This window comes from Xanthobacter sp. 91, assembly GCF_000702385.1.
GTDB lineage: Bacteria > Pseudomonadota > Alphaproteobacteria > Rhizobiales > Xanthobacteraceae > Xanthobacter > Xanthobacter aminoxidans.
Genome location: NZ_JNIB01000001.1, coordinates 4,055,503 through 4,167,778, shown reverse-complemented (window position 1 = coordinate 4,167,778; position 112,276 = coordinate 4,055,503). Strand labels below are relative to the sequence as shown.

General features: G+C 67.4%; 103 protein-coding genes, 2 tRNA genes and 1 pseudogene (1 of these 106 cut by a window edge). 43 read left to right on the top strand and 63 right to left on the bottom strand.

Going from position 1 to position 112,276, the window contains the following annotated elements:
• Window positions 1–1,147, top strand: the end of a protein-coding gene (locus A37E_RS0119550) for a lytic transglycosylase domain-containing protein (RefSeq protein ID WP_029558156.1). The gene continues 1,181 nt to the left of window position 1, outside the view; the window shows 1,147 of its 2,328 coding nt (coding positions 1,182–2,328); its start codon lies off the left edge, out of view; its stop codon occupies window positions 1,145–1,147.
• A 7-nt stretch (window positions 1,148–1,154) separates the two neighbouring features.
• Here A37E_RS0119550 and A37E_RS27505 read toward each other — a convergent pair.
• From A37E_RS27505 to A37E_RS0119520, 5 genes and pseudogenes are all read right to left on the bottom strand, one after another.
• A pseudogene (locus A37E_RS27505) lies at window positions 1,155–1,376 on the bottom strand (cell envelope biogenesis protein TolA); the annotation flags it as partial.
• A 514-nt stretch (window positions 1,377–1,890) separates the two neighbouring features.
• Complete coding sequence (locus A37E_RS0119535; protein ID WP_156026386.1) at window positions 1,891–4,101, bottom strand: OmpA family protein; 2,211 nt, start codon at window positions 4,099–4,101, stop codon at window positions 1,891–1,893.
• A 124-nt stretch (window positions 4,102–4,225) separates the two neighbouring features.
• A complete protein-coding gene (locus tag A37E_RS25495; RefSeq protein ID WP_051679191.1) occupies window positions 4,226–5,545 on the bottom strand; it encodes a porin in 1,320 nt (439 codons plus the stop codon).
• A gap of 388 nt (window positions 5,546–5,933) precedes the next feature.
• Window positions 5,934–7,394 carry a porin gene (locus A37E_RS0119525; protein WP_280938462.1) on the bottom strand — a complete coding sequence of 487 codons (1,461 nt, stop codon included), beginning with the start codon at window positions 7,392–7,394 and terminating at the stop codon, window positions 5,934–5,936.
• 600 nt (window positions 7,395–7,994) lie between these two features.
• Complete coding sequence (locus tag A37E_RS0119520; protein ID WP_029558151.1) at window positions 7,995–8,861, bottom strand: DMT family transporter; 867 nt, start codon at window positions 8,859–8,861, stop codon at window positions 7,995–7,997.
• A 144-nt stretch (window positions 8,862–9,005) separates the two neighbouring features.
• Between A37E_RS0119520 and A37E_RS0119515 the strand changes: the two genes are divergently transcribed.
• Complete coding sequence (locus A37E_RS0119515) at window positions 9,006–10,373, top strand: PLP-dependent aminotransferase family protein (RefSeq protein ID WP_081837850.1); 1,368 nt, start codon at window positions 9,006–9,008, stop codon at window positions 10,371–10,373.
• Window positions 10,374–10,384: 11 nt separating this feature from the next.
• On the opposite strand, the gene A37E_RS0119510 is transcribed toward A37E_RS0119515, so the two are convergent.
• Both A37E_RS0119510 and A37E_RS0119505 read right to left on the bottom strand, forming a co-directional pair.
• On the bottom strand, window positions 10,385–10,759 hold the full coding sequence (locus A37E_RS0119510; protein ID WP_029558149.1) for a VOC family protein: 375 nt from the start codon (window positions 10,757–10,759) through the stop codon (window positions 10,385–10,387).
• Window positions 10,760–10,825: 66 nt separating this feature from the next.
• Window positions 10,826–11,521 (bottom strand): YafY family protein, encoded by a 696-nt coding sequence (locus A37E_RS0119505; protein WP_029558148.1) that lies wholly within the window; start codon window positions 11,519–11,521, stop codon window positions 10,826–10,828.
• A 283-nt stretch (window positions 11,522–11,804) separates the two neighbouring features.
• On the opposite strand from A37E_RS0119505, the gene A37E_RS0119500 reads away from it, so the two are divergent.
• From A37E_RS0119500 to A37E_RS0119460, 9 genes are all read left to right on the top strand, one after another.
• Window positions 11,805–13,445, top strand: a complete 1,641-nt coding sequence (locus tag A37E_RS0119500; RefSeq protein ID WP_029558147.1) for an ABC transporter substrate-binding protein — start codon at window positions 11,805–11,807, stop codon at window positions 13,443–13,445.
• A gap of 4 nt (window positions 13,446–13,449) precedes the next feature.
• Window positions 13,450–14,481, top strand: coding sequence for an ABC transporter permease (locus tag A37E_RS0119495; protein WP_029558145.1), 1,032 nt, complete (start codon window positions 13,450–13,452; stop codon window positions 14,479–14,481).
• A complete protein-coding gene (locus A37E_RS0119490; protein ID WP_029558144.1) occupies window positions 14,478–15,323 on the top strand; it encodes an ABC transporter permease in 846 nt (281 codons plus the stop codon). Before A37E_RS0119495 ends, A37E_RS0119490 begins: the two co-directional genes overlap by 4 nt.
• Window positions 15,320–16,963, top strand: coding sequence for an ABC transporter ATP-binding protein (locus A37E_RS0119485; protein ID WP_029558143.1), 1,644 nt, complete (start codon window positions 15,320–15,322; stop codon window positions 16,961–16,963). Before A37E_RS0119490 ends, A37E_RS0119485 begins: the two co-directional genes overlap by 4 nt.
• A gap of 28 nt (window positions 16,964–16,991) precedes the next feature.
• On the top strand, window positions 16,992–18,995 hold the full coding sequence (locus A37E_RS0119480; RefSeq protein WP_029558142.1) for a hydantoinase/oxoprolinase family protein: 2,004 nt from the start codon (window positions 16,992–16,994) through the stop codon (window positions 18,993–18,995).
• Window positions 18,992–20,578 carry a hydantoinase B/oxoprolinase family protein gene (locus A37E_RS0119475; RefSeq protein ID WP_029558141.1) on the top strand — a complete coding sequence of 529 codons (1,587 nt, stop codon included), beginning with the start codon at window positions 18,992–18,994 and terminating at the stop codon, window positions 20,576–20,578. Before A37E_RS0119480 ends, A37E_RS0119475 begins: the two co-directional genes overlap by 4 nt.
• Before the next feature lie 13 nt (window positions 20,579–20,591).
• Entirely contained in the window at window positions 20,592–22,100 is a 1,509-nt protein-coding gene (locus A37E_RS0119470) for a PLP-dependent aminotransferase family protein (RefSeq protein ID WP_197023018.1), read from the top strand.
• A gap of 92 nt (window positions 22,101–22,192) precedes the next feature.
• The gene (locus tag A37E_RS0119465) at window positions 22,193–23,512 is read left to right on the top strand and encodes an aspartate aminotransferase family protein (RefSeq protein WP_029558139.1); all 1,320 of its coding nucleotides are present in this window, start codon (window positions 22,193–22,195) and stop codon (window positions 23,510–23,512) included.
• Window positions 23,509–23,886, top strand: coding sequence for a nuclear transport factor 2 family protein (locus A37E_RS0119460; RefSeq protein WP_029558138.1), 378 nt, complete (start codon window positions 23,509–23,511; stop codon window positions 23,884–23,886). Before A37E_RS0119465 ends, A37E_RS0119460 begins: the two co-directional genes overlap by 4 nt.
• Before the next feature lie 571 nt (window positions 23,887–24,457).
• Here the strand turns inward: A37E_RS0119460 and A37E_RS0119455 are convergent.
• The 7 genes from A37E_RS0119455 to A37E_RS0119425 form a co-directional block, all read right to left on the bottom strand.
• Window positions 24,458–24,549 (bottom strand) — tRNA-Ser (locus A37E_RS0119455).
• Window positions 24,550–24,692: 143 nt separating this feature from the next.
• Window positions 24,693–26,660 (bottom strand): tetratricopeptide repeat protein, encoded by a 1,968-nt coding sequence (locus A37E_RS0119450; RefSeq protein ID WP_029558137.1) that lies wholly within the window; start codon window positions 26,658–26,660, stop codon window positions 24,693–24,695.
• A gap of 57 nt (window positions 26,661–26,717) precedes the next feature.
• Complete coding sequence (locus A37E_RS0119445; RefSeq protein WP_024279463.1) at window positions 26,718–27,431, bottom strand: glutathione binding-like protein; 714 nt, start codon at window positions 27,429–27,431, stop codon at window positions 26,718–26,720.
• 93 nt (window positions 27,432–27,524) lie between these two features.
• The gene (locus A37E_RS0119440) at window positions 27,525–28,004 is read right to left on the bottom strand and encodes a GNAT family N-acetyltransferase (RefSeq protein WP_245279381.1); all 480 of its coding nucleotides are present in this window, start codon (window positions 28,002–28,004) and stop codon (window positions 27,525–27,527) included.
• Complete coding sequence (locus tag A37E_RS0119435) at window positions 27,995–29,527, bottom strand: glycosyltransferase family 39 protein (RefSeq protein ID WP_029558135.1); 1,533 nt, start codon at window positions 29,525–29,527, stop codon at window positions 27,995–27,997. Before A37E_RS0119435 ends, A37E_RS0119440 begins: the two co-directional genes overlap by 10 nt.
• A 104-nt stretch (window positions 29,528–29,631) precedes the next feature.
• Window positions 29,632–29,922, bottom strand: coding sequence for an acylphosphatase (locus A37E_RS0119430; RefSeq protein WP_029558134.1), 291 nt, complete (start codon window positions 29,920–29,922; stop codon window positions 29,632–29,634).
• A 6-nt stretch (window positions 29,923–29,928) separates the two neighbouring features.
• Entirely contained in the window at window positions 29,929–30,750 is an 822-nt protein-coding gene (locus A37E_RS0119425) for a cell envelope integrity EipB family protein (RefSeq protein ID WP_051679189.1), read from the bottom strand.
• 132 nt (window positions 30,751–30,882) lie between these two features.
• On the opposite strand from A37E_RS0119425, the gene A37E_RS0119420 reads away from it, so the two are divergent.
• The 4 genes from A37E_RS0119420 (at window position 30,883) to A37E_RS0119405 (ending at window position 34,233) form a co-directional block, all read left to right on the top strand.
• Window positions 30,883–31,347, top strand: coding sequence for a RidA family protein (locus A37E_RS0119420; RefSeq protein ID WP_029558132.1), 465 nt, complete (start codon window positions 30,883–30,885; stop codon window positions 31,345–31,347).
• A 12-nt stretch (window positions 31,348–31,359) separates the two neighbouring features.
• Complete coding sequence (locus A37E_RS0119415) at window positions 31,360–32,109, top strand: glycerophosphodiester phosphodiesterase family protein (RefSeq protein WP_029558131.1); 750 nt, start codon at window positions 31,360–31,362, stop codon at window positions 32,107–32,109.
• 64 nt (window positions 32,110–32,173) lie between these two features.
• On the top strand, window positions 32,174–33,346 hold the full coding sequence (locus A37E_RS0119410; RefSeq protein WP_029558130.1) for a GNAT family N-acetyltransferase: 1,173 nt from the start codon (window positions 32,174–32,176) through the stop codon (window positions 33,344–33,346).
• A 116-nt stretch (window positions 33,347–33,462) separates the two neighbouring features.
• Window positions 33,463–34,233: a proteasome-type protease gene (locus A37E_RS0119405; RefSeq protein ID WP_024279471.1), complete on the top strand. Its 771-nt coding sequence runs from the start codon at window positions 33,463–33,465 to the stop codon at window positions 34,231–34,233.
• Window positions 34,234–34,308: 75 nt separating this feature from the next.
• Here A37E_RS0119405 and A37E_RS0119400 read toward each other — a convergent pair whose 3' ends face one another.
• The 5 genes from A37E_RS0119400 to A37E_RS0119380 all read right to left on the bottom strand — a co-directional run bounded on the left by A37E_RS0119400 (window position 34,309) and on the right by A37E_RS0119380 (window position 37,655).
• Window positions 34,309–34,767 carry a peptidylprolyl isomerase gene (locus A37E_RS0119400; RefSeq protein WP_029558129.1) on the bottom strand — a complete coding sequence of 153 codons (459 nt, stop codon included), beginning with the start codon at window positions 34,765–34,767 and terminating at the stop codon, window positions 34,309–34,311.
• A 95-nt stretch (window positions 34,768–34,862) separates the two neighbouring features.
• Window positions 34,863–35,423: a peptidylprolyl isomerase gene (locus A37E_RS0119395; RefSeq protein ID WP_029558128.1), complete on the bottom strand. Its 561-nt coding sequence runs from the start codon at window positions 35,421–35,423 to the stop codon at window positions 34,863–34,865.
• A gap of 70 nt (window positions 35,424–35,493) precedes the next feature.
• A complete protein-coding gene (coaD, locus tag A37E_RS0119390) occupies window positions 35,494–36,003 on the bottom strand; it encodes a pantetheine-phosphate adenylyltransferase (protein ID WP_029558126.1) in 510 nt (169 codons plus the stop codon).
• Between the two features lie 89 nt (window positions 36,004–36,092).
• On the bottom strand, window positions 36,093–36,809 hold the full coding sequence (locus tag A37E_RS0119385; RefSeq protein WP_029558125.1) for a metal-dependent hydrolase: 717 nt from the start codon (window positions 36,807–36,809) through the stop codon (window positions 36,093–36,095).
• Window positions 36,810–36,923: 114 nt separating this feature from the next.
• The gene (locus A37E_RS0119380) at window positions 36,924–37,655 is read right to left on the bottom strand and encodes a cytochrome c biogenesis protein CcdA (RefSeq protein ID WP_029558124.1); all 732 of its coding nucleotides are present in this window, start codon (window positions 37,653–37,655) and stop codon (window positions 36,924–36,926) included.
• 182 nt (window positions 37,656–37,837) lie between these two features.
• On the opposite strand from A37E_RS0119380, the gene A37E_RS0119375 reads away from it, so the two are divergent.
• Entirely contained in the window at window positions 37,838–38,851 is a 1,014-nt protein-coding gene (locus A37E_RS0119375; protein WP_029558123.1) for a TIGR01620 family protein, read from the top strand.
• On the opposite strand, the gene A37E_RS0119370 is transcribed toward A37E_RS0119375, so the two are convergent.
• From A37E_RS0119370 to A37E_RS0119355, 4 genes are all read right to left on the bottom strand, one after another.
• Window positions 38,837–39,421 (bottom strand): hypothetical protein, encoded by a 585-nt coding sequence (locus tag A37E_RS0119370; protein ID WP_029558122.1) that lies wholly within the window; start codon window positions 39,419–39,421, stop codon window positions 38,837–38,839. The two genes, A37E_RS0119375 and A37E_RS0119370, sit on opposite strands and share 15 nt — an antisense overlap.
• Complete coding sequence (locus A37E_RS0119365; protein ID WP_029558121.1) at window positions 39,418–40,590, bottom strand: VWA domain-containing protein; 1,173 nt, start codon at window positions 40,588–40,590, stop codon at window positions 39,418–39,420. The genes A37E_RS0119370 and A37E_RS0119365 overlap by 4 nt, the downstream gene beginning before the upstream one ends.
• 218 nt (window positions 40,591–40,808) lie before the next feature.
• Window positions 40,809–41,960, bottom strand: coding sequence for a polysaccharide biosynthesis/export family protein (locus tag A37E_RS0119360; protein WP_038193406.1), 1,152 nt, complete (start codon window positions 41,958–41,960; stop codon window positions 40,809–40,811).
• A gap of 317 nt (window positions 41,961–42,277) precedes the next feature.
• Window positions 42,278–43,036: a metallophosphoesterase gene (locus A37E_RS0119355; RefSeq protein WP_245279380.1), complete on the bottom strand. Its 759-nt coding sequence runs from the start codon at window positions 43,034–43,036 to the stop codon at window positions 42,278–42,280.
• Window positions 43,037–43,206: 170 nt separating this feature from the next.
• Here A37E_RS0119355 and cbiB point away from each other — a divergent pair, with 170 nt between their 5' ends.
• Window positions 43,207–44,172, top strand: a complete 966-nt coding sequence (gene cbiB, locus A37E_RS0119350; RefSeq protein ID WP_029558117.1) for an adenosylcobinamide-phosphate synthase CbiB — start codon at window positions 43,207–43,209, stop codon at window positions 44,170–44,172.
• A 4-nt stretch (window positions 44,173–44,176) separates the two neighbouring features.
• On the opposite strand, the gene A37E_RS0119345 is transcribed toward cbiB, so the two are convergent.
• The 8 genes from A37E_RS0119345 to A37E_RS26105 all read right to left on the bottom strand — a co-directional run bounded on the left by A37E_RS0119345 (window position 44,177) and on the right by A37E_RS26105 (window position 52,138).
• The gene (locus tag A37E_RS0119345) at window positions 44,177–45,631 is read right to left on the bottom strand and encodes a cobyric acid synthase (protein ID WP_029558116.1); all 1,455 of its coding nucleotides are present in this window, start codon (window positions 45,629–45,631) and stop codon (window positions 44,177–44,179) included.
• Window positions 45,631–46,263 (bottom strand): cob(I)yrinic acid a,c-diamide adenosyltransferase, encoded by a 633-nt coding sequence (gene cobO, locus A37E_RS0119340; protein WP_029558115.1) that lies wholly within the window; start codon window positions 46,261–46,263, stop codon window positions 45,631–45,633. The genes A37E_RS0119345 and cobO overlap by 1 nt, the downstream gene beginning before the upstream one ends.
• Window positions 46,260–46,811: a bifunctional adenosylcobinamide kinase/adenosylcobinamide-phosphate guanylyltransferase gene (cobU, locus tag A37E_RS0119335; protein ID WP_029558113.1), complete on the bottom strand. Its 552-nt coding sequence runs from the start codon at window positions 46,809–46,811 to the stop codon at window positions 46,260–46,262. Before cobU ends, cobO begins: the two co-directional genes overlap by 4 nt.
• Window positions 46,812–47,649: 838 nt before the next feature.
• Window positions 47,650–48,663: an ADP-glyceromanno-heptose 6-epimerase gene (gene rfaD, locus A37E_RS0119330; RefSeq protein ID WP_029558112.1), complete on the bottom strand. Its 1,014-nt coding sequence runs from the start codon at window positions 48,661–48,663 to the stop codon at window positions 47,650–47,652.
• A gap of 88 nt (window positions 48,664–48,751) precedes the next feature.
• Window positions 48,752–49,762: a lipopolysaccharide heptosyltransferase I gene (gene waaC, locus A37E_RS0119325; RefSeq protein ID WP_029558111.1), complete on the bottom strand. Its 1,011-nt coding sequence runs from the start codon at window positions 49,760–49,762 to the stop codon at window positions 48,752–48,754.
• Entirely contained in the window at window positions 49,759–50,781 is a 1,023-nt protein-coding gene (gene waaF / locus A37E_RS0119320) for a lipopolysaccharide heptosyltransferase II (protein ID WP_029558110.1), read from the bottom strand. Before waaF ends, waaC begins: the two co-directional genes overlap by 4 nt.
• Before the next feature lie 101 nt (window positions 50,782–50,882).
• Window positions 50,883–51,353, bottom strand: coding sequence for a phasin (locus A37E_RS0119315; RefSeq protein WP_051679188.1), 471 nt, complete (start codon window positions 51,351–51,353; stop codon window positions 50,883–50,885).
• Between the two features lie 242 nt (window positions 51,354–51,595).
• Complete coding sequence (locus tag A37E_RS26105) at window positions 51,596–52,138, bottom strand: phasin family protein (RefSeq protein ID WP_024279490.1); 543 nt, start codon at window positions 52,136–52,138, stop codon at window positions 51,596–51,598.
• 202 nt (window positions 52,139–52,340) lie between these two features.
• On the opposite strand from A37E_RS26105, the gene A37E_RS25490 reads away from it, so the two are divergent.
• The 6 genes from A37E_RS25490 (at window position 52,341) to A37E_RS0119280 (ending at window position 60,839) form a co-directional block, all read left to right on the top strand.
• Window positions 52,341–54,743, top strand: a complete 2,403-nt coding sequence (locus tag A37E_RS25490; protein WP_038193403.1) for a PAS domain-containing protein — start codon at window positions 52,341–52,343, stop codon at window positions 54,741–54,743.
• A 199-nt stretch (window positions 54,744–54,942) separates the two neighbouring features.
• Window positions 54,943–55,176 carry a (2Fe-2S)-binding protein gene (locus A37E_RS26600; protein WP_081762651.1) on the top strand — a complete coding sequence of 78 codons (234 nt, stop codon included), beginning with the start codon at window positions 54,943–54,945 and terminating at the stop codon, window positions 55,174–55,176.
• A 127-nt stretch (window positions 55,177–55,303) separates the two neighbouring features.
• Window positions 55,304–55,786 (top strand): bacterioferritin, encoded by a 483-nt coding sequence (gene bfr / locus A37E_RS0119295; protein WP_024279492.1) that lies wholly within the window; start codon window positions 55,304–55,306, stop codon window positions 55,784–55,786.
• A 245-nt stretch (window positions 55,787–56,031) separates the two neighbouring features.
• Window positions 56,032–57,057, top strand: a complete 1,026-nt coding sequence (locus A37E_RS0119290; protein ID WP_029558107.1) for an extracellular solute-binding protein — start codon at window positions 56,032–56,034, stop codon at window positions 57,055–57,057.
• Window positions 57,058–57,063: 6 nt separating this feature from the next.
• Window positions 57,064–58,785, top strand: a complete 1,722-nt coding sequence (locus tag A37E_RS0119285; RefSeq protein WP_029558106.1) for an iron ABC transporter permease — start codon at window positions 57,064–57,066, stop codon at window positions 58,783–58,785.
• A 137-nt stretch (window positions 58,786–58,922) separates the two neighbouring features.
• Window positions 58,923–60,839 carry an AsmA-like C-terminal region-containing protein gene (locus A37E_RS0119280; protein ID WP_029558105.1) on the top strand — a complete coding sequence of 639 codons (1,917 nt, stop codon included), beginning with the start codon at window positions 58,923–58,925 and terminating at the stop codon, window positions 60,837–60,839.
• Between the two features lie 91 nt (window positions 60,840–60,930).
• Here A37E_RS0119280 and A37E_RS0119275 read toward each other — a convergent pair whose 3' ends face one another.
• The 6 genes from A37E_RS0119275 to A37E_RS0119250 all read right to left on the bottom strand — a co-directional run bounded on the left by A37E_RS0119275 (window position 60,931) and on the right by A37E_RS0119250 (window position 68,213).
• Window positions 60,931–61,524, bottom strand: a complete 594-nt coding sequence (locus A37E_RS0119275; RefSeq protein ID WP_051679186.1) for an invasion-associated locus B family protein — start codon at window positions 61,522–61,524, stop codon at window positions 60,931–60,933.
• A 206-nt stretch (window positions 61,525–61,730) separates the two neighbouring features.
• The gene (gene xdhB / locus A37E_RS0119270; RefSeq protein ID WP_038193390.1) at window positions 61,731–64,025 is read right to left on the bottom strand and encodes a xanthine dehydrogenase molybdopterin binding subunit; all 2,295 of its coding nucleotides are present in this window, start codon (window positions 64,023–64,025) and stop codon (window positions 61,731–61,733) included.
• Window positions 64,022–65,437 carry a xanthine dehydrogenase small subunit gene (gene xdhA, locus A37E_RS0119265; protein ID WP_029558102.1) on the bottom strand — a complete coding sequence of 472 codons (1,416 nt, stop codon included), beginning with the start codon at window positions 65,435–65,437 and terminating at the stop codon, window positions 64,022–64,024. Before xdhA ends, xdhB begins: the two co-directional genes overlap by 4 nt.
• 4 nt (window positions 65,438–65,441) lie before the next feature.
• A complete protein-coding gene (locus A37E_RS0119260) occupies window positions 65,442–66,215 on the bottom strand; it encodes an ABC transporter permease (RefSeq protein ID WP_024279499.1) in 774 nt (257 codons plus the stop codon).
• Between the two features lie 4 nt (window positions 66,216–66,219).
• A complete protein-coding gene (locus A37E_RS0119255; RefSeq protein WP_029558101.1) occupies window positions 66,220–67,002 on the bottom strand; it encodes an ABC transporter ATP-binding protein in 783 nt (260 codons plus the stop codon).
• A gap of 203 nt (window positions 67,003–67,205) precedes the next feature.
• Complete coding sequence (locus A37E_RS0119250) at window positions 67,206–68,213, bottom strand: ABC transporter substrate-binding protein (RefSeq protein WP_029558099.1); 1,008 nt, start codon at window positions 68,211–68,213, stop codon at window positions 67,206–67,208.
• Window positions 68,214–68,465: 252 nt separating this feature from the next.
• Between A37E_RS0119250 and A37E_RS0119245 the strand changes: the two genes are divergently transcribed.
• A complete protein-coding gene (locus A37E_RS0119245) occupies window positions 68,466–69,644 on the top strand; it encodes a hypothetical protein (protein ID WP_029558098.1) in 1,179 nt (392 codons plus the stop codon).
• 6 nt (window positions 69,645–69,650) lie between these two features.
• On the opposite strand, the gene A37E_RS27245 is transcribed toward A37E_RS0119245, so the two are convergent.
• Entirely contained in the window at window positions 69,651–70,688 is a 1,038-nt protein-coding gene (locus tag A37E_RS27245) for a FecR family protein (protein ID WP_051679185.1), read from the bottom strand.
• 13 nt (window positions 70,689–70,701) lie between these two features.
• Window positions 70,702–72,024, bottom strand: coding sequence for a tetratricopeptide repeat protein (locus tag A37E_RS0119235; protein WP_051679184.1), 1,323 nt, complete (start codon window positions 72,022–72,024; stop codon window positions 70,702–70,704).
• A gap of 419 nt (window positions 72,025–72,443) precedes the next feature.
• On the opposite strand from A37E_RS0119235, the gene A37E_RS0119230 reads away from it, so the two are divergent.
• Entirely contained in the window at window positions 72,444–73,376 is a 933-nt protein-coding gene (locus tag A37E_RS0119230) for a ring-cleaving dioxygenase (RefSeq protein ID WP_029558094.1), read from the top strand.
• Between the two features lie 68 nt (window positions 73,377–73,444).
• On the top strand, window positions 73,445–74,107 hold the full coding sequence (locus A37E_RS0119225) for an alpha/beta hydrolase (protein WP_051679183.1): 663 nt from the start codon (window positions 73,445–73,447) through the stop codon (window positions 74,105–74,107).
• Window positions 74,108–74,123: 16 nt separating this feature from the next.
• Here the strand turns inward: A37E_RS0119225 and A37E_RS26095 are convergent, their stop codons facing one another.
• From A37E_RS26095 to A37E_RS0119170, 10 genes are all read right to left on the bottom strand, one after another.
• Window positions 74,124–74,909 carry an SGNH/GDSL hydrolase family protein gene (locus A37E_RS26095; RefSeq protein WP_051679182.1) on the bottom strand — a complete coding sequence of 262 codons (786 nt, stop codon included), beginning with the start codon at window positions 74,907–74,909 and terminating at the stop codon, window positions 74,124–74,126.
• Window positions 74,910–75,027: 118 nt separating this feature from the next.
• Complete coding sequence (locus A37E_RS0119215) at window positions 75,028–76,704, bottom strand: B12-binding domain-containing radical SAM protein (RefSeq protein WP_051679181.1); 1,677 nt, start codon at window positions 76,702–76,704, stop codon at window positions 75,028–75,030.
• Window positions 76,705–76,949: 245 nt separating this feature from the next.
• A complete protein-coding gene (locus A37E_RS0119205) occupies window positions 76,950–78,356 on the bottom strand; it encodes an acyclic terpene utilization AtuA family protein (RefSeq protein ID WP_029558090.1) in 1,407 nt (468 codons plus the stop codon).
• Window positions 78,353–78,655 (bottom strand): DUF4387 domain-containing protein, encoded by a 303-nt coding sequence (locus tag A37E_RS0119200; protein WP_029558089.1) that lies wholly within the window; start codon window positions 78,653–78,655, stop codon window positions 78,353–78,355. Before A37E_RS0119200 ends, A37E_RS0119205 begins: the two co-directional genes overlap by 4 nt.
• 22 nt (window positions 78,656–78,677) lie before the next feature.
• Window positions 78,678–80,120, bottom strand: a complete 1,443-nt coding sequence (locus A37E_RS0119195; RefSeq protein WP_029558088.1) for an FAD-dependent oxidoreductase — start codon at window positions 80,118–80,120, stop codon at window positions 78,678–78,680.
• A complete protein-coding gene (locus tag A37E_RS0119190; RefSeq protein WP_029558087.1) occupies window positions 80,117–81,592 on the bottom strand; it encodes an aldehyde dehydrogenase in 1,476 nt (491 codons plus the stop codon). Before A37E_RS0119190 ends, A37E_RS0119195 begins: the two co-directional genes overlap by 4 nt.
• A gap of 41 nt (window positions 81,593–81,633) precedes the next feature.
• Window positions 81,634–82,689, bottom strand: coding sequence for a D-2-hydroxyacid dehydrogenase family protein (locus tag A37E_RS0119185; RefSeq protein WP_081837685.1), 1,056 nt, complete (start codon window positions 82,687–82,689; stop codon window positions 81,634–81,636).
• A gap of 55 nt (window positions 82,690–82,744) precedes the next feature.
• Window positions 82,745–83,893 (bottom strand): PrpF domain-containing protein, encoded by a 1,149-nt coding sequence (locus A37E_RS0119180; RefSeq protein WP_081837684.1) that lies wholly within the window; start codon window positions 83,891–83,893, stop codon window positions 82,745–82,747.
• Window positions 83,894–83,981: 88 nt separating this feature from the next.
• Window positions 83,982–85,190: an ABC transporter substrate-binding protein gene (locus tag A37E_RS0119175; protein ID WP_029558084.1), complete on the bottom strand. Its 1,209-nt coding sequence runs from the start codon at window positions 85,188–85,190 to the stop codon at window positions 83,982–83,984.
• 313 nt (window positions 85,191–85,503) lie between these two features.
• Window positions 85,504–86,259, bottom strand: coding sequence for a GntR family transcriptional regulator (locus A37E_RS0119170; RefSeq protein ID WP_051679179.1), 756 nt, complete (start codon window positions 86,257–86,259; stop codon window positions 85,504–85,506).
• Window positions 86,260–86,448: 189 nt separating this feature from the next.
• Here A37E_RS0119170 and A37E_RS0119165 point away from each other — a divergent pair, with 189 nt between their 5' ends.
• The 7 genes from A37E_RS0119165 to A37E_RS0119135 all read left to right on the top strand — a co-directional run bounded on the left by A37E_RS0119165 (window position 86,449) and on the right by A37E_RS0119135 (window position 92,622).
• Window positions 86,449–87,318 (top strand): isocitrate lyase/phosphoenolpyruvate mutase family protein, encoded by an 870-nt coding sequence (locus A37E_RS0119165; RefSeq protein ID WP_029558082.1) that lies wholly within the window; start codon window positions 86,449–86,451, stop codon window positions 87,316–87,318.
• An 85-nt stretch (window positions 87,319–87,403) separates the two neighbouring features.
• Window positions 87,404–88,369 (top strand): ABC transporter substrate-binding protein, encoded by a 966-nt coding sequence (locus A37E_RS0119160; protein WP_029558081.1) that lies wholly within the window; start codon window positions 87,404–87,406, stop codon window positions 88,367–88,369.
• Window positions 88,370–88,375: 6 nt separating this feature from the next.
• Entirely contained in the window at window positions 88,376–89,140 is a 765-nt protein-coding gene (locus A37E_RS0119155) for an ABC transporter permease (RefSeq protein ID WP_051679178.1), read from the top strand.
• A complete protein-coding gene (locus A37E_RS0119150; RefSeq protein WP_081837682.1) occupies window positions 89,128–89,961 on the top strand; it encodes an ABC transporter ATP-binding protein in 834 nt (277 codons plus the stop codon). The genes A37E_RS0119155 and A37E_RS0119150 overlap by 13 nt, the downstream gene beginning before the upstream one ends.
• Before the next feature lies 1 nt (window position 89,962).
• Window positions 89,963–90,751: an ABC transporter permease subunit gene (locus A37E_RS0119145; protein ID WP_051679177.1), complete on the top strand. Its 789-nt coding sequence runs from the start codon at window positions 89,963–89,965 to the stop codon at window positions 90,749–90,751.
• Window positions 90,752–90,799: 48 nt separating this feature from the next.
• Complete coding sequence (locus tag A37E_RS0119140; protein WP_029558077.1) at window positions 90,800–91,675, top strand: isocitrate lyase/phosphoenolpyruvate mutase family protein; 876 nt, start codon at window positions 90,800–90,802, stop codon at window positions 91,673–91,675.
• Window positions 91,672–92,622: a DUF6282 family protein gene (locus tag A37E_RS0119135; RefSeq protein ID WP_029558076.1), complete on the top strand. Its 951-nt coding sequence runs from the start codon at window positions 91,672–91,674 to the stop codon at window positions 92,620–92,622. The genes A37E_RS0119140 and A37E_RS0119135 overlap by 4 nt, the downstream gene beginning before the upstream one ends.
• Before the next feature lie 80 nt (window positions 92,623–92,702).
• Here the strand turns inward: A37E_RS0119135 and A37E_RS27060 are convergent, their stop codons facing one another.
• The 3 genes from A37E_RS27060 to A37E_RS0119120 all read right to left on the bottom strand — a co-directional run bounded on the left by A37E_RS27060 (window position 92,703) and on the right by A37E_RS0119120 (window position 93,665).
• The gene (locus tag A37E_RS27060; protein WP_156026384.1) at window positions 92,703–92,870 is read right to left on the bottom strand and encodes an Arm DNA-binding domain-containing protein; all 168 of its coding nucleotides are present in this window, start codon (window positions 92,868–92,870) and stop codon (window positions 92,703–92,705) included.
• Between the two features lie 343 nt (window positions 92,871–93,213).
• Complete coding sequence (locus A37E_RS0119125) at window positions 93,214–93,453, bottom strand: hypothetical protein (protein ID WP_029558075.1); 240 nt, start codon at window positions 93,451–93,453, stop codon at window positions 93,214–93,216.
• 2 nt (window positions 93,454–93,455) lie between these two features.
• Window positions 93,456–93,665, bottom strand: a complete 210-nt coding sequence (locus A37E_RS0119120) for a hypothetical protein (protein ID WP_029558074.1) — start codon at window positions 93,663–93,665, stop codon at window positions 93,456–93,458.
• Window positions 93,666–93,777: 112 nt separating this feature from the next.
• Here A37E_RS0119120 and A37E_RS0119115 point away from each other — a divergent pair, with 112 nt between their 5' ends.
• Entirely contained in the window at window positions 93,778–94,533 is a 756-nt protein-coding gene (locus A37E_RS0119115) for an SOS response-associated peptidase family protein (protein WP_029558073.1), read from the top strand.
• An 834-nt stretch (window positions 94,534–95,367) separates the two neighbouring features.
• Here A37E_RS0119115 and A37E_RS27055 read toward each other — a convergent pair.
• The 7 genes from A37E_RS27055 to A37E_RS26085 form a co-directional block, all read right to left on the bottom strand.
• Window positions 95,368–96,120, bottom strand: a complete 753-nt coding sequence (locus tag A37E_RS27055; protein WP_197023017.1) for a response regulator — start codon at window positions 96,118–96,120, stop codon at window positions 95,368–95,370.
• Window positions 96,117–97,358 (bottom strand): EAL domain-containing response regulator, encoded by a 1,242-nt coding sequence (locus tag A37E_RS0119100; RefSeq protein ID WP_029558067.1) that lies wholly within the window; start codon window positions 97,356–97,358, stop codon window positions 96,117–96,119. Before A37E_RS0119100 ends, A37E_RS27055 begins: the two co-directional genes overlap by 4 nt.
• Window positions 97,359–97,693: 335 nt before the next feature.
• Window positions 97,694–99,187, bottom strand: coding sequence for a sensor domain-containing diguanylate cyclase (locus A37E_RS0119095; protein ID WP_197023016.1), 1,494 nt, complete (start codon window positions 99,185–99,187; stop codon window positions 97,694–97,696).
• 596 nt (window positions 99,188–99,783) lie between these two features.
• On the bottom strand, window positions 99,784–100,110 hold the full coding sequence (locus tag A37E_RS0119090; protein ID WP_029558065.1) for a hypothetical protein: 327 nt from the start codon (window positions 100,108–100,110) through the stop codon (window positions 99,784–99,786).
• A gap of 118 nt (window positions 100,111–100,228) precedes the next feature.
• On the bottom strand, window positions 100,229–100,546 hold the full coding sequence (locus A37E_RS27050) for a hypothetical protein (RefSeq protein WP_197023015.1): 318 nt from the start codon (window positions 100,544–100,546) through the stop codon (window positions 100,229–100,231).
• Between the two features lie 199 nt (window positions 100,547–100,745).
• Window positions 100,746–101,363: a hypothetical protein gene (locus A37E_RS0119080; RefSeq protein ID WP_029558063.1), complete on the bottom strand. Its 618-nt coding sequence runs from the start codon at window positions 101,361–101,363 to the stop codon at window positions 100,746–100,748.
• A 326-nt stretch (window positions 101,364–101,689) separates the two neighbouring features.
• Window positions 101,690–104,515, bottom strand: a complete 2,826-nt coding sequence (locus A37E_RS26085; protein WP_051679174.1) for a phage/plasmid primase, P4 family — start codon at window positions 104,513–104,515, stop codon at window positions 101,690–101,692.
• 68 nt (window positions 104,516–104,583) lie between these two features.
• Between A37E_RS26085 and A37E_RS27045 the strand changes: the two genes are divergently transcribed.
• On the top strand, window positions 104,584–105,327 hold the full coding sequence (locus A37E_RS27045) for a hypothetical protein (protein WP_029558061.1): 744 nt from the start codon (window positions 104,584–104,586) through the stop codon (window positions 105,325–105,327).
• A gap of 60 nt (window positions 105,328–105,387) precedes the next feature.
• Window positions 105,388–106,128, top strand: a complete 741-nt coding sequence (locus A37E_RS27040) for a hypothetical protein (RefSeq protein ID WP_210165120.1) — start codon at window positions 105,388–105,390, stop codon at window positions 106,126–106,128.
• A 20-nt stretch (window positions 106,129–106,148) separates the two neighbouring features.
• On the opposite strand, the gene A37E_RS0119065 is transcribed toward A37E_RS27040, so the two are convergent.
• The 3 genes from A37E_RS0119065 to A37E_RS27240 are packed head-to-tail and all read right to left on the bottom strand — an operon-like array spanning window position 106,149 to window position 107,249.
• Window positions 106,149–106,340 carry a hypothetical protein gene (locus A37E_RS0119065; protein ID WP_029558060.1) on the bottom strand — a complete coding sequence of 64 codons (192 nt, stop codon included), beginning with the start codon at window positions 106,338–106,340 and terminating at the stop codon, window positions 106,149–106,151.
• Window positions 106,330–106,827, bottom strand: coding sequence for a phage regulatory CII family protein (locus A37E_RS26080; protein WP_051679173.1), 498 nt, complete (start codon window positions 106,825–106,827; stop codon window positions 106,330–106,332). The genes A37E_RS0119065 and A37E_RS26080 overlap by 11 nt, the downstream gene beginning before the upstream one ends.
• The gene (locus tag A37E_RS27240; protein WP_197023014.1) at window positions 106,824–107,249 is read right to left on the bottom strand and encodes a hypothetical protein; all 426 of its coding nucleotides are present in this window, start codon (window positions 107,247–107,249) and stop codon (window positions 106,824–106,826) included. The genes A37E_RS26080 and A37E_RS27240 overlap by 4 nt, the downstream gene beginning before the upstream one ends.
• A gap of 79 nt (window positions 107,250–107,328) precedes the next feature.
• Between A37E_RS27240 and A37E_RS0119050 the strand changes: the two genes are divergently transcribed.
• Genes A37E_RS0119050 through A37E_RS0119025 form a run of 6 tightly spaced genes read left to right on the top strand, consistent with a single transcriptional unit; the run spans window position 107,329 to window position 110,956 of the window.
• Entirely contained in the window at window positions 107,329–107,844 is a 516-nt protein-coding gene (locus tag A37E_RS0119050; protein ID WP_029558057.1) for a hypothetical protein, read from the top strand.
• On the top strand, window positions 107,841–108,764 hold the full coding sequence (locus A37E_RS0119045; protein WP_051679172.1) for an ATP-binding protein: 924 nt from the start codon (window positions 107,841–107,843) through the stop codon (window positions 108,762–108,764). Before A37E_RS0119050 ends, A37E_RS0119045 begins: the two co-directional genes overlap by 4 nt.
• A gap of 3 nt (window positions 108,765–108,767) precedes the next feature.
• A complete protein-coding gene (ssb, locus tag A37E_RS0119040) occupies window positions 108,768–109,193 on the top strand; it encodes a single-stranded DNA-binding protein (protein ID WP_051679171.1) in 426 nt (141 codons plus the stop codon).
• 8 nt (window positions 109,194–109,201) lie between these two features.
• Window positions 109,202–109,597: a hypothetical protein gene (locus tag A37E_RS0119035; protein ID WP_029558054.1), complete on the top strand. Its 396-nt coding sequence runs from the start codon at window positions 109,202–109,204 to the stop codon at window positions 109,595–109,597.
• The gene (locus tag A37E_RS0119030) at window positions 109,584–109,835 is read left to right on the top strand and encodes a hypothetical protein (RefSeq protein ID WP_029558053.1); all 252 of its coding nucleotides are present in this window, start codon (window positions 109,584–109,586) and stop codon (window positions 109,833–109,835) included. Before A37E_RS0119035 ends, A37E_RS0119030 begins: the two co-directional genes overlap by 14 nt.
• Complete coding sequence (locus A37E_RS0119025) at window positions 109,835–110,956, top strand: tyrosine-type recombinase/integrase (RefSeq protein ID WP_245279379.1); 1,122 nt, start codon at window positions 109,835–109,837, stop codon at window positions 110,954–110,956. Before A37E_RS0119030 ends, A37E_RS0119025 begins: the two co-directional genes overlap by 1 nt.
• Before the next feature lie 89 nt (window positions 110,957–111,045).
• On the opposite strand, the gene A37E_RS0119020 is transcribed toward A37E_RS0119025, so the two are convergent.
• Window positions 111,046–111,121: transfer RNA gene (locus A37E_RS0119020), tRNA-Phe, on the bottom strand.
• A 406-nt stretch (window positions 111,122–111,527) separates the two neighbouring features.
• Between A37E_RS0119020 and A37E_RS0119015 the strand changes: the two genes are divergently transcribed.
• The gene (locus A37E_RS0119015) at window positions 111,528–112,184 is read left to right on the top strand and encodes an XRE family transcriptional regulator (RefSeq protein ID WP_029558051.1); all 657 of its coding nucleotides are present in this window, start codon (window positions 111,528–111,530) and stop codon (window positions 112,182–112,184) included.
• The last annotated feature ends 92 nt before the right edge of the window (window positions 112,185–112,276 follow it).

The following is a 112,276-nucleotide window of genomic DNA, read 5'->3' as shown; positions in this document are numbered from 1 at the left end:
GTGGATCGAACGCCGCCTCGTCGCGCGTGAGCTGCTCGATGCCGGCGATTTCCAGACCGCCTACAAGGTCGCCGCCACCGGCGTGCCGCCGCAGGCTGACAATTATCGCGCCGAGCAGCAATGGACCGCCGGCTGGATCGCCCTGCGCTTCCTGAAGGACCCGAGCCGGGCCGCCCAGCATTTCGCCAAGGTCGATGACGACCAGAAGCATCCCATCACGCTGTCGCGCGCCTATTACTGGCAGGCCCGCGCGGCGGAGGCGATGGGTGATCGTGGCCGGGCCAATGCCGGCTATCAGGCGGCGGCCAAATTCCCGGCGACCTATTACGGCCAGCTCTCGCGCACCAAGCTCGGCATGGCCCCTGTCGTGCTGCGCGGCGCGCCCTCCCCGTCCTTCGGCGCGCGCGACACCTTCGCCCGCCTGGAGCCGGTGAAGGCGATCCGGATGCTCTATGCCGTGGGCGCGCGCGACATCCCGCTGACCATCTATTACGACCTCGCCTGGCGGATGGAGGATTCGAGCCAGCTCGCCATGCTCGCGACCCTCGCCGAATCCAACAACGATCCGCGCGGCGCGCTGGTGGTGGGCAAAGAGGGGCTCGCCGAGGGCCATCCGCTGGAGGCTGAGGCCTTCCCGACGTTCGGCCTGCCCAACTACAGCCCCATCGGCGACCCGGTGGACAAGGCGGCGGTCTATGCCATCGCCCGGCAGGAGAGCCAGTTCAACCCGGCGACCTATTCCAGCGCCAAGGCGATGGGCCTGATGCAGGTCACACCGGAGGCGGGACGGCAGGTGGCCAAGGTCACGGGCGTTTCCTATGACGAGCGCCGGCTGATGAGCGACCAGTCCTACAATGTGCAGTTCGGCGCCGCCGAGCTGGGCGAGCTGGTGGCGCAATATGGCGGCAACTACGTGCTGGCCTTCGCCGCCTATAACGCGGGCCGCGGCAGCGTCGCCAAGTGGATCGCCCGCTACGGCGACCCGCGCGACCCGGACGTGGACGTGGTGGACTGGGTGGAGTGCATCCCCTTCTCCGAGACCCGCAACTATGTGCAGCGGGTGATGGAGAACTACCAAGTCTACAAGGTGCGCTTCAACATCCCGAGCAAGCTCCAGATGGAAGCCGATCTGCGCGGCGGGCGCTGAGCCCGGCTCACCGCCGCCGACGCGGCGGCGGTGCTCCACCCTCGAGGATGGCTTTCGCCTGCCCCATCCAGTCCTCGCGCTCGATGCGGCCGGGGAAGGCGAGATAGCTGCCGACCCAGGCGGCCTCTTCCGGCGTCCATGAGGCGATCTGCCGAAGATGGAAGATGCCGATCTCGTTGAGCCGCTGCTCGTTCTGCGGACCGATGCCCTTCAATTGCTTGAGATCGTCCGCCCCCTCGCCCTCCGGCGCGTCGAGGGCGGGCGGGCGCACCCCCGGCAGGCTCTCCGGCGGCCGTCGCCGGGCGCGTGGGGCGGGGCGGATCGGCGACTGCGTGGCCGGAGGCGGCGGCTCGTTTTCCTCCTCTTCATCCAGAGGCGGCACCGCATTCATGTCGGCGATGCCGAGCCGCGCGAACAGGTCCTGCTGGGGCGAGGGCGCGGGCTCGACCAGGACAGGCGGTTCCGGCTGGGGCTGAGGCGCGGCAGGACTGGACGGACGCTCCACGACGGCGGGAGGTGGCAGGACTTCGGCCTGCACCGGTGGTTCGGCTGGACGGTGCTTGCGGCCGAGGCGATAGCCGACCGCCAGCGCGGCAGCGAAGACGAGGGTGAGGAGCAGGGCCACCTCGATGGCAAAGGCGGTCATGGCCGGCTCCCCCCATTCCGCCCCAGCGCGTAGCCGGTGGCGAGGCCGATCGCGGCCGCGCCGATCACGTAAGGCCAAAGCGCGATGGCGAGATAGATCATGGCGCGCGCTCCTTCACCTCGATCTCGATGCGCCGGTTGAGCGCCCTGCCCGCCTCGGTGTCGTTCGGCGCCACCGGCTGGCCGGAGCCGAGCCCTGCCGCCATCAGCCGGTCGGAGGCTATGCCTTCCGCGGCAAGGGCCGCGACCACAGCCTTCGCCCGCGCCTCCGACAGACGCAGATTGGCCGCTCCATCGCCGACGCCGTCCGTATGGCCGGACACACGCACCAGACTGTCCGGGCATCGCTTCAACACGGCCGCAATACGATCCACGAGGCCACGGCTCAGGGCATCGATGTCCGCAGTGGCGCCGACGAAACGGACCGTTCCCCGCGACAGCAGCTCGCCGACCAGCCGGCCGCATTCCGCGACGCTCACCGGCGGGGCGGGCGGGGCGAGCTGGAGTGCCGTCTCGATCACGAACGGCGGCCGGGCCGCGCGCTTGAGCGCGGCCTCCACCTCTCCGCCCACGGTTGCGTCGAGCACCGTTCCGCTCAGGCGCATCTGTGCATCGGCGACGCTCAATTCGCCGGAGGAAAGACGGGACAGTTGCGCGAGCCCGGCGAGCACCGCATCGCGGAAGCCGGACGGCGCTCCGCCGCCGACCGCCGATACGTCATTGACCTTTTCGCGCAGGAAATCACGCTCCAGCGCGGTCTTGATGGCGACGTGGGCCGCCTCGTCCGGATAGAAGCCGGAGACCGTGAGTTCGCCGGCCTCCCGCCGCACCGAGAAGACATAAGGCGAGATGGACGGCGGCCGCACGCCCCTGGCATCGACCGTGACGCCGGCCGGCGGCGTGCGTACCGCCTGCACCACGGCGAGATAGCCCGCGGAATCGGCCGCCTCGCCCGACAGCACCATCCGCGTGCCCGTCACCTCGGCCGAGCCGGCATGCATCCGGGCGAGCTGGGCGACGGCAAAGCTGGCGGCGCTCGCCCACACCTCGGGCGCCGGGCCGCCGGAGGCGAGTTGCAGATCGTCGGCGACCGGCATGCCCTGAAAGCCCGAACGCGCGGCATCCAGCAGCAGGCGGCGGGCCTCTTCGGACGGCGCGAAGCCGGAAAGCTGCACCTGCTCGGGGTTGCGCTCGATCTGCCATGTAAACGGGGAGGCGCGCGGCGGCTCGACCGCGAAGCGCACGATCTGGAAGCCCTCGGGCGGCTGCCGGCGCAGCGTGAGGAGGATGTCGAAGGAGGTGAAACTGGGCGCGACGCCCTCGATCGAAAGGGTCGAATCGGAGAGCGTCACCCGGCCCTCCGGAAGCTGGGCCAGGGCCGAGCCGGCAAAGCGCACCGCCCGCATCCAGAGTTCCGCGCTCGGCGCGCCGTCGGCGAGCAAAGTGTCGTCCTTGATGCCGATGCCCGGCACGGTCGAGGACAAAGCCTTCGCCACTTCGGCCCGCGCCTCGGCCGAGGGAACGTAGCCGCTGAGCCGCAGCACCGTGCCATCGCGCACCGCCGACCACAGGAACGGGGCGGCGACCGGCGGGCGCACCTCGAAGCGCGCGAGCACCATGCCGCCGGGCAGCGGGCCGTGCAGGGTCTGGGCCAGTTCGTCATAGCTCGCGAGGTCGCGCGCCCGCCCCTCCAGCGCAATCGCGCCATCCGACAGGGTGAGCCGACCGGACGGGAGGCGCTTCAGCTGGCCAAGCCCGAAGATGACCAGCGCGGCGAAATCACCGGGCGGGGCGCCGCGGGCCCGCACCAGCCGGTTCTGTCCTGTGACCTGGTCCCCGCCGCTGCGGGCCGCCGCGACGATCCGCACCAGGCCATCGGCGGAGGGAACGTAGCCATCAACCGCGATCGCGCGTCCGTCTTTCACCGCGCTGAAGGTGAAGGGGTGCCGCTCCGGCAGCAGAGTGGTTGCGTCACGCACCACGCGGACGCCGAACAGGCCTTCCAGCGAGGCGCGCACCTTGGTCCGCGCCTCCTCGGCGAGGGCCTCGCCCTCCAAGGTGGCATCGCGGCCCTGAAAGCGGGCCGAAGCCCAGGATTCGCCGGTCCGCGCGAGCACATCCCGCGCCGCCGAATCGAGGTCGGCCTGGATAGGCCCGCGGCCGAACAGGATGGCGAAGACCGTGAGCGTGGCCAGGGCTGCGAGGCCGGCCGCCAGAGGCCACAGGCGTCGCCAGATCCCGCCCCGGCGCGGCTGGACCTGCCGGGGCCCGTCCTCGCCCGCTCTTTTCACCTCGCCTTGCCGCACCACGCACACCCCGCTGTCCGCCCCGCTCTCGGGAGCCGGAAGGGGACTTCAGCATAATTCGCCGTCGCACCGGAAGCCTCGCGGGCGAAGACGGCATTAGAGGGGCGAGGCTGCGTGCCGGACGCCCTCAGAAATCGCGGGAGATGAACAGCAGCACCTGTTGCGCCCCCACCGAAGATTGCGCCGGCGAGAAGGGCGTTAGCCTGTAGTTCGTCGCGGCATTGGAATTGTAATCATATTGCAGGGCAATGGTGAATTGCTTCACGGGCGTGAAGGCCAGGTAGCCGCCGACATTGAGGTTCGTGCCACCGGATGCGCCGTACGAGGCCTGCACGCCAGTATTGTTGAAGTCGTAGGCTGCATAGCCTCCGAAAAGGGCCGAACTCCAATGCTCGTTCCAATTGTGCAGGAACGAGGCCGTGGCGCTCCAGCCGGACACCTTGTGCACCTCGCCGAAGGCACCGAGGAAGGCGTCCGGCGGGTCGTAGGCCCCGGATGGATCCTGCAGCCCCAGATAAGAGGTGGCGCCCTTCGCGTATGCCGCCTGGAGATAGAGCGTGTCGCCCTCGCCGAACGCGGGCAGGTTGAACATGGCGCCCGCCTGAAGCGCATAGCCCCAGCCGCCGTTCACCGTGGCGAGGGGCGTATCCAGCGTGGTCGCGCTGACCTGATGCAAGGCGCCGGACAGCTGGAGGGTGCCCCACGACGCCTGTGATTTCAGGTTGGCCACCACGTCCGGAGCCCCTACCCCGGCCTGGAAGTCAGCCGGGCCGAAGAGGCTGGGGCTGCGGGCAAGAATGCCGCTCTGGCGGTCCGCCGCGTCTTCCAGGGCGAGGGTCGTGCTGAGGCTCCGCGAGAGCTCGTAGGTGTAGGCGATCAGGTTCAGGCGGGTATCGTCGCCAATGGTGGCGGCGTCGGTGCCGAACACGTTGGCGTTGCCGTAGAAATCGAAGACGGACTGGGTGTGGCCGACGGTGAAGCCGGCGAACTGCACGTAGATGTCGCGCAGGTCGAGCTGGGCGGATTTGTTCCCGGTCGGTGTGTTCGGGCCATCGGACCAAGGGTCAGACGTGCGCCACTGGTAGCGGGTTTCGAAATAGCTTCGAACGACACCATATTCCGTGTCGGTACGGGTATCGATGATGAGGGCGCCCGTGGCGATCGAATACGCCTTGTCGTAATTCGGCGGGAAGGCGGAATAGGTGTTGTAATAACCCTCGACCCAAAGGTATCCGCCAATGCGCAGGCAGGTGTCTGTGCCCGGAATGAAGAAAAACCCCGGCCCCTGTGCCGTGCACGCCCTCACGCGGCCGTCGGTTGCAGGCGGCGAGGGCAAGTCCGCGGCCGCCGCCTGCCCCTGCGCCCAACCGGCCACGATCCCGCCGACCGCTCCGAGAAGGATCAGGCAGGGGAGACGGCGCATTACGATGGCGCGGGCGACCGGCATCGACCCCTCTCGCGGTACTCACAAGCGGCCAGCAGCAGGCTCAACGTGCGCAGACGCGCAGATCCGCCATTGCCACCTCTAGATGGCACTCACGGAACAACTCTCGCGGTCCGCGCTGGAAGCAGCAAAATGAAAACGCCGCGCCGCGATCCGCTCATCGCTCAAGCGCAGCATAACGTGAAGTAGATTCGAGCGATGCCGAAATCGTGCGGGCGCCAGAACTTGGTGGCGCGGCTGGCAAATCGACGCGCACTGTAGGGCGCGACCTGGTCTCGAATGAAAGTCGTACTGGCTCACGAAGACGAAAAACTCCTGCAGGGTGCAGGAGTGCAGACAAAGAAAAACCCCGGTGGTTGCCCACCGGGGTTCTTCGTCCGATCGCGAAGGATCAGAAGTTGCGCTGCACGCGGATGCCGCCCGACACGATGTCGGTGGAGCCGCCAACCAGCGAACCCTGGGGATTGCCGGCAGCGTTGACCGAAGCGTAGTTGTTGAGCGGCACGGAACCGTCAACCTTGGTGTACAGAATTTCCGCGCCGATATCGAGGTTCTTAACAGGCGACCAGATGGTGTTGAAACCCACCTGCCACATGTTGAAGTCCTGGGCGGCGACGATGTTGGTCGGCACCGAGTAGGACAGGTAGCCAGCGTAGATCGCCGACCGCAGGCCGGGGGTCCAGTAGTGGCGGAACTGGCCCTGGATGGCCCAGCCGGTGGTGAGGGTGGGCTGACCGAAGAGGTCGGCCACGGCGTCAGCCACGGTGTAGAAGGCGCCCGACGGGATCAGCGAGCCACCAACCTGGGTCAGGCTGATGGAGCCGACCGAGGTGGAACGACCCTGCGCGGTGCCGGACAGGCCGATGTAGTAGGACGCAGCGCCCTGCTCGTAGTTGGCCTGCAGGTAGAGGCTGTCGCCGGCGGCAAGCATGGGGAGCTTGAACTCGGCGCTGCCGCCGAGAGCCCAGCCCCACTGGCTCGTGGTGCCCATGCCCGGGTAGAAGCCGGCATAGAGCGGCAGCGAGGTCACGACCTGATGCAGAGCACCAGACAGCTGAACCGTACCCCAGGAGCCATCATAGCGCAGGTTCGCGACGATGTCGGGAGCCTGCTGACCGCCCTGGTAGTTGGTGTAGGTCAGGCCGGTCGCGCCGGTCGTGACATTGAACACCGGCTGGAAGGTCGAGCCGGTCATCTGCACGCCGGTCGTACGGTTCGCGGCGTCTTCAACCGACAGGGTCGCCGAGAAGCCGTTGCCGAACTGCGCGGTGTAGGCCAGCACGGTGTTCCACATGTTCGAACCCGCATACGGGGTGGTCAGCATGTAGCCGACGCCCGTGTCGAAGAACGACTGGGTGTAACCGAACGTGAAGCCCGAGAACTGGATGAACGCGCGCTCGAAGTAGAGGTTGTTCGCCGGACCGACGCCAGCGCCCGAAGACGAGTTCCACTCGGCGCCGAAGCGCACGTAGGAGCGGAGCGTGCCGTAATCGGTCTGGGTGCGGGCGTCGAAGTCGACGACGCCGCGGACGCGGGTCAGGTAATCCGGATCATCACCATCCTTGAAGGGATAGGCGAAAGTGCCGACGCCGGGACCGTTGAAGTAGGTGCCGGCGTTGGAGGAGATGGCCGGGTTGAAGGTGCCGACGGCGTTCACATAAGTATCGAAGCGGGCGTAGCCGCCGATCTTGATGCAGGTGTCGGTGCCGGGGATGTAGAAGTAGCCCGCGCCGTAGGCAGAGCAGACCTTCACGTATTCAACCGGCTTTGCCTTGACAGGCAGGTCGGCGGCCTGGGCTCCAGCGACCGCGACGAGACCCGCCGCGCTGCCGAGGAGAAGGCTCTTCACCATCTTCATCGTGACCTCCAAGTTTGGTTCCGAGGGAGCGAGTTCCGCTTCGCCGGTGCGGCTGCACCCCGAGAGGGTTCTTGCCCCGATTCCCATTCCGCGTTCAGACCCCCCGAACGCGGACCGGTCGACCGGGGACTGCCCCCCTTCGTCGCAAAGCCAACATACAAAAGGCCAACCTGTGATCAATCCAAACCACGCCGTTCACGGCCTCGCGAGGGTGCTTTTCCAGCGGGTGTTGCAGGAATGGCACGCTGGGTGATGGCTTACCTCGATACCGAACCACAGACTAGGGGCTGTGGGGGATGATTAGGGTTAAGCCATTGATAAAAATTGTGTATTTTTGCAACACCCGACTCTACGACGTGCTTGAACTGGACCATTGAGGCCGCCCGTTCTCTCCGGCGGGGAAACCCACCATGGTGCCGCCGTCTTGGACCGCCGAGCCGGCTCCGGACCCTCGCGCGGCCCCGGTCGTGGTGACGATGCAAGGGACCGGTGCGCTGCGATTGCGGCGACCGTTTTCGCCGCCGCACCATACCGTGCAAGGGTTTCCCTTATGGCAGCCCGGCTCGAATCGCGACGCCCGGTTCGCCCAGCCCTTCAGCGGTGGGCGAAGTGCCGGGCGCCGGCCACGCACAGCACCACCACACCGGTGGCGGCGAGCATGGGCCACGCGATGCTCTCCCCCAGTATCGCGGCCGCCAGCATCAGCCCGAGGAAGGGCTGCAGCAGCTGCAACTGCCCGACCCCGGCGATTCCGCCCAGTGCGAGGCCGCGATACCAGAAGACGAATCCCACCAGCATGCTGAACACCGAGACGTAGGCGAGGCCCGCCCATGCCGGCAGCCCGATTCCCGCCCAGCGGTCGGGACGGACCGTCAGGGCGATCGCCGCCATGAACGGCAATGCCAACAGCAGCGCCCATGAGATGACCTGCCAGCCGCCCAGGCGCCGCGACAGCGTCGCGCCCTCGGCATAGCCGAGCCCGCAGAGCACGACGGCGCCGATCATCAGCAGGTCTCCCGACAGGGAACCGTCCGCACTGCGTGACAGGGCAAAGCCCGCCACGGTCGCCGCTCCGACGCAGGAGAACAGCCAGAACGCCGGCTTCGGACGCTCGCCGCCGCGGAGCACGCCGAAGATGGCGGTCGCGAGCGGCAGCAGGCCGATGAAGACGATGGAGTGCGCCGCCATGATGTGCTGCAGCGCCAGTCCGGTAAGCAGCGGAAACCCGACCACCACGCCGACGGCGACGATGGCGAGAGAGAGAAGGTCGCCCGCGGCCGGCCGCACCTGGCGATGTGCCGCCAGAAATACCCCGGCGATGAGCGCGGCGATGACGGCGCGCGCGGAGGTGAGGAAGAGCGGCGAGAAGTCGGCGACGGCGAGCCGCGTCGCCGGCAACGAGCCACTGAAGATGACGACGCCGAGAAATCCACTGCCCCAGCCGGCTGCATTGCGTTCCATGGTGCCTCGCTTTCGCGGCCCGCGATACGCCTGCGCCGGTGGCGGAGACAGCCACACTCACATACAATTCTGCCAAACTGTATGAGTCCACGGAGCCAAACAGTGGCCTTGCCAAAGCTCGCCACGACGCGCACCGAGGCCCTGATGGCGGAGATTTGGCGCCGCATCGCAGGCGGCGCCCTTACGCCCGGCGACCGGCTGCCGTCGGTCCGCCGCTTCGCCACGGCGATGGGCGTCTCTCCTTCCACGGTGGTGGAGGCCTATGACCGGCTGGAAGCGGAAGGTGTCATCCGCGCGCGCCGAGGCTCGGGCTTCTACGTGACGGGCGCGGGCCTGCCACCGCGCGATCCGCCGCTGATGGCGCTGGGCCAGGCGGATGCGCCGCGCGCGCCCGATATCGACCCCTTCTGGGTGTCGAAGCAGTCGCTCGATGCCGGGCCGTCCGTGCTCAAGCCCGGCTGCGGCTGGCTGCCGGACGACTGGATGCCCGTCGCCGCCCTGCGGAAAGGTCTGCGAACGCTCGCCCGCGCAGACGGCGCGCTGCTTACGGAATATGGCAGCACGCGCGGCCCGCTGGCGTTGCGCCGGCTGCTGCTCGGGCGGTTCGCCGAGGAGGGCATCGGTGCAACGCTCGACCAGGTGATGCTCACCGGTTCGGGCACGCAGGCCATCGATCTCGTCTGCCGGCTGCTGCTGCGGCCGGGCGATGCCGTGCTGGTGGACGACCCCTGCTATTTCAATTTCCATGCGCTGCTGCGTGCCCACTCCGTCCGCGTCATCGGCGTGCCCATGACGCCCGCGGGGCCGGATCTTGCCGCCTTCGAGCAGGTCCTCGCGGAAGAATCGCCCCGCCTCTACATCACCAACTCCGCGCTCCAGAATCCGACCGGCGCCACCCTCTCCCCCCAGACGGCCCACCGTGTCCTGACCCTCGCGCAGGCGCGCGGACTCACCATCGTAGAAGACGACATCTTCGCTGATTTCGAGCCGGCCCCCTCCCCCCGCCTCGCCATCCTCGACGGGCTGAGCCGGGTGATCCGCATCGGTAGCTTCTCCAAGACCCTCTCCTCGGCCATCCGCTGCGGCTACATCGCGGCACGGCCGGAATGGATCGAGGCGTTGAGCGACCTGCAGATTGCCACCAGCTTTGGCGCCGTCAGTCCCGTGGCGGGCGAGCTGGTGGCGGGCATCCTGACCGGCGGCGGCTATCGCAAGCACATGGAGGAGGTGCGTCACCGCCTGACGCGCGCCCGGCTGGCGGCGGCCGAACAACTCGGCCGGCTCGGCATTGTCCCGTGGCTGATGCCGCGTGGCGGCTTCTATCTCTGGTGCCGCCTGCCGGAGGGGCTTGAGTCCGCGATGATCGCGGCACGCTGCCGGGGAGAAGGGGTGATCCTCGCCCCCGGCAACGTCTTCAGCGTGGCCCAGACCGCCGGTGCCTTCCTGCGCTTCAACGTAGCGCAGATGAGCGATCCGCGTGTTCTCGCGGCGCTGGCACGGGCCATGGGGTGAGCCGGGCGCGCCTACATCTCCTCGTTCAGGGCATAGACGCGCAGACGGTGCCCGTCCGGATCGAGCGCGACGAAGCTTCGGCCAAATTCGAGGTCGATGGGCGGCAGCGCGATCGCCGCGCCCCTGGCCAGCCATTCGGCGTGCCTCGCATCGACCGCTTCGGGCGCATCCACCTTGAAGCCGATTTCACAGCCTCCGCCGGCGGCGATCGGCGCAGGCGTCACGCCGCTACGTCCCCACAGGCCCAGGCCCAGGCCGGACGGAAGGATGAACATGGCGAAGGTCGGGCTCGCCTCGACGGGCTGCGTTCCAAGGAGCGTCGCGTAGAAGGCGGCGCTCGCCGACGCATCGGCGACGTAAAGGAGAATGTTGTTCTTGCTGGCCATTTGCGGGTTCCTGTCGTGATGGACAGGCGAGACCCTAGTGTTCACCACTGCCAGATTCCGGCAGCATCACGCGTCCGGGCGGTCCTTTTTCTGCGCGATCCGCCATTGCTTCAACAGCGCCTGACGGCGCGCGGGATAGCGCTCCTCCAGCAGGTCCGCGATGGCAATGCGGTCGGTGCGGAAGGAGCGGAAGTCCTGGCGCAGCTCGCACCACCCCAGCAGCACGCGCACATGGTCGAAGAAGGCCAGCGCGAACGGCCAGACGACACGCTGCGACGGCGCACCCGAGCCGTCGCGATAGGACATCGACAGCTTGCGTTCCGTCCTGATCGCCTTTCGCAGAACCGCAGGATCGATTGCATCGGCTGGAATATCCGCACCCGGGGCGATCAGCAGGGACGACGCGTCCAGTTCGTCCCGCAGGTCAGGCGGCAGCACGGCGGCGATGCGCGCCAGCGCGCTCAGGGCCGCATCGCGCAGGTGGCCGTCCGCCCGCTCCGCCACCCAGCGGGAGCCGAGGACGAGCGCCTCGATCTCCTCGGTAGAAAACATCAGCGGCGGCAGGAAGAAGCCCGGCTTCAGGACATAGCCGACGCCAGGCTCTCCCTCGATGGTCGCGCCCTGCGCCTGGAGGCTGGCGATGTCGCGGTAGAGGGTGCGGATGCTGACGCCGACCTCATCCGCCAGAACCCTGCCGCTCACCGGGCGACGATGGCGCCGCAAAGCGTGGAGGAGGTCAAGGAGGCGTTCCGAACGGGACATGCCCGCAAGTCTACACTGACGACTGCTGCCAGAAAGTGGCAGGTTGGCCATGCCGGCCCCAACGCGCAAAGGGTTGTGGATCCGCCATCAAATTTCACAATGGCCGAGGGCATTTTTGTGCCGAGGGTCCATCGCTGGCTCACGGCATCGGCCAATCTGGCACATTCTTTTGAGCCAATTCTGGACCTATCGATTAGCCGTAGAGCTGTCATGGTCTGAGCCAGAAAAAGATCCGAACGTCGAATGACGTCGAACCTTCCTTCCGACCAGAGGGGTCTGGACCATGAGTTTCGATCGCTTCGCCTTCACCAGAAGGCAGGGCCTGAAAGCCGTACTCGCGTCCGCAGCCGGAGGAGCCCTGGGTGCGTTCGGGCGTCTTGATGCCGCGCAGGCACAGACCCGCGCCGAGACCCTGCGCCATGTGCTCGCCGGCACGGTGAACACCCTGGACCCGACCACGCCGGGCGCCACGCGCGAATCCTTCGGCCTCTCCACCGCCGTGTATGATCGCCTGGCCTCCTATGGCCGCAAGCAGGTCAACGGCTCCTGGGTCTTCGACTTCGACAACATCCGCGGCGAGCTGGCGGAGAAGATCGACCGCTCGGCCGACGGGCGCACCTTCACCTTCCACCTGCGCAAGGGTGCCACCTGGCACGATGGCGCACCGGTCACGGCCGAGGACGTGAAATGGTCGCTTGATCGGGCCGTTTCGGCCAAGTCCCTCGCGGCGGGGCAGATCGCCACCGGCTCGCTGACGAAGCCGGAGCAGTTCAAGGTGGTCGGCGAGGGTGTGGTCGAGGTCTCCCTCGACCGGCCCGACCGGCTCGCGCTCGCCAATCTCGCGGTGCCGCTCTCGCCCATGTTCAACAGCACGCTGGCGCGTCGCAACGCCACTGCGGATGATCCGTGGGCGCAGAACTGGCTCAAGGAAAACACCGCCGGCGGCGGCGCCTACATGGTGGAGCAGTACAAGTCTGGCCAGCAGACCATCCTGAAGCGCAACGAGGCGTGGAAGAACGGTGCCGGCGGCGCGCTGCCCTACTTCAAGCGGGTGATCGCCCAGACCGTCCCGGAAGCCGCCACCCGCGCGAACCTTCTTGAGCGCGGCGACGCGGACATCGCCATCGACCTGCAGTCCAGCGACATCAGCGCGCTGGAGGCCCGCGGCAAGATCAAGCTGGTGGCGACGCCGCAGATCAACGGCTTCACCGCCATCGTGTTCAACACGCGCATGGCGCCGTTCGACAATCCCAAGGTGCGGGCCGCGGTCGCGGCGGCGCTTCCCTACGAGGCCATGTTCGAGGCCGCGCTGTTCCGCCGGGGCCGCCCCCTGTTCGGCGCCACGTGGACCGACGCGCCGAACGGCGCCTTCCCCCAGCCCCTGCCCTTCAGGACCGACGCCGCCAAGGCCAAGGCACTGCTGGCGGAAGCCGGCTTCCCTGACGGGTTCAAGACCACCTTCTCGTTCTCGGCGGGCGTCGCCGCCGTCGCCGAGCCCATGGCCACGCTGATCCGTGAAGCCCTCGGAGCCATCGGCGTGGATGTCTCCATCCAGAAGCTGCCCCCCGCCCAGATGGCCAGCATGGAAGTGGAGCGGCGGGTGCCGTTCTTCATTTCGGCGGGGACGGCCTGGCTGCCGGCGCCGGACTATTTCCTGCGCAACTATTTCACCGGCGACCACCGCTGGAACTTCAGCGGCTTCTCCAACCCGAAGCTGGACGCGCTGGCCCAGGCCGCGCGCTTCGAGGCCGACGCGGCCGCCTATGAGGCGACCTGTCGCCAGATGGTCGACATCGTGGCCCGCGACGTGCCCATGATCATGGTCTGGCAGCCCAACCAGGACGCGGTGATGGCGCCGGTCATCGACGGCTACACCTACTGGTTCCATGGGCAGGTGGATTACCGAGACCTGCGCAGGGCCTGAGGGCATGTCCACGCTGCTCAACATCGGTCGCAGGGTGGGGAGGCATCTTCTCGCCTCCCTGCCGGCGCTCTTCGGGGTGGTCCTGTTCACCTTCCTGCTGATGCGCGTGCTGCCGGGTGACCCGGCGGCGTTCTTCGCCTCCGGGCCGAATGCCGGACAGGCCGAGATGGCCCAGATCCGCGAGACGATGGGCCTCGACCGGCCCATTCCCGAGCAGTTCCTGCGCTATGTGGGCGATCTGGCCCGCGGCAATCTCGGCCAGTCCATGACCACCGGCCAGCCGGTGATGGCCGATCTCGCCGAGCGCATGCCCGCCTCGCTGGAGCTGACGCTGTTTGCGCTGGTGCTGGCTTTGGCGCTGGCGCTTCCGCTCGGCATCGTCGCGGCGCTGCGGCCGAACTCGCTCATCGATCACGGGGTGCGCTTCCTCTGCACCCTCGGCGTGTGCGTGCCGACCTTCGTCACCGGCCTGCTGCTGATCTACGTCTTCTACTATCTGCTCGGCCTCGCGCCGGACCCGACGGGGCGCATCGATATCTTCGCGGCCCCGCCGCCGGGGATCACCGGCTTTCTGCTGGTCGACTTCCTCCTGGTGGGGGATCTGGCGGGCTGGAAGGCGGCCTTCGGGCAGTTGATCCTGCCGGCCTGCACCATGGCACTTTTCGTCCTTGCGCCGCTGGCGCGCATGACACGGGCCTCGCTGCTGGCGGTGCTCGGCTCGGACTTCATCCGCACCGCGCGCTCGGTGGGCATGTCGGACTGGCGGGTGGTCGTGGTCTATGCGCTCAGGAACGCCCTGCTGCCGGTGCTGACCATCATCGGCATCGTCTTTTCCACCATGCTCGGCGCCAACGTGCTGGTCGAAAAAGTGTTTTCCTGGCCTGGCATCGGCTCCTACGCGCTCGACGCGCTGCTGGCCTCGGACTATGCGCCGGTGCAGGGCTTCGTGCTGCTCATCGCGGTCATCTTCGTGATGGTCAATCTCACCATCGATGTCCTCTACGGCATCGTCGATCCGCGGATCTCCCTGAAATGAGCGCCACGCTTCGCCATGCCGGATGGGTGCTGCGCGGCAACCCGGTGACGGCCGGCGCGGCGGCGGGCGCCCTGATGCTCGTCACCATCGCCATCCTCGCGCCGTGGATCACCCCTTATGATCCAATTGCCTCCAACGTCCCCGCCGCGCTCCAGCCGCCCTCCGCCGCCCATTGGGCGGGCACCGACCAATTGGGCCGTGACATCTTCAGCCGCCTGATCGCCGCCACGCGGCTCGATCTCGGCATCGCCGTCTCCGCGGTGCTCCTGTCGTTCGTGGCAGGTGCCACCATCGGCGCCCTGTGCGGCTATGCCGGCGGCCGCATCGACCGGTATGTCGGGCGTCTGGTGGACGTTCTGATGGCCTTTCCCCTGTTCGTCCTGGCCATGGCGCTGGTGGCCGCGCTCGGCAACCGGGTGGAGAACATCGTCATCGCCACCGCCCTCATCAACCTGCCCTTCTACATCCGCTTCGCCCGCGCCGAGGTGAACGTGCGCCGCCATGCCGGCTGGGTGGAGGCCGCCCGTGCCGGCGGAGAAAGCCACGTCACCATCGTGCTCGCCTATCTGCTGCCCAACATCCTGCCGGCCATGGCGGTGCAGATATCGCTCAATCTCGGCTGGGCCATCCTGAACGCGGCGGGCCTGTCCTTCCTCGGCCTCGGCGTGCAGGCCCCCACCCCGGAATGGGGGATCATGGTGGCCGAAGGCGCCCGCTTCATCGGCAACGGCCAATGGTGGCTGGTGGCCTTTCCCGGTCTTGCGCTGATGCTGGCCGTGCTGTGCTTCAACCTGCTCGGTGACGGCCTGCGCGACATCCTCGATCCGAGGATGCGCACGTGAGCGGCCCCCTCCTCGACATCCAGAACCTGCACGTCGCCTTCAGCACCCGCGAGGGACTGGTGGAAGCGGTGCGCGGCATCGACCTCACGCTCGCGCCGGGCGGCACGCTCGCGGTGGTGGGCGAGAGCGGCTCTGGCAAATCGGTCACCGCCTATGCGGTGACGCAGCTCCTGGATCGGGCCGCGCGCATCCCCAAGGGGCGCATCCTGTTCCGGGGCGAGGACATCACCCGCGCCGATCCGGCGCGCATGAAGGCCCTGCGCGGGGCCGCCATCTCCATGGTGTTCCAGAGCCCGCGCACGGCCCTCAACCCCATCCGCTCCATCGGCCTGCAGGTCATGGACGCGATCGCCGCCCATGAAAACCTGCCCAGGGCGGTGCTGCGGGCCCGCGCGCTGGAGCTGCTGGAAGCGGTACGCATCCGCGATGCGGACAAGCGGTTCGACGCCTATCCGGCGGAGCTGTCGGGGGGCATGTGCCAGCGGGTGATGATCGCCATGGCCATCGCCTGCAACCCCTCCCTGCTCATCGCCGACGAGCCCACCACGGGCCTCGACGTCACCACCCAGAAGACGGTGATGGATCTCATCGCCGGGCTCACCGCGGAGCGCGGCATGGCGCTCATCCTCATCACCCACGATCTGGGGCTGGCCGCCAGCTATTGTCGGGATGTGATGGTGATGCAGCAGGGCCGCGTGGTGGAAGCCGCCCCCGCCGTCGACATCTTCCGACATCCGTCCCATCCCTATACCCGCAGGCTGGTGGCCGCCTCCCCCACGCCGACCTCCACCGTCGAAGAACTGGTGGGCGAAGCACCACGCGCCCCGCGCGCGACCCCGAGGGACCCCCGCGAGGCGCGGGTGCTGCTCGATGTCTCGAACATCGTGAAGCGCTTCGACAGCACGCTGGCGGTGGAGGATGTCTCCCTCACCCTGAAAGCCGGCGAGAGCCTTGGCCTGGTGGGCGAATCCGGCTCGGGCAAGAGCACCCTGTCGCGCATCGTCTGCCGCCTCGCCGATGCGGACGGCGGACGGATCATGTTCGATGGGGTGGACATCGGCGCCATCCCTCTGCGGACGTTCCACGAATCCCCCTGGCGGCGCGAGATCCAGATCGTGTTCCAGGACCCGCACGAGAGCCTCAATCCCCGCTTCACCGCCTTCGAATGCATCGCCCGGCCGGTGCGGCGCCTCGCCAAGCTCACCGACGCCGCGCAGGTGAAGCGGCGGGTGGAGGAGGTGGCCGAACGCTGCGGCCTGTCGCGCGACCTGCTGACGCGCTTTCCCCATCAGCTGTCCGGCGGCCAGAAGGCCCGCATCGGCATCGCCCGCGCCATTGCGGTTGAGCCGCGCCTCTTGGTGCTGGACGAGCCCACGGCGGCCCTCGACGTTTCCGTTCAGGCGGTGGTGCTGAAACTGCTCGACGATCTGCGGCATGACGAAGGGCTCTCGTTCCTCTTCGTCAGCCACGACCTCAACGTGGTGCGGATGATGTGCGAGCGCACCATCGTCATGCGTCACGGGCGCATCGTTGAAGAGGGGGAAAGCCACGCCCTCTTCCGCAATCCGCAGGCCGCCTACACCCGCGACCTGCTCGGCGCCATCCCCCATTTCGAACCCGTGCAGACCGCCACCGCCTGAGGCCGTGGCGAGGCAGGAGAGAACCGACGTGACGACGAGGCTATGGGACATCGGCACAGACATCGGCGGCACCTTCACCGATATCATCGCCGTCAGGCCCGACACCAATGAGACGCGGATCGCAAAGGTTCCTTCCCGCCCCGACGCGCCCGTCACCGCCATGCTGGAAGCCCTGGCGGCGGTAGGCGTTGCCCCGGAAGCGGTGCGCCGCTTCGTCCATGGCACCACCCGCGTCACCAATGCGCTGGTGGAGGAGCGGCTGCCGCGGGTGGCGCTGGTGGCGACGGCCGGCTTCGAGGACGTGCTGGAAATCGCCCGCTATCGCCGCGAGGAACTCTACCGCCTCGACATACGGCCCAAGGCGCTGCCGCTGGTGCCGGCGAGCCTGTGCTTCGGCATCTGCGAGCGCCTCGACCCCACCGGCAAGGTGATCGAGGCCCTGGACGCGGCCGAGATCGAGCGCCTCAAGGCGTGGCTCGTGGAGAACAAGGTGGAGAGCGTCGCGATCTGCCTGCTGCATTCCTATGCCAACCCGGAGCATGAAAAGCAGATCGCGGCGGCCATCGAAGGCGTGGTTCCCCACGTCTGCGTGTCGCACGAGATCAATCCCGAGGCGCGCGAGTACGAGCGTGCCTCCTCCACGGCCTTCAACGCGGCGGCCATGCCCATCGCCGTGGAATATCTCACCGAGCTGGAGCGCCGCCTGCCCATCGGCGCGGGCTTGCAGGTGTTCCATTCGGCCGGCGCCATGGTGCCCGTGCCGGCGGTCAAGCGCCGGCCGCTGGTGATGGCCATGTCCGGCCCCGCTGCCGGCGTTTCCGCCTCCGCCCGCATCGCCCGCACCCTCGACCGGCCGCGCGTGCTCACCTTCGACATGGGCGGCACCACCACCGACGTCTGCCTGATCGTCGATGGCGCCGCCGAGATGACCGACACCCGCATGATGGGCGGCCGCCCCCTGCGCCAGCCCATGCTCGCGGTGCATTCCATCGGCGCCGGCGGCGGCTCCATCGTCACGCTCGGACCGGGCGGCCTCGCGGTCGGCCCGAAGAGCGCGGGCTCCATGCCCGGGCCGGCCTGCTACGGGCGCGGCGGCGATCGGCCCACCATCACCGACGCCAATGCGGTGCTCGGCTATCTCGATCCCGAGGCTCGGCTCGGCGACACCATCCAGATCGACGTGGAGGCGGCGCGGCGGGTCATCGCGCCCATCGCCGCCGAACTGGGCTTGGGCATCACCGAGACCGCGTTGGGCATCGTCAAGGTGGCGGGCGCCGCCATGGCGCGGGCCTTGCGGCGCGTGACGGTCGAGCGGGGCGTGGACGGGCGCGATTGCACCCTGCTCGCGTTCGGCGGCGGCGGCCCCATGCATGCGGCGGGTCTCGCCGACATGTACGGCCTCTCGGAAATCATCGTGCCGGCCGCCTCCAGTGCCTTCTCGGCGCTCGGCTGCCTGACGGCCGACTTCTCCTTCCTCCAGCAGGGCACGGTGCGGATGCCGCTCGCCGACTTCCCGCATGCGGCCTTCGCGGCGCGGGTCGCGGAGCTGTCGGGCGAAGCGACCGGGCCGCTGCTCGCCAACGGCATCGCACGGGAGGAGATCGCCGTGGAGCATGTGGCGCTGATGCGCTACAGCGCCCAGAGCGACAGCATTCCCATCCCCTTCGCCATGCCGCTGGACCTTGCCCGGCTCGAGGCCGACTTCCATCGCCGCCACCGCGACCTGTTCGGCTACGCGACGGACGAGGCGTGCGTCATCGAAGCCCTCCGCATCCAGGCGCTGAAGCCCTCTTCGGTTCCCTTCTCGCGTCCGGACGTGGGCCGCGCGCAGGGGACGGCGCGCACGCGCCTGTGCGTGTTCGACGCCTCCGGCCCCGTCGAGACGTCCATCCTGCCGCGCGAGACCTTGTCCGGCGCGGTCCATGGCCCGGCCATCATCGAGGATGCGTGGTCGACCGTGGTGGTGCCGCCCGGCTGGCAGGTTCGCCCCGACGATCTCGGCAATCTCTTCATGACGCGGAGCGCAGCATGAGCACCCTGGACCCCTTCGTCGTCGAAGTGATCCGCCACGGCCTTTCGGCAGCGGCGGAAGAGATGAGCCTCGTCATGACCCGCTCCGCGCGCTCGCCGCTGCTGCGGGAGGCCGGGGATCTTTCGTCCGCCATCATGGATGCGGCTGGCGGCCTCGTGGGACAGGGCCGGGACATCCCCATCCATCTCGGCGCCATGTGCTACACGGTCCCGGAACTCCTGAAGGTGTATCCCGCCGCGACCATGCGGGAGGGCGATGCCATCGTCTACAACGTGGGCGCGCTCGGCGGAAATCACCTCAACGACGTGAAGGTCGCCCGCCCCGTGTTCGTGGACGGCCGGCTGGTGGCGTTTGCCCTCAGCCTTGCCCATTGGCCTGATGTGGGCGGCACCTGGCCGGGCAGCTATCTGGCGAAGGCGGTGGACACCTTCCAGGAGGCCATCCGCATTCCGCCGCTGCTGATCGCCAACACGGACGGCGTCAACCGCCCGGTGCTCGACTTCATCCTCGCCAATGTCCGCGACCCGGTGTCCTGCGAGGGTGACCTGCTGGCGCAGCTCGCGGCCACCAGCGCGGCCGAGCGGCGCATCCACGAAATGTGCGCGCAGCACGGCACCGACACCTTCGTCGCCGCGATGGCGCGCCTCCACGACCTCTCCGAAGCCGAGATGCGGGCGGCCATCGCCGACCTGCCGGACGGCACCTATGAGGGCGAGGATTTCCTCGATGACGGCGGGCCGGACGACGCCCCCTCGCGCATCCATGTGCGCATCGAGATTCGCGGCGACGAAGCCACCTTCGACCTCTCCGGCTCCGCCGACCGCGTCGCCACCTTCTGCAACACCACGCCCTTCATCGCCCGCTCCGCCGTGGTCTACGCGGCGCGCATCCTGAGCGGGCGGGACATGCAGCAGAATGCCGGCGCCCTGCGACCGCTCACCATTCTCACCCGGCCGGGCTCCATCCTGGAGCCGGGCTGGAAGGCGGCGGTGGCGGCCGGCAACCACGAGACCTCCATGCGGGTCGTGGATGCGGTGTTCCGGGCCATGGAGAACGTCATCCCCGAACGTCTTTCGGCGGGTGGCCCCGCCACCTCCGGCCTCCTCGCCTTCGCCGAGCCCCTGCCGGACGAGAGCTGGCGGATGCTCTACGAGGTCCATGGCGGCGGCGAAGGTGCGCGGCACGACCGCGATGGGGCGCCGGCCACGCGCGTGCACCTCGCCAACACCTCCAACACTCCGGCCGAGGTGATCGAGGCCAACTACGCCATCCGCGTGGAACGCCAGTCCATCCGCCGGGGCGCCGGCGGAAAGGGACGGCACGTGGGCGGCGACGGCATTGTGCGCAGCTACCGGGTGCTGGCGCCCTCCATGTGGTTGACCACCTGCGTGGAGCGCACGAAGATTCCGCCCTATGGCCTGCAAGGGGGAGAAGCGGGCGCGCCCTATGTCATCACCCTCGAGCGCGGCGGGGTCGTCTCGGCCCTGCCGGGCAAAGCCAACCTTCTGCTTGAGGCGGGCGATCTCGTCACCATAGAGGGATGCGGCGGGGGAGGATTCGGGGAGCCCCCGCCTTCGAGCTGAGGAGCGCGTAACGGTGCCGAGCCAACCCAGGGAACGCCGCGCCGCCGGGCCTGCTGCCGCCGGGCGTCGCATTTCCATGGCGGGGCTCGGGCTGGACCGGAGTTCCGACCTGCCGCTCTACCAGCAGGTCGCCGCCCATCTGCGCAATCAGGTCCTGGACGGCCGGCTCAAGGCCGGCACGCGGCTGGCGGGGTCGCGTACGCTCGCGGAGGAGCTGGGGTGCTCGCGCGCCATCGTGCTCACCGCGTTCGACCTCCTGTATTCGGAAGGCTACCTGCGCTCGGTGCCGCGTGGCGGCGTCGAGGTCGCGGCCGTGGCCAAGTCCTCGGGTGCGGCCGTGCCGGTCGCCGAAGCCGGGGTCGATGGCGACTGGCTGTCGGACGCGTGGCTGGCCGTGCTGGAGACCGGCTACGAGTTCGACCTCGGTTCGCCCTTCAGCCCCGGCGCCCCGGACCTCTCCACCTTCCCGTTCGAGGTCTGGTCACGCATGCTGCGCCAGAGCTGGGCGAACCCGCCCGCCTCGGCCTGCATCGACATGTCGCCGCTCGGCTGGGGACCGCTGCGCGAGGCGACGGCGGAATATCTCGGCGCGGTGCGCGGCCTCTTGTGCCAGCCGGATGAGGTGGTCATCACCTCCGCCAGCTCCGGCGCGCTCAACCTGTGCAGCCGGATGCTGCTCAATCCCGGCGACGAGGTGTGGGTGGAGGAACCCGGCTTCATCGAGGCCCGCTGGAGCCTGAAGGCTGCGGGCGCGAAGCTGGTGCCCGTACCCGTGGACGACAAGGGGCTGGTGGTGGAGGAAGGCATCCGCCGCGCGCCCAACGCCAAGGTGGCCGTGGTGACGCCCTCGCACCAGTTTCCCCTCGGCGTGCCCATGGCGCTGGAGCGGCGGCAGGCGCTGCTGGAATGGGCCAACCGGCAGGGCAGCTGGATCATTGAGGACGACTACAATTCGGAATTCCGCCACCGCGGCAGCATGACGGCCTCCCTCAAGTCGCTCGATCGCTCAGGGCGGGTGGTCTATCTCGGGACGTTTTCCAAGGTCATGCTGCCGAGCCTGCGCATGGGCTATCTGGTGGCGAGCCCGCGCTTTGTCGACGCCTTCGGCCGGGGGCGCGCGCGGGTGGACGTGCATCCCGCAGGTACGGCCCAGCTCGCCCTGGTGCGGTTCCTGCGCGAAGGCCACCTGCTGCGCTACCTCAGACGCATGCGCAAGGTCTACGGGGAACGGCAGAAGGCGGTGATCGACGCTGTCGATGCGCTGCTGGGCGACAAGGTGGAAATCGCCTCGCTCCCCGCCGGCCTGCACCTGACGGCACAGTTCCGTCCGGGCCTTGCGGACCGCATCAGCGACACGGACATTTCGCGCCGCAGCCTCGGGACCGGTCATTTCGTGCAGCCCCTCTCCCAATGCTACGTGGGGCCGGCGGACCGTCAGGGCCTCATCATCGGCTATGGACGGCTCCCCAAGGAGGAGGCGTTCTCCAAGCTCTCCGCCGTCGCCGCTCTCTTTCCGGCCTAGGATTCTGGCTCACCGATTATCCCTGAAACTGGAGCTGTCGCGATCCAGCGCCCCTTCCTAGGTTCGCTCCCATGACGGGTAAGGAACGCGCAATGAGCAGGCTGCTTCGGACGGGTCTTAACGCTGGCTCAGCCGCGCCGTTGGTGGTGGGGGGCGAGGGCGTCTATTTCCACCTCAGCGACGGACGTAAGGTTCTCGACGGCAGCAATACCGGCGGCCCTCTGGGCCATGGCCATCCGCGCATGGCGGCTGCGCTGCGCGAGGCCGCCACTCTGCCCATGGTGAGCGAGGGCTGGAACTGGCGCGGGCGGGACGCCGCCGCCGAGCGCCTCTTCGAGGTGGGTCTGAGCGAAGAGGCGCATTGGGCGGGCGCGGTCCGCTTCTGCCTGAGCGGCAGCGAGGCCAACGACCTCGCCCTTTCCCTGTCGCAGGCCCTGACGGGAAGAAAGGCCATCGCCACCCGCGAGCGTGCCTACCACGGCCTTGTCGGCCTGAGCCGCGACGTGACGGTGCAGCCGCACTGGCATGGCGGCCTCGCCGCTCCGGGCGAGACCAAGGTGCCCCCGCCCGGCGCCCAGGTGCACGTACTGCCCGCCCCCGACGGCGCGCTCTATCTCGCCGATGCCACCCCGTCTGCGGGCTCTACGGCCGAACGCCTCGCGGGCGAGGCCGGCAAGCTGGCCCAGTCGGCCGCCGTGATCATCGACTACACCCAGGGCGGCTTCTACCATGACGCCGCCTACCAGGATGCGATGGCCGACTTGGCACGCCGCAACGGCGCGCTGTGGATCGCCGACGAAGTGGTGACGGGCCTCGGCCGCGCCGGCCGCACCTTCGCCTTCACCGGAGGCCAGAGCCGGCCGGATATCGTGACGCTGGGCAAGGGCCTCGGCGGCGGCATGGCGCCGGTTGCGGCCATCATCCTCTCCAAGGATGTGCTGGCCGAGCTGGACGGCAGGAGCTGGCAGAATTACGGCACCTTGCGCGGCCATCCCATGGCCATGGCTGCCGTGTCCGCCTATCTGGACATCCTGGTGGAGGAAGACTTGCTGGCCCGCGTCGCGGCGCTGGAGACGCTCTTCGCCCGCCGCCTGCGCGAGATCGCCGGCCGCCATCCCAGCGTCGCGCGGGTTGCCGGACAGGGGCTCCACTGGACCATCGAACTGTTCGGCCCCGACTGGCGCGACTGGCGGGCCGACACGGTTGAGGCTCCCATCGCCTCTCGGGTCGCGGCGGGCGCGCTCGCCCAGGGCGCGGTGATCGGCACCAGCGGGGAGCAGGTGTCCCTCTTCCTCGCGCCGCCCCTCATCATCTCGGAGCAGGAAGCCGAGACGCTTCTTGGCATCCTCGATGAAAACCTCTGCCTCGCGGATCGCGAGCACAACATGACAATGGAAGGCGCTCGGGGATGAACGAGATCGAAAACATTCTCGCCACGGTGCAGGGCTATTTCGACGCGCTTTACTTCGGCAGCGTCGAAGGCTTCCGGAAGGCGTTTCATCCGCAGGCGCAGCTCTTCTCGTCCGAGGGTGGGAACACCGCAGCGCTGGGTATGGACGCCTATATGGAGCGGGTGGCGGGACGAGCCGCCCCGGCCTCCCGCAACGACCCGCGCCATGACGAAGTGATCGCCGTGACGCTGACCAGCCCCTCCACCGCCCATGTGCGTGTGCGCGACGCCCTGCTGCCCAACCGCTTCGTCGATGACCTGCTGCTGGTGAAGTATGCCGACGGCTGGAAGATCGTCTGCAAGGCCTGGGCTTACGACCCGCTCGCCAGCGCGTAGGACGGACGAGAGGGGGCGGCGCCCCGTTCGATGCCGGCGTGATGCGGTGAGCCGCGTCGATCCCGCGCCAGGTCGAGGCGTTCGCAGGGCCGCCCCCAGGCCATCTTCAAGATTGAATCGCCGGCGGAGCTGATGCTCCCGCCGGCGCATCTGTTGTTGATCGGGTTGGGCGTGGCTCCCCTCACGCCCACGTGCGCTGTTGCAGACGGTCAAGGACAGGCTTCTGCCGCTGCAACAACACCCGACGGGCGATATCCCTGCGCATATGCTCGCGAGAGCTGCCTCCCCCGACTTGGGGCGCCCGCTCTCCAATGTTGGGTTGCTCGTCCGCTCGCTCAGGCCGAGCGCCGAGGGTGCCGAGCAAAGCCGTCACCCCGCAGATATTGAGCAATCCGCCAAGGCTACGCCCTGTCGCATCCGCATTCACGGCGGGTGCGACAGCCCGGACCATCCGTGCGCATTCGCGCATGGCCTCGAATTGCCGAGGGCAAGGTGCGAATCATGGGAACGGGATTTCAGCCGCCAGCGTCGGTGGATGGAGCAAAAGCCAGTGCCGACGCGGGGAATGAAATGGCGGAGACGGAGGGATTCGAACCCTCGAGACCCTTTTGGGGGTCTGCTCATTTAGCAAACGAGTGCCTTCAGCCTCTCGGCCACGTCTCCAGCGCTCCCCTCCTATGCCGGACCGCTGCGACCTTTGCAAGGCGTGCCGGCTACCGGCATGCGAGCTTCTCCCCGTCAAACGTGCGGGGCTGCACCGGAACGCTTGCGACTTGGGCGGCCCGAAGGGTGCAAGGGACGGGGACTCACACCATGGCGCGAATCTCGGCCGCCAATGCGTCGAATACCCCTCCCCAGTCTCCCGCTTGGGTCTGCCGGAACAGGCGCACGCTGGGAAAGAACACACTGCGTTCGCCGGAATATCCCCAGCGCCAGTCGGGCACAGCCCGCAAAGCCGCAAATGCAGGGAAGGCCCGCGCACCGCAGAGATGGATCAGCGCCGTGTCGCTTGAGACGACCAGATCGAGGTGGTGGAGCACGCCGACCGTATCGAGGAAAATACCGTCCGCGTTAAAGCCGTTGCCAAGCTGGAAGATCGAGTCGGCAAACGGTACCTGCCGAAGCTGCTCGGTGCCCTCTCCATGCTGGAGGCTCACCAGACGGACGCCCGGCAGTCTGGCCAGCGGCTCGAACGCCGCCAATGGAATGGAGCGACCCACGTCGACAGCGCGCGACGGGTTGCCCTGCCAGTTGATGCCGATCGTAAACGTCCCCTCCTCCCGCACCCATCTCCACTTCGCGATGCGATCGGCCGGTGCCGTGAGATAAGGCGCCGACGGCCATTTCGTGGGATCCGGCTGGAGCAGGAGCGGCAGACTGCCGGCTGGAATCCAGCGCACGCCCGGCTGCGTGGTGTCGATCTCCGAGAGGTTGCCCACCACGGTCACGCGCGCGTCGAGGTTCCGCATCAGCGGCACCAGCCCGGGACGCGTCAGCAGCACCGTGCGGATGCCGCCGTCGGCCAGCAACCGCACCAGCCGGCCGAAAAGCAGCTCATCTCCGATGCCCTGTTCGCCGACAACCACCAGCAATTCCGGCCTCTCCTGCCCGTCCCACCGGATGAAATCCAGCGGCCGGTAGGGCGGCGGCAGAAGGTGCTCGCGCGATTCGTAGGCGGCCCATCCCCGCTCCCAGCGCCCCCGCGCGAGTTCGTCGGCCGCGGTCATGAACCGGCCGTTGGGCTCCTGCGGATCCACTTCAAGGGCTGCGTCCAGGGCCGGACGGATCTCCTCCGTCCGGCCGAGATCGGCGAACAGCCGGGCGCGCGTCACATGAGCCGGCGCAAGGCGGGGATCGATGGCGATGGCGCGCTCCACATCGGCCAGCGCACCGGCGAAATCGCCTTCCGCCCGGAGCACCTCGGCCCGGTGCTCGCGGAAAAGAGCCGCCTCGGGCGATTGCGCGAGCGCGAGGTCGCACTGCGCGAGGGCGGCGGGAAACTCCTCCAGATGCCGCAGCACGAAAACGAGCACTTCGCGCGCCTTCATGTCCTTGGGGTCTCGCTCCAAGGCCGCGAGAAAGCAGTCGCGCGCCTCGCGCAGCTGCCCGCTGGCCATGAGGCTCCGGCCCTTGATGACATAGCCCTCCCCTGCCCTCGGGGCGAGCCGGATCGCCTGCGTCGCGGCATTGGCCGCCTCGCTCTGGCGATCGAGCGCAAAGAGCGTCGACGCCTTGTCCGTCCAGAATCGCGCCTCGCCCGGACGCTGGGAGATGAGGATGTCGAGATCCTTCAGCGCGGCCTCCGCCCGGCCGAGCCGCTGCAAGGCAACCGAGCGGTTGGCCCGTGCCTCGACCGATTTTGCGTCGATCTCCAGAACCCGGTCATAGCGGGCCACCGCCTCTTCGAGGCGATCGAGCCGCGCCAGTGTGTTGGCCGCGAGATAGTGGGCCTCCGAGAGGCCCGGATCGAGTTCAGCCGATTTCTCGAACGCGCCGAGGGCGCGGTCCCACTTCTCCTCGGCCTGGTAGACCGCGCCCATGATGAGCTGGGCGTGCGGATTGGACTTGTGGCCGTCCCGCGCCTTGCGCGCGACCGCATGGGCTTCCTTGGACCGGCCGGACTGGAGAAGCGCCAGCGTGAGCAGGCGCGCGACCTCGAAGGAATTCGGCGCGTCGCGCAGGATCGCACGGTAGATGGGGATCGCCTGATCGAGGCGCCCCTCCCGATGCAACGCCCCAGCGCGCGCGAGGTCGGCCCGGAAATCCTTCTGCATCGCGCCCCCCAATGGCGTGTGTGGTACGTCCGCGAGGTCGCGCGATCCGGGCAGCCCTCAGGTGCGGGCGCGCTGGCCGAACAGGATGCTCTGGGCTTCCTTGTCCTTCGAGAGGTCGTGCTTGGCGCGCTCCTCCTGGTTCACCGCAAGGCCCCGCTGCACCGCGGGCCGGGCGAGCACGCGCTCCAGCCACGCCTTGAGGTGGGGAAATTCCTCGATGTGCTGGCCCTGCCGCTCCCACAGCTTGGCCCATCCGATGCAGGCGATGTCGGCGATGGAATAGTCGCCGGCGAGATACTCCCGGTCCTTCAGGCGCGTGTTCATGACGCCGTAGAGCCGGTGCACCTCGTTGGTATATCGCTCGACCGCGTAGGGAATCTTTTCCGGCGCGTAGATGCGGAAATGGTGCGCCTGCCCGGCCATGGGGCCGAGGCCGCCCATCTGCCAGAACAGCCACTGCTCCACCTCGACCCGCTTGCGCTCGTCGGAGGGGTAGAACTGCCCGGTCTTGCGGCCGAGATACTGGAGAATGGCACCCGACTCGAACACCGAGATGGGCGCGCCGCCGGGGCCGTCGGGATCGACGATGGCGGGCATCTTGTTGTTCGGGGAGATGGCGAGGAAGTCGGGCTGGAACTGGTCGCCCTTGCCGATGTTCACGAGCTTCACCGTGTAGGGAAGCCCGCACTCCTCAAGCATGATGCTGATTTTGTAGCCGTTAGGCGTCGGCCAGTAATAAAGCTCGATCGGCGAAGACTCGACTGCGGCCATCATGCCCTCCCTGCGGCCTGTGCCGCCGCTTCGGTAAGACGTAGACACCCCCCGGTGTCGGGGCAAGGGGGGACCCCCGAAGGCGCCCGCCTCCTAGGCCAGAACGATCTTGAAGCCCTCGTGGGAGTTCGAAAAGCCGAGCCGGCGGTAGAATCGGTGCGCGTCGGTGCGCAGCTTGCTGGAAGTGAGCGCGAGCGTCGCCGCGCCTTCCGCAGCCGCCTTCTCGATGGCGAAGCGCACCATGGCCTCGCCGATGCGCCGGCCGCGCAGGCTTTCGTCCACCTGCACCGCCTCGATAAGCGCCCGCTTTGCTCCCCGCCCCGGCAGGCTGGTCACGAACATCAGCTGGAACGTACCCACGACACGCCCGTCCAGTTCTGCCGCGTAAAGGCGCGCCCGCGGATCGTCCGCGATGGCGGCAAAGGCGGCGCGATAGTGATCCAGCGCCTCCGGCGCGGTTGTGTCGCCGTGGCCGCCCAGCGTGTCGGAGGCGAACAGCGCCACCAGCGCGGGAAGGTCCTCGGTGCGGGCCTCGCGGATCTGGAGGCCGCCGGGCGCGGGCGTCACCGGCACAGCGGATCGTCCGGCGGGAGAATGGTCATCTGCCAGTCGCTCCAGCGGTGGGGATTCATCCACGGGGACCACCATTTCACCGATACTTCGATGGTATTTTGGTCCGCCGGCGGCAGGAGCAGCTTGGGCAGGCCGTTGAAGATGCCGGTGACGCGGGCGCAGCCGGTGGTGGGGCGGGACGGCGGCCGGTACTGGTTCTCGCGCACGATGACGACCCGCGCGCCCGGAATGGCTGCCCTGAGCCGGCCGGCGGACGTGCGGTCGTCGGCCACGAGGGTCGGCGCGTCGCCGAGCTTGTTCGCGATCGCCACCTGGAGCTTGTAGAGCGGCTCGGCCGCGATGCAGCGCCCGCACAGCCGGGGGTCGGGCCACAGGGGCACCACCATCCGCGAGATCATGATGCCGCCGCTGACCACCGCCAGCAGGGTGAGATAGATCCACACCCTTGGACGCCAGCCGCCGAGCCGTTCCAGCTCGGCGAACAGATAGACCGGCAGCAGCAGCAGGAAGACGTGGAAATAGCGGTCGCGCAGGCTCGCGGTGCCCATGGCCAGCGTCGAAGCGAAAGTGACGACGATGCCGATGACGATGATGGACCGCAGCACGCGCCGTGCCGCGCCCCGCTCGGGGGCGTCGGGCGTGGCCCCATCGCCGCGATTGTAGGGCAGGAACACCAGCGCGACGACCAGCACCAAAGGCAGCACATAGCCGAACAGGGCGCCGACCATGGTGGAGACCACCGCGTCCCATCCCGCGCCGGTGATGCCGATGGTCTGGGCCGTGGCCTCGGCCACGTTCTGGCCGTAGTGCCAGAGCGCGAAGCCGTAGATGCCGAGGGGCACCGCCGCCACCACGAACGTGACGAGAAGGCGGGGGTCGAGAATCACCTTCCGGTACGTCGGCTCCAGCAGGCAGGCCACTAGCAGCACGCCGATGAAGGCCACGAAGCCGAACTTGCCGAGCGTGCCGGCGGCGATCCACAGGCCGAGCCCGGCATAAAGGCCAAGGCTGCGATGGCGGCTCAAAGCCATCACCGTGAGGAAGGCGCCGGCGATGGCGACGATCATCACGTTGGAATGGGTCAGGATGCGATGGCTGTGATAGCCGAGCACCCAGATGAACGAGAGCGAGAAGGTGGCGAGCGCCTGCAGACGCGGGTCGGCGATCATCCGCCGCGCCACCCGGTAGACCAGCATGGCGCAGGCGAACAGCAGCGTGTAGCGCAGCACCGCGAAGGACAGGGTGCCGACGCCGAACACGCGCTGCAGGGCCCACAGGAGCCAGTCGAACAGCGGCGGGTTACGCGGGACATACGACAGCTGCAGCGACTGCACCATGTAGCTCTCGATGGCGTCGTCCGCGTTCACCGCGATCTCGAACACCACCGCGATCACCGCATGCAGCACCATCCAGAGGCCGACAATGAAGGCGACGCCTTCGGGCCGGGCCCAGAAGGGAACGGCCCCCTGCGCGCCAGCCGCTGCGGGCGCGGACGCATCCCTGTCGAGATAGGTGTCGGTCACGGGGCACTCCTCATCAGCGCCTCTATACCGGCGTGCCGCCTGCTGCGCCACCGCGTGGGGCGCGGGGCTGCGGCGGCCAGCGATGCCGGAACGGCCGGGGAAAACTAGAGGGTTTCGAGCACGATGAAGCGCTCGCGCCCGCCGGCGGCCAGCGCCGCGTCGGAGACCTCATGCACCAGCATTTCATCGACGCGGGCGCCGCTCGGGCCGGCGCGGCACGCCGCGAGCATGGCCTCGACCACGTCCGGGGGACCTGCGAAAACCGCCTCCACGGCACCGGACCGGCGGTTGCGCGCGAAGCCGAGGAGGCCGCGCCCCGCCGCCTCCCGCGCGCACCAGGCGCGATAGCCGACACCTTGCACCCGCCCGCGCAGCATCACATGGACATAGCGCATGGGCGCCTATTCCGTGCAGGCGCCGGGCGGGTTCAGCGCCTCGAACGAGGCCATGGCGCCGACCAGGGCGAAGCGGCCATAGTCGATCTTGAGGCTGCCGACGACGCCATTGTCATAGAGCGAGAAGCTCATGACATAAGCGGGCGTGCGGTCCACGCCGCCCTCGTCGAAATAGCTGATGGTGACGGGATAGAAGGTGCGCCCGGCGAGCGTCGCCTTGGCCGGCGCCGCGAGGCGGGTCTCGTCGGTGCTGGGACGGCCGATGACAGCCAGCGTGTCGAACACCTTCTGCGGGTCGGTCGCGCCGTCATAGACCTTGGCCTGATAGACGCTTTCCCCGGCCGCGGCCGCGGCCAGCACCTTCTTCACGTGCTCGGTGGGCATCAGGATGTCGCCCTTCAGAGTGAAGGTGGCCGACTCGGGCTTGGTGACGACGACTCTCAGCGCCGGCGGCTCCTGCCGCTCCACATTGGCCTCAAGCTCCAGCCCGTCGTCGTCGCCGCCCTGGGTGGTCGCCAGGAAACGATAGGTCTTGCCGGTGCCGTCCTCCCAGGCCTTGGAGGTGACGGTCTGCCGCAGCGGCTCGCCACCGGTGGAGGCGGCGCTCTGCTGGCTGGTGACGGTGGTGTAGCCGGCGCAGGCGTCGCCGGTGATCTCGTAGCGAATCTCGCCGTTCATCTCCTCGAGCTGGCCCGAGGGCTTGGAGCCGTCGAGGGAGAGGCGGTAGGTCGCCTTGTGCGGCAGCAGGTTCACCGCGCCGGCGGGCAGCGCGGAGAAGCACCACAGGCCGGCCATCGTCGCCGCGGCGAGGCGCAAATGCTTGGTCATGTCTCAACTCCTTCCGGGCGTCCGGCGCGGACAACGCATGCGTGCCGCCCGCGTGTCGCGTTGCTTGCGCCGGCGCGGCTCTTCGGCGAAGAGGATGGCTTAATTGCGCGCTGCATATGGCAGGAGGCCATCATGACTTCATCCGTCGAAAAGAAGCTCGCCGAACTCGGAATCACTTTGCCGAGCCCCAAGCCGCCCATCGCCAATTATGTGCCGGCGGTGCGCACCGGCAACCTGCTGTTCATTTCCGGGCAGGTGTCCATCGACGGTGAAGGCAAGATCGCCACCGGCAAGCTCGGTGCCGGCGTCAGCATCGAAGCCGGCCAGGCTGCCGCGAAGCTCTGCGCCATCAACATCCTCGCCCAGGTGAAGGCGGCCATCGGCGACCTCGACAAGGTGGTGCGGATCGTGAAGCTCGTCGGCTTCGTCAATGCCACGGGCGACTTCACCGACCACCCCAAGGTCGTCAACGGCTGCTCGGACTTCTTCGTCGAGGCGCTCGGCGACAAGGGCCGCCATGCCCGCTCGGCCGTGGGCGTCTCGGGCCTGCCCTTCGACGCCTCGGTGGAAGTCGAAGCCATCGTCGAGATCGCCTGAGCGGAGAGACCCATGGGAGACCTGAGCTGGATCACCGCCCGCCCGGTCGCCCATCGCGGCCTGCACGACAAGGCGCGCGGCATCATCGAGAACGCCCTGTCGGCCGCCGAGGCGGCGGCCGACGCGGGCTATCCCATCGAGCTGGACATTCAGATCAGCGCCGATGGCGAGGCCGTGGTGTTCCACGACTTCACCCTCGATCGCCTCACGGCGGCCAAGGGCGCGGTCTCGGCGCTCAGCGCTGCGGAACTGGGGCGCACGGCGCTGGCGGGCACGCCGGACACGATTCCCACGCTCGCCACCTTCCTCGCCCGCGTCGGCGGGCGGGTGCCGCTCTTCATCGAGATCAAGAGCGCGTTTTCCGGCGACACGCGGCTCGTGGCGCGGGCGGTGGAGGTGCTCAAGGGCTATGGCGGCAAGGTCGCGCTGATCTCCTTCGACCCGCAGATGCTGGCCGAGGCGAAGGCCCAGGCGCCGCACATTCCGCGCGGCATCATCGCCCAGGCCCGCTATGACGGCGCCCACTGGCCGGGCATGACGCCCGAGCGCGCGCGGATGCTGGCGGACATGGATCACCATGCCTCCAGCGGCTACGATTTCATCACCTATCACTTCACCGATCTGGAGCATCCGGCGCTGATCGCGGCGCGCGCGCGCGGCGTGCCCGTGACCGCCTGGACGGTTCGCAGCCCGAATGAGGCCGCCCGCGCGCTGGCCGGGGCCGACCAGATCGTCTTCGAGGGCTTCACGCCGCAGGGATAGGGGCGTAAATCTGCGGCGTCCTGTCGCGGTGGTCAGGCTCTGCCGCAATGCACACTTAAGCTCGATGCCCGACGCCCACATCCGCATCCTGCCCAACCTGTCCGAGATCAAGGCGGCCGAATGGGACGCCTGCGCGGCGGGTGGGGCGGCCCGCCCCGAACCGTTTGTGAGCCACGCTTTCCTCTCCGCCTTGGAGGAATCCGGCTGCGCCGCCGCGCGCACCGGCTGGCTGCCGCAGCACCTCGTGCTCGACGGGCCGGACGGCAAGGCCGCAGCAGTCTGCCCCGCCTATCTGAAGTCCCATTCGCGCGGGGAATATGTCTTCGATCAGGGCTGGGCCGACGCCTATATGCGGGCGGGTGGAGAATATTACCCCAAGGTGCAGGTGGCGGTGCCCTTCACCCCCGTCACCGGCCGGCGCCTCCTTCTGAAGGATCCCGACGATCCGGTGGGCCGGCTGGCGCTGGGCGCCGGCATCAAGCAGCTGGTGCGGCTGCGCGGCGCGTCCTCGGCCCATGTGACCTTTTCCACCGAGGAGGAATGGGAGGAGCTCGCATCCCTCGGCTTCCTCAAGCGCACCGACCGGCAGTTTCACTGGACCAATTCGGGCTACGCCACCTACGACGATTTCCTCGCCGAACTCGCCTCGCGCAAGCGCAAGGCGCTGAAGAAGGAGCGGCGGGAGGCCATCGCGGATGGCATCTCCATCGAGTGGCTCACCGGCAAGACCCTGACGGAAGAGGCCTTCGACGCCTTCTTCATGTTCTATCTCGACACCGGCGGCCGCAAATGGGGCACGCCCTATCTCAACCGCCAGTTCTTCCAGCGCGCCGCCGAGCGGATGGCCGACCAGATCCTGCTGGTGATGGCGCGGCGGGACGGGCGCTACATCGCCGGCGCCCTGAATTTCATTGGCGCCGAAACGCTCTATGGCCGCTACTGGGGCGCGGTGGAGCACCACCCCTTCCTGCATTTCGAGGTCTGCTACCATCAGGCCATCGACTATGCGATCGCCACCGGCCTCAAGGTGGTGGAGGCCGGCGCACAGGGCGAGCACAAGCTGGCGCGGGGCTATCTGCCCAAGGCCACCTATTCCGCTCACTACATCGTGCACCAGGGCCTCGCGGGGGCCGTCGCGCAGTATCTGGAGCGCGAGCGCACCCATGTGGAGGAGGATTCGGCCGTACTGACCGAGCTCGGCCCCTTCCGGCGGTGCGTGGAGGAGGAGCAGGACTGAAGGCCCAAGGCGGCCTCACGCTTCCGTTCCCCCTCTTCGCCACGCGACATCATCCGCCCGGTTGCCCGGCTCACGGGCGGGTCGCTATAGTCCCCCCGCCAATTTGGGGACAGGCGATGACGTATTGCTGTGGGGTTCTGGTCCGGGACGGTCTGGTGCTGATCGCCGACACGCGGACCAATGCGGGCCTCGACAACATTTCCACCTTCCGCAAGCTCCACATCTTCGAGGAGCCGGGCCATCACGTGCTGGGCCTTGCCACGGCTGGCAACCTGTCCGTCTCCCAGTCCGTCGTCAGCATGCTGCACGAGGGCGTGGAGGATCACGAAGTCGGGGAGCGCAGGCAGCTGCGCGACTGCCGGACCATGTTCCAGGCCGCCCAGCTCGTGGGCACCGCCATCCGCCAGGTCCACAAGGTCAACGGCGCCTTCATGGAGCAGTCGAACGTCAGCTTCGACGTGTCCTTCCTGCTCGGCGGCCAGATCGCCGGCGACAGCCTGCGGCTCTACATGGTCTATTCCGCCGGCAATTTCATCGAATGCACGCAGGACACGCCCTTCCTGCAGATCGGCGAGCACAAATACGGCAAGCCGGTGCTGGACCGCGCGGTGAACTACGACATGGAGATTTCCGAGGCGCTGAAATCGAGCCTCATCTCCATGGATTCCACCATGCGCTCCAACCTCGGGGTGGGCCTGCCCATCGACGTGATGGTGGTGACGCCGGATTCGCTCCGCTCCGAGCTGATCTATCGCATCGAGCCCGGCGAGCCCTATTTCCACGATCTGCGCGAGCGCTGGTCGGCCGCGCTGCGCTCGGCCCACGCCTCTATCCCCAAGCCCCCCTACCTCAAGAACGGCCGCCCGCGGGTGGTCAACGAGGCCTGAGGCAAGCTCAGGCCGAATGAAAAAGGGCGCCCCAGCGGGCGCCCTCTTCATTTCGGCGGCCTCGGAGGCCGTAGATCAGGCCGCCTTGGGGGCGAGCTTGGCGGTGACGATCTTGTCCGGATCCTTCACGGGCTCGCCGCGCTTGATCTGGTCGATGTTCTCCATGCCTTCGATCACCTCGCCCCACACCGTGTACTGGCGGTCGAGGAAGCGGGCGTCGGTGAAGCAGATGAAGAACTGGCTGTCGCCGGAATCGGGGTTCTGCGCGCGGGCCATGGAGCAGGTGCCGCGGACGTGGGGCTGGGCGTTGAACTCCGCCTTCAGCTTCTTGCCCGAGCCGCCCATGCCGGTGCCGGTCGGATCGCCGGTCTGGGCCATGAAGCCCTCGATCACGCGGTGGAACGGCACGCCGTTGTAGAAGCCCTGGGAGACCAGCTCCTTGATGCGGGCGACATGGCCGGGGGCGAGGTCGGGGCGGAACGCAATGGTCACCGGGCCCTTGGTGGTTTCGAGGATCAGGACTTCATCGCTCATCAATCTCTTCCTTCACAGGCGGCGCACCGGGCGCCGGTCGGGGGAATCGTTTCCGCCGGCTGAGCCGATCGGAGGGGGTGTCTTCTGGCCGGTGCTCACTTGGCGTCGGCGGCGACCTGCATCTTCACGATCTTGTCGGGGTTGGACACCGAACCGCTGGAGCCGGAGCCCTTCTTGATCTTGTCCACGAACTCCATGCCCGACACCACCTGGCCCACCACGGTGTACTGGCCGTTCAGGCTGGGGGTCTCGTCGAACATGATGAAGAACTGGGAATTGGCGCTGTTGGGCGAGGACGCGCGCGCCATGCCCACCACGCCGCGCTTGAACGGTACGTTGGAGAATTCCGCCGGCAGGTTCGGATACTTCGAGCCGCCGGTGCCGTTGCCATACTGGCCGTCGCCGGTCTGGGCCATGAAGCCGTCGATGACGCGGTGGAACGGCACGTTGTTGTAATAGCCCTCGCGGGTCAGGAGCTTGAGCCGCTCCACGTGCTGCGGGGCAAGATCGGGGCGCAGGGCAATGACGACGCGGCCATAGGGCGTGTCGAGATAGAGCGTGTTCTGCGGGTCCGGCTTGGTCTGGGCCGCCGCCGGCAGCGCGAAGGCCAGCACGACGAACGCTGCGGCGAGGAAACGGCCGAGAAGGCGCGTCATATGGGTCACTCCCGGAAAGCCCCGGCCTCGGGGCGGTTTGGCCGCATGGACGCGGCGGCGAATGAGGGCGCTATCGCTTGAACTTGGCATCGAGCCGCGCCAGCACCTGCGGCGGCACGAAGGCGGAGACGTCCCCGCCCATGGACGCGATCTGCCGCACGAGAGTGGCGGTGATGGGGCGCACGCGGGGCGAGGCGGGCAGGAACACCGTCTGGATGCCCGGCGCCAAGGTGCCGTTCATGCCGGCCATCTGCATCTCGTAGTCGAGATCCGTGCCGTCGCGCAGGCCGCGGATGAGCAGCGTGGCGCCGAGCTGTTGGGCGGTGGTGATGATGAGATTGTCGAAGGTGACGGCCTCGAGCGTCGCATTCTCTTCCGCCGCCACCGGCCCGCACACCTCGCGCAGCATGGCGAGCCGCTCTTCGGCGGCGAACAGCGGCGCCTTGCCGGGATGGATGCCCACCGCGAGCACCAGCCGGTCGGCAAGGCGGCAGGCGGAGCGCACCACGTCCAGATGGCCGTTGGTGAGCGGATCGAAGGAGCCGCCATAGATGGCGGTGCGCAGGGTATGTTCGCTCATGCGGCCTGTCTTCAGCCTGTTCTGATCCCGCAAGGCCTAGCCTTGCGGGCGCCGGGACGCAATGGGGGGCTGGAAAGCCCCCTCCCCGCTCAGACCTCGAACGAGCTGCCGCTCTCCGGAACCACCACCTTCACGGGGTGGCCCTTCAGCGCCTCGACGAAGGCGGAGGCATCGGGCACCAGGATGGGGAAAGTGCCGTAGTGGATCGGCACCACGATCTCCACGCCCGGCAGGAAGCGCTTCACCGCCAGCGCGGCGACCTCCGGCCCCATGGTGAAGCGGTCGCCGATGGGGATGAACACCACCTTCGGCGCGTGGATCTCGCACAGCAGCGCCATGTCGGAAAAGATGTCCGTGTCCGCCATGTGCCACACGGTCGGCTCGCCCGGCGCCTTGATGATGAGGCCGGTGGGATTGCCGAGATATTCGGACGGCGCCGCGGGGCCGCCCGAGGAGTGGTCAGCGCGCACCATGGTCACGCTGAAGCCGCCGAGGTCCAGCTTGCCGCCGGTGTTCATCATCTGCGGCGCATTGCCGGCGCCCTTGGCCGAGAGGTAGGCGCACAGCTCGGGATTGGCCACCACCGGCAGGGTCCGGCTGGCGTCGGCGGCATCCTCCACCAGCGAGAGCGTGTCGCCGATATGGTCGCCGTGGCCGTGGGTGAGCAGGATGTGCGTCACCCCGCGCGAGGCGTCCTCCACGGTGGAGCGGAAGCTGGGATTGCCGGTGAAGAAGGGATCGATGAGGACGGCCTTGTCGGCGAAATCAAGCCGGAAGGCGGCGTGGCCGTACCAGGTGATCTTCATGGGATTGCCTCTGGTGGCTTCATGCGTGCGCGGGGTGGTCCGGCATGGCGCCGGCGCGCGAGGAAGGGTTCGGGGCGCGGAGTATCCCGGAAGCCCCGCGAACGCGCAATCTCCTCAGCCGATGGTGGACAGCGAGGGGAAGGTCTCGATCAGCCAGTAGCTCGCATGGGCGATCCATCCGGACATGAAGGCGATGCCGGTGAGCACCAGCAGCGCGCCCATGGCCTTCTCCACCATCGGGAGCATCTTGCGCATATGGACCAAGCCGCGCAGGAACGGCCGCACGGCGAACGCCGCCGCGAGGAAGGGCACGCCCAGCCCCAGGGAGTAGATGGCCAAAAGGCCCGCCCCCTTTGAGACGGTAGCCTCCGACCCCGCCACGGCGAGGATGGCGCCCAGCACCGGACCGAGGCACGGCGTCCAGCCGAAGGCGAAGGCGAGGCCCATCACGAAGGCGCCCCACAGCCCCGTCGGCGCATGCACATGCGCCCGCGCCGTGCGGTGCAGCAGGTGGATGCGGAACACGCCGAGGAAATTGAGCCCCATGATGATGATGGCGATGCCGGCGATGATGGACAGCACATCGAGATGGGCGCGCAGAAGGTCGCCGATGGCCGAAGCCCCCGCCCCCAGCGCCACGAACACCACGCTGAAGCCCGCGACGAACAGCGCCGCGCCGACCAGCGCCCGCCGCTCCACCTCCTTCACCGGCTCCGCGCCGGCGAGGTCTTCCAGCGTGCTGCCGCCGAGAAAGCACAGGTAGGGCGGCACCAGAGGCAGGACGCAGGGGGAAACGAAGCTCGCAAGGCCGGCGAGGAAGGCGGCAGGCAGGGTCACGTCGGCCATTCTTGGGTCGCGGCTCTCTTCTGGTGGACAGGAACGCCCCTCTTCTTGCCCCTATTGAAGCCCCAGGCCGGCCGGGGCAAGCCACACATCGCCGCGCTCGCCGGCTTGTGAGCGGCGGCCTGCGCGGTTCGCGCGCGCTCCCGGCCCTTGCGGGCGCCGCAATTCGGGGACATCTCAAGGGAATGAGCGACGAGCGCACTTCCCCCCGGCGTCCGCAGGTGTTCCGCCTTGACGAGGCGAACATCACCCTGGCCCCGCCCGAGATGGCGGAGGTGGAAGCCGCCCTGCCCGTTCCTGTGCCGGTGCAGCCGAAGCGCGGCTGGGGCCTGTCCCTTGCCGGGCTGTTCTGGTCGGCCCTCGGCGGCGTCCTGAGCCTTGCCGCCTATGTGGGGCTGAGCAAGCTGGTCGAAGACCTTTATGCCCGCGCCCCGTGGCTCGGCTGGGTGGGCATCGGCGTCACCGCCCTCCTGCTCATCGCCGCCGTGCTGATCGTGGCGCGCGAGGTGGCGGGGCTCTCGCGGCTGGCCCGCCTCGACGACATCCGCGACCGCGCCGAGCGGGCCCTGGCCGAGGACGACCGGCCACTCGCCGAGGGCGTTGTGAAGGACGTGCTCAAGCTCTCGTCCCACGCCCCCACCCTCGCCCGTGCCCGCATGGATCTGGAAGGGCATCTCTCCGGCATCATCGACGGCGCCGATCTCGTGCGCCTCGCCGAGCGCACGCTGCTCCCGTCGCTGGATTCGCAGGCGCGACAGATGGTGTCGGACGCCGCCCGCAACGTTTCCGTCGTCACCGCCGTATCGCCCCGCGCGGTGGTGGACCTCGCCTTCGTGCTCTACAGCGCCGTGACGCTGATGCGTCGCCTCGCCTATCTCTATGGCGGGCGGCCGGGCACGCTCGGCACCTTCCGCCTCGTGCGCCATGTGCTCGGGCACCTTGCCGTCACCGGCGGCATGGCGGCGGGCGACACGCTGGTGCAGCAGCTCGTCGGTCAGGGCCTTGCCGCGCGCCTCTCCGCCCGGCTGGGCGAGGGCGTGGTCAACGGCCTCCTCACCGCCCGGCTCGGCCTTGCCGCCATCGCCGTGACACGGCCGCTGCCCTTCACCGCCTTGCCCGCCCCGCGCCTCGCGGACGTGGCCACGGGGCTGATGCGCAAGGCGGAGGAAGAGGAAGCGGTCGTCTCACGCCGGCAATAGGTGTCGCGGCAGCGCCTCGGGCGTGTAGGTGACGGGCCGGTTGCGCCAGATCATCTCGGCGGTGGGCCACACCACGAACGCCCCCAGCGCACCCAGGAACAGGGCGAAGGCCCATTCCTGCTGCAGGATGGCGAAGCCGAAGACCGCAAGAAGGCCGGCGAGCGCGGCAAGGCCGGCCGCAACCATCATCCAGAAGCGCAGCGGGGCATATCCGCCGCGGCAGCGGGGCGTCGCGGCCGAGGCGGCCAGCGCCCGGTGCAGGGCCCGGACGAACGCCGCATAATCCTCCCGCTGGTCGCGCACGCCGGTGAGGGAGATGCGCGAGGCGGAGCCCGCCTTCAGACGCGTGCCATCGCGCCCGGCGATCTCCATCTCGAAGCTCGGCGCGGCGAACTTGGCCGGCAGGAAGCGCAATTGCACCGAGGTGATGTCCGCCAGTCTGAGCCGGCCCTCGCGCGGGCCGATGCTCCAGAGCAGCGCCTCCGGCACCAGTTCCAGCCGCACGCCCGCGCCGCCGAGGCGGGGCAGATGCGCATAGACGATCGATCCCGCGGGATAAGTGGCCGTCACGTCAGCTCCCGCATGGCGGTGTCGATGCCGTGCACGGTGAGGGGGAACATGCGCCCTTCGAGGATGTGGCGCACGAGGCGGATGGATTCCGTATAGCCCCAATGCGGCTCCGGGACAGGGTTCAGCCACACGGCCTTGGGATAGGTGGTGAGCAGGCGTTCCAGCCACAGTTTCCCCGGCTCGGCATTGTTGTGCTCCACCGAGCCGTTGGCGAACGTGATCTCGTAGGGGCTCATGGAGGCATCGCCCACGAAGATCAGCTTGTAGTCGTGGCCGTAGGTGTGCAGCACGTCGAACAGGGGGATGCGCTCGGACGCCCGCCGGGCATTGGATTTCCACACGCTCTCATAGACGCAGTTGTGGAAATAAAAGTGCTCCAGGTGCTTGAACTCCATGCGCGCGGCGGAGAACAGCTCCTCCACCTGCTCCACATGCCAGTCCATGGAGCCGCCCACGTCCAGGAACAGCAGCACCTTCACCGCATTGCGCCGCTCCGGCCGCAGTTTCACGTCGAGATAGCCCTGGCGGGCGGTCTCGCGGATGGTGCAGTCGAGGTCCAGTTCGTCGGGGGCGCCGATGCGGGCAAACTTGCGCAGGCGGCGCAGGGCCACCTTGATGTTGCGGGTGCCGAGTTCGACCCCGTCGTCGAGATCCTTGAACTCGCGCTTGTCCCACACCTTCACCGCGCGGAAGTTGCGGTTGCCGTCCTGCCCGATGCGCACGCCCTCGGGATTGTAGCCATAGGCGCCGAAGGGCGAGGTGCCGGCGGTACCGATCCACTTGGAGCCGCCCTGATGGCGCCCCTTCTGCTCCTCAAGCCGCTTCTTGAGCGTCTCCATGAGTTTGTCGAGGCCGCCCATGGCCTCGATCTGCGCCTTCTCCTCGTCGGTGAGGTGCTTCTCGGCGAGCTTGCGCAGCCACTCCTCGGGGATGGACTGCCCCTCTTCGCCCAACGCCTGCTCAAGCCCCTTGAAGCAGCGGCCGAAGACCTGGTCGAAACGGTCGAGGTGGCGCTCGTCCTTCACGAGGCTCGCGCGGGCGAGGTAATAGAAGGCGTCCACCTGCCGGCCGGCCACGTCGCGGTCCATGGCCTCCATGAGGGTGAGATATTCCCGCATCGAGACCGGCACGCCCGCCGCCTTGAGCGCCTCGAAGAAGGCAATGAACATCGCGCCCTGACCCTTCCAACGCGGTATGTCGCGGAGCCGTTTCGCCCACCGGGAACGGATCATAGCGCGCCCGCGCGCCGCCACGCAAAATCGCCGGCCGAGCGCCTCCCGCCAAGTGACACCGCCAAAAATCACACTGAAAAAGAAAATGCCCCGGCACCGGCCGGGGCATTTTCTTGTCTGGAGAGGTCCCGCCGCCTTGGTGGCGGCGGAAATCCTCAGTTCAGGCCGTAAAGGTTGTTGTTGGTGCTGGACATGCTTTCCACGGTCAGCGCGCCGAGGAGCACGAGGTTCAGCAACTTGGTGAGTTCCACCGAACCGGCGTTGCCGATGTAAAGCACGTCCTTGTCCCGCATGGGCACCTTGGTGGATAGCAGGTAGCCCGTCGGCTCGCGGAAGTTCACCTGATAGATGGTGGCGATCCGCTTCTCGGGGAGGTTCGAGACATCCACGCCCATCCGCTCCAGCGTGGTGCGGTTCTCGATGCGGAACAGGAAGGCCGACTGCGGGTCCGCCTGCGCGTCCACGAGGCCCGACGCCTTGGCCACCGCCTCGCTGAGGCTGATGGCGTCGTTGTCGAAGTTGAACTGCCCCTGCTTGCCGGTCGCGCCGAAGGCCAGGAAGGTCCGCGGGCGGCTGAAGATATAGATGGTGTCTTCGGGCTGCAGATAGACGTTGTTTGCGGGCTCGCGCACCAGCCGGTTGAAGCTGATGGTCGCCTCGCGGCCGCCGCGCTGCAGCGTCACGAACAGGTCGTAGCCCTTGCTGGAGGTGGCGCCGCCCCGGCTCACGGCGTCAAGCACGCGCTCACCCGTGGGGGTGAGGGGGAAGCGCACCGGCGCGCTCACTTCGCCGATGACCGTCACCGAATTGGAGCGCTGGGACTTCACCGAGACCACCGCCTGGGGCTCGATGGCGCGATTGCGCAGGCGATCGACGATTTCCTTCTCCACCTGCGCGGGCTGCATGCCGGCCGCCCTCACCTGCCCAGCATAGGGCACGGAGATGTTGCCGTTGACGTCCACCGTCTGGGTGGGGATGTCGACGAAGTTACCGGCGCGCGAGGCCGCCTCGGCAGGGATGAAGAGGCCGCCCGAGGAGGCTTCGAAGATCGACACGCCGATGATGTCGCCGACGCCGATCTTGATGTCCGGCACCGGACGGCGATCGTTGCGGAACGTGCCGATCAGGCCCTGAGAGTCCATCGTCGAGAGTACGCTGACCACCTGGGCGGTCAGCGGCACGAGCTTGTAGCTCAGGCCGTCCGTGTCCTGCGTCGAAGGATTGGTCACCTCGACCGAATAGGGCCCGGATGCGGGAAGGAGATTGCAGCCGGCCAATGCGACGGACACGGCGACCGATACGGCCATCCCCGTCACGCGACGGAACCGTCCAAGCCAATTTTCGGTGGCAAAAAGCACTGCCAGAACCCCCGTGGGATGCGTGCTTCTACCTAACACGAGGGGGCAGGAGAGCATATTGCAGGGCAGCACGGAAATGGCTCAACGACGCCGTTTCCACCGCCTCTGTGGCTCATCGGCCACATGAAAAACCGTACTTGGGTAGGGCTGGATCGAGGGGAAAAGGTTAATGCTGCCAATGGACTGCTAGTCTCGCTTTTTGCAAGCGGCGACGCAGCCGCGACTCAACACGCACGCACGCTTGCAATGCAGCGCCACCGTCGCGCTCAGGTTGCGATGAGGAAGCGGTCCGCGCCCTCGAGCACCAGGCAGGTCAGATGGCCGGTGGCATAGGCGCCGGTGTCGATGTTGATCCGGTTGCTCAGAACTTCCGGGTCCTTCATGGGCGTGTGCCCGTGAACGATGCAGTGGCCGAACCAGTCCGGATGATCCAAGAACTCCCGCCGGATCCACATCATGTCCTCGCGGCTCTGCTCTTCCAGCGGGATGCCCGGGCGCAGGCCGGCGTGGACGAACGCGTAGTCCCCGCAGACGAAATAGCTGGTGAGCTGGCGCAGGAACGAGATGTGCTCGGCGGGCACGGCGGCGCGCCACTCGTTCCAGAGCCGGGCCTCGTCCGCACCGGCGGCGGGACGCACATAGGAGAAGACGGTCTCAAGCCCGCCCATGCGCAGCCAGCGCGAGAAGGACTCCTGCGACAGCAGGGATTCGAGCATCACCGCTTCATGGTTGCCGGAGATGCAGATGGCCTTGTGGTCCTTCTGCCGCCGCATCAAGGCATCCAGCACGCCGGACGACTGCGCGCCACGGTCCACATAGTCGCCGAGATAGACCTCGACGCAGTCCGGGCCGGGGTGAGCGGCCATGTCCTCGTCGATGGCGGCCTGGAGCGCGGTGAGCAGGTCGAGACGGCCGTGGACATCGCCGACGGCATAGATGCGCATATGGTCCGGGACGAGCGGAATGGCCGGGTCGCGATAGTGTTCTGTCACGGTGCTGTTCGGGCGGATCTTCAGCATCGTCATGTCCGCAACATCCCTGCTGGTGTCAATGCCCCCGCACGAACCACTGGCAAGCCCCTAATATAACGCACAAGTTCGATTCTGGCGATCTTTTAGTTGCAGCGCAACAACAACAAGACACACAGACGTGAAGCCGTGCAATAATTTACCGCAGTGCGGTAGCGGGGGAGAGAATGACGTTCGAGCTTGCGGCACTGGCGGTCCTTTTCGAGGCCCTGCTGGGGTATCCGGCCGGACTCGTGCGGCGGATCGGCCATCCCGTGATCTGGATCGGCCGCCTCATCCTTGCACTGGATCACCGGCTCAACCGCCCGGGATTCGCCCCCGGCCGGCGGCGCCTGATGGGTGTCGTTACGGTAGCGCTGGTGCTCGCGGCGGCCGCCCTGCCGGCCCTCGCGCTGGAGGTGGCTCTGCGTCCCCTCCCCTTCGGGCTGCTCATCCTTGGGCTGGCAGGGTCCAGCCTCATCGCGCAGCGCTCCCTGCACTGGCATGTGGCGCGGGTTGCCGACGCACTGGAGACCGGCAGCCTCGATGCCGCGCGCGACGCCGTCGGCCATATCGTGGGCCGCGATCCGCAGACGCTGGACGCCTCGGGCGTCGCCCGCGCCGCCATCGAGAGCCTTGCGGAGAATTTCTCCGACGGCGTGGTGGCCCCGACCCTCTGGCTGAGCGTGGCAGGCCTTCCGGGCGGCGCGGCCTACAAGGCGCTCAACACGGCCGACAGCATGATCGGGCATCTCACCGAGCGTCATGCGGCCTTCGGCTGGGCGGCGGCGCGGGCCGACGACTACGTGAACCTGCCGGCCTCGCGCCTTGCGGGAATGCTCATCGTCGTCGGCGCGGCACTGACGCCCGGCGCCCATCCCCGCCATTCCTATCGGGCCATGCTGCGCGACGCCCCGCGCCACCGCTCCCCCAACGCCGGCTGGCCGGAGGCGGCCATGGCCGGAGCCCTCGGGCTGCAACTGAACGGCCCGAAGGTCTATGCCGGCGTGCTCACGCAGGACGCTTACATGGGCGATGGCCGGCGCGAGGCGACCGCGCAGGACGTGCGCATGGCGCTCAAGGTCTACCGTCGCGCGGATGCCCTGATGATCCTGCTGGTGCTGGCCGGCGCGGGCGTCACCCTGCTGGTTTGAGGGCTCACCGCGCCAGCGCCAGCAGACGGTCGAGGTCGAGATGGGCGGCGAGATGGGCCGCCAGCGCATCCAGCGTCGCCTCCACGCCGTCCTCATAGGCGATGCCGCCACCCGCCCCGCCCAGCCGGCCGAGCACGGCGGCGCGGAAGGCATCGGAGGCGAACAGGCCATGCACATACGTGCCGGCAACGCGGCCCGAGGCGGAGCGCGCGCCCTCCGGCCGCCCATCCGCGAGATGGCCGAACGGCCGCTCGCAATCGGCGCAGTGGGTTGCGCCCATGTGCATCTCATAGCCGTGGAAGGGTGCGCCCTCGGCGGTGCCGCGCACCTCCTCCAGCCGCTTCTCGCCGGTCAGCACCGTATGGACGTCGAGCAGGCCGAGGCCGCGGGCGATCCTGGCCTCGCCCTCCACGCCCTCGGGATCGGCGATGGTCTGCCCCAGCATCTGGTAGCCGCCGCACAGACCCATGACTGCCCCGCCGCGCCGGGCGAAGGCGAGGATATCGTGGTGGAGGCCCCCGGCCTTCAACGCCGTGAGGTCGGCGATGGTGGCCTTGGAGCCGATCAGCAACACCAGATCGGTATCGAGCGGCAGGCTCTCATGTGGGCGGACGCGGCGCACCTCGACGCCCGGCTCGGCATCGAGCGGATCGAGATCATCGAAATTGGAGACGTGGGGCAGGATCGGCACGGCGATGCGCAGCCGTGCCCCGGCCTTGGGCGGCGGCGGCGCGGACAGGGCAAGGGCATCCTCCGCCGGAAGGCGGGCCGCATCGGGAAAGTGCGGCACGAGGCCGAGGGCCTCCCAGCCGGTGAGACGCGCGATCAGATCCATGCCGGAGGCAAACAGCGCCGGGTCTCCCCGGAAGCGGTTGACGATGAAGCCGCGGATCATGGCCGCATCGGCCGGATCGATCACCGCCTTTGTCCCGGCGAGGCTGGCGATCACGCCCCCCCGGTCGATGTCGCCGATGAGCACCACCGGCACGTCCGCCGCCCGAGCGAAGCCCATGTTGGCGATGTCGGCGGCGCGCAGATTGACCTCGGAGGCGCTGCCCGCCCCTTCCACCAGCACGAGGTCGGCCTCGCCCTTCAGCCGGGCAAAGCTGTCCAGCACGGCCGGCATGAGCGTCGGCTTGAGGGACTGGTAGGCGGCGGCCTTGGCCGTGCCGTGGACCTGCCCCTGCACCACCACCTGCGCGCCGGTCTCGCCCTGCGGCTTCAGCAGCACCGGGTTCATATGCACGCTCGCGCGCACCTGCGCGGCCCGCGCCTGAAGCGCCTGCGCCCGGCCAATCTCCCCGCCGTCCGCCGTCACGGCGGCATTGTTGGACATGTTCTGCGGCTTGAATGGCCGCACCTTGAGACCGCGCAGCGTGAAAGCGCGGGCGAGGCCGGCGACGATGAGGGACTTGCCCACATCCGAGCCGGTGCCCTGAAACATGAGGGCGCGGGCCATCAGAACTCGATGCCCGCCTGCGCCTTCACCCCGGCGGCGAAATGGTGCTTCACCAGCCCCATCTCCGTCACGAGATCGGCGGCGGCGAGAAGCTCGGGCTTTGCATTACGTCCGGTGACGACCACATGCAGGCCGGGGCGCCGCGCCGCGAGGGTGGCCACCACCTCGGCGAGGTCGAGATAGTCGTAGCGCAGGGCGATGTTCAATTCGTCGAGGATGAGGAGGGAGATGGTCTCGTCCGCCATCAGCTCGCGCGCCTTGCCGAAGGCGCGGGCCGCGGCGGCCTTGTCGCGGGCGAGGTCCTGCGTCTCCCAGGTGAAGCCCTCGCCCATGGTGTGCCAGCTCACGCGATCACCGAAGGCCTGAAAGGCGTCCTGCTCACCCGTCTGCCACGCCCCCTTGATGAACTGGACCACGCCGACCCGTCCGCCACGCCCCAGCATCCGCAACGCAAGGCCGAAGGCCGCCGTGCTCTTGCCCTTGCCGGGGCCGGTATGGACGACGAGCAGGCCCTTCTCGATGGTCTTTTCGGCCACCTCCTTGTCCTGCACCGCCTTGCGCTTTTCCATCTTGGCGCGGTGGCGGGCGGCGGCCTCGTCTTCGGCGGGAGAGGGGGGGACGGGATCGCTCACGGCGTCACTTCCTTCACGGTCAGGGGCAGGCCCGCCACCACCAGCACCACCTTGCGGGCGCGGACGGCGAGGCGTTGGTTGAGGAGGCCCGCGGCGTCGCGGAAGCGGCGGGCCAGCGCATTGTCGGGGACAATGCCGAAGCCGACCTCGTTGGCGACGCAGATGGTCGGCCCCGGCCGGGCGGCAAGGGCGGCGTCCAGCACCGCCGCCTCGGCGTCGAGGTCGTGGTCGGCGAGGAGATGGTTGGTGAGCCAGAGGGTGAGGCAATCCACCAGCACCGGCCGATGCGGCGGAAGCGCGCCAAGCGCGGCGGCGAGATCGAACGGCGCCTCCACCGTCTCCCACCCCTCGCCCCTTCGGCCGCGATGCTGCGCGACGCGCGCCTCCATCTCAGGGTCAGACTGGCCGCCATAGCCGAGCTGGGCCGTGGCGACATAGGTCCAGGGGCCGGCATGGCGCACGGTCTCGCCTTCCGCGAACCGGCTCTTGCCGGAGCGCGCACCGCCGAGGACGAGAACGAGATCGCAGGCCGACGCAGCCCCCGCCATCAGGCGCGCACCATGGCCGGCACGCCGAGGCACCGGTGTGAGGCGCGGCTTGCGCGGCCGGCCCGGCACAGTCTCATCACGTCTCCTCCCCGCCACCGCCGGCGAAACAGCCGCGACTATAGGCATGGGTTCCCCGCCCGCAAACCGACGCCACGGTGAATGCCAGGCGCGGGGATACCTCCGCAAACACCACCGCCGCGCCGCTCCCATCCCGATCGGCCGAACGGGGCAGGGAAAGCTTCGCGACCCCGTCTGGCGGGCCGGGCGCACTCGAAGCCACTTTAAGAGAACGATATTTTCATATAAATCAGTTATTTATGGTTAATGTTTAACGTTAACTTGCACGGCTGGGCGCAAGAGGCGTCACACGAAACGTATATTTTACTATGAAAATCAATAAGTTAACCAGTAAACCTGATAGTATACGGTTTTAAAATACCACTTAACACATTACATTAATACATCCATTTATTCCGGTATCATATTGAAAAATAATGATTTTTTGATTAAAGGAAAATATTCCTGCACATGCCGACAGGCCGCCCAGTGCCAGGAGAGACGTGCCCTCCCCTCCCGCACTCCGTTTTTCCGTGATGTCTGCTGGTGTTGGCTCGGCAAGGGCGCTCCAGCCCCTGCCCTTCCTCTCGAGGCGTTGACTGGCAACGCTGCAAGCGCTTACATCTGGGAGCGACCGCTTGTATTCGCGGGCCGATGCGATGTTACGGGCAAAACGGCGCTGCCGCTGCCCATAGAGGTGCCTTTATACCAATATTCAGGTGTCAGACTTTGTGAAACGGGCGCCCGTCCCAGCACCGGAGCGGCTGAGCCGCCCCGCCCCTCACCCTACGGTGTTGCGCGGCTTCAGATGGCGGTTCACATAGGCCGAAACGCCGTCTTCCAGCGAGGTAAACGGCCGGGTGAAGCCGGCTGCGCGGAGCTTGGAGACGTCGGCCTGGGTGAAATACTGGTAGGCCTTCTGCAGGCTCTCCGGCATGTCCACGTAGGTGATGTTCGGCTCTTTGCCGAGCGCGGTGAACACCGCTGTCGCGAGATCCGCGAAGGAGCGCGCCTCCCCGGTGCCCACATTGAAGATGCCGGACACGTCCGGGCTCTCCAGCAGCCAGCGCACCACTTCCACGCAGTCGCCCACATAGACGAAGTCGCGCAACTGCCCACCGTCGGTGTAGCGCGGGTCGTGGGACTTGAAGAGCGTCACGCTCTCCCCCGCCTCGGCGTTCGGATAGATCTTGTGCACCACCGAGCGCATGTCGCCCTTGTGGGCCTCACCGGGGCCATAGACGTTGAAGAAGCGAAGGCCGGCAAACTGGGGCGGCCGGGGCCGCCCTTCGGCGATGTCAGCCATGATGCGGCGATCCACGAACAGCTTGGACCAGCCATAGGGATTGAGCGGCGCGAGCGCGGCGAGATCGGCCCCCGCCTCGGAATCGCGAAAGCCGAGGGTGCCGTCGCCATAGGTCGCGGCCGAGGAGGCGAAGATCAGGCCCAGCGACTTGCGCGCGCACAGGTCCCAGAGGTCGAGCGTCGCGCGGATGTTGCGGGCGACGATCTTGTCGGCGTCGCGTTCGGTGGTGGCGGAAATGGCGCCCATATGGACCACCGCGGCCAGCCGCCCGCCTTCCTTCTCCACGAAGTCGTTGATCGTCTCGGGACGGATGACATCATGGAGCGGGATGTCGGAAATGTTGCGCCATTTGGGGCCGTCTTCCAGCCAGTCGGCCACGACCACGCGATAGCCGTCCTCCGCCGCCGCGCGGGCGATGTTGGAGCCGATGAAGCCCGCGCCGCCGGTGACGAGCAGAAGGTCACGACTCAACGCCACCGATCGGGTCATAGCGGGCATCCCATCCGTTCCACCGGGCGCAGGATGTGCCACACACGCCGACACCTTGTCCATCTCGACCGTGGCCGAAACGCCTGTATCAGGCTGCCGGGCCCAGCCTGCCGAGCGCCTGCCAGACCTCGGCGGCGGAGATGTCGGCGAGGCAGGGCGGCCCCTCGATGGTCTCGGGCGCGATGCGGCAGCGGGCCTTCTCGCAGGGCGCGCAATCGCGCCGCGCCTTCAGTTCCGTGACGCAGGGGCCGAACAGTCCGGTCAGCACCGGGTTGGTGGGTCCATAGAGACCGACGGTCGGCACCCCGTAGGCCGCGGCAAGATGGCCGAGGCCGGTGTCGACCGTCACGACGCCCGCCGCTCCGGCGATCTCAGGGGCGATCCCCTCCAGCCCCTGGGGCGGCAGCAGGCGCACATTGTCCTGTCCGGCAGCGATGGCCTCGGCGCGGGCACGCTCTTCAGCGCCGTGGGCGAAGAGGCGCACCGCCACCCCCGCCTTACCCGCCAACGCCGCCAAGGCGCGCCAGCCGTCGAGGGTCCAGGTCTTGGTCGGCCACGTGGTGCCGTGCAGGAAGACGAGATAGGGCACGCCGCCGGGGGCGGGCCGCAGCCCCGTGTCGGCGGGCAGATCGTCGAGCCCATAGCCGAGCGCCGCCGCGAACAGCTTCCGAAGACGCACCGCCATGTGCTCCACCTCGGGCACATGATGGCGCGTGCCATAGAGCAGGCTCGCCAGCCCTTCGCGCGCGCTCACCCGGTCGAAGCCGTGTCGCGGGCCACGGGCGAGCGCGGCCACGGCGGCGCTCTTCATCAGCCCCTGCCCGTCGATGACAAGATCGTACGGCTCGGCCGCCAGCGCCGCCCTCACCCGCATTGCCTCCCCATTGGAAACCGCGGCGAGCGGACGACGCGACAGGCGGCGGAGCGGAACGGTGATGGTGCGGCGGACGGCGGGATGGAGCCGGGCGACCGGCGCGAAAGCCTCCTCCACCGCCCAGTCCACCGTCAGCCCGGGCACGCAGGCGGCGGCGTCCGTCAGCGCGGGGAAGGTGTGGACCACATCCCCCAGCGACGACAGCTTCACCAGCAGCAGCTTCATCGGCGCATTTGCTCGGCCGCGGCCAGCACGTCCTCTGCGGCGATGCCTTCAAGGCACGCCAGCGTCTTGAGCGGGCATTCCCGCTTGTGGCAGGGCCGGCACGGCAAATCGCGGGAGACCACCCGGGCGAAGGGCGAGGCCGGGGGCGTCATCTTCTCGGACGACGCGCCGTAGATCACCACCAGCCTGCGGTCGAAGGCGCCGGCGATGTGCATCAGCCCGGAATCGTTGGAAATCACCACGTCCGCCCCCGCGAGGATGGCGGCGGCCTCGATGAGGGTGGTGCGGCCGACGAGATTGTCCACCGGCACGCCGGCCGTCTCCTCGATGGCGCGCGCGGCTTCGGCATCCTTGGGCGAGCCGAGGATGCGGATGCGATAGCCGTCCTTCACCGCCAATGCGGCAAGCGCAGCGAACTTCGCCGCCGGCCAGCGTTTGGCGGGCCCGTACTCGGCACCGGGGCAGAGCACCATCACCGGCGCGTCGCCGGCGAGAGGATACTTGGCGGCGGCAACATCCACGGCCCCGTCGGGCAGCATCAGGCGCGGGCGCGGGGCGCGGGCGATGGAGCCCGGCGGCAGGCCAAGGGCGACGAAGCGGTCCAGCGTGCGGGCGGTCTTGCGGTCGGGGTCGGGGCGCGCGTCGGTGAGAAGGGCGCTGCGCAGCTCCGCGCGATAGCCGACACGCTCGGGAATCTCGGCGGCGAGCGGAACGATGGCGGCCTTGAACGCCCGCGGCAGGATGATGGCCTTGCCGTAGCCTTCGCCGCGCAAGGCGCGTCCCGCCTTCCAGCGGGCGAGCAGGCCGAGTTCGCCATGGCCCAGCCCCAGCGGGATGGTGCGGCGAACGCCGGGGATCATGCGGGCGACGGGAAGGGAGGCGGGCGGCGCCATCACATCGATGGGCCGGCCGGGCTCGCGCAGGCGCAGCACGTCCACAAGGCTCGCCGCCATAACCATGTCACCGACCCACGAGGGGCCGATCAGCAGGAGCGGCGAGACTGAACCAAGGGCACGCATGCGATAACTCGCGGGGTGGAACGCCCCGCGTCATGACAAGGCGGACCCGCCGCGTCAAGCACGCTGGCCCGGACGCGGCGGTCGTTGAGGGGAGCGAAAGCTCAGGCGGTCGGACGGATCTTCTCGACCGAAGACTTGATCGGCTCGGACGAGTCCGCGGCGACCTTCTGCGCGAGGGCGGACAGATCCTTGGCCTGGCCGGTCAGCGTCTCGAACTGCTTGCGGACGTGGCCGGTGGAGAGTTCCACGGCCTCGGCGAGCGTCTTGGCCGTCAGGAGCGAATTGAAATAGTCGAACGCCGAGTTCACGTTCGATTGAACCGCCTCGAGCACCTTGGCATTGTACTGGGCCACGCCCTTGGAGGCGGTGGTGGCGCTTTCCTCGAGGGCGGAATTCACCTGCTCGGCGGCGGCCTTCAGCTTGCCGTAGTTCTCGCGGTAGGCGGCGAGACCCTTTTCCGCGATTTCGCGCACCGCCGGCGGCACTTCGACGGCCGGAACGGCATGAGTCGAGAACGCCTTTTTCGCCGCCTCGATCTGATCCTGATAAGCCTTGATGAAGGTGTCGTTCATGTCATCCTCGGAAACGGGGCATGGCGATCCGTGCCGAGGCGCATTGCTGCAGTGCCACCAGAATGAAACGCGACGCGCAGCGCCGTGCAACGCTTGCATTCCGGACATTCTAGGTGAGCTGTGTTTACCCCGACGATAGGGTTATACAGCAGTAAACGTGCAGCGCAAAATGAAATTCTGCGCTGCACAAGTCAAGCTTTCGCGCGCACCGGGGGTACGCGCGGACCGGTAGAGTAATCCCGTCAGCCCTTCTGATTGGGATCGGTGGCCTTGGCCGCAGCCGCCTGGGCTTCGCGCACCGCGGTCTCGCCCACCGTCTTCAGGTCCTGGGCGACGGCCTGGGCGCTCTGGGCGGCGGACGCGGCGAGGGCCTTCAGCCGCTCGGCGAGGGTGCGGGCGTGCTCGTCCATGGTGCGCACGGCGTTTTCGCCGAGAGCCTTGGCGTCGTCGCCGAAGGCCTTGGCCTGCTCGGAAACGGTCTTCAGCTGGTTCGTGAGGAACTCGGCCTGCAGGCTCATCATCTCCTGCGGGCTCTTGGCCGCGACAAGCTTGTGCAGGAAGTCGAAGCTCGCCTCGACATTGGCTTCCATCAGCCCGATGGCCTTCTGGCGGAAGTCCTTGATGTTGGAGCGAACCTCCTCGATATGGCCTTCGCTCTCGCCGACCGTCTCACGCGCATTCTGGAACAGCGTCTCGAACGCCTGGCGAGCCTGCGCCACATTCTTCTCGGCAATGGCACGCATTTCAGGGGGCAGCTCCAGCTCCGGACCGAACTTCGTCGTCATGGCCGTCTCTCCTCCGGTGTCGGGCGGCGCAAGCCACCGCACAGCGACCGATCTTAATCTACGGTAGTGCCGCTTCGCCAATATGAATGGCAGGCGCGCGGCGAAGTTGCACTGACGTTAATCAATGGCGGCGAGAATATGAGCCGGCGGGGTGGTCCCGCCTTTGTTCCCTCATCCTCCGCAAGGTGCGATCCTGCAAACGATGACGCAGCACCACGGCAGCCCGGACGACCCGTCTCTCCTCTCCGGGGAGAGCGTGGAGGCCATCGCGTCCGCTCTTCCAGGCGCGGAGGCGGTGCTGGCGCCCCTCGCGCGGCAGGAATTCGTCTCCTTCCTTCTTGATCTCGGCACCGGGCGCATGCTGGCGGCGACGTCGGCGGCCGCCCGGCTCGCGATCGCGCCCGGAGAACCGGCGCCCGAGCCAGTGATGACGGCGGCCACCCGCCTCGCCCGGCGCACCGCCGCCGGCTTCGGCGTGGCGCGGCTGCGCCTGCCCGGGGATCTCTCGCCCCGCACCCTGCGCTTTGCCGCCCTCGCTTTGCCCTCCGGCCCCGCCATCCTGTTCGCGGACCCGGCCGCATTCGCGCCCGCCCCGCCCTCGCCTGCGCTCCCCGCGGCGGCCCCGGCCGTGCCGGCGGCGCTGCGCCCGCTTCTGGCCCAGCCGCTGCGCGTGACCTGGGAGAGCGATGCGGATGGCCGCCTGCGCGCGCTGTCCCCCCTGTTCGCGGCGGCGCTCGGCAGCCGCTCGGGCACCTTCATCGGCGCGAGCTTCGCGGAGCTGGAGCGCGACGGACACCTGACCGACGCCGACGCGCTCATCGACGCCATGGCCTCGGGCGAAAGCTTCACCGAGCGCACGGCGACGGTGCCGCCGGTGGGCGTCGAATCTCCGCTCGACCTCAGCCTCGGCGGCGCGCCGCTGTTCGATGCGGAGCGCCGGCTCAAGGGGGTGCGCGGCTTCGGCATCGTTTCGGCGGCGGAGACGCCTCTTCCCCTGCCGCCGAAAGCCCCGCAGGCAAGTGCACCGGCCCCTCAGCCCCCGGTCGCCTTCGGCCGCAACGTGGTACCACTCCGGCAGGGCAGCCTGTCGCCGCAGGAAAGCTCCGCCTTCCGCGAGATCGCCCGGACCCTGGCCGCGGCCATCGAGGACTGGCCGAGAATTCCGCCGGACACCCATTCGCCCGACCAAATGGACGCCGCATACGCCGAGCCCGAGCCCCCGCCCGCCTCCGGCGACGAGGCGGAATTGCTGGACAAGCTTCCGGTGAGCCTGCTGGTGCAGCAGGAGGGAGAGCTAGTGCACGCCAACCGGGCCTTTCTCGCCCTGACCGGCTGGAGCGGACTGGATGCGTTGGCGGAGGCCGGCGGGCTTGAGCGGGTCCTCTCCCGCGAATCCGGCGCCCTCCATGTGCTGACGCCCGACGGAGCCCGCCTGCCGGTGGAAGTGCGCCTCGTCGCCGCGCCGTTCCTCGGCCGGCCCGCGCTGATCCATGTCATCCGCGCCCTCGACACCACCGACGACGACCGCGAGGCCCGCGCGAGCGCCCGCCGCGCGGCGCTCGACATGGTGCCCTGGCCGGTCTTCCTGCTGGAGATGGACGGCACCATCCGCCTCGCCAATTTCGCGGCGGCCGAGCGGCTGGGCTTTCCCGCCCATGACCTTGCCGGCGAGCCCTTCACCATCGCCGTCGCCCCGACCGACCGCGCCGACGCCGTGGCCACCCTCGACCGCGTGCGGGACGACGGGGCCTCCGCGCAGGTCGCGCTCGCTCTGCGCAATCGCGAAGGCGACATGCTGCCGGGGTTGGCGGCCGTGACCCGCGCCGGCGCCGAGGACCAGATCCTGTGCGTCGTCATCGGTCCCGTGCCGCAGCAGCCCGAGCCGGCGCCGTTGGCGGTGCCCGTTGCGGTGCCCGAACCGGAACCGGCGGTGAATCTCCTTCCGCGCCTCGCCGGCCGCCTGCGCGCCGGGCTTGAAGGCCCCATGGCGATCCTGCGCGAAGCGCCCGCCGAGGCCCTGAGCGATCCGCTGCGGGGCGCCCTCAAGTCCCTCAACGCCGCCCTCGACGACCTCAACGCGCTCTCGCAGCCGACAGCACCGGCGGAAGCTGTCACCTGCGACGTGTCGGCGGCAGTGCGCGCCGCCGTGGCCGCGCTTCTTCCGGCCGCCCGGCGGCGGCGGCTGGCACTGCGCCTCGACGACGCCGGAGGGGTCACGGCCCTGGCCGCCGAAGCCCCGCTCGCGGAACTCGTGGCAATGCTGGTGGAAGAGGCCGTGGCGGCCACGCCGGCCGGCGGCGCGGTGGCCGTCTCGGTCTTCGCCGAGGACGAAGGTGATGGAGGACCGCGCGCCAAGGTGCAGCTGAGCGATGCCGGCGCGGGCCTTGACGCAACGGCGGCTGCGGCGGCCCTCGATCCGCTGTCCGGCCTCTCGCCGGACGACCGCTTCGCCGCGGACGGTCGCCCACTGCGTCTGACCCGCATGGCGGAAGCTGCGCGGGCGCTGGGCGGATCGCTTGAGATCGATCCGGTCGGGATGTCTCAGGCCGGTGAAGACCTGGGCCGGCGTCGCGGCATGATCGCGCGGCTCACCTTGCCCGCCTGAGCCTGCGAAGGTGTTCAACCACCAATGGGGTGGTATCCGCACAATGGAACTACTCCATTGTGCTGGCAAAAGCCTGTCTGAACGGCCCTCGACCCACCATGTCGCATATGTACGGAGTTGACGGGTCCGGCCGTCCTCTGCGAAAAATGCAATAGAAACAAGTTTTTAGAAGCCTTCCAAGTTAGCTTCGGGCCGTGCCATGATCGTTTGTTCATGCAACGTCTTTTCAGACCGGCAGGTGCTTGATGCGCTTGCGGGAACCCCATTGCGCTCCCCCAGCGAAGTTTATCGCTGCCTCGGCTGCTCGCCCCAGTGCGGACGCTGCGCCCGGACCATCCGCACGCTGATGGATCAGGTGCAGGCGCACGATTGCGGTGCCTGCGCGGACGAATGTCCCGTTGCGGGACTTACCGGAATGGTCGCCGCCGAATAAGCTTCCTAGAAGGGTGCCCGAACGCCCGGCGAACAACCGGCGGTGTGGTCGGGTACCTTGCCACCACATTAGAATTAGTCTAACGCTTAATCCAAACTAACTGTCCTTACGGCATCAGGAGCTGAGAATGAAGGGCGATCCGAAGGTTATTGAATACCTCAATCGGGGCCTGCGCTCTGAGCTGACCGCCATCAATCAGTACTGGCTCCATTACCGGATGCTCGACAATTGGGGCTACAAGGCGCTGGCCAAGAAGTGGCGCGCCGAGTCCATCGAGGAGATGGTGCACGCGGACAAGTTCACCGACCGCATCCTGTTCCTCGACGGCTTCCCGAACATGCAGGTGCTCGATCCCCTGCGAATCGGCCAGGACGTGAAGGAAATCCTCGACTGCGATCTCGCCGCCGAGCTCGATGCCCGCGCCCTCTACCAGGAAGCGGCCGCCTACTGCCAGACGGTGAAGGACTATCCGAGCCGCGACCTCTTCGAGGAGCTGATGGCGGACGAGGAAGGCCACATCGACTTCCTTGAGACCCAGCTCGATCTCGTATCCAAGCTCGGCCTCCAGCTCTACGCCCAGCACCACATCGGCGAGCTCGACGAGGACTGATCCTCCTCCGCCCGTCCGATATCAACGCAAAGCCCGGCTCTCACGCCGGGCTTTTTGCTTTGTGAGGCCCGATAGTCTGGAGAAAGTATAAACTGGCCCCACTGCGCGCAAAGCGTTTCGGAATTAGATGATTTCCAATGTTTCCGGGCTCACGTCCTTCTTCATTGACCCTTCGTAACGCGCCGGGCTAGCCAATTCTCCATCGTCTTGTCGTGCTCGCTCCGAGCCCGCGTGTGGGGATTTCAATGGGTCGCTTTCATCTCTTGCGCAGCCTTCTCGCCGGTGGCGCACTGCTTGTCGCGGCGCAGGGCGCCAGCGCGCAGCAGGTCGTCAACGTCTACACCACCCGCGAGCCCGGGCTGGCCGCTCCCCTGTTCGAGGCCTTCACCAAGGCCACGGGCATCGAGGTGAAGAGCGTCTTCATCAAGGACGGCCTCGCCGAGCGCGTGAAAGCGGAGGGCGCCAGCTCCCCCGCCGACGTGCTGATGACCGTGGACGTGGGCAATCTGCTCGACGTGGTGGATGCCGGCGTCACCCAGCCGGTGACCTCCCCTGCCCTCTCTGCCATTCCCGCGAACCTGCGCGATCCGGCCGGCAACTGGTATGCCCTCTCCCTGCGCGCCCGTCTCGTCTATGCGGCGAAGGACGAGGTGAAGCTCTCCGCCATCACCTATGAGGACCTCGCCGATCCCAAGTGGAAGGGCAAGGTCTGCATCCGCTCCGGCCAGCACCCCTACAATGTGGGGCTGGTGGCGGCCTACATCGTCCATCACGGTGAGGAGAAGGCCGAGGCGTGGCTGCGCGGCCTGAAGGCGAACCTTGCCCGCAAGCCCGCCGGCGGCGACCGCGAAGGCGCCCGCGACATCCTCGGCGGCATCTGCGATCTGGCGGTGGGCAATTCCTACTATGTGGGCCTGATGCGCTCGGGCAAGGGCGGCGCCGACCAGAAGAAGTGGGGCGACGGCATCAACGTGCTGCTTCCCACCTTCCAGGGCGGCGGCACCCATGTGAACGTCTCCGGCGCCGCCGTGGCCAAGAACGCGCCCCACAAGGACGCCGCGGTGAAGCTGCTGGAATTCGCCATCTCCCCGGAGATGCAGGCCATCTATGCCAAGCAGAACCTGGAATATCCGGTGATCGCCTCGGCCGAGGTCGATCCCATCATCGGCGCGCTGGGGCCGCTCAAGGTCGATCCCATCCCGCTGGTGGACATCGCCAAGAACCGCAAGCGCGCCAGCGAGCTCATCGACAAGGTCGGCTTCGACAACTGACGGGCGATGGCTGAGACCGCATTGACCGGCGAGCCGCGCGCGACGCGGCTCCGCCTTCCCCGCCACCTCTCCCCGCTCCTTCTGGCGTCGGGATTGGTGGCTCTTTTCGTTCTGCTGCCCCTCCTCGCCCTCGCCGGCATCGCCGCGCGCGGATCGGGAGACATGTGGCCCCACCTCATCGCCACCGTGCTGCCCGATGCGCTGGCCGAGACCGGCCTGCTGGTGCTCGGTGTCGGCGTGGTGACGCTGGTGGTGGCGGTGCCGTGCGCCTGGCTGGTGGCCACCTGCACCTTCCCCGGCCGCTCGGTGCTGGAATGGGCACTGCTGCTGCCGCTGGCCGTGCCGGGCTACATCGTCGCCTTCTCCTATCTCGACGTGCTGCACCCCCTCGGGCCGGTGCAGGAGGCGCTGCGCGCGATGCTCGGCATAACCAGCCCGCGCGGCCTGCGCCTGCCGGATGTGCGCTCCACCGGCGGTTGCATCTTCGTGCTGTCGGCGGTGCTCTACCCTTACGTCTACCTCTCGGCGCGGGCGAGCTTCGTGCTGCAGTCGGCGGCCGCGCTGGAAGTGGCGCGCACGCTGGGCGCCAGCCGCTGGCGCGCCTTCCTGCGCATCGGCCTCCCGCTGGCCCGCCCGGCCATCGTGGCGGGCCTGACCTTGGTGCTGCTGGAGGTGCTGGGCGATATCGGCGCCTCCGAATTCCTCGGCGTGCGCACCCTCACCGTCTCCATCTATTCCACCTGGGTGAACCGCTCGAACCTGCCCGGCGCGGCACAGATCGCCCTCGTCATGCTCGCCCTCGTGCTGGGGCTGATCCTGCTGGAGCGCTGGGCGCGGCGCGCCCGACGGTTCGTCGCCACCGGCTCGGCCCGGCCACAGGCGCCGCTGCGGCTGACCGGGCTTCAGGGCCTCGCCGCCGCCGCCTTCTGCGCCCTGCCGGTCATGCTCGGCTTCCTGGTGCCGTTGCTGCACCTCTCCATCTCGGCGGCGCGGCGGATGGCGGAGACCGGCTTTCCCACCCGCATCCTCGGAGAAGCCGCCACCACCGCCGCCCTCGCCGCCGGCACGGTGACCCTCGCCCTCGGCCTCGGCCTCGTGGTGGCGCTGGGGCAGCGGCTGACGCGCGCGCCGCTCGCCTCCGGCTTCGCGCGGGTGGCGAGCCTCGGCTATGCGGTACCGGGCACCGTGCTCGCCGTCGGCCTGCTCAGCCCCCTCGCCGGCTTCGACAACATGCTGGACGCCGCGATGAGGCAGGCCTTCGGCATCTCCACCGGCCTCCTCCTGTCGGGCTCGGGAGCCGCGCTGGTGGCGGCACTCGCCATCCGCTTCCTCGCCATCCCCGTCGGCGGCATCGAGGCGGGATTCGCCAAGCTCTCCCCGCATCTCGACATGGCCGCCCGCAGCCTCGGATCGTCGCAGCCGCGCACCGTGCGCCGGGTGCTGCTGCCGCTGCTGCGGCCGGCCCTCGCCACCGCCGCCCTTCTGGTGTTCGTCGATGCCATGAAGGAGCTGCCGGCCACCCTGCTGCTGCGTCCGCTCGGTTTCGAGACACTGGCCACCCACGTCTATGGGGAGGCGGCGCGCGGCACCTATGAGGATGGAGCGCTGGCGGCGCTGGTGATTCTCCTCGTCGGGCTGGGGCCGGTGATGCTGCTCGCCCGCATGTCCTCGTCCGCCCTAGGCGCTTCGGCGGACGGCACGCGCGGCAGCGCCTCGGCCCGCGACTGACCGGCGCGCCGGCCCACCCCGAAGCCCCCAGCCATCAAAGCGACACAGAGCCCGCTAAAGGTGCGGCCACGATCCAACGTGGCCTCAGGCGTCGCGCGCATCGCCCCGCCTGCTCCCTCGGAGACCTCTGTATCTTCATGCTGCGTGTCGGCCAGAACACCCGCCGGGCCGGGCTCATCGCTGCATCCGTGCTGGGCGCGGGGGCCGCGCTGCTGCTCGTCGCCATGGCGGTGCTGCCCCTGCTGGTGCCGGCCGCCGAGCTGCGGCGGGTGGCGGCGCAGGCGCTTGCCGGCTCGACGGGCCAGAAGGTGGAGATTCTCGGCGAGCCGACGATTCGCCTCTTCCCCTCGCCGCGCGTGGTGCTCGGCAAAGTCAGCTTCCCGCTCCCCGCCGGCCAGTCGCTCGATGCCGAGAACGTGGTCACGCGGCTCGACCTGCTCCAGCTCGTCGCCGGACGGGTGGCCGTGAACGACGTGATCGTCGAGCATCCGACCCTCGTCCTCACCGGCGAAGGCATGGCGCCCGCCCTGGGGATCGCGCCGGTGCTCGCCGCCACCGACCGGCCGGAGCTGCGCATCATCGACGGCACCATCGCCTGGCGCTCCAGCAGCGGCCTGACCCGCGAACTGGTGAGCGGCATCACGGCGAGCCTCGACCGGGTGCTTGACCGCGCCGGCATCGCCGTCGCCGTCCAGTTCGACTGGCGCGAGCAGCCGGTGAACGCGACGCTCTTCATCGACGACATCACCGCCTTCATGGCCGGCACGCCGGCGCCCATGCGCGTGACCGTGGCGACGGACGGCGCCAAGGCCCGCTTCCACGGCCGCGCCGCCCTCGGCAAGGCCCCCACCATGGACGGCGCGGTGACGGCGGACGCGGATTCGCTGCGTGACCTGTTCGACTGGGCCGGCATGGAAGCGCCCACGCGCAGCGGCTTCGGGTCCTTCTCCCTCGCCTCCCGCCTGAAGTTGGAGAAGGGCGAGGTGGCCCTGACCGAGGCGAGTGTCGATCTCGACGGCAACCGCGGCGATGGCGGCCTTCTGGTGAAGGTCTCCGGCCCACGCCCGCTCATCCAGGGCACGTTCGCCGCCGATCACATCACGTTCGCTCCCTACGGCGCCATGCGCCTGACGGGCGGCGAGCGGCAGGGCTGGGACCGGGGGGCGGTCGATCTCTCCGCCCTCGGCGCCTGCGACCTCGACCTCAGGCTTTCGGCGGCCCGGGTGGACGTGGGCGACACCGCGCTCTCCACCGTCGCCGCCAGTGCCGTTCTGACCGCCGGCCGGCTCGTGCTCGCCATCGGCGAAGCCCACGGCTGGGGCGGCGTGCTGCGCGCGTCCCTGACCCTCGCCCCCGCTCCGCCCGACGCGGCCGCCCCCCAGGCCCGCCGTTCTGCGGGCGCGGAGCTGCGGCTTGAGGCGGAAGCGAACGACGTGGAACTCGCCCGCGCCCTCGACGACATCGGCGGCTTTCGCCGCATCGACGGCACCGGGACACTCCAGCTCGACGTGACGGGGGCCGGGCGCAGCATCCAGGACATTGCCGCGAACCTTCAGGGCAGCGCGGCTCTCAGCGCGGCCAACGGCTATCTCAACGGTTTCGACGTGGCGCAGCTGCTGCAGCGCATCGAGCGGCGGCCCCTCTCCGCGGCCAGCGACTGGCGCGGCGGACGCACCGCCTTCACCGAACTCAACGGCCGCATCGCCATCAGCGACGGTGTGGGCACGGTGGAGGAGCTGGTCATGCGCGGGCCGCGCGCGCAGATCGACATGACCGGCTCGCTCTCCATCGCCCAGCGCGCGCTGGACCTCGCCGGCCACGCCGCGCTGCCGGCGACCAAGGGCGCGAAGACCGGCGCCATCGACCTGCCGTTCAGCGTCCGCGGCCCCTGGGACGAGCCGAGCATCATGGCCGACCCGCTCAGCCTCATCGAGCGCTCCGGCGCGGCGCTGCCGCTGCTGGAGGCGGTGAAGGCCCGTTCTGCCGCCCCCGCCGCCGAGCGGGCGATGGATGGCGGCGCAGCGGCGGCCCCGCAGCAGCCTCCGGCGAACTGACAACGCTCGCACCAGACAGAACGTAAGCGGAAACGAAAAAGGCCGGCGCGCTGGCACCGGCCTTAAATCCTGTTTGCCTGCGGCAGAGAAATCAGCCCTTGAGGCTGGCCTGCATGGCGGCGCCGAGGCCCTTGAACGAGAGCGGCAGGATGACCGGGCGGCGCGAACCGTCCTCGAACACGATCTCACCCTTGCCGGAGCTGGCCTTGAGCGCCGTGAGCTGATCCTGCGTCAGCTCGGTGGAGGCGACGCAATGCTGGCCGCAGCGCTTGAAGGTCAGCACCACATCCGCGACGCCGGGCACCTTCAAAGAGACGTTTGAGGGCAGCCACACGCCGGGCGGGGTGAGGACGATGAGGCGCACCGGCCCACTCTTCTCGGCCCGCACGGCGACGTGAGCGAGGATATGGGCGAGGTCGGGGGTCTGCAGGGTCTGCACCGCCTCGCAGCCGCGCTTGTCGTCCTTGCCCTTGCAGCGGACGGTCCAGTCGTCGTGTACCGAATGGGTCTCAGTGGGATCGGCAAGAGCAGCAGCAGGAGCAGCAGCAGGAGCAGCAGCAGGCGCAGCGGCCGGAGCCGGCGCGGCGGCCGTCTGGGCGGCGGCGGGAAGGGTGAAGGCCGAGGCGGCAAGGACAGCAGACAGGAGCGAGAGACGGAAGGAGGGGATGAGACCGGTAAGCGCCATCTTTTACGTCCTCTCAATCGCACCCGCGCCCCGCAGCGGTGCCTCGCCGGGACATACCGACACCGGCCCCGCGAGGCAACGCAAATCGCGGCGGGACACCCCCTGACACTCGGGAAGGCGGCGCCCAAAGCACCGTCCCGCAGGGACAGCCCGACGCGATAATGGTATCGAATTACAGCATGCCGCACGCCCCGGCGTCTGGGCGTTCACCCCCGCGCCCTGTCCTCGCGCCGTGCGGCCACTGCGGCCAGCACACGCTCTGGCGTCGCTGGAGCGTCGAGCTTCACGGGACCTGCGCCCGGCAGGCCGGCGATGGCGTCGCGGATGGCCAGCCACGCCGAGATGGCGAGCATCAGCGGCGGCTCGCCCACCGCCTTGGAGCGCAGCACCGTCTCTTCCGCGTTCGGCTTGTCGAGCAGGTGGACGTTGAGCACCGGCGGCACGTCGCGCGAGCCGGGGATCTTGTAGGTGGAGGGGCCGCGCGTGGCGAGGCGGCCGTTGGCGTCCCACTTCAGTTCCTCGCAGGTGAGCCAGCCCATGCCCTGCACGAAGGCGCCCTCGATCTGGCCGATGTCGATGGCCGGGTTCAGCGAGCGCCCGCAATCGCCCACGATCTCGGCCCTGAGCACCCGCACCGCGCCGGAGAGCGTATCCACCGCCACCTCGGCGGCGGCGGCGCCATAGGTGTAATAATAGAAGGGCCGCCCTTCCGACTTCGCCATGTCGAAGTGGATCTTCGGCGTCTTGTAGAAGCCGGTGGCAGAGAGCGGCACGCGCTGCTGCCACGCCATGTGCGCGGCCTCGCCGAAGGAGAGCCTGCGATTGCCCACGCTCACGCGTCCCTCGACGAACGCCACCTCTTCCGCTGGCACGTCGAAATGCGCCGCGACCACCTCGGCCATGCGGCCCCGAATCTCCTTCGCCGCGATCAGCGCCGCCATGCCGTTGAGGTCGGAGCCCGAAGAGGCCGCCGTGGGGGAGGTGTTGGGCACCTTCGCGGTGCTGGTGGCGGAGACGCGCACATGGTCGAGCGGAATGCCGAAGGCGTCCGCCACCACCTGCGCCACCTTCACGAACAGCCCCTGCCCCATCTCGGTGCCGCCATGGTTCAGATGGACCGAGCCGTCCGTATAGACATGCACCAGCGCGCCCGCCTGGTTCAGCGTCGTCAGGTTGAAGGAGACGCCGAACTTGATGGGCATGGTGGCGAGGCCCTTGCGGATCACCGGGCTCCGCGCGTTGAAGGCGTCGATTTCGGCGCGCCATGCGGCAAGGTTCGCCTTGGCATCGAGATGGGCCATGGCCTCCTCGATCAGGCTGTCCTCCACCTCCTGCCCATAGGGCGTGATGTTGCGCGGGGCATCGCCATAATGGTTGGCGGCCCGCACGGCCTCGATGGGCTTGCCGAGGTAGCGGGCGATCTCGTCCATCACCGCCTCGATGGCGAGCATCCCCTGTGGCGCGCCGAAGCCGCGGAAGGCGGTGTTGGAGACGGTGTTGGTCTTCACCAGCACGCCGCGGAAGCGCGTCGCCGGGATGAAATAGCAATTGTCCGCATGGCAGAGCGCGCGGGAGACCACGGCGGGCGAGAGGTCCGCCACATTGCCGCAATCGGCGGCGAATTCCATATCGAGCCCGGAGATGCGGCCTTCCGCATCGAAACCCGCCTCCCAGCGGACGCGGAAGGGATGGCGCTTGCCGGTGGCTTCCATGTCCACCTCGCGCGGCAGGCGCAGCTTCACCGGCTTGCCGGCGTGATGGGCGAGCAGGGCCGCGATGGCGGCGATGATGGTGGCCTGGCTCTCCTTGCCGCCGAACGCCCCACCCATACGCCGCACCTCCACCGTCACCGCAGCGAACGGCAGGCCCAGCACATGGGCGACGCCGTGCTGCGCCTCGGTCGGATGTTGCGTGGAGGAATAGACCTGCATGTCCCGCTCCTCGCCGGGAATGGCGATGGCGATCTGCCCTTCCAGATAGAAATGATCCTGCCCGCCGCATCGCACCTCGCCGGAGAGGCGCAAGGGCGCGCCGGCCAGTGCGGACGCCACATCGCCCCGCCCCACCTGCTGGTCCGGCGCGACGCGGGCGCCGGCCGCATAGGCCGCATCGAGATCGAGCAGCGCGGGCAGCGCCTCATATTCCACCCGCACCAGCGCCGCGGCGGCGCGGGCGGCATCGAGGGTCGGCGCGGCCACGGCGGCGACGGGATGGCCCACATAGTCCGCCTCGCCCGCCGCCAGCAGCGGCTCACCGGTGCGGATGGGCGCGATGTCGTTGACGCCGGGAATGTCGCCCGCCGCCACCGCCACCACGCCCGGCAGAGCGCGAGCAGCCGAGAGGTCGATGGAGACGATGCGCGCGCGGGCATGGGGGCTCAGCACCAGCGCCGCATGAAGGAGGCCGGGCGGCTCCGGCATGTCGTCGAGATAGATGGCGCGGCCGCTCACATGGGCGTTGGCGCTTTCGTGGCGGGCGGGGACATGGACGGCGCGAGTCATAGCGCCTCCAACTCGAGTGGCACGCCGGGGCGCGTGGTGGCGATGTGGAGGCGGCGCACCAGATTGGCGGCGGCGGTGAGGCGATAGGCGGCGCTGGCGCGGTGGTCGGAGAGGGGCGAGAAGTCGGCGGCGAGGGCCGCCTCGATGCCTTCGGGCAGCGCATCGGCCCATGGCGCGCCGGTGAGGAGCGTTTCCAGAGCGGAAGCACGCTTCGCTCGGTCAGCCATGCCGCCGAAGGCCGCCGCGAAAGACATCATCCGTCCACCGTCCACCCGCAGGCGAAAGGCGCCGAGCAAGGTGGAGATGTCCTGATCGAACCGGCGGGAGAGCTTCCAGGCAAAGAGCTGCTCGCCCTCCGCGAGGCGCGGCAGACGAAGCGCGGCGATCACCTCGTCCGGCGCGAGCGCGGTCTTCCGATAGCCGGTGAGGAAATCCGCGACGGTCATGCGCCGCATCCCGGAGGGTCCGGCCAACTCCACCTCAGCATCCAGCGCCAGCAGCACCGGCAGCGTGTCGCCCACCGGCGAGGCGGTGCCGAGGTTGCCGCCGAAAGTCCCCATGGTGCGGATCTGCCGCGAGCCGATGCGGCGGATGAGGGCGCCGAAGGCGGGAAACGCCGCCTCCACCGTCTCCAGCGCATCCGCATAGGTGACGGCGGCGCCGAGCACCAGCACTTCGCCCTCCCACCCGATCCGCTTCAGTTCGGCGACGCGGCGGGTGGAGAGGACGAGGGGGAAGCCCTGCCGCTTCTTTGCGGGGATGAGGCCGAGATCGGTGGCGCCGGCGATCAGCGTCGCGGCGGGATAGGCGGTACGCAGCGACACCAATTCCGAAAGGGTCTGCGGCACGAGATGCAGTTCGCCCTGTGCCGCGATGCGGGTGTTGGGGACCGACGGGACCGACACAGGCCCCGCTATCGGCGGCGCGGCGCAGAGCGCGCGGGCGGCATCGACGATGGGGCGATAGCCGGTGCAGCGGCAGAGATTGCCGGCCAGCGCCTCATGGATGTCGGCATCGTTCACCGGCGCATCGGCCGCCCGCCCCTTCGTCAGGGCGTAGAGCGACATGACGATGCCCGGCGTGCAGAATCCGCATTGGGTGCCGTCGCTTTCGGCCAGCACGGTCTGGACGGGATGGAGGCCGGACGGGCCGGCAAGCCCCTCCACCGTCTTCACCTCGGTGCCGTCGATCTGGGAGAGCAGCAGGATGCAGGAATTGGCGACCTGCCAGCGCATCGCCCCGCGTTCCTGCCGACCGAGGGCGATGGTGCAGGCGCCGCAATCGCCTTCCGCGCAGCCTTCCTTGGTGCCGGTGAGGCGGCGGCGGGTGCGCAGGAAGTCCAGCACCGTCATGGAGGGGGCGGCATCCGCCACCTCGATCCGCTCGCCGTTCAGGACGAAGGCGATGGCCACGCTTTCAGCCTCCCGCGCTCTGGGACGAGCGGAAGGCCCAGGCCACCATACGCCGCTCGAACACGGCGAAGATCGCGTACATGAGGATGCCCTGGATGGCGAGGGAGATCAGGCCGGCGAACACCAGCGGCATCTGGAAGTTCGAGCCCGCCTGCACCATGAGATGTCCCACCCCCGCATTGGCGCCGATGGTCTCGGACACCACCGCACCGACGAAGGCGAGCGTGATGCCCACCTTGAGCGCCCCGAAGAGATAGGGCCCGGTGCGGGGAATGCCAACCTTGCGCATGATGTCGAGCTTGGAGGCGCCGAGCGCGCGCAGCACGTCTTCCAGCTCCGGCTCCGTGGTGGCAAGGCCCGTGGCCACGTTCACCACGATGGGGAAGAAGGAGATGAGGAAGGCGGTGAGGATGGCCGGCACCTCGCCGATGCCGAACCACATGATGAGGATGGGCACCACCGCGACCTTGGGCACGGAATTGAAACCGATCATCACCGGATAGAGCCCGCGATAGATGGTGCGCGACCAGCCCACCACCACGCCCAGCGCGATGCCGAACACCACCGCGATGGCAAATCCCGCCATGGTGGTCCACAGGGTGACGAAGGAGTTCTTCAGCAACGGCCACCAGTATTTCACCATGGCGGCGAAAATCTCGGTGGGCGCCGGCAGGATGAAGGTATCGATCTTGAACAGCCGGCAGGCCGCCTCCCAGATCACGAACAATGCGACGGTGAAATAGACGGGGGCGAGGTTCTCAACGGAGAGCTTTTTCATCATCTCACGCCGCCTGCCGCACTTCGGCGATCTTGTTGCGCAGCTCGTGGACCAATCCGGTGAATTCGGCCCGGTAGCAGACATCGAGGTCGCGCGGCCGGGGGAACGGCACCTGCCGCGTCTCCACGATGCGGCCGGGGCGCGCGCTCATGACGTGGATGGTGTCGGCGAGGAAGGCCGCCTCGCGCAGGTCATGGGTGACGAGGATGACGGTGAAACCGAATTCCTGCCACAGGTCGCGCAGCACGCACCACAATTCCTCCCGCGTGAAGGCGTCCAGCGCGGCAAAGGGCTCGTCCAGCATCAGCAGCGCCGGCTGGTGGATGAGCGAGCGGCAGAGCGAGGCGCGCTGCTGCATGCCGCCGGACATCTCCCAGGGAAAACGGTCGGCGAAGGCGCCGAGGCCCACCACGTTGAGCAACGCCATGGCCTTGTCCTGAAACGCGGCCTTGTCGCGGGAGAAGCGGCGGCGATAGGGCTCGACGATCTCCAGCGGCAGCATCACGTTCTGCAGCACGGTGCGCCACGGCAGGAGGTTGGCGTGCTGAAAGGCCATGCCCGCCACCTTCACCGGCCCCTTCACCTCCGCGCCATCGATGGAGACGGTGCCGGATGTGGGGCGGATCAGGCCGGTGACGAGCTTCATCAGCGTGGACTTGCCGCAGCCCGAAGGCCCCACCACCGCCGCGAACTCGCCCTTGCGCACAGTCAGCGTGGTGCCGGCCAGCGCCGTCACCGGGCCGGTGCGGCCGGGGTAGGTGAGGGTCACATTGTCGAGGACGATCACGGGGAGGCCTTTCGGTTCGGCGTCGGCCACTCCCCGGACAAGCGACACCGCAGGTGGAGCGCCGATCCGGGGTCCAGGGGAAAAGTCGGCGAAGCCGGCGATCGCCCCGGCGGCCTCAGGTCAGGTCGCCTTCGGCGATCCCTTGCGCTGGACCCCGGCTCGCATTCCGCTGTCGCTGCATGCGTCCGGGGTACGAAATCGCGTCACATCTTCCGCTCGCTCGCCGGCGGCAGGAACTCGCTGGTGAAGATGTCCGCCGCCGTGGGCTTGGCCTTGAACTCGTAGGTGACGCCCACCTGATCGATGGACTTCGCCAGCCGCGCCGGGTCCACGTCGCCGGTGCCGTTGGCCTTCACCCAGTCGGTGACGATGTTGTCCTTCAGCGCCATTTCAAGGCGAGCGAGTTCGATGGCCTCGTCGGCCGTCTCGTTGCGCTTCATCACGGACTTGATGGCGCTCTTGGGGTCCTTCGCCGTGTCGATGATGCCCTTGATGGTGGCCTTCACGAAGCCCTTCACCACCTCGGGGTGCGCCTTGGCGAAGTCGGGGTTCACCATGATGGCGTTGCCGTAGAGCACGAGGCCGTGCTTGGACATGAGCATCACCGCGATGTCGTCCGCCGGCACGCCCTTCTGGCGCAGGTTGAAGAAGGAGGAGAAGGAGAAGCCGGTGATGGCGTCCACCTTGCCGTCGGCCAGCATGGGCTCGCGTACGGGGAAGCCGATGTTCTCGATCTTCACCTTCTCGGCGTCGATGCCGTTCTCCTTCACGAAGGCCTTCCACTGGGCGAAGGCACCGTCCGGCGCAGGGGCGCCGAGGATCTTGCCCTCGAGGTCCTTCGGCTTGGTGATGCCGGTCTTCTTCAGGCTGACGATGGCGAAGGGCGGCTCGTCATAGACCATCTGGACGGCGGTGACCTTCTTGTCCGGGTTCTGGTCCCGGAACTTCATCAGCGAGTTGATGTCGAAGAAGCCGATGGGATAGGTGCCCGCCGCCACACGCGCGATGCCGGCCACCGAGCCGGGGCCGCTGTCGATGGTGACGTTGAGCCCCTCGGCCTTGTAGTAGCCCTTGTCCAGCGCCACGAAATAGGGGGCGGACGGCCCCTCGAACTTCCAGTCGAGCGCGAATTTCACGTCGGTCTCAGCCAGCGCGGGCGCCGCTGCCAGGGTGGCGAGAACGGCGGCGAACACGGAACGCATCAGGCCCATGAAAAAGCTCCTCGGTTTCGCTGCCGTGGACTGCAACCGCCATGCCAGCGGCCCCGCACGCCGTAGCGGCAGGCCACGGGCGCCCGGACCGTCGCGGATCGGCCACTGCCGCACGATGAGGCAGGCAGCCTCTGCCCTCAAGATCGGCAGATTGCTTAGGCCATAAGCAAACTGCGCTCTTCCCACCCTGCTGGACAGATCCCGCCGCCTGGGCCACTCCATCAATGACAGATGCCGACAAGCGGAGGGGCCATGGCACGGCGGGTGCTGCTCACCTGGGAACAGGGCGCGGGGTTCGGCCACACCATCCAGCTGGCGCGGCTCGGCCGGCGGCTCGCCGAAGCGGGCGCGGAGGTGGCGGCCGCGGTGCGCCACCTGCAGAATGCCGGGCCGCTGGCCGAAGCTGGCATCCGCCTGATGCAGGCGCCGCCGTGGCCCGCCCCTGCCCCGCGCGCTGGCGACCATATCCCGGCCTCGGCGACGCTGACCGACAGCCTCGCCCGCGTGGGCCTGCGCGATCCCGACAGCGTGCGCCCGGTGCTGCGCGCGTGGCGCGACCTGATGGATGTGGAGCGGCCGGACCTGGTGGTCTGCGACTATGCCCCCCTCGCCGGGCTTGCCGCGCGCGGGCGCTGCCCGGTGATGCAGGTGAGCACGGCCTATTGCCTGCCGCCGGCGGACCTCGAAGCCATGCCGGTGTTCCACGATTTCATGCCGTCCCAGCATCCGGATGGCGAAGTGGTCGCGGCGGTCAACACCGCGCTGGCGGATACGGGCCTTGCCCCCATCGACCGCATCGGTGCCCTCTTCACCGGCGATGACGCCTTCGTGCGCAGCTTCCAGCTGCTCGATCCCTACGCGGACCTGCGCAGCCGGCAGGCGGAAGGCCCGGTGATGACCGAGGCCATGCGCGAGGCGTCACCCGATGCCCGCACCGTCTTCGCCTATGTCCACACCGACGTGGCCTCGCGACCGGACATAGCCGCGGTGCTGATGGCGCTGGCCCCACGGCTGGAAATCTTCGTGCCGGGCGTCGACCGCTCCTGGCTCGCGCCGCTCTCGGCGGCCGGGGCCATCGTGCATGGGCGGCCGGTGTCCATGGCGGAGGCCATGACCCGAACCCGCCTGCTGATCCATCAGGGCAGCGCCGGGGTGGCGGCGGATGCGCTGGCGGCGGGCGTGCCGCAAGTCACCTTCTCGGTGCATGTGGAACACTGGCTGAACGGCGAGGCGCTTGCCGCCGCAGGGCTCAGCCGCAATTTCCCGCTGTTCCATCCCGATGCACGGGTTGCGCCGGGGCCGGTTCTGGCCGCGCTGGCAGACAGGGACATGGCCATGATCGCCGCGGCGGCCGGCCGGATGCACCGGGCGGAACTCGCCGCCGGCGATCCGCTGGACACGCTGACGGAGCGCTGCCGCGCGCTGCTCTAGGCTCGCTCAGTAGCCGATCGGCCCGCCGCCACCGCCGCCGATAGGTCCACCGCCGCCCCCTCCCCCGCCGCCACCGGGGAAGCCCGGAAAGCCCGGGATATTGGGGAAGGTCGGCAGGTTGGGGAAGCTCGGGAAGCCGCCCCCGCCGCCATAGCCGCCGGGGAAGCCGCCGCCGCCACCGTAGCCATAGGGCGGCGGGGTGACGGGAATGACGACATTGCCCTGGTTCTGCTGGGAGGCCTGCTGGGCGATGGTGTCCGCCTCGCCCTGAAGCTCGGTGTTCACGGACCGGCAGGTCGCCGCCGCGAGGTCCATGGTGGTCTGCCCCTGCACCGGCACGCCGCACGGATGGCTCGAACCGCGGTCGAGGCCGGTCGTGTCCGCGACCGGGCCGCGGCGCCCGCCGGTCTGGCCGGTCTGGCTGCGGGTCTGGGCGATGACCGCATCGATCTGGGCCTGCGACACGCGCACCGGGCCCGTCATGCCACCGCGCCCGACCGTGACCATGAAGCCGGGCCGGCGGATCACCACCGTCTCCCCGCCCGGCCCCACCACGGTGAGGGTGCCGAACTGGAGGATGGCCTGGGTCTCGCCGTCGCGGTGGATGATGGCCGCGACGCCGCCGCGGATGCCGATGGTCGCCACCGGCGTCTTCACCTCGGCCCCGCCGGTGTGGCTGGCATTGCCGCCGACGAAGCGCGCCGCGCCCTTGGTGAGGGTGAGCGCCATGGAGCCGGCCTTGGCGTTGGGGTCGTAAACGAACTCGTCGATGACGAGGTTCGAATTGGGGCCGATGTTCAGCGTGGTCTTGTCCACGAACAGGACCTGAACGCTGCCGGCGGAACTGGTCTCGATGCGCTCGCGGTGGATGATGCTGGAGCCAAGCTCCAGCGTCCGCACGCCCGACCCGGCATTGCCGGTGGAGCGGGGATTGACCGCGGCGGCCGTGCCGACGCTGTTCTGCGCAAGGGCCGGGCCGGTGGCGGACACGATGGCGAGGGAGGCGACCGAAGCCAGGAGACGGGCGGGGGTGCTGATGGGCATGATGCGTTGCTCCTCAGAACCGCACGTTCGGGCCGATGGAAACGCTGAAATTGTCGAACGCATAGTTCGGCAAGGTCGATGTGGACCAGCTGTACTGGACCTGCGTCAGCAGCCCCCACTGCTCGTGGACCGGAACGTCCAGTGCGAGGCCGACCCGGTACTGGTTGTCCTGTTCCGTGATGAACCTGGTGATGAACGGGTTTGGCGCATCATAATTGTAGCGTGTGTAGCCGACGCTCGGGATGACGATCCAGCGCTTCACGCCCCACAGGCCCTGGAACTCGAACGGCAGCGCGAGGTCCACCGCGAAGGTGTTGTAGGAGTACCAGGGCAGGTCGCCCGAGGCGTCGTTGTAGGAGAGCCGCGCGCGCCAGCGCCAATCGTCGGTGATGCGGCCGAAGGCGTTGCCGCCCACCGTCCACATCTCGCCGCTCTGGAAGGAGGCGGTGGGATAATCCTGCGACGACTGGTAGTCGCGCTGGCGGATCTCCGCGAAGGGCTCCAGCCCGAACCAGGCGCTGAACGGCAGATAGAGCGATACGCCCGCGCCGTAGGTGCCGAGATAGCCCGATCCGCCCAGCGCCACGCCGCCCGCAAGCACATAGGCGCGGATGGACGAGCCCGGCAGCGCGTCCGGCGCCAGCGCGAAGCGCGGACCGGTGTTGAATTCGGCAAAGCCCAGGTTCAGCTGCTGCAGTTGGAACTGCTGCGAATAATAGAGATTAAGGTTGGTTTCCCAGACATCGCCGCGCTGGTTGCCGAAGTCATAGACGTGGCGGATGGAGGCGAGCGCGAAGGCGTTGCCGTCCGCCTGCGCGGCCGCGCTCGGCGGCAGCAGCGCGCCCACGTCCTGCCCGATCACGAGGCGGCTGGAGGGGCCGTAATTGGCGTTGGACTGGTAGCGCACGCCCACCTGCCCGTAGACACTCCACTGGTTGGTGGAGAGGCGGCGGTCGATCTCCACCAGATAGGCGGCGATATTGTCCCGCTCCTGCCCGGTCAGTTCCGGCGACTGGGCGATGGGCTCGAAATAGGCGCGCGCGGATTCATAGGAGCCGAGCCGGTAATAGAGCCGCGCCAGCTCGAGGCGCACGCGGACCAGCTTGGGATTGTAGAAGAGAATGCGCTCGTAGACGCCGATGGCGGCCTCGTAGTCGCCCACCTCCACCGCACGCCGGGCAAGGCGGAAGGCCAGTTCCACGTCCGCAGGACGCTTCATGGACTGGTCGAACAGGGTGTTGAATTCAGGGTCGGAATCCGCCAGCGCGGTTTGCTGCGCTGCCAGCGCCGGTCCCGCCAGCACGCTCAGCGCCACAGCCAGCACGCTGCCGCGCACGGACGCCCTCGCCCCCAAGCTACCCCTGCTCGGGTCCGCAACCCGAGTATTGTACCGCTTCACCAGCATGCCTGACCATCCGGCTTTTGCTGGCAAGGCCCCGCCCCTTGCCCATGCAGCGATCCTTACCATTGCGGGTGCCGGAAGGGGATTCCGAGCGCCGGACAAGCCAAGGATTCATGCGCATTTCCGTGAGGTAAAAGCATTTTTGCCACAGGCCCCTGCGGGACGCGCCACGATCATACCGCCACGCAATCCTGTCCTCGCAATTCGCAGGACAGCGCGCCTGGGACCGCCCGAACCCCTCGCATTTTCAGATTGCAAAGATGCAATGAATGTAGACTTCAATTCCGTCAGCGCTTGCATAAATTGACTTCAACGGCGGCCACGGTGCCGCCCAGAGGATCAAGGAGCAGACCATGCGCAGCATCGGACTTCACCACGTCACCGCCATCGCCGGCCCGGCCCGTCGCAATCTGGACTTCTACACCCGCACCCTCGGGCTGCGGCTGGTGAAGAAGACCGTCAATTTCGACGATCCCGGCACCTATCACTTCTATTTCGGCGATGCCGCCGGCTCGCCCGGCTCCATCCTCACCTTCTTCCCCTGGGAAGCCACCGGCACCGGCCGGGCGGGCGTGGGCGAGACGCAGGAGACCGCGTTCCGCATCCCGGAAGCGGCGGTGAGCTACTGGACCGAACGCCTGATCACCGCCGGCCTTTCGCCGGACCTGCCGGAGAAGCGCTTCGGTGAGACGGTGATCGCCTTCAAGGACCCGGACGGGATGCGCATCGCCCTCGTCGGCGTCCCCGGCATCGAGGCCGAGCCCGCCTGGGCCGGCGGCGAGGTGCCGGAGGCGCACGCCATCCGCGGCATGCATTCCGTGACCCTCCTGTTGAAGGAGGCCGGCGCCACCGCGGACATCCTCACCGACGTGTTCGGCTTCGAGGAGGCCGGGCGCGAAGGCACCCGCATCCGCTACCGGGCGCCGGGGGTTGCGGTCGGCGGCATCGTGGACATCCGCGAGGCCGGCGGCTTCCTCTCCGGTCGCCAGGGACGCGGCAGCGTCCACCACATCGCCTTCCGCGCCGCTGACGACGCGGCCCAGGCCGAGATGGTGGAGAAGCTGACGGCCCGCCACGGCCGCCACGTCACCGAGCAGCGGGACCGGAACTACTTCCGCTCCGTCTACTTCCGCGAGCCCGGCGGCGTGCTGTTCGAGATCGCCACCGACGATCCCGGCTTCGCCGTGGACGAGGCGCCCGAGCATCTCGGCGAGGCGCTGAAGCTGCCGGCCCAGTACGAGGCGCACCGCGCCGAGATCGAGCGGGTTCTGCCGCAGGTCGCCTGAGTGGACAGGCCCGACACCCCATCATCGCCCGGCCGCACCAGCGGCCGGGCCGGAAAGGAACTGCCCCAATGACCACCGTTCCTGATGCGCTTGCCGCCCCCGCGCGGGGCGCCCTCTCCTTCACCCACCGCTTCGTGCCCGCCACCGATCCGGCCGCCGCACCGCTGCTGCTGCTCCATGGCACCGGCGGCGACGAGAATGATCTCATCCCCCTCGGCCGGATGCTCTCGCCCGGCGCGGCGTTGCTGTCGCCCCGCGGCAAGATCAGCGAAGGCGGAATGCCGCGCTTCTTCCGCCGGCTGGCGGAAGGCGTGTTCGATGAGGAAGACGTGGTGCGGCGCGCCCACGAGCTGGCCGATTTCATCGGCGAGGCGCGCACCGCCTATGGCCTTGCCGCCCCGGTGGCGGTGGGCTTCTCCAACGGCGCGAACATCGCCGCGGCCGTGCTGATGCTGCGTCCGGACGTGCTCTCCGGTGCGGCCCTGCTGCGGGCCATGGTGCCGCTGGCCAACCCGCCGGCGGGCACCCTTCCGGGAACGCCGGTGCTGATGCTCTCGGGCGCCGCCGACCCCATCGTGCCCGCGAACAACGCGGCCCGGCTGGCTGTCCAGCTCAATGAGCGGGGCGCCCGCGTGGAGCACCGCTCGCTGCCGGGCGGCCATGGCCTCACGCCCACCGACATGACGGCCATGCGCGACTGGCTCACGCGGACCGGCGCGGCGGCGGCCTGAGGCTCAGCGCGCCGGTTCAGCGTGCCGGCTTGGCCGAAGCCGTGCCGCCGCCACCGCCCTGCTTCGCCGCCGCGATGATGGCGGGTGCCAAAGCATCGGCGAGGCAGGCGTAGCCGGCGTCATTCATGTGAAAGCTGTCCCACGACAGGGTGCCGCGGAAACCCTTCGGGTCTTCCGCGGCCCACTGCTTCATCATGGCGTAGCGGCGCAGCAGCGGCACGCCGCGCGCCGAGGCCGCGGCATTCACCGCCGCGACGAACGCCTCATAGCGGGCGAGATCGTTGATGCCGGGGAAATACTGCTGGTCGATGACCACCACCGCTGCGCCCGACGCCGCGATGGCGGCGAGGCCATCCGCGACCGTGGCGCGCAGCCGGGTCGGATCGCCGCCGAAGATCACGTCGTTCGTCCCTACCTGCCACAGCACCAGTTGAGGCGCCGGCTGGGTCTGCACGAGCGACTTGAGGCGCGCCAGCGTGGACGGCCCGGTCTCTCCCGAGACGCCGGCATTCACCATGGCGACCCGCCCTTCGCCCAGTGCCGCTGTCAGGCGGCGGGCGAGCTGGCTCGGATAGTTGGTGTCGCCGCTCGATGCGCCCACGCCTGCCGTGGTTGAGGAGCCGATGGCGAGGATGCGCAGGGGCTGGCCCTCCCTGAGCGCCTTGACGCCGGCAGGCATGGAAAGCGCCGGCGAGGGCCGCGCCGTGCAGCCCGCGGCATGGGCGGCATTCGGCCCGCCGGCAACAAGGAAACCGCCCAGAACGGCGAGCAGCGGGACCGCAAGGAAACGAAGGCAGCGCATGGGGGAGGACCAATCCGGAAGAAACGGCGCCCGCCGGACGGGCGCCGGGGCGGATTGAACCCAAGGCGCGCGCGACGTCAACAGCAAAGCTCCACGGGACGCCTCACTCCGCCGGGCCTCACTCTGCCGCGCGCATGGGGGATGCCCCCTCTTGCGGCCGCCCCTCCGCCTTCACCCGGGGATCGGCCCAGCGGCCCGCCTCGATCTCGGCGATCTGCCGCGAGACGTCGCGCACCACCTTCCGGGAGAAGGGGCCGAGATGCATGTAGAACAGCGCCAGCGAGAGCAATTGCTCCAGCCTGTCCAGCCGCTTCAGCCCGCGCAACGCCACCGGCCAGATGTGCACCGCCGCCCGCGGATGGCGCCAGGTGACGGTGGCGAGCACGCCGAACAGCCGTCCGAGATCGGCGACCATCTGCCTGACGTCGATGGGCGCCGGCGGGGCCGGCGGCTCGGTCGCGGCGGGCGGCTTGGTCGCGGCGACCGCCCCTTCCTGCCGCCCGACGAGTTCAGAAAGCCGGCGGATGCGGCCGAAGAAGGCGCGCGGGGCATAGACCCGGGCATAGACCTCGCGGTAGCGCCGCAGCACGTCGATGCGCGGCTCCAGCGTCGCGAAATTGAGGCCGGCGCCGGTCTGGTCCCCGTGGCGGAAGTCCTCTTCCTTGATCGGGAACATCCGCCCTTCCCGCTCAAGCCGGCGGGAGAGCTGGGTATCGGGAAGCGCGTAGAGCAGGCCCAGCGAAACCACCGGGATGGCCGCCTCCTCGATCAGTTCCGCCATGGCATCCGCCGCGTCGGGGGACTCATTGTCGAAGCCGACGATGAAGCCCGCGATCACCACGATGCCGGCGGCATAGATGCGGTGGACGCTGGCGGCGATGTCGCGCTTGGTGTTCTGCTTCTTCTGCGTGGAGCGCAGGACCTCGGGATCGGGGCTCTCGATGCCCACGAACACCAGATAGAACCCGGCCTCAGCCATCTGATCCAGCAGCGCGCTATCGTCCGCGAGGTTGAGCGAGGCCTCGGTGGAGAAGTGGAACGGGTGGCCGTGCGCCCGCTGCCATTCGATCAGGTGCGGCAGGAAGGCCTTCACCGCCTTCTTGTTGCCGATGAGATTGTCATCGACGAAATCCACATGGCCGCGATAGCCGAGCGCGTAAAGCGCATCCAGCTCCGCCAGCATCTGCGCCGCCGTCTTGGTGCGCGGCACCCGGCCATACAGCTCGATGATGTCGCAGAACTCGCAGGTGAAGGGGCAACCGCGCGAGAACTGCACGCCCACGAACAGATAGTCCGGCAGGTGGAGCAGATCGAAGCGCGGCACCGGCGTTTGGGTCACGGCCGGCCGCTCTTCGGGCGTGGTGATGAGGCCGGAGCGGGCACCGCTCTCCCAGGCTTCGACGAAGGTGGAGAGCGTCGCCTCCGCCTCGCCGAGGACACGGAAGTCGGCAGCCGCATAGGCTTCGGGGCTCGAGGACACGTCCGGTCCGCCCACCACCACCACCTTGCCCGCCGCCTGCATGGCAGCGACGGCGGCCAGCGCCTCCTGGCGCTGGGGCAGCATGCCGCTGACGAACACCACGTCCGCCCATTCGAGATCAGCCGGGTCCAGCGCACGGGCGTTCAGGTCGCACAGGCGCGCCTCCCAGTGCGCCGGCAGAAGCGCGGCGACGGTGATGAGGCCCAGCGGCGGCGCCATGCAGCGCGCGCCCTTGAGCCGCGCCAGCTCCAGATTGCGCCAGAAGCTGTCCTGCGCAAACCGCGGATAAAGTAACAGTACCCGGACGCTCGACATCGCCGCCCCTATCGCCGCCCACATGATTCGCAGATGACCATAGGGCGGTTGCGGGACCGTGTCATCGCAACGGACCATGTGGCCTCAAGGGCAAGCTGGATCGCGACCACGGCTTGCGCGGCCACGGACCCGTCAGGCGCGCGTTCCCCCCGTTTGATCGTCGGCCGAGATGGCCCCGTCGCGCACAGGATGGGTCGGCGCCATATGGGCATCGAGATGGGAGATCATGCCGACCCCCATCTATCCTATATCTTTATTTCCTCAATAAATAGCGGGAAGTGCGCCGCGATATCGTCGACTTCCATGATGTGGTAAATGTTGAATCGGTAGGCTGGCCCAAGATCAACCTCCGGGGGCGTAAAGGGAAAGGCCAGATTACCAGCGGTCGACATGCGCCCCTCGAACCCCAGATGCAGCAGATATTGCTTGGTCGTCCGCATCACTTGCATCGCGCGATCCGGGTTTGGCGCGAGACACTCACCGAGTATGAAGACTTCATGGGGCGAAGGGGGCGCGCCATCGACGTCGAGCGGACGGACACCGTCGATGCCGTACAGGCGGAACGCGAGCTGGTAGTCCTCCGGCGCGTTCTCGCACACGAGGTCACGCACCACCTCCTTGATCCGGTCCACGACCCCCGCGATGTGCAGGATGAAGTTGGGATCCGCCGCCGCGCACAGCAGCACGGCCCGCGACCCGACGGACACGGCCCCCTCCAGCTTGATGGTCTGGCGCGAAGCGGGGCAAAAGTCCGCGCCGGAGACGCGGGTGCGCCGCGCGTCCAGCGCCTCGAAGCGGGCGTTGGAGAGATCGACCGCCCCGGCCGGTTCGCGGATGGTGAAAGGGTCTGCCTGTTCATAGAGGCTGTGGCCGGCCACGGAGGCCGGGGTGGCGGCGCGCTCAGGGTTCATGCTCTCAAGCTCGAACCCGTCGCGATCTATCGTCGCCAGGATCGCGTCGCGCCCGCCGGGACGGCAGCAAATGGACGCACATTCGACGATTTTCGCCATGTGGATCGCCAGCCCCACCGGAAGGCCGGCCATGATTGGCAAGGCGGAGAATATCCCGGTATCGCATGCGCGGCCGGCAATGATCACGTCGGCGCCGGACTGCAGGGCGCGCTGAAAGGCCTCCACACCCATTTGCCCGACGATGTGAGCGGCGGCGTCCACATCCGCCTCTGTGAGGTCGGGCATGGTATCCACCGGCCTGATACGGCCTTCGCGCAACGCCGCCTTGACGGCGGAGCGGGAAATGTCGGCGGGCATGTACGCAAGCGTGAAGGACAGGCCGTCTTCCGCCGCGATCTCGCGCACCAGCTCCAGCGTGCCTTCCAGATGCGGCGCGGCGCCCGCCGATCCGGCAGAGCCGATCACCAACGGGACGCCGAGCTGCCGGGCGCCGCCAAGGACCCGGCGCAGATCCTGCTTCGTACTGGTCCGGGATGTGGCCATCTTCCCGCTGCCGAGATAGGCGGGGCCGATGTCGATCGACCCCATGTCGCAGCCGATCATGTCCGGCCGGCGCGCAAGGCCGGCCTCGAATGCCGCCGCGGGAATGCCATAGCCGAGCTGCCCTGACGCCCCAAGGATGCGGATGCTGCGCCGACGGCCGGACGCGATGTCGTCGAGAAGGGTGCCGATGCCGTTCATAAGTCGATTCCAAGCAGCGGCGCGTGCTGTTGGGCGCCGTAGACGTCACGGTCGCCGGGATCCCCCGACATCACCTTTCGGGGGATCGATATCTTGATGGCCAGCGCAGGACGGTAGATGTGGACGGCGACCCGCTCCAGCGCTTCGCCATAGCGCCGCGCGACCTCCGCGCGCAGCGTTTCAGCCGCGGCGGCCACGTGGTTGAAGCGGTCCTCGTCGGGAAAGACGAGGTCGAAGGTCAGGACCAGCGGCCCGGCATTCTTGCTCCGCAGAACGGAGACCATCTGATCGAGCCGCATGCGCCTGTCTCCGGCTGGTCGATCAGTTCACGCCAACCGCGTGACGGCCGGCGATCCGGCCGAAGACGGCCCCCCGCAGCACCGAGGTCGCCCCGGTATACCGGCCGTAATAGATGCCCATGGTCTCTCCGGCCGCGTAGAGATTGGCGATGGGCTGGCCGTCATGGTCGACCACCTGGGCGTTGGCGTTGCAGCGCAGCCCGCCGAAGGTGAAGCAATTGGCCGAGCTGATCGGCCACGCACGGAACGGCCCCTGGGCGAGGGGCAGCGCCCAGTTCGACTTTGGCGGCGAAATGCCCTCGGTCGAGAGCCCGTCGCACTCGAGCGGCTGGAAGGTGCCCGGCCGCGTTGCCGCGTTGAACGCCGCCACCGTCGCAGCCAGTTTCTGCGGCGGGATGTCGAGCTGAAGCGCGAGGCCTTCCAGCGTGTCCGCCGTGAACGGCTTCTTGTCGCTCCGCACCGTGCGCTGCCAGTTCGGCACATCGTCCAGCCGCGCGTCGCAGATCACATAGGCGGTTCCGCCCGGCAGCCGCCCGATCAGGCGTGCGATGTTTTCATAGATCGTATCCACGGTGCCCGACGCCTCATCGACGAAGCGCTGGCCGTCGCGTTCAACCAGGATGCCATAGGGAAACACGAAGACGATGGGCTCGGACTGCCCCGATCGCGGGTCGATGGGCTCGGCGTGGTACTCGGTGTAGTCACCGCAAGGAGCCGCTCCGGCTTCGAGGGCCATCTTGATGCCCTCGCCGCGATTGTAATAGCCGCCCCGGGCGACGGGACGGATGTACCGCGCCTGCGCCCCGTAGTAGCGCGCCTGCATCTCCGAATTGCCTTCGAACCCGCCGCAGGCCAGCACCACCTTCCCGAGGAAGCGGCGCATGCCGTCCCCCGTCTGCGCCATGATCCCGGCGACCGACCCATCCTCGGCCCGCACGAGGCCGCGCGCGCTGGTCTCGTAGTGGAAGTCGACGCCGAGCTTCTCGGCGGTGGTGGCAAGCGCCTCCACCAAAGCGAGGCCCCCGCCCACCGGGCAGATGCGGGTGGTGGAGGAGGTGATCAGATACGTCGCCATGTCGGAGAATTTGATCCCGGCGCCGCGAAGCCAGGAGAGCGTCGGGCCGGCCTCCCGCGCGAGCGTCGAGATCACCTCAGGATCGGTGAAGGAGAGCGCCTTCACGATGGGGGACCAATCCGCATAGGGACGGCCGGTTTCGGCGATCAGCGACGGATCGAGGTTCCACCCCGCGTTCTGCATGAAGTGCTCTTCGAAGTCGTCGGAGACCTCGTTTTCGTTCTTCATGCGCATGAAGGCTTCGGTCCAGCGCGTGTTGCCGCCCCGCTCCTCGATGCAGGAGCGCTCAAGGACGGCCACGCGGCGACCGGTCTCAGCGGCGGAGACAGCGGCGGAGAGGCCCGCAATGCCGCAGCCGACAACAACGACGTCGTAAGCGTGCTCGATCATAGCTTGACCGCGAACGGATCGCGCTCCTCGTTGGAAAAATCGATCATCACGTTGCGAATGCTCGTGAATTCATCGAGCGCCACTTCGCCGCGCTCGCGCCCGAAGCCGCTCTCCTTGAAGCCGCCGAAGGGCGCCTGGACCGCGACCGCGCGATACGTATTGACCCAGACCGTGCCGGCCCGGATGGACCGGGAAACGCGCATGGCGCGTTGCAGGCTTTCCGTCCACACGCCGGCCGCGAGGCCGTAGCGGGTGTCGTTGCCGATCTCGATCGCCTCTTCCTCGGTATCGAACGGCAGGATCGACAGGACGGGGCCGAACACCTCCTCCTGGGCGATGGTCATGTCGTTCCGGACATCCTTGAAGATGGTGGGCTGCACGAAGAAGCCCTTCCCGAGCCCCGGGCCTTCGGCGGCGCCACCGCCGGCGGCGAGGGTCGCGCCGTCCCGCTTGGCGGCGTCGATCATGCCGAGGATGCGGGCGAACTGGGGCTCGTTGGCCGCGGTGCCCATCTCGGTCGCGGGATCGCAGGGATCGCCGAGCCGGATGCGGCTTGCGCGCTCCACCAGCGTCTCCACCACCTGGTTGTAGACGCCGCGCTGAACCAGCAGGCGCGATCCGGCGATGCAGGTCTGGCCGGTGGCGGCGAAGATGCCGGCCAGCGCACCGATGATCGCCTTCTTGAGGTCGGCATCGTCGAAAATGATGTTGGGCGACTTGCCGCCCAGCTCCAGGGTGGCCGGCACCAGGGCCCGGCCCGCCACGGCGGCGATCTCGCGCCCCACGCCGGGGCTGCCCGTAAAGCTCACGCGGTCGATCCGCCCCGAGGCCAGCAGCGCCTTGCCGACCCGCGCATCCCCGGTGACGACGTTGACGACGCCGGGCGGAAAGCCTGCGGCCTCCACGAGTTTCGCGAACTCCAGCGTGGTCGCCGACGCGTGCTCGGAGGGCTTGATCACCACGCAATTGCCGGCGGCCAATGCGGGGGCGAGCTTGTTGGACAGGAGCCCCATGGGGGAGTTCCAGGCAGTGATCAGCACGCACACGCCGATGGGATCGCGCACCGTGTAGTCGAGCGTGTCGCGCTGATCGAGCGGGATGGTCTTGCCCCAGAGCTTGTCCGCATAGCCGGCGAAGAAGCGATACTGCCGCGCCGCGAACAGCATCTGGCTCTGCGTCTCGCGGATGACCTTGCCGTTGTCCGTGCTCTCCAGCCGGCCCATGCGCGGCGCGTCCGCGGCCAAGAGGTCGGCGAGCTTGGTCATCAGCCGCGCGCGCTCGGCACCGGAGGTCTTGGACCAGTGGGTCTCGAAGGCCGTGCGGGCGGCCGCGATGGCGTCCGCGACCTGCTGGTCGCTGGCCTGCGCCAGCGAGGCCCACTCCTCGCGCGTGTAGGGGTTGATGGCGGGAAAGCGTTCCTGTCCCGGTTCCTCGACCCATTGGCCGTTGATGAAGAGCTTGTAGTGCGTCATGCGGAAACTCCGGCGATGTCCTGGATGCGTTTCGGGGCCGGTCAGACGTGACCCGCTGCGAACATCTGTCGTGCCACCTGCGAGTCGGGCAGGAAGGGACGGGCAGCAGTGATCTGGTTGATGGGCGCGCCGGCGAGCCAGGCGCGTAGGTTCTCAATCGTCTGCCCGTAGAAGATCTCGTAGTTCGCCTCGGTGACGAAGCCGATGTGCGGCGTAGCGACCACGTTCGTGAGCGTTCTGAACGGATGATCCTTCGGCAGCGGCTCGATCTCGAACACGTCGAGACCCGCACCGCCGATCCGTCGCTCCAGGAGAGCGCGGACAAGCGCCTCCTCGTTGACGATCTGGGGACGTGCCGTGTTGATGATGACGGCATCCCTCTTCATCTCCGCCAGCTCCGCGTCGCCGACAAGGCCGAGCGTCGCATCCGTCAACGGCATGTGGATCGTGATCACGTCGGACAGACGGAACAGATCGGACTTGGACACGCACTCCACCCCATGGGGCGCGGTGCGCTCGGGGGTCAGGTTGGGGCTCCAGGCAACGACCTTCATTCCCAGGATCTGGCCGATGCGGGAGACGGGAATGCCCATGTTGCCCAGGCCGACGATGCCAAGGGTGAGCCCCGCGAGGTTGCGGCCGAGACCGATCTGCCAGCCGCCCGCGCGCAGCGAGGCCGTCTCCTGGGGCATGTGGCGCGTCAGCGAGAAGATCAGCGCCCAGGTCACCTCCACGGTGGTCTGGTGCAGGGCATCCGTCGCGCACACGAAGATGCCCCGCGCGTCGGCGGCGGAAAGGTCGATGGAGCGGGCATTGCGCATGCCGGTGGCCAGGATCACCTTCAGATCGGGCAAGGCGTTGATGACCTCCGCCGGAAAGGCGGTCCGCTCGCGGATGCGCATGACCGCATGGAAGCCACGCAGGCGCCGGACCAGATCTTCGGACGTCGCCACGTGATCCGAGAACGCAACCGTCTCCACGCCGGCAATGGCGCCGTGGGGCCAGAACCGCGCCGCCACTCCCTGGTAGTCGTCGAGGATTGCCACCCGGAACGGATTGGGGACGCTGCTCTTGGGATGAGGGCTCTTCTCGTTCATCGATACCCCTTGTCAGATCTCAGCTCGCGGGCCTTCGCTCCAGCGTGAGCGCGATTCAAACCCGGCCTCCGGCTGCCATGCCGATGTGCCCGGGCACCCAGACCCGGCCGTCGAACAATCGCCGCGCGGTCCGGTAGAAACTGCCGCTGCGCACCTGCCAGCCGTCCGGTGTCCGCACCACGTCGGCATCGACCGTCAGCACACCGGCGGGCATCGCCAGCCGCATGGGTCCGGCGGAGCGTTCCGGCCGGCGGCATTCGGCGACGACCGATCCCTCCATCTGCACCGCCGCCGCCGCGCAGAGCGAAATGGTGAGCGGCAGCGCCCGGTGCGGCTGGCCGTTGGAGATGGCGCGGATGACGAGATCGCCTTCGTCGCCGGCCTTCGCGGATGCGACGAAACAGATGAAGGGGATGACGGGGATCCGCCGCGCGGCTTCCACATCCGGCGCGATGCCCATTGCCACCGACGCCGCACAGCGGATGGCATCGAGCCGGGCAAGAATGTCGGCGCGTGCGTCCAGCTCCTGGGGTGCCTCGTGGCCCGTGAGGCCCACGTCTTCAGCCCGCACGAAGATGGCCGCATTGGCCGCGTCCACCATGGAGACATCGATGCGTCCCAGGCCCGGCACATCCAGCACGTCGCGCACGGCTCCGGTGGGGAGCAGCCTGCCGGTCGACGCCCCGCCCGGATCGATGAAATCCAGCCGGATGGGAGCGCCCGTCCCGCTCACACCGGGAATGGCCAGATCGCCGTCGAACCGCGCACACCCGTCCTCGACGGGAAAGGTGGCATGGATGAGCTTGCTGGTGTTGGTGTTGAAGATGCGAACCCGCGCCTCGCCGTCTTCCTGCGGGGCGAGCATCATCTCGTCCAGTGCGAATGGCCCGACGGCCGAAGTCATATTCCCGCAGTTGCCGCTGTAGTCGACGCGCGACGCGCCGATCGCGACCTGCGCGAAGGTGTAGTCGACATCCGCGTCCGGCCGCTGGGAGGGCCCGACCACGCAGACCTTGGAAAGGGAGGAGAGACCTCCCCCCATTCCGTCCAATTGCCGCCCGTAGGGATCCGGGCTCCCCATGGCCGCCGCGAACACTTCGTCCCACGTCGCCCGATCAGGAGGCAGATCGCGCGCGTGGAACATGAGCGCCTTGCTCGTGCCGCCACGCATGAAAACTGCCGGAATGGAACGCTGCGCGGCCAAAGCCCTACTCCCCGATCCACACCCCTGCCCGCCGCCCACGCATCCTTACGTCCGGACGACATCGAACCTCACGACCTGCGCGCCGCCATCACACCTTGAGGAGACGGCACTTCGGATCCTTCTGCGCGGGAAACGCCGCCTCTTTCGAAACGGTGTCCACGAACTTCAGGAGATCCCAGGGGTCTTTCGATTCAGCCGGGGTCTTGCCGACGAACCGGTAGATCTGGCGCACCACCATGCCGTCCCCGCGGATGAAGCCATCCTTCGTGGACATGTCGTTGATGGGCATCTTCCGCATGGCGGCGAGCACGTCCGCAGTCTGATCCGTATTGGCGGCCTGCAGGCCTTTGAAATAGTGGATCAACGCATTGTAGGTGCCGGCATGCCCGACATCCGGCGGGCGGCCCGTCAGCTTGCGGAAGCGATCGGAAAAGGCGCGGGTCTCCGGATTGAGGTCCCAGTAGAAGGGCGCGGCAACCGGCATGCCCTGGATACCCTGCGGCCCCACCGCCTTCAGGTCGGAGTGGAAGGCGAACGGGGCGACCGGACGCATCGTCTTCACAATTCCGAAGTCGACGCACTGGCGCAGAAGGTTCACGAAGTCCTGCCCGAAAGTAACCACCCCGAGAACTTCCGCCTTGGAAGCCTGGGCGGTGAGCAGATGGGACGCGAAATCAGCCTCGCCCACCGGCGGGCGTGAGGTTCCCAGCACGGCGCCGCCCGCAGCCTTGATCAGAGGGGAGGCCTCGTCCTCCATGATGCGGCCGCCCGCATAGTCGGAGACGATGAAGTACCAGGTCTTGCCGCTGGTCTTCATCGCCATCTCGACCGTAAGCCTGACGATGGTGCGCGCCGTCCAGTTCCAGACGATGGCGTTGGGGGAGCAGTCCTGCTCGATCAACACGTCCGTCGAGGCATTCTGGACGATGTTGATCTTGTTCTTGTCGGCGGCAAGCTTCTGCACACCGAGCGCGACCGCGCTGTTGGTCAGGCCGGTGATGAGGCCGACCCCTTCGATGTCGTACCATTTGCGCGCAATGGAAAGGGCGAGGTCCGGCTTGTTCTGGTGGTCGCCGCTGACGATCTCGATGGGGCGTCCAAGCACCTTGCCACCGAAGTCCTCGACCGCCATCCGGGCCGCGATCGTCGTGCCATTCCCACCGAGGTCGGAAAAAACCCCCGACATGTCTTCGAGCACGCCGACCTTTATGGGCTGCATCTGTGCGTGCGCCCGCCCCAAGCCAGCACCAGTCAGTGCCAGCGCACCGCCAAACAAGACTGTTCGCCGCGAGACCATCGACACCTCCCTGTAGGCGCGGCGTGTTGTTCTGACATTTGGTGGCTGGAGCCCTCAATGGGAGACTCGCGGGCGCCGGCCGCCCCCTGGGACGGATCCGGCGCAGCCACGCAAACGCTGCCGCTACCATTATTGCTGTCGCCGCATCCATGTGCGGATGGCCAAGTCAGTCCCATGCCGCCCTCAAACTGTCAACAGTTTTCCAAAATTGCCGACAGGCGGGACTGGATCATGCTGTTTTTGAGCGTTTCTCCATGGCTGATTGTCTGCAAGGTACGAAGCGTGCCAACGCGCCCGCGCCGCAGGGCGCCCCTCAACAGGAACGCTGCTGTCGCCGCGTCTCGCGGGGCGACGCGGCAGAGGCCTGGATCGAGGAGAGGGCATTCAAGCGCGCATTGCGAATGTGCCGCCGCATGCAGCCTTCGGCGGCATCCGGGCTCCGGCTGAGGAGCGCGGCCAGAATTTCCCGGTGCTCGCCGAATGCCTCCTTGGCCCGGCCGGGCTGAGCGCTCGCCCTCAGCCGGTGCAGGCGGAGCTGATAGTAGAGACCATCCAGAAGAAGGCGCTCCAACTGCTCACAACGGGCACCCTTGATGATGGCGAAATGGAAGTCATCGTCGCCGACCCCCTGGTGATAGGCCTGCCCGGACGAAATATCCTGCTGCCGGCCATGCTCCTCCAGAAGATCGCCCAGTGCCGCAAGCTCGGATGTGGTCATATGTTCGGCAGCAAGCCTTGCCGCCATACCCTCCAGGGCCTCGCGGACAATGAAAAGCTGCGACACTTCTTCCGGACGGAAGTCGATGACACGAATGCCGATGCGGGGCGTGCGCATCACAAGGCGCCCCTCAAGGCGCCCCAGCGCCTCGCGGAGGGGCCCCCGGCTGATGCCGAGCTGGCGGGCAAGCTCCGATTCGGACAGGCGCTGCCCCGGCAGGTATCGACCGGAGGTGATGACCTGCACCAGCTTCACGAAGGCCTCTTCCGCCAGCGAGGTCAAGGCGATGGGCTCAATGGCACCGGGCCCCGACTGAGGGTCGGAATGAAGCGGGATCGGCCGGGTGGCCATGGCTGCACCTCACGCGTTGAAGGGCACCCCTGCTGACAGGACTGCCGATAATTTTTGCTGAAAACACCATATCATCCCGGCAGACATTGAAGAAGCGCGCGCATTGGGTCCAAACCCAAAACTGTTGACAGTCGTCAGTATCCGGGTCTAGCTGAAGGCCAATGCCCCTGCCGCGGCGAGAGGAAACGGATGCGATCCGCGCTCGTTCTAAAAAACCTGGTTGCCCGCAGGGCGGCCATCACCGTGCCCGGCACGGCGAATGCCATGTTCGCACGGGTGATCGAAAACCTCGGCTTCGACGCCATCTATGTCAGCGGTGCCGGCATCGCCAACATGGCGCTGGGTGCGCCGGACATCGGCCTGACGACCCTGACGGAGGTCGCGGAGGCAACGGCCGCCATCGCGGACGCCGTCTCCCTGCCGATCATCGTGGATGCCGACACCGGCTTCGGCAACGCGGTCAACATGGTGCGGACCATCCGCATGCTGGAGCGCGCCGGGGCGGCAGGTATCCAGATCGAAGATCAGGTCTTTCCCAAGAAGTGCGGGCACTTCTCGGGCAAGGAAGTGATCCCGACCGGCGAAATGGTCCAGAAGATCAAGGCGGCCGTCGACGCGAGGGTTGATGGCGACATCCAGATCATCGCCCGCACCGACGCCGCCGCGGTGGAAGGCTTCGACCGGGCGATGGAACGCGCCCATGCCTTCATCGAAGCGGGCGCCGACATGACCTTCGTGGAAGCGCCCGTGACGGTGGAGGAGCTGGCGCGCATCCCGCGCGAACTTCCCGTGCCGCAGATCGCCAACATCGTCTTTGGCGGCCGCACGCCCGATCCGGGCCGCGAGCAGCTCGGGCAGATGGGCTTCTCGCTGGTTCTCTACGCAAACGCCGCTTTGCAGGCGGCGCTGAAGGCCTCCTACGAGGTTCTGGAGGCGCTGAAGCGGGAGGGATCGCTCGCCAGCGTCAGCCACCGGCTCGCCACGTTCGATGAACGCCAGAAGGCCGTCGCCAAGGATCATTGGGACGAACTGGAGAGCCGCTACAGCGCCGTTCCCTGAGGCGGGGAACCCGCCGGACCATTTGCGACGACGCGTGCAGAGGCCTCGATCAACAAGAGGCCCAACCACATCTGGGAGGACGAAAATGATCTCGGCCACGAGGCGCGTATTCCTGAGTGCCGCCGGCATTGCGCTGCTGGCCTTCGCATCCCCCGCATGCGCGCAGAACCCGAAGCTGCGTGTCGGCGGCACACCGAACTACGGCCCGGTCCTGCCGATCATGGCGGCGGAGAAGCTTGGGCTTTTCAAGAAGGCGGGCGTGGACGTCGAATTCTCCGGCTACCAGGGTGGCAGCGCCTCCATGGAGGCGCTCGCGGCCGGTGAAGCCGACATCGTCAACTTCATTCCCCCGGGGCTGGCGCTGGCCAGGGCACGGGGCGTGAAGGCGAGGATCATCAGCGCGGGCACCATCACGCCACGCGGATGGTGGGTCATGTCGCGCGAGGATTCCTCCATCAAGACGATCAAGGATCTCGTGGGCAAGAAGGTCGGCACCAGCTCGCCCGGCGCCGCCACCGATTTCTTTGCCCTGTGGGTGGAGAGCCAGTCGGGCGGCACCTTCACGCGCGTTCCCGTCGGCGGCTCGGGCCTCATTCCGAACCTCACCGCCAAGAATGTGGATGCCGTGGTTGCCTTCCCGCCGGTGTCCTACCGCATCGCCAGCTCGGGGCTGGGACGCGTGGTCGTCGACCTGGGCACGGCCATGAAGCCCAATGTCCCCGACGTGTGGGTCGCCTCCGACGAGGCGATCGCGAAAAAGCCCGAGGCCGTCAAGAAGTTCCTCGCCGCCTTCTACGGGGCCGTCCGCTACATGCAGGAAAACCGGGCATGGACGGTCAAGTTCATCGATGAGGCCACGAAGTTCGGCGAAGCTGTCGCCGGCGAGGAGTTCGACAATACGGTCAAGGGGCTCTCCGCCGACGGCGCGTTCAAGGAGGAGTGGGTTCAGGAATCCCTCAATCTTGCGACGCTCGCCGGGATGAAGGAGCTGCCACCGGCAGCCTCGCTCTACACCACCGAGTTCGTGCCGGTCACGCCGCTTTCGCCCTGACCGGCCATGACCGCATCACCCCACAGCTGGCGCATTCGCGCCGTGCAGTTCGGGGCCGTGGCGATCGTCGCGGCCCTGTGGGAATTCGCGCCGCGGGCCGGCCTTGCCGATCCGACGCTGTTGCCGCCGTTCTCCGAGGTCCTGAAGCAGCTCATCGTGCTGCTCTCCGAGGGCAGCGTCGTGAAGGATCTCGCCATCACCGCGAGCGAGGTGGCACTCGCCTTCGCCATCGTCGCGCCGCTCGGGGTGGGCTGCGGCCTGCTACTGGCCGAAAACGATTATATTGGACGAGTCTTCAAACCCTTCTTCTATTTCCTGGCGAGCGTACCGAAATCGGTATTCCTGCCGGCCTTCATCCTTCTGTTCGGCATCGGCTTCGGGCAGAAGGTGGCATTCGGCGTCTTCCAAGCGATCTTCGTCCTCGTCATCAGCACCGTCGCGGCGGTGGCGAGCGTCGAGCCGGAGCTTGTGAAGCTCGCCCGCGCCTACGGTGCCTCGCGGGCACGGATCTATGCCGAGATCTACTGGCCCTCCATGCTTCCCTTCATCGTCGAAGGCATGCGGCTCGGCGTCATATTCTCCATCACCGGCGTGGTCTTCGCCGAGATGGCGGTGGCGCGCGCCGGCATGGGTGCGCGGATCGCGACCTGGGGACAGACCTTCCAGATGCCGGACCTCTATGCGGGCGTCCTTCTGGTTTCCCTGCTCAGCATCACCGTCAACGAGGCCCTGCGCGCCTACGAGAGAAAGGTCGGAAAATGGCGAGGCTGACGGCCGGCAAGCTCGATGCGGCGGACGACGAACGCGGCGCCGCCGGTGCCGGCCAGGCGGGACCCGCGCCGGTGGATGTGGCCGTGGAGCATATCTCCCACATCTACGGCGCCGGGGCCGTGAAAGCACTGGACGACGTGAACTTCACCGTCGAGCGGGGCCGGTTTGTTGGCCTCGTGGGGCCGAGCGGCTGCGGAAAATCTTCGCTGCTGCTGATGCTTGCGGGCCTGATGCAGCCGAGCGAAGGGCGCATCGTGGTCGAGGGGACCGAGCTGTCCAGGCCCGATCCCGAGCGGGTCGGCGTGGTGTTTCAGGAAGCGAGCCTCCTGCCATGGAAGACGGCGCGCGAGAACGTGGAGTTTCCCCTGAAGGTGCGCGGCATCGGCAAGACTGAGCGGCGCGCGCGCGCCGACGCCTTCCTCGATCTCGTCGGCCTGTCGGAGTTCAAGGATCGCCTGCCCAACCAGCTCTCGGGCGGCATGCGCCATCGCGTTTCCATCGCCCGCGGCTTCTGCCAGGACCCGCACATCCTGCTCATGGACGAGCCCTTCGCCGCCCTCGACGAGCAGACCCGCATGACCATGGGCAACGAGCTGCTGAACATCTGGGAGAAGCGTCGCAAGACCGTGATCTTCGTCACCCACAGCCTGACCGAGGCGGTCTATCTGTGCGACGAGGTCGTGGTGATGAGCCATCGGCCCGGACGGATCCTTGAACGCATCGAGATCGATCTGCCGCGTCCGCGCACCTACGAGATGATGGCGACGGAAAAGTTCGGGCGGCTGCGGGATCACATCTGGCGCCTCATCCGGAAGGACTGACATGACCTCCGACGCATCCGGGGCCGCGCGCCCGTTCATCAGCGTCCGTCAGCTCCAGGTCCTGCTCCTCGCCGGCCTGATCGCCGCGTGGGAAATCCTGCCCCGGGCGGGGCTGGTGCCGCCGGTCATTCTCGCGCCCTTCTCGGCGACCCTTGAGGTCGGCTTCACCTCGTTCGGCATCTTCGCACCGGCCCTGCTGACGACGCTGGGCGAGATCGCGGTGGGCCTCGTCATCGCCTATGTCGGCGGGGGCAGCATCGGGCTCATTCTCGGCAGTGTGCGGGGGCTTCGGCTCACGCTGCTTCCGCTCCTCTCCTCGGCCTATGCCATTCCCTTCGTGGTCATCTATCCGATCCTCATCGCCTGGATCGGCATCGGACCCCAGTCCAAGATCTGGTTCGGCGGCATGTATGGCCTGTTTCCCATGGCACTGGCGACAGCGGCGGGCGTGCAGCTCGTGGATGAGCGCCTCCTGCTCGCGGCGCGCAGCATGGGGGCGAACAGGCGCCAGCAGATCCTCGAGGTGATGATCCCCGCCACACTGCCGGCGCTGGTCGCGGGCCTGCGGCTCGGCGGCGCGCTGGTGATCATCGGGGTGGTGGTGGCGGAAATGCTCGCCTCCACCGGCGGCATCGGATTCCTCATCACCCAGTACCGCACCATGTTCCAGACACCGCAGGTCTATTTCGGGGTGCTCATCGTCCTCGTTCTCGCCGGCGGTCTCGACTGGCTGATCGGACGGCTGGAACGCTGGGCGACACCGGCCCACCGGCCCCGCGAGGCCCGCTGAAGCGCCGCGCAGCAGGGCACGCCGTCCCCACAAACCGAGGAGGTCGCATTGCCCCATCCCGCAGCGCTTCTGCGCGCCCGCCTCGCCCGGCCGGAGATCCTGATCGTGCCCGGCGGGGGCTCCCCCCTGGAGCTGAAGCTCATTGAGGGTGCCGGCTTCGAGGCCGCCTACGTCAGCGGGTACGCCGCGGCCGCGGCGCGCCATGGTGTCCCCGACATCGGGCTCATCGCCTATGCCGAGCAGGCCGAGCTGGTGCGGGCCGCGCGGCAGGTGACCGATCTCCCGCTCATCGTCGATTGCGACACGGGCTATGGCGATGTCGCCAATGTCGCGCGCACGGTGCGCGGCATGGAGGGGCTCGGCGTGGCCGCCGTCCAGATCGAAGACCAGGCGTGGCCGAAGAAGTGCGGCCACATGGACGGAAAAATCGTCGAGCCCGAAGATGTCGCCCTACGCAAGCTGGACGCCGCCCTCGCCGCCCGAAGAGCCGACACGGTGGTGATCGCCCGGACAGATGCCCGCGGCCCCCACGGCATGGAGGCCGCGCTTTCCCGCTGCCGCAAGTTTCGCGCGGTCGGTGCCGACGTGCTGTTCGTCGACGGGCCGGAATCCGCCGAGGAGTTGCGCATCATCGGCCGTGAGCTTGACGGGCCCCTGATGGTGAACATGTCCGAAAGCGGCAAGACGCCCCTCTTCTCCGCCGTAGAGCTTGAGGCCATGGGCTTCTCCATAGTGATCTTCCCGAGCTCGACGGTCCGCATCATGGTCCGCCAGGTCTCGGCTTTCCTCGCCGACCTGAAGGCGACCGGCGATTCCCGCTCCTGGATGGACCGCATGGCGAGCCTTTCCGAACCCAACACGGCGCTCGGCCTGTCGGAGATCAGGGCGTTCGAGGCGAACATCCTGGAGAGGCAAAGATCATGAGCGAATTCCCGTATCCCTGGCCCCCGGGAGGTCCCTCCCCGGCAGATGAACTGGTGCGAGGGGCCATCGACCTGCACCATCACGGCTATCCGGAAATCGCCTTCGATCACCGGACCCGGCATGAGGATTGGGACGAGCTTGCCATCGCACGCGCCGCGGGCATGGCCGGTATCGTGCTGAAGTCGCACATGTGGCCGACCGTCGGGCGCGCCTATCACCTGCGCCGGATGGTACCGGGCATCGATGTCCACGCCTCGATCACGCTGAATCCGATCGCAGGCGGCTTCAGCCCGCTGGCCGTCGAGGCCGCCGCGCGGCAGGGCGCCCGCGTCATGTTCTTTCCCACATGGGGCGCCGCCCATGACCGTAAGCGGGGCGGCATGTCGCGGCACCTCGGCCACATTCTCCCCCGTGCCGCAGGCCTCACGCGCGAGGCCGGCCTGAGGGCCACCGACGAAGCCGGACGGGTTCGCCCCGAGGTGTGCGAGTGCCTCGCCGTTGCGGCCGAGCACAAGATGCTGGTCTGCACCGCGCACATTTCGCCGAAGGAGAGCATTGCCGTGGCCCAGAAGGCCAAGGACTTCGGCATCGAGTCCGTGGTCTTTTCCCACCCGGACAGCAACTCGGTCGCCGCGTCGCGCGAGGAAATCCGGGACATGGTTGCGCTCGATGCCGTCTGCGAGTTCTGCACCCTCGGCATGCTGCCTCAACTCCAGCGCATCTCGCCCAGGCTGGCCATGGAGATCGTCTCGGAAATCAGCGCCGACCGGGCGATCATAACCACCGATTATTTCTTCGAATGGTCTCCCCCTGCCTCCGAAACCCTCCGCATGCTCGCCGGAACCTTCCTCGATCTTGGCATGCCATTCGCTGACATCCGCAAGATGATGAAAGACAACCCCGCAAGGCTGCTCGGCATTGACTTTCCGCCGTGTCCGAGCCCGTAGGACATTGAGTTCAGAACCCGGCCGTCGGATCGAGCTTAATCCCAAACGGCAGGTAAGCCATCACGGCGTCGCGCGACTGCCTACGCGCCCAAGGCGCGGAGCTTCTCCTTACCTCCGAAGCGGGACTTCAGCCGCCAGAGGCGCGAGCCGTTCTGACTGACGAGGAGGTGCAGCCCACCGCTGTCCGACGCCTTGAACGGCTTCTCTGAGGGCTTGAGATTGCGAATGGCAAGGTCGGTAAGTGCCATCGGTGGGGGTATCGCCGCTGGGGGTAGGGAGCAGAATCTCCCCAAAGCTCCCCCCAGATTAGCCGGACGCAACCGCACCTTCCCGCACCATACCGGACGGGAAAGATGATCTAAGTTATTGGTTTTTCAAGATCGGAGGATCACATCGGACGCTATTGGAGCGTGAAATGGTGCCCAGGGGCGGGGCGTTGCTGGCTCGGAAAATCAACCTCCTAGAGCTGCGTGGGAAAGCTAGTTATTCAACCCAATCGCAACAGCATGCAGTGGGCTCTTTCTCACCAAAAGGCCCCGCCCTCGCCGCGCAAGAAGAGGCGAGGGCTTCAATTGGTGCCGCACCGCAGCTTCAGCTCTCGGTCGCTCTTGCTCGCTCCCTCGCATCAACGAACTCGGCGAAAGGTGACCGCCGGAGAACGCGGGCGCCGTGGCGCAAAAGCAGATATCGGCCTTTGCGTTGGGTGAGCGCCGCCTCAAATGCGCCAATGGCCACGATCACGTTTGCGCACGACGCCATCACCTCGACGATCCGCATGCCTTCATCGTCCCACATCTCGACATTGAAATCGTTCTCGACCTTGCCGCCCATGATCAATCCCCCAGCGGGTGGCGACGCCGGCGAAAGCCCGAGGATGCATCCGCCTGAACGCGGGACATCTCGTGCTCCAGGTAGGCCTGTCCCACCAACAGAGCGCGGATCGTCGCGCGAGGATCGCCCTCGCAGGCTGCCAAGGCCTCATCAATCTCCGCATCGCTGACGTCGAAAGGGGTTCGCTCGGCGGGCTGAGGCTCGCACGACATGGGTCATCTCCGGCGCTGATCTGCGCATATGGATTCCATGAGAACGAAAATAGAACAAGCCACGAGATATAGGGGCTGGTGTCGGCCCCGCGCTGTGCCGTAGCCTCAGCCCATGTGCAACCTCTACAGCCACACCTCGAACCTTCAGGCGATCATCGATCTGGTGCGCGCCACACGCAGCTTGGTCGGCAACCTGCCGCCCCAGCCGGGCATCTTCCCGGACTATGAGGCGCCGATTGTGAGGACCGGCGCCGACGGTGCGCGCGAAATTGCGATGGCACGATGGGGCATGCCGTCGTCGCAACTGGCCCTCATGGAAGCCACGAAGAAGCGAGCGGCAAAGCTGGAGGCCAAGGGCCAGCCTGTCAATTTCAAGGAGTTGCTGCACTTGGAGCCGGATGCCGGGACGACGAACATCCGCAACACTTCGAGCAAGCACTGGCAGCGATGGCTCGGACCGGAGAACCGCTGCGTCGTGCCGTTCACGAGCTTCAGCGAGTTCAACAAGGCCGCCGGCGGCGACGTGTGGTTCGCCTTCTCGGAGGCGCGCCCGTTGGCCGTGTTCGCCGGGATATGGACGCCTGGATGGACCTGTATCCGCAAGATGAAGACGGGCGTCGAGACCGCGGACCTGTTCGGCTTCCTTACGACCGAGCCCAGTGAGCCGGTTGCCAGCATTCATCCGAAGGCGATGCCGGTGATCCTGACGGAGCCTCAGGAGATCGATGCATGGCTGCGTGCCCCCTGGGAAGCGGCTAAAGCACTGCAGCGGCCGTTGCCGGCTGGGGCGCTTCAGATCGTGGCGAGGGGCGTGAAGAAGGACGGCGCCAGAAGTGTCCCGAGCGACGATCTGTTATCGGGTTCGTAGCATTCGACGCGCCCATCGGGCCGGCCCATAGTGCCATGCGAGGGACAAGCGATCGATCATCGTGGTCCAGTCCAGGTAGCGCGGGACAAACCAGGCATTGTGACCTGTCCGGCGAACCAGACTGTAGCCCTGCCGTTGCATAATCCGCACGCAACGCCCGAGCCCGGCGCGGTCATCCACGAGGACGAGGCGCGGTCGATAGTGGGTTGCACTGAAACCTTCCAGAACGTCAGCCTCCATGCCCTCCACGTCCACCGATACGAAATCGACGGCTCCAACACCGGCATTGGCCAGAACTTGGTCGAGCGTGAGGGTGCGGATGCGGACAGGTTCTCCTGGCCCGATCCCGCGGGCCATGGCTTTCTGGACGGACCGCCCCGCGATCCATAGCATCAACTGGTTCGGTGATCCTGGCGACCCGCAGGCGACCTCGACAACCTCCGCCTTACGTGATCGGCGGAGGTCCTCAGCGAGGTGGGGCGATGGTTCAATGAGAATTCCGGACCACCCGCGCATTTCCAAGTGGTGAGATTGGCTGCCCCGGACGGGCTCGCCCGCTCCCACTTCCACGAAATAGCCTCGGGGCTCGCAGAGCCATGCCCCTATGAGCCCTTTCTCATGCTCAGACGGATAGACGACTGGGCGGCCAAAATCAGCAATTTCCACCACATCCATCTCGCACTGCTGGGATATTCAGATACGGTAGTGCCACAACAGCTATTCTAGTGTAATCACTTTCTTAATCCAATATTTATTGATGCATCTCAATTCTATATATATATATTTGCACGCAACTCCATGGCAACGATAGCGCCGGATTGTGGCGTGGCAGCCTCACAGGATTGCTTGCAGACTTGCCGCGAGACGACCCCCAACGCGCCGCACCGCCGCCTCCCCCTTCCCTGTGATCCGCACCCAAGTGCGGCGACGGTCCTCCAGGTCCTGCACCCGCTCGACAAGGCCCATTCCCTCCAGTGCCTCGATCCGCCTTAGTGCCGTCGCAGTCGAGGCGTCGGCGCCGGCGCATAGCGCCGACACCGTTAACGAGCGCTGGGAAATGTGTGCGAGCACCAGATCAAGGAGCATGTCCCAAGCGGTGTCGCCGCCGGGGATTTCAGGCAGGAGGGACCGTCGATCGTTTCGCAGATCCACCAGCAGCCTGACTTGGGCCGCTGCATCGCAGATGAAGGAGTCGATCCGCAATGTCCTTTCCGTCCTGTCAAGGGCACGCTCGATCGCTTCAGACAATTTGGACAGATCGACTGGCCTCGCAAGAAAGTCCGACGCGCCGAGGCGCATGGCTGAAACGGCGAGCTCTAGCGAGGCCTGCCCGCTGACGAAAATAGTTGAAATACGCCTTGGCGCGAGGACGCGATTCATCTTTTCAATAAGCACCAAGCCTGAATGATCCTCGAGGTCCGTATCGGTAATGACCAGATGAACGTCCTCGTTCTGCTCGACGATATCCAACGCACTTGTGGCCGACGAGGTGCAGATGGCGCTCACACCTCGCTCGGCGAGCCATCCCTTAAGCTGCGAAAGAAACTCTCGGTCGTTGTTTACTGCTACCGCGGAAGTGTAATTCATCGCTCGGCCCCTTCGGCGCCAGCGGCCGCGAGCCTGTTCATCGTGTTTGGGATCTCGTGACCCATAACGAGCAGTTCGTCGAGTGCGAGCTTTGGCACGGCAAGGTGGCCCTGGATGGAAATGCCGCATCGCCTCGGAATCGCGCCGAGGTCCTTCAGTCGCTCCACGCCCTCGACCGTGACGGAAATTCCGCTCGACCCGCAGAGGTCTATAACATGTCGAATGAGGCCGCGCGCCAGTTGAGACCATCTGGCCAGCCGCACAATGCAGATATCGATCTTGACTTCAGTGATCGGCAACTCGCCAAGGCGGGCGATTCCGCTGTATTTCTTTCCGAAATCGTCAAGTGCTATGCCGAAACCCTTCATCCTAAGCTTAATTAGATTTTGAAGTCCGCAGGGAGACGTTTCGTATATATCACTCTCGCAAAGTTCTATGATCAAATTTTGAGGTACTAATCCGCGCCGAGAAACGAGGTCGCTTACAAGCTCGACGAAGCCGTCGGACTCAAGCGACATTAGCGGAATGTTCACGCTGACTGGCCCAGCCAATCCTTCGGCGGTCCACGACTGGAATGCGTCAAGTCCCTTATTCAAGGTAAAGGCAGACAGCCGGTTCGCGGTAACGAAATCTCTCTTGGCGACCTCGACGATGTAGCTCGGGGCGACGAAGCCCACGCCAGGCACGTCCCCGGAGAGCAGAGCCTCAGCTCCGGCGAACGCGAAGTCCTCCATCCCAATCTTTGGCTGGAAATACAGCTGGAGGCTGTCGTGATGGATCGCTTCGATGATCTTGATGTCGCTGTCCGGCGGCAGGATTGCGACTGCGGGATGGGCTAGTTTTCCCGCGGATTGTATCGCCGAAAGGATGTCATCCGGCGTAACCGGCTTTCTAAGGACAGCGGCCACTTCCAACCCGCGGCTCGTGGCGACGGCACCAGCCGCGTTCAGGACGTCGGATGGCTCCGAGCCCACCAGAACGATGTTTGGTGGTGAGGTGAGTTCGGCAAGCTCCTTAAGCCAAAGCATGCCGTCGCGCCCCGAAATGAATGGATTTAAAATGAGGAAATCGGCTTCGGGGTCTGCCGCGAAATGCATCCCCAAATTGTTGGCCGCAGCTCGGACTTTGATTCCGGCTGCGGTGAAGCCCAAGGTCAATGCCTCGACGAATGCTTCCTCATCGTCAACTATGACAACTTCTCTGAACGACACCTCAGCCCCCGAATCGGGCGCGTTCAACTTTAGTTTAATGACACCGCCCCGCCGGGAAATTTCGTAACATTTGCTTTCCCACTTAGCTATCCCAGTTCAATCCGATCTAAGCCATATCGGTTCAGATTTTCGTTGACCGCCCTGCATAAGGCTGTTGCTCCATCCCGCAGAAAAGCCGCCGGCTGCGCTTAAACGACCAGCCGCGGTTTCACTCCAATTTGAGAGTCGATTGGTTCCATATCTGACGTCAGCTTTGAACCGCCCCGGGTTCCCCGGAGGCCATTTCGTTTGGGGGATGCGGGACTTCGTCATGGGATACCGCGTCGCTTCCTCCCTGTCATGCGGGACACCGGACAATCCATCTACCCACTGAGCGTCACGTCGGTTGCCCCGACTGCGTTATCGAATTCGTCAGGCTGGTAGATCACGACGCGGTTCCTGCCTGCGCCCTTTGCCTCGTAAAGCGCATGATCCGCCTGCGCAACGAGGTCTGATCCTGATGTCGATGGATCCGCCTGCGTCACTGAAATGCCAACGCTGACAGTGACCTTGCCGAGTGCCGGCTCGTTTGGACAAGGTTCCATCGAGGCAATCGCCAGCCGCATCCGCTCGGCCATGAGGCTGGCCCCCCCCGCTTCGGTCGCAGGAAGTATGACGGTGAACTCTTCTCCGCCATAGCGGGCGGCGAAGTCGCCGGGCCGGCGGATGGAACGCGAGATTTCCATGGCAATCCGCGCCAGAACCACGTCGCCCACCGCGTGTCCAAAATTGTCGTTGACGCGCTTGAAGTGATCGACATCGAGCATCAGCACCGCAAGGGACGTGCGGTGCCTCGCAGCGCGGCGCATTTCCGAAGCCAGAGCCAGATCGAAGGCCCGGCGATTGGGCAAGCTCGTGAGCTCGTCCGTGACAGCCAAGATCTCCAGTTGCCCCTCGACTTCCTGACTTCGCCGGAGAGCGAGCCGGAGCACGCGTACCAGCACGATGAACAGAATGCACATTCCGATCGTGAGCGCCGAGGAGATCAGAGCAAATTCGGTCCATTCAGCCAGAGCCGCCGCCGGCGAAATGCCGACCGAGAGAAGGAGCGGATAGTCACCGATGATCGTGTGAAGGTAGTGGCGGTCGATACCATCCAGTCGCGACCGTTCGCTGAATTGTTCGCCAGGGCTTGCGATCATCCTTTGAAATACGGGAGAGGCCGCGACGCTAATGCTGGAATTCCCCTTGCCATCGGTCGAGGGTGATCGAAGGATCATCATCCCGTCCGTGCGCGTGATGGCGATCACGCTTTCCGGCCCGAGATTGATGGAGTTGAGGAGCGACTGGAAAAAGGCGAGGCGGAGCGCCGCTGCCACCACTCCTTCGAACTGGCCATCCGGCCCGGAGATGCGCCGGCTCAAGGCAATGCTCGGGTCATTGTCGCGCAGCCGGCTCTGGAACGGCCCGCTCACATACGTGCCAGCTTTCCCATTTACCTGCGCTTTGAAATAATCCCGGTCAGCGAAATTCATCTGGTGCGGCTGAGGTGACCCCGACTCCTCGACGAGGTTTCCATCGCGGTCCAGGATCACCAACGCTCCGAGGTATCGAGCACTTGCGGCTCGGTCGAACAAGACCATGCGCCGGAGCCCGGGCGGCAGATCCTTCACCCCTTCCGCAGTGAACGCGTCCTCGGCGCCGCGCAGGGTCAGATCGATGACGGTCAAGTTCCGTTCGATGTTGGCCGCGACGGTATTCAAGACGTTCTCTGCGGAGTGGACCGCCAGCTGCCAGGTGGCCTGATAGGATCGCCAGATGGTAAGACCTTGGGCAAGGATAATGACACCAACCAGCGTTGCCACAATCAGCGGCACATACGCCCCGGCTATTAAACGCCGCATAATCGATCCGCTCGCGAGTAATCCGGACGGTGCCCTGACAATGGGAAACATGCACTTCAGGCTGTGGAATGGCAACTTCGCCGGAAGCAGGGCTTGGGCAGTTAGCTCCCGGTCGTTAGCCTATCATGGACGCGTTTTCCACGGTTTTCGACTCGCGCTCAGTTCAATGTCACAATAGGTTTCTCTTGCGACAGGCTGGCTTACGGCCGAGAACGTCGCTCCCGGTCACCCCCACGCCGGGAATCCGGCCTCCAACGGCCGGACGAAGCGGAGCCGTGTGGATATTGCCCCCCAACATACGCCCGGCTCCGCGCCGGCCGATTGATCAAAAGTCCGGGGGCTTGGCTGATAGTCATGCGTCTTGATCCCGGCACGTTACGGGAAGAGGAGCAGGCCACCTCGCGGCACACACGACGGCACGGCCGCGCTGGGCGAGCGCAGCGGCAAGAAGGTCGCGCAGCAAGGCGTCGACGTCTTCGGGTGACAGCCGCACCTCCTCCGCCGCCTCTCCCGGCCGGGTCAGGGATGCGAACGCGCCGTCCGCATCCCAGTCGATTCGCAGGCGGACCTTAGGGCTGTTTGAGGACATGCGTCTTGATCCCCAGCCAGAACACAGTTAGGGCGCCGCCGACCAGCACCGTCAGGACGGCGGTTCCGATCACGAGCGCCGCCCGGTTCCACATGCGGCGAAAGCGGCGCAGGTGCTCGATATCGGCGCGCGCCTCCTCGATCCGTGCTTCGTCTGAGGTGGAAAGGCCGATCTCCTTGAGCACCTTTCGGACGGCCTTCTCGGCCGCGTCCTCTGCCACCTCCACCACCATCAGCTCCAACGCCCGCTCTGAGATGATGATCGCCCCGCTCGGCGCACGCGCAGCGGCCGGAAGCTCCCCCGTCATCGCTCACCTCCAGCCGCAGAGCCGCTTGCCAACGGCGTTGTGCGCCTTGGCCTGACGGATGGTTTCATCGGTGTCATTGTCCGACCAGCGCATGGGCTTGGCCGAGGCGCAATAGACGCTAGTCGCGCCGTTTGAACCCGTCGTCGTCACGCAGCCGGCGAGGATCGGCATTGCGGCGGTCAGCATCAGCGCGAGCTTCATTCGCCCGCTGGACAGCACGGTCGGCATTGGCCTTGTCCTTCTGGATCTGGCGGGCGGCGCCACTGCGCTCCCCCCGGCGGTAAGCGATGGCAACGGCGCCGGCGGCGAGAACCGCCAGCGCTCCCTTGAGGCCGAGGAGGCGGAACGCGAACACGGTCGCAGCTAGGACGGCGGCGGCGAGCAGGGCCTCGGTCCAGTCCCCGCCGAACAGCAGCGCGACGATGAAGCCCCCCACGGCCGAAGGCGCCTCGGCCGCACGCTGGCGGCTGCGCTCGGCTTCATCTGCGCTCTGTGTCGGGAGACGGCTGGGGGTGGCAGGCAGGCGAGGCGGCGCGGATTGAAGGCGCGGCATCGGTCCCCTCTAACGCAAGAGCCCCGCGCGGCGAATACCGGCGGGGCTCTCTCGAAACCTGTTTATCTGTGGATGAAGGTAGTCAAATTATTTGTGCAGTGTCAACCAGCATCCGAGCGCCATCCTCGACATAGACGAGAGGTGGCAGGAACCACGGCTCGCGCGGGGCTGACGGGGCAAGGGGATGGCTCCCCTCCAACCGCCCCGCAAGCTCGCCAGCGAGCACCACCAGCGCCTCCCACCAGACGACATACTGCGCCCGGCTGAACTCCACCAAGGCAGGATCGACCCTGTGCCGCAGAAGGCAGGCGACGGGACGGCAGTTGTCCCGCAGCATGCGCACCCTGCCCTTCCGATCCGTGTCCGCCACCAGCGCCTCGGCCTCGATCCCGTGCCACGGCGGCCGGCTTCCGCCCTTCGCATGCGCGACCACCAGGGCGAAGGCCTCGGATGGCAGGCGCAGCACAGCGTCATGGATCACAAGCGCATCGTCCTGCGCCGTCGCACCCATCGCGACCACGAAGCCCGGCGAGCTGTCCACCCGCACGCCGAGCGCGGCGAAGTCCAGCATCGCATGCGTCGCGGAGCGGAACGACGGCCCGGCTTCGCCCCAGGCAACATCCATCAGCCCGGCCATACGGTCCACGCACTGCACCCGATAGGCCCAGCCCACCAGGGCTTCGATGTCCACCCGCTCCATCTTACGCTCCGATTGAGGGTTAGGAGGGTTTGAGGAGGGTCATTCACAAACCCTCAACACCACAAACACCAATCAAATCAATAATATACTCCCTCCCGCGGAGGGTTAGGAGGGTTTTTCATGACATATACATGAGAATTTACACAGCGACTTCGCAGCGCCCCTTAACCCCATTTGCATTGCATATACGCGCGAAAACCCTCCAAACCCTCCGCATGCGTCGCCAACCCATTGGCGCGCAATGAAATCCAGCGTTGAGGGTTTGGGAAAAACCTTCCGCACAACTCTCCGCAACCCTCCGCAGAAGGAGGGTCTAGGGCTGCCCGTCAGTCCTCATCATCGGGGCTGCGGGGCGCGTCGGGCCGCGCGGGCACGTTCTCAAGGCGGCAGTCCTGATAGACATGGATGCCGCGTGGCCCTGTGCCGTGGGCCACCTTCCGCTTCATGTCGCGGCCGAAGCGGGTCTCTGTGACCGGCTTCTTCCCGTTCGCCTCAGCCCACGACACATAGGCCTGATACATGGTGCGGGCGGTCACGTACTGGCCCTCTGCCGTCGCCACGCAGGCGGTGACGAAGGATCCTACCACGTCCATCTCGTCGCGATACTCCTGCGTCGCTGCGCGCACCTCAGCAGGGATCTGGAGTCCCTCGCGCAGATAGGTGAGCGCGCCCTCAATCAGCCAATTCAGAATGCCGGGGGCTTCCGCCACCAGTTCGCCCACCACCTCCTCGAAGTCGCGCTGCTCGCCGTCTGCGAGGGTCACAGGCCAATGGATCACGGCGATGCGCCTCCAGATGCCGTTGTCCGTGCCATCGATGCGCGGATAGCCGTTGCCCGACATATGGGCAATGAACACAGGCTGGAATTCGAAAAAGCCCTTGAACAGGTTGCGCACCGGGATGGCCTCGCCGCCGGTGAGCTTCTTCACGATCTCTTCCTTCAGCGGTGCGTTCGCCGGCAATTCGAGGATGCGCACGAAGCGCACGCCATAGAGCCGCGCCAGTTCGGGTGAGGCCGCGCCCCCCTGCTTATCGTTGGTGCCGATGATGGCCTCGGTGGGCAGGGAGGACGCGAGCGGGCCGAACACGCGCACTAGCGTCTCCAGGAACACGCTCTTTCCGTTGGCGCCGTTGCCATAATGGAAGAATACCTTCTGCACCGGCAGGCCAAGCAGGCCGAGGCCTACCCCCACCTGCACGCAACGCCGCACCGACTCGACCGGCTGGAAACGCGCCATGAAGGCCTCGAAGTGCGGGGCTTTGGCATCCTTGTCATAGGCGACAGGCAGCATCTTGGTGATGAAGTCCTCCCGTCTGTGCCCCTTCACGGTCTTCGCATAGGGCACAAGGCGAACAACGTCGGGATCCGGGCATTCCGGGTCGGGCCGGCGGCCGAATTGGATGGTGTGGGTCAGGCAGGCGAAGGCGCGCGGGTCCGCGTTGAAGCCCTCGGGCTTGCGCGTCAGGTCGCAAGCAGCCAGATCCTTCAAGGCGACGATGCGCGCCTTGTTCTTCGAGGAAACGCCGAACTTGCGCCGCGCCACCCGTCGCTTATCCAGCGCCGCCCGCGCCTCGGCGCCAGCGTCGATGATCCGTTGCAGGCGCTTCGCCAGCCCCTTATCCGCATCGGTCCAGCTATCGGAGGATTTTTCCAGCCGCGCGAGGTCCTCCTCCGCCTGGTCGCCGTCCTCCATGGCCCGCAGCTCAAAAGCGGTGGCGGCGAGGAGGTCCGCCTCCAGCCCGATCAGCCCGCCCACCTGCTTAGCGAGGCGCACGGCGGCATCATTGCCGCCCGCCATGTCCCAGTGGGTGCCAGCCCAGGTGAAATAGTCCGTGTTGATGATGCCCTCGGTCTCCAGCACCGTGAGGTCGCGGCCGAAGTGCGCCACAAAGCGCTTGGCATTGTCCGTGTCGGAATGGTCGAGGCGGGCGCAGGCGGCCACCACGTCCATGTCCGTGCCGGGGGCGGCACCGTCCGAAGGGCCGTCATCACCGCCCTCTGCATCATCAGCCGGCTCGCTCGCATCGGGCTCGCCACTCTCCGGGGGCGTCTCATCACTTCCCGAGGCGGGAGCCGGCCCCGCAGTGCCCCGGCGGGAGGGTTCCGGGATCGCGCCATCGGGCAAGGGGGCTTCCGGTGGACATACCCCGCTGCCAGAGGGCCGCCGCCGGCTCTCCGCGTCGCGGGCGATATCGTCGAGGCGGGCGATCACGTCCGCCGCATCGGCCCGGCCGGCGCCGAGCCCACGCCGGATCTCGCGCAGCACGCGGGTGTGCCCGTCCGCCTGCACCAGACCGCAGGCCTCCGCCCCATCCTGCAGCGCGGCCAGAGCCTCGCGCTCGGAGATGGCGCCGGCAGCGATGAAGCGACCGAGCGCGCAGGCGGCCCCATAAAGCTCCGTGCCACGCGTGCCTTCCGCCGCCCGCGCCAGATCGGAGGCGATGCGGTCCAGTGCCTTGCGGGCATAATTGCGCTTCGCCACCTCGCCGGGCCGGTCGGAGGCGAGCGCCCGCGCCGGGCCGCTCTCCTGCGGTTCCGGCATGTCGGCCGATGTCGCCTCACGCTTGCCGGCCTTCCGATTGGCGATCAGCGCCAGCAAAGCCGGGGGCACCTCCGGCGCCGTCGCGGGGTCGAAGGGCTCGCCCTCCCAGCTATAGGCATTGCCATTGCGCATCACGCTGGGTGGCAGGATGACGTAGCCAGCATCGCAGCGGATATCGATGTTTTTCAGGCCCGGCGGGTCATTGGGCCAGTGCGCGCCCTCCGGCCGGCGGAACCACACATGCCGCCCGCCCGATTGCGTGATGGTGCGCGGCCCGGCCGGCAGCGGCTCGCCGATGGCCTCGGCAAGGCGCGCTTCCACGGCCTCGACGCTCTCGCCCTTGGGGTCGAGGTCCACCACGTAGCCGCCGCCCCATCCGGGAGCCATGCCGATCAGCGCATCGGGCCAGCGCTTCCACCAAGCGCGGATCTGCGCCTCATTGTAGGAGGCCTTCAGCGGCCAGCCGGTGCCTTCGATCGGCTTGCCGTCCGCATCCTTGTCGGCCACCACCAGCGGCCGCTTGGATCGGGGCTTTTCCGGGTGCGGATCACACGGGAAGATGCGCCAGCCGAGGCGAGCGTAGGAGAGAGCGGCTTCGAGAGTGGTCACAATCTGCCTCCGACTGCCCGACGGGCAATCCTCTCGACAACTTGGGCGTGAGTGGGCAGCATCGTGCCATGCAGAAGATTGATCGATGGAACGCCGTGACACTGCTGGCTGCTGGTACAACCCTCGGCGCCATTTTGGGGGCGTCTCTCACTATCGAGTGGCAGCCCGATGGATTCGGAGGGCACTCGTGGTACGATATTTTCAAAGATCTCGGCGGTTTCTTCGGCGCAATTTTCACTTTCGCGGCCGTCGTGGTTGCATTTTTGGCAATTCGCCGAGACGATATGAGAGCGAAATCTGGCGAAAAGGCTGTACAGTATGTCATTAACTCCCGATTGAAAGATCATCTCAATTTGATTGCGGTGGCTTGGGAAGCGGCCGATCAAGCGATCCTCGCGCCGCATAATGACGCTAAGGCCGCGTTGCGATCTAAACTGGCCTTCGACCTTCTCGAAAAAACGGGACGCTCCATCTCCAGAGAACACCTCACCCGCGTGATGGATATGCGATCGCAAATTGATCCCGTTCAAGCAGATCTGCTGAATGAAATCTATGAGACCATTAAGGAGCTGGATGCTGACGTCATAAGTGTGAAAACGGAGCGAATTCAATACGCGCCTCAGCTGCGACTTGAGATGATCCGCGTATATCTGTCTTACTTGGCAGATCGAGTTGCAATTTATGATGCACGTCTTGCGGAAATATTTTCCTCCTGCACCAAGCAGGAACTGAACTTGCGTTCTGATGCCGATTTGACGCGGGACTCTTTCAACCAAAAAGTGCGTGAAATCGATGCACTTGGCACAGATTAGCTGGGTCGAAAAAGGGCAGACCTTTACGATTAAGGGAAGCGAGTTGCAGCTGATAACGCAATGTGCTTTGCAACTGGACTTATTGGGGGCGAAAAAATGAAAAGTAGTACGATTTGGGCGCTGGGAGGCCTCGTCGGCGCCGTTACCGGCATTCTCACAGGATGTGGCATTTTCGCCATTAGCAGCAGAAGTGATGTCGCGATTAATTTCGCCGGCTCCATCCTCGGTGGGACGGTAGGAGGCGTCTTTACAGCCGGTGCTGGCTGGCTCGCGCTTATGAGCGTGCAAATTCAGATCCGTGAAATGAAACGGATCACCAATCTTGAATTTATAGAGCGCGAAGCTGAGAAATCGGCTTCTGAGGCACTCGTTGCAGAGGGTCTCTTTGTTTGGATTAGTGATTGCATCAAAGATGTCGAGCTGCATGAATTCCCGAAATTGTATGTTAATATATTTAGTAGCCTTCGGGAACGAGGGGGTTCTACCAAGGACCTTCCTCAAGCCGTGAAGCGAGCTTTTCCAGGAATTGATCCGATTTTGGCTGCAACTCTCGTTGAGAAGCTGTCTATACTTCGCGCTGCCAACAACCCAGAGGGATATGACCCAGCTACGGCGCCTGGCGTTGATTACTTGAACTGGCAGGCAATTCGGCAACAACAGTCCTTCGATGAAATAAGTGACTTCCCTCGTATAGTTCAGGCATATATTAATGACGCGCGAGGAACTATTTCCATATTTGAGCAATATCGCGCCAATGTTATTCGCGATGTTCGCCTGTATATTGCGCGAGAACCACGTTGAATGCGAGTAAGGTAACGCGATCACGCCACCCCCCTCCGCTCAAGAAAGCGCACGCGCGCCAGCGTCACGTCTTCCACGCGGTCCATCGTCAAAGGCGGGCGCTGGCCGTCCACCAGCGCCAGCGGGCGGAAGGGGTGCAGGGTGCGGATGCGCCAGACGACGCGCTCGATAGGCGCTAGCTCGCGCCGGGCATAGCAAGGCTCACGCCGCATCGCCGTCCCCCTTCTCCAGTCGTTCAAGGGCAAGATCCAGCGCCGCCAGTTCCTTGATGGCGTGGCGCACATGCTCGCGCAGTTCCAGCGCCCGCGCCTCTGCGCGGGAGACCTCCCCGTCATCCGCCAAGGCCTCGCCGAGGCGCGACACCACGGCGCCGGCGTCCTGCGCGACTTCCGATATGTGGCGATACCAGCGACCCGATCCCGCTTCCGGGCGAGGCAGTGGCACGAGCACATGATTGCAGAGGGCGGCGAGCGCCCGCGTCACCAGCGGCACGCCGGCGTCGGCCTCCAGGTCCGCCACCACATCCACAGGGGCGAACACATGCTCTGCGGGCCGCCCATATTTCGAGAGCACCTGAAAGCCGGTGCGGGTCACCGCCGCAGCGCTCTCAAGACCGCCGCAGGCCTCCACCAGCCGCCGCGTCGCGCCCTTAAGCGCCAGATAGTCCGCCTCCCGGTGCGGGCGCGCGAGCTTGTTCATGCTGCAGCCCCGTCGCCGCGCCGCCAGCGCCGTGCTTCAATGCGCGCCAGAACCGGGGTTGATGGGAAGAAGTCATGAGCGAGGAATTTGATGCGGATACCGAAGTCGCCATCCGCACGGACGGTCGCATCGCGGCCCTTGAGATCATGATGGTGGCACTGGCCCAGCGCATGCCCGGCGGGGACAAGGCCATCGCCGCTGCGCTCATCATGCTCGATGCAGTGTGTGCGGACCTTCTGGATCACCCGGATCCAGAAGTCGCGGCGTGGCACGCCAACGTCATGCGCGTCGCGCGTCAAAGCATCGAGAAGGTCGGCCGTGAGGTCATCGCGTTTCGCGACGGCGACGGGGTTCATCAGGTCGGCTAAAGACACGCGGTCAAAGAAACCGGGCGCCAGCCTGTGGAACGGGAGCCCGCTCATGCGAAACCTCCCGCCGCATTCGCGGTGACCACAGGCGATCCGTCGGCCAAGCTGGCGTCATGAGGCGTTCCGCGCTGGCGTGCGCATCATCGACAATCCCTATACGGCGGGCGATCCGCGCCGCGCCGCGTGGGATGAAGGCTTCTGCGCCGCCTCCGGCTCGGATGGGATGGACATTCCCGAGGCGTGGCGCCGCAAGTCCAAGAAGGGCGCGAAGGGAGACGACAAGCGCGACGGCGGCGCGACGGCCGAGCCGTCCGCCGCACCCGAGAGCGCCGTGGATCCCGACCAAGACCCCCTCCCCTTTGGTGATCCGCAAGACCCCGCCGCCCCGGCGGACCCGGATGACCATTCGGGCACCTTCGAGGAACCCGCGCCGGATGCGCCGTGGGCAGCCCCGCTTGCCGATCCCGCACCTCAGCCGGAAGGTGACGCCGCAAAGCGGCTCGACGATCTGGTGAAGCGCACCAAGCGCAGGCAGGCGGACACCGCCGCCGAGAAGGCTGCCGCCAAGAGCGCGCCGAAGGGGGCGACCAAGCGCAGTGCGAAGGCACCCGCGAAGGGCCGCAAGGGCGACGGGGAGGGCCAGCCGTGAGCGAGCCCGCCCGCGCCCGCAAGCCGGACCTCACGAAGGGCCTCGACAAGGTTCAGAAGTTCGGCACCATCCTCCTGCCCCACCAGGCCGAGGAGCCCATCCTCGCCGCCGGGCCGAGGCTCGCCATTTATGAATGGCTGACAGAACTCCGCGCCCGCGCCGAGCTGGAGAGCGTGGGCCTCAAGCCCCGCGCGACTGCGCTGCTCTACGGCCCGCCCGGCACGGGAAAGACGACGCTGGCCCACCACCTCGCCGCCCGCCTTGGGCTCGCATTGGTGACGGTCCAGGCCGAACGGCTGATGACCCCGCAGTTCGGCGGCAGCTCCAACAATATCGGCGAACTTTTCGATGGGCTCGCCGAGGCCGAACACGGCTGCGTGCTCTTGCTGGATGAGATCGATTCCATCGGGAGCACGCGCCTGTCCGACGACAGTTCGGCCGGGCGCGAGCGGAACATGGTGCTGACCACCCTGCTGACGCGGGTGGAAGCCTTTCGCGGCATGGCGATCGCGGCGACCAACCGCAAAGATCAGCTCGACCCCGCCTTGTGGCGGCGGTTCGGCATGCAGATCTCCGTGGACCTGCCGGACGGCGAGGAGCGCTTCGCCATCCTGAACCGCTATGCGGCGCCTTTCGACTTCGGCGAGGACGGCCTCGACATCCTCACCGACCTGACACAGGGCGCCTCCCCGGCACTGCTGCGCCAACTCATGGAAGGCCTGAAGCGAGCGCTGGTGCTGCACCCGCGCCTCGGCCTCAATATCGATGACGTGGCCGTGGTGTTCCGCGCCATCACGTCCGCCGTCGCGCCGCACCCCGACCTGCAGCAACCGCCGCTCTGGAAGGCCTTCGGCGCGCACGCCGGCCAAATCCGCAAGATCCCGTGGCCGCCGGCCCGCCAACCCAAGGGGAGGGCCTGACCGATGGCAGGCGTCAACAAAGTCATCATCGTTGGCTACCTCGGCAAAGACCCGAGGATCGCCAAGACGCAGGCGGGCGCGCGCATCGCCAGCTTCTCCGTCGCCACATCCGAGAGCTGGCGCGACAAGGCCACCGGCGAGCGTCGGGAAGAAACCGAGTGGCACCAGGTGGTGATCTATAACGAGCGCTTGGTGGAGGCCGCCGAGAAGTTCCTGAAGAAGGGCTCGAAGGTCTACGTCGAGGGCAAGAACGCCACCCGCGCATGGACCGACAGGGCTGGCGTGACGCGTTATGTGACCGAGGTGGTGCTCAAGCCCTTCCGTGGCGAGCTGACCCTCCTCGATTCCACCGAGCGCGCGCCCGCCCCCGACGAAGGCAGCTACGGCGCCGCGCCGGCCGGTCCCGACGATGAAATCCCGCTCGGATGAGGTGCGCCATGACGCCATTTGAACGCGCCCTCGGCATTGTCACCGAATATGAGGCCGCCGGCGAAACCAGCGCCGCGCGGATGCTCCTCTTCACCCGCATCGAGGATCTATGCGAGGTGGCCGAGGCCGGCCGGCGGCTGGTGGACCGGCTCGCGGCGGCATGGGACATTTTGGCGGGGAATTCCGCCGAGGCCGCCATGACGAAGATATTCCTGCCGCTCCGCGTCATCGAGCATACGGAAAGCTTCGCCATCGAGGACGCAGCCGGAACGTCGATCGCCTACGTCTATTACGACGATGGCGATGCCGTCCGCCGAGCCGTCCGCAAGCGCTTGACCAAGGCGCAGGCCCGCCAGGTGGCCGAGCGCATCAGGGCCTTGGGGGACAAGAATGGCCCGGCATGACATCCTTCCCATCAGCCTGCCCCCGCGCGGCCTCTCCCGCACGGAGGCTGCGGCCTATATCGGCGTGTCCGCCGGCACCTTCGATCAGCTGGTGAAGGATGGCCGCATGCCGCCGGCGAAGAGGATCAACTCCCGCACGGTGTGGGATCGCAGGAAACTTGACGCTGCGTTCGACGCGTTGCCCGATGGCGCACAAGAGGAAAACCGCGACGATCCGTGGGCACGGGTGGCGGTATGATGAGCGGCGCACCCATGCTGGACCGGCTGCAATACGTCTATGAGGACATGGACCGCCACGGCAACGTGCGGATCTATGTGTGGCGCGGCAAGGGTCACAAGAAGATCCGCATCCGCGAGCGCCCCGGCACCCCGGAATTCCGCAAGGCCTATGATGAGGCGATCGCGCGCGCCTTCTCCCCCGTCCCCATCGAGCCGGAGGAGACGGAAGACAAGGCCCGCGACCGCACCCCGAAGCCCGGCACGTTCCGTTGGATGTGCATTCGGTTCATGGCCGAGAGCGCGGACCACAAGCGCGACAGCGCGCGCACCCGCCATGTCCGCAAGCTCATTCTGGAAAGCATGTTCGAGGAGCCGACCGAGCCAGGCGCCAAGACCTTCTATGCCGACTTCCCCCTCGATCGACTGACGGTCAAGGCGATCCGCGTGCTGCGCGATCGCAAGCTCGCGGCGCCGGAGGCCGGCAACAGCCGAATCAAGGTGCTTCGGAAGGTGTTCAATTGGGCGATCGCCGATGAACTCCCCGGCATCACGGTCAACCTCGCCCGCGACGTGCCCTATTTCACGGCGGCCGGTAACGGCTGGCACACATGGACCGTGGACGAGATCGAGCAATATGAGGCGCGGCATCCCCTCGGCTCCAAGGCCCGCCTCGCGCTCGCGCTTCTCCTTTACACCGGCGTGCGGCGCTCCGATGTGGTCCAGCTCGGCCGCCAGATGATCCGGAACGGATGGCTGCGCTTCACGGAGATGAAGGGCCGCCGCCACCTCGTGAAAGAGCGGGAGATCCCCGTGCTGCCGCAGCTCCAGGCGGTCATAGACGCCACGCCAGGAAGCCACATGACCTTCCTCGTGACGGAATTCGGCGCGCCCTTCAGCGACGCGGGCTTTGGCAACTGGTTTCGCGATCGATGCGACGAAGCCGGCCTGCCTCAGTGCTCGGCCCATGGCCTGCGCAAGGCCGGCGCCACGATCGCCGCCGAGAACGGCGCGACCGAGCATCAGCTCATGGCGATCTATGGATGGGAGAGCCCCAAGCAGGCCGCGCGCTACACCCGGAAAGCGAACCGCAAGCGCCTCGCGGGCGACGCCATGCACCTCGTGGCGCCGACCAAAGAGTGAACAAATCTTTCCCACTCTGCCTTACCCACCGTGTCCAGTGGGAAAGATAAAGCGAAAAACCAAATGATTTCAGTATCTTAGAAAATGGATGGTGCCCAGGGGCGGAATCGAACCACCGACACTGCGATTTTCAGTCGCATGCTCTACCAACTGAGCTACCTGGGCATCCGCCGAGCCGGGGCCCGGGTCCGGAGGGGCGTCAACCCCTTCGGAGCGGCGAGTGTATAGGGAGGAAATCGGGTCGTGTCCAGAGCCGGCATGCAGTCTGTAGGGCGGCGCGTGGGAGCTGTGGACAAGCCACGGCGGTGATCGCCTCGATGCGTTTCGGGACAAGCGTTTCCGCCCCCCTGTCACCGGACACGCACGCGATCGCGGGACGGGCGCCCGCCGTCCTGAGCGGGTTGCAGACAGCCACTTTTCTCCACCCGCGTGCCATCGCGCGAGTCGCCAACGGTGCGATGCATTCTTGCGCGGAAGCTGGCACAATGGCCGGCAAATCACCGCCCGGACGCAGCATCACGGCTGGGGCGGATATGCGGGAACGACGGGGGATGGTGTGCCCGAGCGCAAGATGAAGAGCGTCGCCGAGCCGAAGAGCGTCGACCAGGAGACTGCCGACTATGTCACCGGGTCCAGCGCCCCCGCAGCGGAGGCGGTCACGCTGGAGGAGGCTCTGGGCGTGCAGGTGCGCTCCATCCGCCGCGAGCTGGATCTGACGGTTTCCGACCTCGCGGGCGCGGCCGGCATCTCGGTGGGCATGCTGTCGAAGATCGAGAACGGGCAGATCTCCCCCTCCCTCGCCACGCTGCAATCCATCTCCAAGGCGCTCAACGTGCCGCTCACCACGCTGTTCTCCGCCTTCGAGGAGCGGCGCGACTGCTCCTTCGTGAAGGCGCAGCAGGGCGTCATCATCGAGCGGCGCGGCACCAAGGTCGGCCATCAGTACGAACTGCTGGGCCACGGCCTCGGCGGCGACATCGTGGTGGAGCCCTACCTCATCACCCTGACGGAGGAGGCGGCGCCCTACACGGGCTTCCGCCATGCGGGCGTGGAGTTCATCTACATGCTCTCCGGTGAGGTGCTCTACCGCCACGCGGACCGCACCTATCACCTGCGCGCCGGCGATGCGTTGATGTTCGATTCCGGTGCCGCCCATGGCCCGGAAGACCTCATCAAGGCGCCCATGACCTACCTGTCCATCATCGTCTACGGCCGCGACCGGCACTGAGCCGGCGCGCCCTTCTCACCCTGACGATCGGCGAAGTTTTCCTCCAGAGAAAATTATATTCTCTTCCGATTGACGCCCTCGCCTAACGGGCG

What these genes read in the sequence shown, in the direction of transcription:
- A37E_RS0119410 (WP_029558130.1), top strand. Translation starts at nt 32,174, where the DNA reads ATGCCCGACGCCCACATCCGCATCCTGCCCAACCTGTCCGAGATCAAG.
- A37E_RS25495 (WP_051679191.1), bottom strand. Translation starts at nt 5,545, where the DNA reads ATGCCGGTCGCCCGCGCCATCGTAATGCGCCGTCTCCCCTGCCTGATC.
- A37E_RS26600 (WP_081762651.1), top strand. Translation starts at nt 54,943, where the DNA reads ATGATCGTTTGTTCATGCAACGTCTTTTCAGACCGGCAGGTGCTTGAT.
- A37E_RS0119375 (WP_029558123.1), top strand. Translation starts at nt 37,838, where the DNA reads ATGAGCGACGAGCGCACTTCCCCCCGGCGTCCGCAGGTGTTCCGCCTT.
- A37E_RS0119385 (WP_029558125.1), bottom strand. Translation starts at nt 36,809, where the DNA reads ATGAAGATCACCTGGTACGGCCACGCCGCCTTCCGGCTTGATTTCGCC.
- A37E_RS0119025 (WP_245279379.1), top strand. Translation starts at nt 109,835, where the DNA reads ATGAGCGGCGCACCCATGCTGGACCGGCTGCAATACGTCTATGAGGAC.
- A37E_RS0119160 (WP_029558081.1), top strand. Translation starts at nt 87,404, where the DNA reads ATGATCTCGGCCACGAGGCGCGTATTCCTGAGTGCCGCCGGCATTGCG.
- A37E_RS0119525 (WP_280938462.1), bottom strand. Translation starts at nt 7,394, where the DNA reads ATGGTGAAGAGCCTTCTCCTCGGCAGCGCGGCGGGTCTCGTCGCGGTC.
- cbiB (WP_029558117.1), top strand. Translation starts at nt 43,207, where the DNA reads ATGACGTTCGAGCTTGCGGCACTGGCGGTCCTTTTCGAGGCCCTGCTG.
- A37E_RS0119400 (WP_029558129.1), bottom strand. Translation starts at nt 34,767, where the DNA reads ATGAGCGATGAAGTCCTGATCCTCGAAACCACCAAGGGCCCGGTGACC.
- A37E_RS0119285 (WP_029558106.1), top strand. Translation starts at nt 57,064, where the DNA reads ATGGCTGAGACCGCATTGACCGGCGAGCCGCGCGCGACGCGGCTCCGC.
- A37E_RS0119500 (WP_029558147.1), top strand. Translation starts at nt 11,805, where the DNA reads ATGAGTTTCGATCGCTTCGCCTTCACCAGAAGGCAGGGCCTGAAAGCC.
- bfr (WP_024279492.1), top strand. Translation starts at nt 55,304, where the DNA reads ATGAAGGGCGATCCGAAGGTTATTGAATACCTCAATCGGGGCCTGCGC.
- A37E_RS0119090 (WP_029558065.1), bottom strand. Translation starts at nt 100,110, where the DNA reads ATGACGGGGGAGCTTCCGGCCGCTGCGCGTGCGCCGAGCGGGGCGATC.
- A37E_RS0119425 (WP_051679189.1), bottom strand. Translation starts at nt 30,750, where the DNA reads ATGACCAAGCATTTGCGCCTCGCCGCGGCGACGATGGCCGGCCTGTGG.
- A37E_RS0119185 (WP_081837685.1), bottom strand. Translation starts at nt 82,689, where the DNA reads ATGAACGAGAAGAGCCCTCATCCCAAGAGCAGCGTCCCCAATCCGTTC.
- A37E_RS26080 (WP_051679173.1), bottom strand. Translation starts at nt 106,827, where the DNA reads ATGAACAAGCTCGCGCGCCCGCACCGGGAGGCGGACTATCTGGCGCTT.
- A37E_RS0119345 (WP_029558116.1), bottom strand. Translation starts at nt 45,631, where the DNA reads ATGGCCCGCGCCCTCATGTTTCAGGGCACCGGCTCGGATGTGGGCAAG.
- A37E_RS0119175 (WP_029558084.1), bottom strand. Translation starts at nt 85,190, where the DNA reads ATGGTCTCGCGGCGAACAGTCTTGTTTGGCGGTGCGCTGGCACTGACT.
- A37E_RS0119030 (WP_029558053.1), top strand. Translation starts at nt 109,584, where the DNA reads ATGGCCCGGCATGACATCCTTCCCATCAGCCTGCCCCCGCGCGGCCTC.
- A37E_RS0119215 (WP_051679181.1), bottom strand. Translation starts at nt 76,704, where the DNA reads ATGTCGAGCGTCCGGGTACTGTTACTTTATCCGCGGTTTGCGCAGGAC.
- A37E_RS0119515 (WP_081837850.1), top strand. Translation starts at nt 9,006, where the DNA reads ATGGCGGAGATTTGGCGCCGCATCGCAGGCGGCGCCCTTACGCCCGGC.
- A37E_RS0119280 (WP_029558105.1), top strand. Translation starts at nt 58,923, where the DNA reads ATGCTGCGTGTCGGCCAGAACACCCGCCGGGCCGGGCTCATCGCTGCA.
- A37E_RS0119495 (WP_029558145.1), top strand. Translation starts at nt 13,450, where the DNA reads ATGTCCACGCTGCTCAACATCGGTCGCAGGGTGGGGAGGCATCTTCTC.
- A37E_RS27245 (WP_051679185.1), bottom strand. Translation starts at nt 70,688, where the DNA reads ATGCCCATCAGCACCCCCGCCCGTCTCCTGGCTTCGGTCGCCTCCCTC.
- A37E_RS0119490 (WP_029558144.1), top strand. Translation starts at nt 14,478, where the DNA reads ATGAGCGCCACGCTTCGCCATGCCGGATGGGTGCTGCGCGGCAACCCG.
- A37E_RS27040 (WP_210165120.1), top strand. Translation starts at nt 105,388, where the DNA reads ATGTGCTTTGCAACTGGACTTATTGGGGGCGAAAAAATGAAAAGTAGT.
- cobU (WP_029558113.1), bottom strand. Translation starts at nt 46,811, where the DNA reads ATGGCGGGGGCTGCGTCGGCCTGCGATCTCGTTCTCGTCCTCGGCGGT.
- A37E_RS0119460 (WP_029558138.1), top strand. Translation starts at nt 23,509, where the DNA reads ATGAACGAGATCGAAAACATTCTCGCCACGGTGCAGGGCTATTTCGAC.
- A37E_RS0119250 (WP_029558099.1), bottom strand. Translation starts at nt 68,213, where the DNA reads ATGGGCCTGATGCGTTCCGTGTTCGCCGCCGTTCTCGCCACCCTGGCA.
- A37E_RS0119245 (WP_029558098.1), top strand. Translation starts at nt 68,466, where the DNA reads ATGGCACGGCGGGTGCTGCTCACCTGGGAACAGGGCGCGGGGTTCGGC.
- A37E_RS0119120 (WP_029558074.1), bottom strand. Translation starts at nt 93,665, where the DNA reads ATGTCGTGCGAGCCTCAGCCCGCCGAGCGAACCCCTTTCGACGTCAGC.
- A37E_RS0119115 (WP_029558073.1), top strand. Translation starts at nt 93,778, where the DNA reads ATGTGCAACCTCTACAGCCACACCTCGAACCTTCAGGCGATCATCGAT.
- A37E_RS0119190 (WP_029558087.1), bottom strand. Translation starts at nt 81,592, where the DNA reads ATGACGCACTACAAGCTCTTCATCAACGGCCAATGGGTCGAGGAACCG.
- A37E_RS0119150 (WP_081837682.1), top strand. Translation starts at nt 89,128, where the DNA reads ATGGCGAGGCTGACGGCCGGCAAGCTCGATGCGGCGGACGACGAACGC.
- A37E_RS0119465 (WP_029558139.1), top strand. Translation starts at nt 22,193, where the DNA reads ATGAGCAGGCTGCTTCGGACGGGTCTTAACGCTGGCTCAGCCGCGCCG.
- A37E_RS0119520 (WP_029558151.1), bottom strand. Translation starts at nt 8,861, where the DNA reads ATGGAACGCAATGCAGCCGGCTGGGGCAGTGGATTTCTCGGCGTCGTC.
- A37E_RS0119080 (WP_029558063.1), bottom strand. Translation starts at nt 101,363, where the DNA reads ATGGAGCGGGTGGACATCGAAGCCCTGGTGGGCTGGGCCTATCGGGTG.
- A37E_RS0119365 (WP_029558121.1), bottom strand. Translation starts at nt 40,590, where the DNA reads ATGTTCATTGCCTTCTTCGAGGCGCTCAAGGCGGCGGGCGTGCCGGTC.
- A37E_RS0119355 (WP_245279380.1), bottom strand. Translation starts at nt 43,036, where the DNA reads ATGACGATGCTGAAGATCCGCCCGAACAGCACCGTGACAGAACACTAT.
- A37E_RS27060 (WP_156026384.1), bottom strand. Translation starts at nt 92,870, where the DNA reads ATGGCACTTACCGACCTTGCCATTCGCAATCTCAAGCCCTCAGAGAAG.
- xdhB (WP_038193390.1), bottom strand. Translation starts at nt 64,025, where the DNA reads ATGACTCGCGCCGTCCATGTCCCCGCCCGCCACGAAAGCGCCAACGCC.
- A37E_RS0119315 (WP_051679188.1), bottom strand. Translation starts at nt 51,353, where the DNA reads ATGAACGACACCTTCATCAAGGCTTATCAGGATCAGATCGAGGCGGCG.
- A37E_RS0119275 (WP_051679186.1), bottom strand. Translation starts at nt 61,524, where the DNA reads ATGGCGCTTACCGGTCTCATCCCCTCCTTCCGTCTCTCGCTCCTGTCT.
- A37E_RS0119450 (WP_029558137.1), bottom strand. Translation starts at nt 26,660, where the DNA reads ATGCAGAAGGATTTCCGGGCCGACCTCGCGCGCGCTGGGGCGTTGCAT.
- waaF (WP_029558110.1), bottom strand. Translation starts at nt 50,781, where the DNA reads ATGCGTGCCCTTGGTTCAGTCTCGCCGCTCCTGCTGATCGGCCCCTCG.
- A37E_RS0119420 (WP_029558132.1), top strand. Translation starts at nt 30,883, where the DNA reads ATGACTTCATCCGTCGAAAAGAAGCTCGCCGAACTCGGAATCACTTTG.
- A37E_RS0119125 (WP_029558075.1), bottom strand. Translation starts at nt 93,453, where the DNA reads ATGGGCGGCAAGGTCGAGAACGATTTCAATGTCGAGATGTGGGACGAT.
- A37E_RS26105 (WP_024279490.1), bottom strand. Translation starts at nt 52,138, where the DNA reads ATGACGACGAAGTTCGGTCCGGAGCTGGAGCTGCCCCCTGAAATGCGT.
- A37E_RS0119200 (WP_029558089.1), bottom strand. Translation starts at nt 78,655, where the DNA reads ATGCGGCTCGATCAGATGGTCTCCGTTCTGCGGAGCAAGAATGCCGGG.
- A37E_RS0119065 (WP_029558060.1), bottom strand. Translation starts at nt 106,340, where the DNA reads ATGCGGCGTGAGCCTTGCTATGCCCGGCGCGAGCTAGCGCCTATCGAG.
- A37E_RS0119360 (WP_038193406.1), bottom strand. Translation starts at nt 41,960, where the DNA reads ATGGCCGTATCGGTCGCCGTGTCCGTCGCATTGGCCGGCTGCAATCTC.
- A37E_RS0119430 (WP_029558134.1), bottom strand. Translation starts at nt 29,922, where the DNA reads ATGCGCTATGTCCATGTGATGCTGCGCGGGCGGGTGCAAGGTGTCGGC.
- A37E_RS0119475 (WP_029558141.1), top strand. Translation starts at nt 18,992, where the DNA reads ATGAGCACCCTGGACCCCTTCGTCGTCGAAGTGATCCGCCACGGCCTT.
- coaD (WP_029558126.1), bottom strand. Translation starts at nt 36,003, where the DNA reads ATGAGCGAACATACCCTGCGCACCGCCATCTATGGCGGCTCCTTCGAT.
- A37E_RS0119405 (WP_024279471.1), top strand. Translation starts at nt 33,463, where the DNA reads ATGACGTATTGCTGTGGGGTTCTGGTCCGGGACGGTCTGGTGCTGATC.
- A37E_RS0119260 (WP_024279499.1), bottom strand. Translation starts at nt 66,215, where the DNA reads ATGAAAAAGCTCTCCGTTGAGAACCTCGCCCCCGTCTATTTCACCGTC.
- A37E_RS0119225 (WP_051679183.1), top strand. Translation starts at nt 73,445, where the DNA reads ATGACCACCGTTCCTGATGCGCTTGCCGCCCCCGCGCGGGGCGCCCTC.
- A37E_RS0119165 (WP_029558082.1), top strand. Translation starts at nt 86,449, where the DNA reads ATGCGATCCGCGCTCGTTCTAAAAAACCTGGTTGCCCGCAGGGCGGCC.
- A37E_RS25490 (WP_038193403.1), top strand. Translation starts at nt 52,341, where the DNA reads ATGACGCAGCACCACGGCAGCCCGGACGACCCGTCTCTCCTCTCCGGG.
- rfaD (WP_029558112.1), bottom strand. Translation starts at nt 48,663, where the DNA reads ATGACCCGATCGGTGGCGTTGAGTCGTGACCTTCTGCTCGTCACCGGC.
- A37E_RS0119445 (WP_024279463.1), bottom strand. Translation starts at nt 27,431, where the DNA reads ATGGCCGCAGTCGAGTCTTCGCCGATCGAGCTTTATTACTGGCCGACG.
- A37E_RS0119155 (WP_051679178.1), top strand. Translation starts at nt 88,376, where the DNA reads ATGACCGCATCACCCCACAGCTGGCGCATTCGCGCCGTGCAGTTCGGG.
- waaC (WP_029558111.1), bottom strand. Translation starts at nt 49,762, where the DNA reads ATGAAGCTGCTGCTGGTGAAGCTGTCGTCGCTGGGGGATGTGGTCCAC.
- A37E_RS0119135 (WP_029558076.1), top strand. Translation starts at nt 91,672, where the DNA reads ATGAGCGAATTCCCGTATCCCTGGCCCCCGGGAGGTCCCTCCCCGGCA.
- A37E_RS0119510 (WP_029558149.1), bottom strand. Translation starts at nt 10,759, where the DNA reads ATGGCCAGCAAGAACAACATTCTCCTTTACGTCGCCGATGCGTCGGCG.
- A37E_RS0119195 (WP_029558088.1), bottom strand. Translation starts at nt 80,120, where the DNA reads ATGATCGAGCACGCTTACGACGTCGTTGTTGTCGGCTGCGGCATTGCG.
- A37E_RS0119145 (WP_051679177.1), top strand. Translation starts at nt 89,963, where the DNA reads ATGACCTCCGACGCATCCGGGGCCGCGCGCCCGTTCATCAGCGTCCGT.
- A37E_RS27240 (WP_197023014.1), bottom strand. Translation starts at nt 107,249, where the DNA reads ATGAGCGGGCTCCCGTTCCACAGGCTGGCGCCCGGTTTCTTTGACCGC.
- A37E_RS0119415 (WP_029558131.1), top strand. Translation starts at nt 31,360, where the DNA reads ATGGGAGACCTGAGCTGGATCACCGCCCGCCCGGTCGCCCATCGCGGC.
- A37E_RS27045 (WP_029558061.1), top strand. Translation starts at nt 104,584, where the DNA reads ATGCAGAAGATTGATCGATGGAACGCCGTGACACTGCTGGCTGCTGGT.
- A37E_RS0119380 (WP_029558124.1), bottom strand. Translation starts at nt 37,655, where the DNA reads ATGGCCGACGTGACCCTGCCTGCCGCCTTCCTCGCCGGCCTTGCGAGC.
- A37E_RS0119230 (WP_029558094.1), top strand. Translation starts at nt 72,444, where the DNA reads ATGCGCAGCATCGGACTTCACCACGTCACCGCCATCGCCGGCCCGGCC.
- A37E_RS0119395 (WP_029558128.1), bottom strand. Translation starts at nt 35,423, where the DNA reads ATGACGCGCCTTCTCGGCCGTTTCCTCGCCGCAGCGTTCGTCGTGCTG.
- A37E_RS0119035 (WP_029558054.1), top strand. Translation starts at nt 109,202, where the DNA reads ATGACGCCATTTGAACGCGCCCTCGGCATTGTCACCGAATATGAGGCC.
- A37E_RS26095 (WP_051679182.1), bottom strand. Translation starts at nt 74,909, where the DNA reads ATGCGCTGCCTTCGTTTCCTTGCGGTCCCGCTGCTCGCCGTTCTGGGC.
- A37E_RS27055 (WP_197023017.1), bottom strand. Translation starts at nt 96,120, where the DNA reads ATGAATTACACTTCCGCGGTAGCAGTAAACAACGACCGAGAGTTTCTT.
- A37E_RS0119015 (WP_029558051.1), top strand. Translation starts at nt 111,528, where the DNA reads ATGAAGAGCGTCGCCGAGCCGAAGAGCGTCGACCAGGAGACTGCCGAC.
- ssb (WP_051679171.1), top strand. Translation starts at nt 108,768, where the DNA reads ATGGCAGGCGTCAACAAAGTCATCATCGTTGGCTACCTCGGCAAAGAC.
- A37E_RS0119205 (WP_029558090.1), bottom strand. Translation starts at nt 78,356, where the DNA reads ATGAACGGCATCGGCACCCTTCTCGACGACATCGCGTCCGGCCGTCGG.
- A37E_RS0119290 (WP_029558107.1), top strand. Translation starts at nt 56,032, where the DNA reads ATGGGTCGCTTTCATCTCTTGCGCAGCCTTCTCGCCGGTGGCGCACTG.
- A37E_RS0119505 (WP_029558148.1), bottom strand. Translation starts at nt 11,521, where the DNA reads ATGTCCCGTTCGGAACGCCTCCTTGACCTCCTCCACGCTTTGCGGCGC.
- A37E_RS0119170 (WP_051679179.1), bottom strand. Translation starts at nt 86,259, where the DNA reads ATGGCCACCCGGCCGATCCCGCTTCATTCCGACCCTCAGTCGGGGCCC.